103 protein-coding genes, 4 tRNA genes, 1 other RNA gene and 2 pseudogenes (2 of these 110 cut by a window edge) are annotated in these 115,343 nt (G+C 28.4%); 69 read left to right on the forward strand and 41 right to left on the reverse strand.

Features of this window, described 5'->3' with window-relative positions:
- The 11 genes from QIA46_RS03585 to QIA46_RS03635 form a co-directional block, all read left to right on the forward strand.
- Nucleotides 1-436: the 3' portion of a zinc ribbon domain-containing protein gene (locus QIA46_RS03585; RefSeq protein WP_317268457.1), read on the forward strand. 323 nt of this gene lie to the left of the window's left edge; 436 of the gene's 759 nt are visible here — the last part of the coding sequence; its start codon lies off the left edge, out of view; its stop codon occupies nucleotides 434-436.
- 26 nt (nucleotides 437-462) lie between these two features.
- Nucleotides 463-814, forward strand: an RNA gene (gene rnpB / locus QIA46_RS03590) — RNase P RNA component class A.
- A 24-nt stretch (nucleotides 815-838) separates the two neighbouring features.
- Complete coding sequence (locus tag QIA46_RS03595) at nucleotides 839-1,807, forward strand: tetratricopeptide repeat protein (protein ID WP_317268458.1); 969 nt, start codon at nucleotides 839-841, stop codon at nucleotides 1,805-1,807.
- Between the two features lie 10 nt (nucleotides 1,808-1,817).
- Nucleotides 1,818-2,867 carry a rod shape-determining protein gene (locus QIA46_RS03600; RefSeq protein ID WP_044054999.1) on the forward strand — a complete coding sequence of 350 codons (1,050 nt, stop codon included), beginning with the start codon at nucleotides 1,818-1,820 and terminating at the stop codon, nucleotides 2,865-2,867.
- 3 nt (nucleotides 2,868-2,870) lie between these two features.
- Nucleotides 2,871-3,716, forward strand: coding sequence for a rod shape-determining protein MreC (gene mreC / locus QIA46_RS03605; RefSeq protein ID WP_317268459.1), 846 nt, complete (start codon nucleotides 2,871-2,873; stop codon nucleotides 3,714-3,716).
- On the forward strand, nucleotides 3,716-4,198 hold the full coding sequence (gene mreD / locus QIA46_RS03610; protein ID WP_316256381.1) for a rod shape-determining protein MreD: 483 nt from the start codon (nucleotides 3,716-3,718) through the stop codon (nucleotides 4,196-4,198). Before mreC ends, mreD begins: the two co-directional genes overlap by 1 nt.
- Nucleotides 4,198-5,997 (forward strand): penicillin-binding protein 2, encoded by a 1,800-nt coding sequence (gene mrdA, locus QIA46_RS03615; protein ID WP_317268460.1) that lies wholly within the window; start codon nucleotides 4,198-4,200, stop codon nucleotides 5,995-5,997. The genes mreD and mrdA overlap by 1 nt, the downstream gene beginning before the upstream one ends.
- 4 nt (nucleotides 5,998-6,001) lie before the next feature.
- Nucleotides 6,002-7,318 carry a rod shape-determining protein RodA gene (rodA, locus tag QIA46_RS03620; protein ID WP_301341842.1) on the forward strand — a complete coding sequence of 439 codons (1,317 nt, stop codon included), beginning with the start codon at nucleotides 6,002-6,004 and terminating at the stop codon, nucleotides 7,316-7,318.
- A gap of 165 nt (nucleotides 7,319-7,483) precedes the next feature.
- Complete coding sequence (gene thrS / locus QIA46_RS03625) at nucleotides 7,484-9,229, forward strand: threonine--tRNA ligase (protein WP_317268461.1); 1,746 nt, start codon at nucleotides 7,484-7,486, stop codon at nucleotides 9,227-9,229.
- A 4-nt stretch (nucleotides 9,230-9,233) separates the two neighbouring features.
- Nucleotides 9,234-9,863 carry a CDP-diacylglycerol--glycerol-3-phosphate 3-phosphatidyltransferase gene (gene pgsA / locus QIA46_RS03630; protein ID WP_317268462.1) on the forward strand — a complete coding sequence of 210 codons (630 nt, stop codon included), beginning with the start codon at nucleotides 9,234-9,236 and terminating at the stop codon, nucleotides 9,861-9,863.
- Nucleotides 9,850-11,295 (forward strand): hypothetical protein, encoded by a 1,446-nt coding sequence (locus QIA46_RS03635; RefSeq protein WP_317268463.1) that lies wholly within the window; start codon nucleotides 9,850-9,852, stop codon nucleotides 11,293-11,295. The genes pgsA and QIA46_RS03635 overlap by 14 nt, the downstream gene beginning before the upstream one ends.
- Here QIA46_RS03635 and cyaB read toward each other — a convergent pair.
- Nucleotides 11,269-11,802: a class IV adenylate cyclase gene (gene cyaB, locus QIA46_RS03640; RefSeq protein ID WP_317268464.1), complete on the reverse strand. Its 534-nt coding sequence runs from the start codon at nucleotides 11,800-11,802 to the stop codon at nucleotides 11,269-11,271. The two genes, QIA46_RS03635 and cyaB, sit on opposite strands and share 27 nt — an antisense overlap.
- Before the next feature lie 92 nt (nucleotides 11,803-11,894).
- Between cyaB and QIA46_RS03645 the strand changes: the two genes are divergently transcribed.
- Genes QIA46_RS03645 through QIA46_RS03660 form a run of 4 tightly spaced genes read left to right on the forward strand, consistent with a single transcriptional unit; the run spans nucleotide 11,895 to nucleotide 16,360 of the window.
- On the forward strand, nucleotides 11,895-13,217 hold the full coding sequence (locus QIA46_RS03645) for a TrkH family potassium uptake protein (RefSeq protein WP_317268465.1): 1,323 nt from the start codon (nucleotides 11,895-11,897) through the stop codon (nucleotides 13,215-13,217).
- Nucleotides 13,218-13,222: 5 nt separating this feature from the next.
- The gene (locus QIA46_RS03650; RefSeq protein ID WP_014023933.1) at nucleotides 13,223-14,005 is read left to right on the forward strand and encodes a potassium channel family protein; all 783 of its coding nucleotides are present in this window, start codon (nucleotides 13,223-13,225) and stop codon (nucleotides 14,003-14,005) included.
- Nucleotides 14,006-14,014: 9 nt separating this feature from the next.
- Entirely contained in the window at nucleotides 14,015-14,986 is a 972-nt protein-coding gene (locus QIA46_RS03655) for a MinD/ParA family protein (protein WP_014023934.1), read from the forward strand.
- A gap of 30 nt (nucleotides 14,987-15,016) precedes the next feature.
- On the forward strand, nucleotides 15,017-16,360 hold the full coding sequence (locus QIA46_RS03660) for an ATP-dependent 6-phosphofructokinase (RefSeq protein ID WP_317268466.1): 1,344 nt from the start codon (nucleotides 15,017-15,019) through the stop codon (nucleotides 16,358-16,360).
- A gap of 25 nt (nucleotides 16,361-16,385) precedes the next feature.
- Here the strand turns inward: QIA46_RS03660 and QIA46_RS03665 are convergent, their stop codons facing one another.
- The 5 genes from QIA46_RS03665 to QIA46_RS03685 all read right to left on the reverse strand — a co-directional run bounded on the left by QIA46_RS03665 (nucleotide 16,386) and on the right by QIA46_RS03685 (nucleotide 24,039).
- Complete coding sequence (locus QIA46_RS03665) at nucleotides 16,386-17,717, reverse strand: CoA-disulfide reductase (RefSeq protein ID WP_317268467.1); 1,332 nt, start codon at nucleotides 17,715-17,717, stop codon at nucleotides 16,386-16,388.
- Nucleotides 17,718-17,731: 14 nt separating this feature from the next.
- Nucleotides 17,732-19,123 carry an L-cystine transporter gene (locus QIA46_RS03670; protein ID WP_317268468.1) on the reverse strand — a complete coding sequence of 464 codons (1,392 nt, stop codon included), beginning with the start codon at nucleotides 19,121-19,123 and terminating at the stop codon, nucleotides 17,732-17,734.
- Nucleotides 19,124-19,190: 67 nt separating this feature from the next.
- The gene (locus QIA46_RS03675; RefSeq protein WP_317268469.1) at nucleotides 19,191-20,783 is read right to left on the reverse strand and encodes a glucose-6-phosphate isomerase; all 1,593 of its coding nucleotides are present in this window, start codon (nucleotides 20,781-20,783) and stop codon (nucleotides 19,191-19,193) included.
- 22 nt (nucleotides 20,784-20,805) lie between these two features.
- Nucleotides 20,806-21,207, reverse strand: a complete 402-nt coding sequence (locus QIA46_RS03680; protein ID WP_317268470.1) for a ParB N-terminal domain-containing protein — start codon at nucleotides 21,205-21,207, stop codon at nucleotides 20,806-20,808.
- Between the two features lie 6 nt (nucleotides 21,208-21,213).
- Nucleotides 21,214-24,039, reverse strand: a complete 2,826-nt coding sequence (locus tag QIA46_RS03685) for a penicillin-binding protein 1A (protein ID WP_317268471.1) — start codon at nucleotides 24,037-24,039, stop codon at nucleotides 21,214-21,216.
- 301 nt (nucleotides 24,040-24,340) lie between these two features.
- Here QIA46_RS03685 and plzA point away from each other — a divergent pair, with 301 nt between their 5' ends.
- Nucleotides 24,341-25,126 (forward strand): c-di-GMP-binding receptor PlzA, encoded by a 786-nt coding sequence (gene plzA, locus QIA46_RS03690; RefSeq protein WP_317268472.1) that lies wholly within the window; start codon nucleotides 24,341-24,343, stop codon nucleotides 25,124-25,126.
- 138 nt (nucleotides 25,127-25,264) lie between these two features.
- On the opposite strand, the pseudogene QIA46_RS03695 reads toward plzA, so the two are convergent.
- Nucleotides 25,265-26,275: pseudogene (locus tag QIA46_RS03695) on the reverse strand (L-threonylcarbamoyladenylate synthase); the annotation flags it as partial.
- Between the two features lie 112 nt (nucleotides 26,276-26,387).
- On the opposite strand from QIA46_RS03695, the gene QIA46_RS03700 reads away from it, so the two are divergent.
- The 3 genes from QIA46_RS03700 (at nucleotide 26,388) to valS (ending at nucleotide 30,992) form a co-directional block, all read left to right on the forward strand.
- Nucleotides 26,388-27,179, forward strand: coding sequence for a septal ring lytic transglycosylase RlpA family protein (locus tag QIA46_RS03700; protein WP_317268473.1), 792 nt, complete (start codon nucleotides 26,388-26,390; stop codon nucleotides 27,177-27,179).
- A 188-nt stretch (nucleotides 27,180-27,367) separates the two neighbouring features.
- Nucleotides 27,368-28,360: a tRNA dihydrouridine synthase gene (locus QIA46_RS03705; protein WP_317268474.1), complete on the forward strand. Its 993-nt coding sequence runs from the start codon at nucleotides 27,368-27,370 to the stop codon at nucleotides 28,358-28,360.
- 4 nt (nucleotides 28,361-28,364) lie between these two features.
- A complete protein-coding gene (gene valS, locus QIA46_RS03710; protein WP_317268475.1) occupies nucleotides 28,365-30,992 on the forward strand; it encodes a valine--tRNA ligase in 2,628 nt (875 codons plus the stop codon).
- An 83-nt stretch (nucleotides 30,993-31,075) separates the two neighbouring features.
- Here the strand turns inward: valS and QIA46_RS03715 are convergent, their stop codons facing one another.
- The 3 genes from QIA46_RS03715 to groES form a co-directional block, all read right to left on the reverse strand.
- A complete protein-coding gene (locus QIA46_RS03715) occupies nucleotides 31,076-31,672 on the reverse strand; it encodes a hypothetical protein (RefSeq protein WP_317260446.1) in 597 nt (198 codons plus the stop codon).
- Nucleotides 31,673-31,752: 80 nt separating this feature from the next.
- Nucleotides 31,753-32,430 (reverse strand): tRNA (5-methylaminomethyl-2-thiouridine)(34)-methyltransferase MnmC2, encoded by a 678-nt coding sequence (gene mnmC2, locus QIA46_RS03720; protein WP_317268476.1) that lies wholly within the window; start codon nucleotides 32,428-32,430, stop codon nucleotides 31,753-31,755.
- Nucleotides 32,431-32,745: 315 nt separating this feature from the next.
- The gene (groES, locus tag QIA46_RS03725) at nucleotides 32,746-33,018 is read right to left on the reverse strand and encodes a co-chaperone GroES (protein WP_317260447.1); all 273 of its coding nucleotides are present in this window, start codon (nucleotides 33,016-33,018) and stop codon (nucleotides 32,746-32,748) included.
- A gap of 143 nt (nucleotides 33,019-33,161) precedes the next feature.
- Between groES and QIA46_RS03730 the strand changes: the two genes are divergently transcribed.
- From QIA46_RS03730 to QIA46_RS03740, 3 genes are all read left to right on the forward strand, one after another.
- Nucleotides 33,162-34,793, forward strand: a complete 1,632-nt coding sequence (locus QIA46_RS03730) for an ABC-F family ATP-binding cassette domain-containing protein (RefSeq protein WP_317268477.1) — start codon at nucleotides 33,162-33,164, stop codon at nucleotides 34,791-34,793.
- Between the two features lie 35 nt (nucleotides 34,794-34,828).
- Nucleotides 34,829-36,529, forward strand: coding sequence for a PQQ-binding-like beta-propeller repeat protein (locus QIA46_RS03735; RefSeq protein WP_317268478.1), 1,701 nt, complete (start codon nucleotides 34,829-34,831; stop codon nucleotides 36,527-36,529).
- A 103-nt stretch (nucleotides 36,530-36,632) separates the two neighbouring features.
- Nucleotides 36,633-38,765, forward strand: coding sequence for a P83/100 family protein (locus tag QIA46_RS03740; protein WP_317268479.1), 2,133 nt, complete (start codon nucleotides 36,633-36,635; stop codon nucleotides 38,763-38,765).
- Between the two features lie 85 nt (nucleotides 38,766-38,850).
- On the opposite strand, the gene QIA46_RS03745 is transcribed toward QIA46_RS03740, so the two are convergent.
- Both QIA46_RS03745 and QIA46_RS03750 read right to left on the reverse strand, forming a co-directional pair.
- Nucleotides 38,851-38,923: transfer RNA gene (locus QIA46_RS03745), tRNA-Pro, on the reverse strand.
- Nucleotides 38,924-38,930: 7 nt separating this feature from the next.
- A tRNA-Arg gene (locus QIA46_RS03750) sits at nucleotides 38,931-39,004 on the reverse strand.
- A gap of 98 nt (nucleotides 39,005-39,102) precedes the next feature.
- Here QIA46_RS03750 and QIA46_RS03755 point away from each other — a divergent pair.
- Complete coding sequence (locus QIA46_RS03755; protein ID WP_317260451.1) at nucleotides 39,103-39,738, forward strand: endonuclease III domain-containing protein; 636 nt, start codon at nucleotides 39,103-39,105, stop codon at nucleotides 39,736-39,738.
- 8 nt (nucleotides 39,739-39,746) lie between these two features.
- Here QIA46_RS03755 and QIA46_RS03760 read toward each other — a convergent pair whose 3' ends face one another.
- The 3 genes from QIA46_RS03760 to QIA46_RS03770 are packed head-to-tail and all read right to left on the reverse strand — an operon-like array spanning nucleotide 39,747 to nucleotide 42,052.
- The gene (locus tag QIA46_RS03760) at nucleotides 39,747-40,607 is read right to left on the reverse strand and encodes an ABC transporter permease subunit (RefSeq protein WP_317268480.1); all 861 of its coding nucleotides are present in this window, start codon (nucleotides 40,605-40,607) and stop codon (nucleotides 39,747-39,749) included.
- A complete protein-coding gene (locus QIA46_RS03765; protein WP_317268481.1) occupies nucleotides 40,607-41,587 on the reverse strand; it encodes an ABC transporter permease subunit in 981 nt (326 codons plus the stop codon). Before QIA46_RS03765 ends, QIA46_RS03760 begins: the two co-directional genes overlap by 1 nt.
- 6 nt (nucleotides 41,588-41,593) lie before the next feature.
- Complete coding sequence (locus QIA46_RS03770; RefSeq protein WP_317268482.1) at nucleotides 41,594-42,052, reverse strand: septum formation initiator family protein; 459 nt, start codon at nucleotides 42,050-42,052, stop codon at nucleotides 41,594-41,596.
- Between the two features lie 97 nt (nucleotides 42,053-42,149).
- On the opposite strand from QIA46_RS03770, the gene QIA46_RS03775 reads away from it, so the two are divergent.
- Nucleotides 42,150-43,286: a hypothetical protein gene (locus QIA46_RS03775; protein WP_317268483.1), complete on the forward strand. Its 1,137-nt coding sequence runs from the start codon at nucleotides 42,150-42,152 to the stop codon at nucleotides 43,284-43,286.
- A gap of 214 nt (nucleotides 43,287-43,500) precedes the next feature.
- Here the strand turns inward: QIA46_RS03775 and QIA46_RS03780 are convergent, their stop codons facing one another.
- The 6 genes from QIA46_RS03780 to QIA46_RS03805 form a co-directional block, all read right to left on the reverse strand.
- A complete protein-coding gene (locus QIA46_RS03780; RefSeq protein WP_317268484.1) occupies nucleotides 43,501-44,514 on the reverse strand; it encodes a DUF4340 domain-containing protein in 1,014 nt (337 codons plus the stop codon).
- 19 nt (nucleotides 44,515-44,533) lie between these two features.
- The gene (locus QIA46_RS03785) at nucleotides 44,534-46,042 is read right to left on the reverse strand and encodes a GldG family protein (RefSeq protein ID WP_317268485.1); all 1,509 of its coding nucleotides are present in this window, start codon (nucleotides 46,040-46,042) and stop codon (nucleotides 44,534-44,536) included.
- 4 nt (nucleotides 46,043-46,046) lie between these two features.
- Nucleotides 46,047-46,781 carry an ABC transporter permease gene (locus QIA46_RS03790; RefSeq protein WP_301341875.1) on the reverse strand — a complete coding sequence of 245 codons (735 nt, stop codon included), beginning with the start codon at nucleotides 46,779-46,781 and terminating at the stop codon, nucleotides 46,047-46,049.
- The gene (locus tag QIA46_RS03795) at nucleotides 46,778-47,707 is read right to left on the reverse strand and encodes an ABC transporter ATP-binding protein (protein ID WP_317268486.1); all 930 of its coding nucleotides are present in this window, start codon (nucleotides 47,705-47,707) and stop codon (nucleotides 46,778-46,780) included. The genes QIA46_RS03790 and QIA46_RS03795 overlap by 4 nt, the downstream gene beginning before the upstream one ends.
- Nucleotides 47,708-47,715: 8 nt before the next feature.
- Nucleotides 47,716-48,675, reverse strand: a complete 960-nt coding sequence (locus tag QIA46_RS03800) for a ribonuclease Z (RefSeq protein ID WP_317268487.1) — start codon at nucleotides 48,673-48,675, stop codon at nucleotides 47,716-47,718.
- Nucleotides 48,676-48,866: 191 nt separating this feature from the next.
- A complete protein-coding gene (locus QIA46_RS03805) occupies nucleotides 48,867-49,934 on the reverse strand; it encodes an NAD(P)/FAD-dependent oxidoreductase (RefSeq protein WP_317268488.1) in 1,068 nt (355 codons plus the stop codon).
- 200 nt (nucleotides 49,935-50,134) lie between these two features.
- Here QIA46_RS03805 and QIA46_RS03810 point away from each other — a divergent pair, with 200 nt between their 5' ends.
- From QIA46_RS03810 to QIA46_RS03820, 3 genes are all read left to right on the forward strand, one after another.
- Nucleotides 50,135-50,731, forward strand: a complete 597-nt coding sequence (locus tag QIA46_RS03810) for an ATP-dependent Clp protease proteolytic subunit (RefSeq protein ID WP_317268489.1) — start codon at nucleotides 50,135-50,137, stop codon at nucleotides 50,729-50,731.
- 46 nt (nucleotides 50,732-50,777) lie between these two features.
- Nucleotides 50,778-51,437, forward strand: a complete 660-nt coding sequence (locus tag QIA46_RS03815; protein WP_317268571.1) for a hypothetical protein — start codon at nucleotides 50,778-50,780, stop codon at nucleotides 51,435-51,437.
- A gap of 67 nt (nucleotides 51,438-51,504) precedes the next feature.
- A tRNA-Leu gene (locus QIA46_RS03820) sits at nucleotides 51,505-51,588 on the forward strand.
- A gap of 12 nt (nucleotides 51,589-51,600) precedes the next feature.
- Here the strand turns inward: QIA46_RS03820 and QIA46_RS03825 are convergent.
- Nucleotides 51,601-52,455, reverse strand: a complete 855-nt coding sequence (locus QIA46_RS03825; RefSeq protein WP_317268490.1) for a DUF368 domain-containing protein — start codon at nucleotides 52,453-52,455, stop codon at nucleotides 51,601-51,603.
- A gap of 30 nt (nucleotides 52,456-52,485) precedes the next feature.
- Nucleotides 52,486-52,824, reverse strand: a complete 339-nt coding sequence (locus QIA46_RS03830) for a nucleoside triphosphate pyrophosphohydrolase family protein (RefSeq protein WP_014023967.1) — start codon at nucleotides 52,822-52,824, stop codon at nucleotides 52,486-52,488.
- Nucleotides 52,825-52,938: 114 nt separating this feature from the next.
- Here QIA46_RS03830 and QIA46_RS03835 point away from each other — a divergent pair, with 114 nt between their 5' ends.
- Nucleotides 52,939-53,826, forward strand: a complete 888-nt coding sequence (locus QIA46_RS03835; RefSeq protein ID WP_317260463.1) for a LysM peptidoglycan-binding domain-containing M23 family metallopeptidase — start codon at nucleotides 52,939-52,941, stop codon at nucleotides 53,824-53,826.
- A gap of 257 nt (nucleotides 53,827-54,083) precedes the next feature.
- Here QIA46_RS03835 and QIA46_RS03840 read toward each other — a convergent pair whose 3' ends face one another.
- From QIA46_RS03840 to flgF, 14 genes are all read right to left on the reverse strand, one after another.
- The gene (locus QIA46_RS03840) at nucleotides 54,084-55,442 is read right to left on the reverse strand and encodes a sigma-54-dependent transcriptional regulator (protein WP_317268491.1); all 1,359 of its coding nucleotides are present in this window, start codon (nucleotides 55,440-55,442) and stop codon (nucleotides 54,084-54,086) included.
- A gap of 2 nt (nucleotides 55,443-55,444) precedes the next feature.
- The gene (locus QIA46_RS03845; RefSeq protein WP_317268492.1) at nucleotides 55,445-56,593 is read right to left on the reverse strand and encodes a two-component system sensor histidine kinase NtrB; all 1,149 of its coding nucleotides are present in this window, start codon (nucleotides 56,591-56,593) and stop codon (nucleotides 55,445-55,447) included.
- Nucleotides 56,590-57,636: a hypothetical protein gene (locus tag QIA46_RS03850; protein WP_317268493.1), complete on the reverse strand. Its 1,047-nt coding sequence runs from the start codon at nucleotides 57,634-57,636 to the stop codon at nucleotides 56,590-56,592. The genes QIA46_RS03845 and QIA46_RS03850 overlap by 4 nt, the downstream gene beginning before the upstream one ends.
- A 10-nt stretch (nucleotides 57,637-57,646) precedes the next feature.
- Nucleotides 57,647-58,135 carry a CvpA family protein gene (locus QIA46_RS03855; RefSeq protein ID WP_301341887.1) on the reverse strand — a complete coding sequence of 163 codons (489 nt, stop codon included), beginning with the start codon at nucleotides 58,133-58,135 and terminating at the stop codon, nucleotides 57,647-57,649.
- On the reverse strand, nucleotides 58,132-59,223 hold the full coding sequence (gene murG, locus QIA46_RS03860) for an undecaprenyldiphospho-muramoylpentapeptide beta-N-acetylglucosaminyltransferase (protein WP_317268494.1): 1,092 nt from the start codon (nucleotides 59,221-59,223) through the stop codon (nucleotides 58,132-58,134). Before murG ends, QIA46_RS03855 begins: the two co-directional genes overlap by 4 nt.
- A gap of 151 nt (nucleotides 59,224-59,374) precedes the next feature.
- A complete protein-coding gene (locus QIA46_RS03865; RefSeq protein ID WP_317268495.1) occupies nucleotides 59,375-60,169 on the reverse strand; it encodes a PfkB family carbohydrate kinase in 795 nt (264 codons plus the stop codon).
- Nucleotides 60,144-61,184, reverse strand: a complete 1,041-nt coding sequence (tsaD, locus tag QIA46_RS03870; RefSeq protein WP_317268496.1) for a tRNA (adenosine(37)-N6)-threonylcarbamoyltransferase complex transferase subunit TsaD — start codon at nucleotides 61,182-61,184, stop codon at nucleotides 60,144-60,146. The genes QIA46_RS03865 and tsaD overlap by 26 nt, the downstream gene beginning before the upstream one ends.
- Nucleotides 61,181-62,062 carry a divergent polysaccharide deacetylase family protein gene (locus QIA46_RS03875; RefSeq protein ID WP_317268497.1) on the reverse strand — a complete coding sequence of 294 codons (882 nt, stop codon included), beginning with the start codon at nucleotides 62,060-62,062 and terminating at the stop codon, nucleotides 61,181-61,183. The genes tsaD and QIA46_RS03875 overlap by 4 nt, the downstream gene beginning before the upstream one ends.
- 50 nt (nucleotides 62,063-62,112) lie before the next feature.
- A complete protein-coding gene (gene rpoS, locus QIA46_RS03880; protein ID WP_317268498.1) occupies nucleotides 62,113-62,913 on the reverse strand; it encodes an RNA polymerase sigma factor RpoS in 801 nt (266 codons plus the stop codon).
- A gap of 153 nt (nucleotides 62,914-63,066) precedes the next feature.
- A complete protein-coding gene (locus tag QIA46_RS03885; RefSeq protein WP_317268499.1) occupies nucleotides 63,067-63,420 on the reverse strand; it encodes a rod-binding protein in 354 nt (117 codons plus the stop codon).
- Nucleotides 63,410-64,408 carry a flagellar basal body P-ring protein FlgI gene (locus QIA46_RS03890; RefSeq protein WP_317268500.1) on the reverse strand — a complete coding sequence of 333 codons (999 nt, stop codon included), beginning with the start codon at nucleotides 64,406-64,408 and terminating at the stop codon, nucleotides 63,410-63,412. The genes QIA46_RS03885 and QIA46_RS03890 overlap by 11 nt, the downstream gene beginning before the upstream one ends.
- A 180-nt stretch (nucleotides 64,409-64,588) precedes the next feature.
- On the reverse strand, nucleotides 64,589-65,023 hold the full coding sequence (locus QIA46_RS03895) for a hypothetical protein (protein WP_301341894.1): 435 nt from the start codon (nucleotides 65,021-65,023) through the stop codon (nucleotides 64,589-64,591).
- A gap of 199 nt (nucleotides 65,024-65,222) precedes the next feature.
- On the reverse strand, nucleotides 65,223-66,020 hold the full coding sequence (flgG, locus tag QIA46_RS03900; RefSeq protein WP_317260473.1) for a flagellar basal-body rod protein FlgG: 798 nt from the start codon (nucleotides 66,018-66,020) through the stop codon (nucleotides 65,223-65,225).
- A 12-nt stretch (nucleotides 66,021-66,032) separates the two neighbouring features.
- Nucleotides 66,033-66,881, reverse strand: coding sequence for a flagellar basal-body rod protein FlgF (flgF, locus tag QIA46_RS03905; protein ID WP_317268501.1), 849 nt, complete (start codon nucleotides 66,879-66,881; stop codon nucleotides 66,033-66,035).
- A gap of 246 nt (nucleotides 66,882-67,127) precedes the next feature.
- Between flgF and QIA46_RS03910 the strand changes: the two genes are divergently transcribed.
- From QIA46_RS03910 to QIA46_RS03990, 17 genes are all read left to right on the forward strand, one after another.
- Complete coding sequence (locus tag QIA46_RS03910) at nucleotides 67,128-67,688, forward strand: DUF2147 domain-containing protein (protein WP_317268502.1); 561 nt, start codon at nucleotides 67,128-67,130, stop codon at nucleotides 67,686-67,688.
- A 63-nt stretch (nucleotides 67,689-67,751) separates the two neighbouring features.
- Nucleotides 67,752-68,282, forward strand: coding sequence for an adenine phosphoribosyltransferase (locus QIA46_RS03915; protein ID WP_071983670.1), 531 nt, complete (start codon nucleotides 67,752-67,754; stop codon nucleotides 68,280-68,282).
- A 56-nt stretch (nucleotides 68,283-68,338) separates the two neighbouring features.
- Entirely contained in the window at nucleotides 68,339-68,650 is a 312-nt protein-coding gene (gene rplU, locus QIA46_RS03920) for a 50S ribosomal protein L21 (RefSeq protein ID WP_014023986.1), read from the forward strand.
- Between the two features lie 5 nt (nucleotides 68,651-68,655).
- The gene (locus QIA46_RS03925; RefSeq protein WP_317268503.1) at nucleotides 68,656-68,976 is read left to right on the forward strand and encodes a ribosomal-processing cysteine protease Prp; all 321 of its coding nucleotides are present in this window, start codon (nucleotides 68,656-68,658) and stop codon (nucleotides 68,974-68,976) included.
- The gene (rpmA, locus tag QIA46_RS03930) at nucleotides 68,976-69,221 is read left to right on the forward strand and encodes a 50S ribosomal protein L27 (protein WP_316256424.1); all 246 of its coding nucleotides are present in this window, start codon (nucleotides 68,976-68,978) and stop codon (nucleotides 69,219-69,221) included. Before QIA46_RS03925 ends, rpmA begins: the two co-directional genes overlap by 1 nt.
- A gap of 54 nt (nucleotides 69,222-69,275) precedes the next feature.
- Nucleotides 69,276-70,262 (forward strand): GTPase ObgE, encoded by a 987-nt coding sequence (gene obgE, locus QIA46_RS03935; protein ID WP_317268504.1) that lies wholly within the window; start codon nucleotides 69,276-69,278, stop codon nucleotides 70,260-70,262.
- Between the two features lie 78 nt (nucleotides 70,263-70,340).
- A complete protein-coding gene (gene nadD / locus QIA46_RS03940) occupies nucleotides 70,341-70,922 on the forward strand; it encodes a nicotinate (nicotinamide) nucleotide adenylyltransferase (protein WP_317268505.1) in 582 nt (193 codons plus the stop codon).
- Nucleotides 70,919-72,103, forward strand: coding sequence for an LCP family protein (locus tag QIA46_RS03945; RefSeq protein ID WP_317268506.1), 1,185 nt, complete (start codon nucleotides 70,919-70,921; stop codon nucleotides 72,101-72,103). Before nadD ends, QIA46_RS03945 begins: the two co-directional genes overlap by 4 nt.
- Nucleotides 72,078-72,428 (forward strand): ribosome silencing factor, encoded by a 351-nt coding sequence (gene rsfS / locus QIA46_RS03950; protein ID WP_317268507.1) that lies wholly within the window; start codon nucleotides 72,078-72,080, stop codon nucleotides 72,426-72,428. Before QIA46_RS03945 ends, rsfS begins: the two co-directional genes overlap by 26 nt.
- Before the next feature lie 113 nt (nucleotides 72,429-72,541).
- Entirely contained in the window at nucleotides 72,542-72,835 is a 294-nt protein-coding gene (gene spoVG / locus QIA46_RS03955; protein WP_002557374.1) for a DNA-binding protein SpoVG, read from the forward strand.
- Between the two features lie 64 nt (nucleotides 72,836-72,899).
- Nucleotides 72,900-72,971: transfer RNA gene (locus QIA46_RS03960), tRNA-Gln, on the forward strand.
- A 23-nt stretch (nucleotides 72,972-72,994) separates the two neighbouring features.
- Complete coding sequence (locus QIA46_RS03965; protein WP_317268508.1) at nucleotides 72,995-73,543, forward strand: 50S ribosomal protein L25/general stress protein Ctc; 549 nt, start codon at nucleotides 72,995-72,997, stop codon at nucleotides 73,541-73,543.
- A 4-nt stretch (nucleotides 73,544-73,547) separates the two neighbouring features.
- On the forward strand, nucleotides 73,548-74,114 hold the full coding sequence (gene pth / locus QIA46_RS03970; RefSeq protein WP_317268509.1) for an aminoacyl-tRNA hydrolase: 567 nt from the start codon (nucleotides 73,548-73,550) through the stop codon (nucleotides 74,112-74,114).
- Complete coding sequence (gene tilS, locus QIA46_RS03975) at nucleotides 74,114-75,436, forward strand: tRNA lysidine(34) synthetase TilS (RefSeq protein ID WP_317268510.1); 1,323 nt, start codon at nucleotides 74,114-74,116, stop codon at nucleotides 75,434-75,436. The genes pth and tilS overlap by 1 nt, the downstream gene beginning before the upstream one ends.
- Entirely contained in the window at nucleotides 75,433-77,349 is a 1,917-nt protein-coding gene (gene ftsH / locus QIA46_RS03980; protein ID WP_316256432.1) for an ATP-dependent zinc metalloprotease FtsH, read from the forward strand. Before tilS ends, ftsH begins: the two co-directional genes overlap by 4 nt.
- Before the next feature lie 10 nt (nucleotides 77,350-77,359).
- Nucleotides 77,360-78,841, forward strand: coding sequence for a hypothetical protein (locus tag QIA46_RS03985; RefSeq protein ID WP_317268511.1), 1,482 nt, complete (start codon nucleotides 77,360-77,362; stop codon nucleotides 78,839-78,841).
- Between the two features lie 106 nt (nucleotides 78,842-78,947).
- A complete protein-coding gene (locus tag QIA46_RS03990; protein WP_317268512.1) occupies nucleotides 78,948-80,051 on the forward strand; it encodes a thymidine kinase in 1,104 nt (367 codons plus the stop codon).
- On the opposite strand, the gene QIA46_RS03995 is transcribed toward QIA46_RS03990, so the two are convergent.
- Both QIA46_RS03995 and tmk read right to left on the reverse strand, forming a co-directional pair.
- Nucleotides 80,048-80,677, reverse strand: a complete 630-nt coding sequence (locus QIA46_RS03995) for a hypothetical protein (protein WP_317268513.1) — start codon at nucleotides 80,675-80,677, stop codon at nucleotides 80,048-80,050. The genes QIA46_RS03990 and QIA46_RS03995 overlap by 4 nt on opposite strands.
- Before the next feature lie 13 nt (nucleotides 80,678-80,690).
- Nucleotides 80,691-81,299, reverse strand: a complete 609-nt coding sequence (tmk, locus tag QIA46_RS04000; protein ID WP_317268514.1) for a dTMP kinase — start codon at nucleotides 81,297-81,299, stop codon at nucleotides 80,691-80,693.
- An 86-nt stretch (nucleotides 81,300-81,385) separates the two neighbouring features.
- Between tmk and QIA46_RS04005 the strand changes: the two genes are divergently transcribed.
- From QIA46_RS04005 to QIA46_RS04090, 18 genes are all read left to right on the forward strand, one after another.
- Complete coding sequence (locus QIA46_RS04005) at nucleotides 81,386-85,792, forward strand: translocation/assembly module TamB domain-containing protein (protein WP_317268515.1); 4,407 nt, start codon at nucleotides 81,386-81,388, stop codon at nucleotides 85,790-85,792.
- A gap of 17 nt (nucleotides 85,793-85,809) precedes the next feature.
- Complete coding sequence (gene bamA / locus QIA46_RS04010) at nucleotides 85,810-88,275, forward strand: outer membrane protein assembly factor BamA (protein ID WP_317268516.1); 2,466 nt, start codon at nucleotides 85,810-85,812, stop codon at nucleotides 88,273-88,275.
- A gap of 19 nt (nucleotides 88,276-88,294) precedes the next feature.
- A complete protein-coding gene (locus tag QIA46_RS04015) occupies nucleotides 88,295-88,828 on the forward strand; it encodes an OmpH family outer membrane protein (RefSeq protein WP_317268572.1) in 534 nt (177 codons plus the stop codon).
- 163 nt (nucleotides 88,829-88,991) lie between these two features.
- Entirely contained in the window at nucleotides 88,992-91,583 is a 2,592-nt protein-coding gene (gene mutS / locus QIA46_RS04020; protein WP_317268517.1) for a DNA mismatch repair protein MutS, read from the forward strand.
- Nucleotide 91,584: 1 nt separating this feature from the next.
- Entirely contained in the window at nucleotides 91,585-92,202 is a 618-nt protein-coding gene (locus QIA46_RS04025; protein ID WP_317268518.1) for a ComF family protein, read from the forward strand.
- A gap of 101 nt (nucleotides 92,203-92,303) precedes the next feature.
- Complete coding sequence (gene rimP, locus QIA46_RS04030) at nucleotides 92,304-92,741, forward strand: ribosome maturation factor RimP (protein ID WP_317268519.1); 438 nt, start codon at nucleotides 92,304-92,306, stop codon at nucleotides 92,739-92,741.
- A gap of 13 nt (nucleotides 92,742-92,754) precedes the next feature.
- Nucleotides 92,755-94,203, forward strand: coding sequence for a transcription termination factor NusA (gene nusA / locus QIA46_RS04035; protein ID WP_317268520.1), 1,449 nt, complete (start codon nucleotides 92,755-92,757; stop codon nucleotides 94,201-94,203).
- A 2-nt stretch (nucleotides 94,204-94,205) separates the two neighbouring features.
- Nucleotides 94,206-96,854 carry a translation initiation factor IF-2 gene (gene infB, locus QIA46_RS04040; RefSeq protein ID WP_317268521.1) on the forward strand — a complete coding sequence of 883 codons (2,649 nt, stop codon included), beginning with the start codon at nucleotides 94,206-94,208 and terminating at the stop codon, nucleotides 96,852-96,854.
- A gap of 23 nt (nucleotides 96,855-96,877) precedes the next feature.
- The gene (gene rbfA, locus QIA46_RS04045; protein WP_317260497.1) at nucleotides 96,878-97,240 is read left to right on the forward strand and encodes a 30S ribosome-binding factor RbfA; all 363 of its coding nucleotides are present in this window, start codon (nucleotides 96,878-96,880) and stop codon (nucleotides 97,238-97,240) included.
- 2 nt (nucleotides 97,241-97,242) lie between these two features.
- Nucleotides 97,243-98,091, forward strand: a complete 849-nt coding sequence (gene truB / locus QIA46_RS04050) for a tRNA pseudouridine(55) synthase TruB (RefSeq protein WP_317268522.1) — start codon at nucleotides 97,243-97,245, stop codon at nucleotides 98,089-98,091.
- Between the two features lie 170 nt (nucleotides 98,092-98,261).
- Entirely contained in the window at nucleotides 98,262-98,528 is a 267-nt protein-coding gene (gene rpsO / locus QIA46_RS04055) for a 30S ribosomal protein S15 (RefSeq protein ID WP_014024011.1), read from the forward strand.
- 14 nt (nucleotides 98,529-98,542) lie between these two features.
- Nucleotides 98,543-100,714 carry a polyribonucleotide nucleotidyltransferase gene (gene pnp, locus QIA46_RS04060; RefSeq protein WP_317268523.1) on the forward strand — a complete coding sequence of 724 codons (2,172 nt, stop codon included), beginning with the start codon at nucleotides 98,543-98,545 and terminating at the stop codon, nucleotides 100,712-100,714.
- 6 nt (nucleotides 100,715-100,720) lie between these two features.
- On the forward strand, nucleotides 100,721-102,232 hold the full coding sequence (locus QIA46_RS04065) for a ligand-binding sensor domain-containing protein (protein WP_317268524.1): 1,512 nt from the start codon (nucleotides 100,721-100,723) through the stop codon (nucleotides 102,230-102,232).
- Nucleotides 102,207-103,496: an LptF/LptG family permease gene (locus tag QIA46_RS04070; RefSeq protein WP_317268525.1), complete on the forward strand. Its 1,290-nt coding sequence runs from the start codon at nucleotides 102,207-102,209 to the stop codon at nucleotides 103,494-103,496. The genes QIA46_RS04065 and QIA46_RS04070 overlap by 26 nt, the downstream gene beginning before the upstream one ends.
- Nucleotides 103,493-104,560 carry an LptF/LptG family permease gene (locus QIA46_RS04075; RefSeq protein ID WP_317268526.1) on the forward strand — a complete coding sequence of 356 codons (1,068 nt, stop codon included), beginning with the start codon at nucleotides 103,493-103,495 and terminating at the stop codon, nucleotides 104,558-104,560. Before QIA46_RS04070 ends, QIA46_RS04075 begins: the two co-directional genes overlap by 4 nt.
- 29 nt (nucleotides 104,561-104,589) lie before the next feature.
- A complete protein-coding gene (tgt, locus tag QIA46_RS04080; RefSeq protein WP_317268527.1) occupies nucleotides 104,590-105,717 on the forward strand; it encodes a tRNA guanosine(34) transglycosylase Tgt in 1,128 nt (375 codons plus the stop codon).
- Nucleotides 105,710-107,230, forward strand: coding sequence for a murein biosynthesis integral membrane protein MurJ (gene murJ, locus QIA46_RS04085; RefSeq protein ID WP_317268528.1), 1,521 nt, complete (start codon nucleotides 105,710-105,712; stop codon nucleotides 107,228-107,230). Before tgt ends, murJ begins: the two co-directional genes overlap by 8 nt.
- A complete protein-coding gene (locus QIA46_RS04090; RefSeq protein ID WP_317268529.1) occupies nucleotides 107,227-108,636 on the forward strand; it encodes a HEAT repeat domain-containing protein in 1,410 nt (469 codons plus the stop codon). Before murJ ends, QIA46_RS04090 begins: the two co-directional genes overlap by 4 nt.
- A 28-nt stretch (nucleotides 108,637-108,664) precedes the next feature.
- Here the strand turns inward: QIA46_RS04090 and coaBC are convergent, their stop codons facing one another.
- Nucleotides 108,665-109,837, reverse strand: a complete 1,173-nt coding sequence (gene coaBC / locus QIA46_RS04095; protein WP_317268530.1) for a bifunctional phosphopantothenoylcysteine decarboxylase/phosphopantothenate--cysteine ligase CoaBC — start codon at nucleotides 109,835-109,837, stop codon at nucleotides 108,665-108,667.
- A gap of 43 nt (nucleotides 109,838-109,880) precedes the next feature.
- Here coaBC and QIA46_RS04100 point away from each other — a divergent pair.
- Nucleotides 109,881-109,994: pseudogene (locus tag QIA46_RS04100) on the forward strand (hypothetical protein); the annotation flags it as partial.
- On the opposite strand, the gene QIA46_RS04105 reads toward QIA46_RS04100, so the two are convergent.
- Nucleotides 109,949-110,080, reverse strand: coding sequence for a hypothetical protein (locus QIA46_RS04105; RefSeq protein WP_014024020.1), 132 nt, complete (start codon nucleotides 110,078-110,080; stop codon nucleotides 109,949-109,951). The pseudogene QIA46_RS04100 and the gene QIA46_RS04105 sit on opposite strands and share 46 nt — an antisense overlap.
- 56 nt (nucleotides 110,081-110,136) lie before the next feature.
- Here QIA46_RS04105 and panF point away from each other — a divergent pair, with 56 nt between their 5' ends.
- The 5 genes in view from panF to QIA46_RS04130 are tightly spaced (at most 10 nt apart) and all read left to right on the forward strand, a layout consistent with a single transcriptional unit that may run on beyond the window.
- On the forward strand, nucleotides 110,137-111,471 hold the full coding sequence (gene panF / locus QIA46_RS04110; protein WP_317268531.1) for a sodium/pantothenate symporter: 1,335 nt from the start codon (nucleotides 110,137-110,139) through the stop codon (nucleotides 111,469-111,471).
- Nucleotides 111,472-111,479: 8 nt separating this feature from the next.
- Entirely contained in the window at nucleotides 111,480-112,427 is a 948-nt protein-coding gene (locus tag QIA46_RS04115; RefSeq protein WP_317268532.1) for a pseudouridine synthase family protein, read from the forward strand.
- Nucleotides 112,396-113,343 carry a hypothetical protein gene (locus QIA46_RS04120; RefSeq protein ID WP_317268533.1) on the forward strand — a complete coding sequence of 316 codons (948 nt, stop codon included), beginning with the start codon at nucleotides 112,396-112,398 and terminating at the stop codon, nucleotides 113,341-113,343. The genes QIA46_RS04115 and QIA46_RS04120 overlap by 32 nt, the downstream gene beginning before the upstream one ends.
- Nucleotides 113,333-114,739 carry a UDP-N-acetylmuramate--L-alanine ligase gene (gene murC / locus QIA46_RS04125; RefSeq protein WP_317268534.1) on the forward strand — a complete coding sequence of 469 codons (1,407 nt, stop codon included), beginning with the start codon at nucleotides 113,333-113,335 and terminating at the stop codon, nucleotides 114,737-114,739. The genes QIA46_RS04120 and murC overlap by 11 nt, the downstream gene beginning before the upstream one ends.
- Before the next feature lie 10 nt (nucleotides 114,740-114,749).
- Nucleotides 114,750-115,343: the 5' portion of a YicC/YloC family endoribonuclease gene (locus QIA46_RS04130; protein WP_317268535.1), read on the forward strand. It continues 273 nt past the right edge of the window; 594 of the gene's 867 nt are visible here — the first part of the coding sequence; the start codon lies at nucleotides 114,750-114,752; its stop codon lies beyond the right edge, outside the window.

The following is a 115,343-nucleotide window of genomic DNA, read 5'->3' on the forward strand; positions in this document are numbered from 1 at the left end:
AAAAAAGATGACACATGTTAATGGACTTAAAACTAAAATAGAAAAGGAAATATTAGATGTTAACGAGAAGCACAGCAAAGAAGAAGAATGTTTTAGGGCTGAAAGCAGTAGTTTTGAGCAAGAGCTTTTAGAAATTGAAAAGAAGCTTTTAGAAATAGAGAGTGAACAGCTAAATTGTACTTCTAAAATGAATGAAGATTTTTTATTTAAATTTCAAAGAATAATAAGAAATAAATCAAATGGAGTTGTTCCCTTGGTGAACAATGTTTGCAAAGGTTGTCATATGATACTTCCTGTTGAATTTGCAAACAAAGTAAGACGTGAGCCCAACGATATTAAATTTTGTCCGTATTGTAGTAGAATACTTTATTATCAGGATAAAATTCAAATAAGTGATGAAATAATTCCTGGTAGTTTAGCAGATCTTGTTGAATAAAATTTATTAATTTGATATTTTTTATTTAAGCTGGCAGTCAGCCATCGCTTAGCTTTTTAATTAAAGCTTAAGAGGAAAGTCCGAGCTCCAATAAGAACATAATGCTAGGTAATGCCTAGGGGTTTTAAACCTAAGAAAGTGTCGCAGAAAATTACCGCCTTAAAAAGGTAAGGGTGAAAAGGTGAGGTAAGAGCTCACCGCTTATTTAGCAATAAATACAGGCAAGATAAACCTCATTAGGAGCAAGATCAAGTATGTAAGCAACCTTTGTTCTTGAGGACATACTTACGGGTAGATCGCACGATTTTTTTAGCGATAAAAAAACAAGAGAGATGATGGCATAGTACAGAACTCGGCTTATGGGTGTCAGCTTAATTTCATTAACCTAAAAGAGAGTTTTAAATGGAAATAAGATATTTAAGATATATTTTTTACTCATTTATGATTTTCATGTTCATTTTTTTAATTTACTATATTTTATCATATTTTAAATCTTTTTCTAGTTCTTATTTAAAAGCAGGGCCAACAGAAGTTGATTTGCTTTTACTGTGGGATAAAAAAGAATATAAAGAAATAATAGATTATGTTGAGAATGATATTAAAAATCATAGATTTGATTTTAATTTAAATTTACTTTTGGGATTTTCATATTTTTATTATTCTTTAATAGTAAATGAAGGATATTTAAAGGGAGAATTTTTAGATAAATCCATAGAAAGATTGAGATTTTTAATTTCTATAAATGAGGGAGTCTCTATAAGTCCTTTGTATTATATATTAGGAAAGGCATATTCTCATAAAGGAGAGTTTTATAGTGAGCTTGCTGTAAAATTTTTAAAGAAGGCTTTAAGTGCTGATAATTTTGATTTCATGAACATTAAAGAAGATATTTTTGAATATTTGGGATATTCTTATCAGCTTTTAAGAGATTACAGGTCCAGTTTAAAGTTTTTTGAAAAAGCTTTTAATGAAAATAAATCAGATTTGGTGCTTTGGAGTTTGGCGTATGTTAATTATAAGCTGAATGATATAAATAAAAGCCTTGAGTATATAAAAAGAATAATAGAAGAAGAAAAAAGAAAATTGTCAAAGGGTGAGAAAACGGATGAAAATTTAATTCAAAAGGTATATTTGCTTTATGGAGACATTCTATTAGATAAAGGTGATTATGACAATGCTTTTGATTACTATAATAAAGTTCTAGAAATTAATAGTTCAAATTCTAGCGTTTATGTTAAAATAGGAGATATATATAGGAAGAAAGATAAAGATTATCCTAAGGCTAGAAAATACTGGAGAGAAGCTCTCAATCTTAATCCTTATTTAGAAGCAGCAAGAGAGAGACTTGGAATTACTTTGGAAGACTTTTAGGGAGGTTGATTTGAATTTGTTTAAGTCTTTTTTGATAGATATTGGCATTGATCTTGGAACATGTAATACATTGGTTTATATTAAAGATTATGGTGTGGTTATGAGTGAGCCTTCTGTTGTTGCAATAGATGTTACCAAAGGTAATAAGGTCGTTGCGGTTGGCAGAAATGCTAAAAAGATGCTTTGGAAAACTCCAGAAAATATCAAAGCTGTGCGCCCACTTAGAGATGGGGTTATTGCTGACATTGAGAATACAGAGAAGATGATCAAATATTTTATTAATCAAATTTTTTCTCGTAAAAAATTGTTTTTTAAGCCAAGAATGGTAATAGGCGTTCCTACTTGTATTACAGAGGTTGAAAGAAGAGCTGTAAAAGAGAGCGCAATGAATGCTGGTGCAAGAGAAGTTAAAGTAATAGAAGAATCCCTTGCAGCTGCTATTGGATCTGATATTCCTATTTTTGAACCTACAGGTCACATGGTGTGTGATATTGGAGGTGGAACTACAGAAATATCTGTCATTTCTCTTGGCGGCATGGTTGTAAGTAGAGCAATTAGAACCGGTGGTGATGAATTTGATGAGAGCATAATAAAGTATATGAGAAATTCTCATAATATTATAATTGGTCAGCAGACAGCAGAAAAATTGAAAATTAAGATAGGAAATGTATATCCTGATATTCAAAATTTAAGGGTAGAAAAAATAGATATTAAGGGTACAGATGCTGTAACTGGTCTTCCTAGAAAGCAGCTTGTTGATTCTATGGAAGTAAGGGAGTCTTTACAAGAACCTATAAATGTTGTTGTGGATGAAGTTAAGCGTACTCTTGGTGCAACGCCTCCAGAGCTTGCTACAGACATTGTTGAGCGTGGCATCATTTTGACAGGCGGAGGTGCCCTTCTTAAGGGTTTAAATAGGCTTCTTTCAAAAGAAACCGGAGTTCCTGTTTATGTTGCAGATAATCCGCTTCTCTCTGTAGCTGTTGGTGCCGGTTTATTTTATGATTATGCCAATAGAATAGATATTAGTAAGAATATTTACAGTTTTATCAATGAATAAGTTATGAATTTTCTTGTCAAATTCAAGAATTTTATCAAAGTACTTTTAGTATTGATAGTTTCTCTTGTTTTTATGATTTATGATTCAAGCAGTATTCAAAAGAGAAGAAATGATAATTTTTTGTTTTTTACTCTTAATTCTTATATTCAAAGCAGAATGCATGGGATTTTTAGTTTTATTTCCAATGTTTTTAAAACTGTAAATGAATACAAAAATTACAAGGACAAGATAGAATTTTATAAAAAAAGAATACAACAGCTTGAAATAGTAACTCAGAATATACAGTCACTAAGGCAAGAGAATGTTCGTCTTAAAGAGCAATTAAATTTTTATTCGTCAAGCTCTAGTGATTTTATTTCAGCAGAGATTATATATCTAAACTATTCAAACATATCGACTTTAATGGCTATTAATAAAGGATTCAATGATGGGATAGAAAAGGATATGATAGCAGTTGCATATCAAGATGGATTTAGTGGTCTTGTAGGTAAAGTTGTAAAGGTCTATTCTAATACTGCTAAAATTTTGCCTTTAACTAATTATGAAAATTTTGTGTCCGCAAGGATTCAAAGTAGTAGGTTTATAGGTCTTATAGAAGGCAATGGTTATGGTAAAAAACTTGAAATGAATTACGTTAATAGACTTGCTGAAAAAGATTTAAAGATAGGAGATTCTATTGTTACTGCTGGATTTAGTGAATATCCAGTTGGTATTTATATTGGAAAGATTACAAATTTTCATATTCTTGATTACAATTCTCTTTTAAAAATAGAAGTAGAGCCAGCTATAGTTTTAGATAAGCTTGAGTATGTTTTTCTTGTTAAGAATAACAAAGAGATTGGTGAATAATGGCAGCATTTTTTACATATTTTATTTCTAGCGCATTTTTAGGTAAAATTTTTCAACATTATTTTGCAACTTATTTTTATTTTTCAATAGATATTTTTTTAATTTTTCTAGTTTTTAATTCTTTAAATTTTATTTTTAATGTGGGATTATTATCTAGTATTTTATATGGGCTTCTTATGGATTATTTTACAGGGTTGCCACTTGGGTTTTTTGTTTTTGGGTATACAATAATATTTTATTTTAACAATAAAATAAAATTATTCATGCCTAAAAATATGCTTAGCATGACAATATTTTTTATTTTTTCGAAAGTTATATTATGGTTTTTAGCTATTGTGTTTTATGATTTTATAGATTTAAAATCTTTTAATTATTCAATTTTTAACCTTGACCTTGTTGTAAATATAATGTCTATTAACTTTTTATATCCAATTCAAAATTATTTTACTAGAAATTTTTATTCTTTTAAAGAGGATTATTAGTGGGCGTTATAACAAATTTTAGATACAAGTTCGGCATATTTTTTTTAATAGCAATTATGTTGCTTTATTTGGCAATTTTATTTCAAATGCAAATTGGCAAGCATTTATTTTACGACAGAGAAGCCAATGTTTTTTTATCGAGATTGGAAAAAATCAATGCTTCAAGGGGTGAGATTTTAGATTCTAATTCCAATATTTTGGCAAATAATTTAACTATGTTTATTTTGAAGATAAGTTTACAACAGTATTATAATATGCCTGTTGCTACTAGAATTGAGATGATAGATTTTTTATCAAGCACCCTAGATATTGATAAATCAATTATTTTATCTAAGCTTCAAGAACCTGGTGGGTATCTTAAAGATGTTGAAATAATCGAACTTACTCCAAAGATGTTATTTAAAATTTCTGAAAAAAAATTTTATTATCCAGCTCTTTTATGGACCTATTCTTTTAAGCGCAACTATTTAGTTGACGATTCATATTCACATTCAATCGGTTATGTTGGTCAAATAAATCAAAGAGAACTTAGAACGTTTTATAATGTTAGTGGGTATGATAATACTTCTACGATAGGAAAGTTAGGCATTGAGCAAGTTTATGATAATTACATTAGAGGGCAAGAGGGATTAATAAAATACAAAGTAGACTCTAAAGAGAGAAGAATAGACGATGGTTCTATTATAAGAAATATGGTGCCAGGTAATGATGTTGTGCTTAATATTAATAAAAATATTCAAGATCTTGCTAAGAATGCTTTAGGCAAAAGGTATGGTTCTATTGTAGTATTAAAACCATCAACAGGGTCTGTTCTTGCTCTTCATAATTATCCTTATTATTCTATGAGAGATGTTTACAATAAAGATAATAAGGAAGATTACTCTTTTTTAAATAAAGCAATTCAATCTGTTTATCCGCCTGCGTCTATTTTTAAATTAGTAGTTGCTGCTGCCATTCTTGAGGAGAGAGTTATAGATAAAGATCGTAAAATTTATTGTCCTGGACATTTTAAAGTTGGAAATAGAATTTTTCATTGTTGGAAACCTGGTGGGCATGGATATGTTAATTTAGAAGAGGCGATTGCACATTCTTCTAATGTGTATTTTTATACGCTTGGGCTTAAGTATCTTGGGGTTGATAGGATTAGAAAATATGCAAAAGAATTTGGGTTTGGAGAGAAAACAGGGATTGATTTGCCAAATGAAGTAGCCGGCCTTCTTCCTAGTCCTGAGTGGAAAGAAAAAACTTTTAATCAGCCTTGGGTAGGAGGAGATACTGTAAATTTTTCAATAGGCCAAGGATTTTTAAATGCTACTCCTATGCAGATTGTTAATATGGTTGCTATGATTGCAAATGAAGGTGTTGTATATAAACCTAGAATTGTAAATAAAATTTTAAAGGGTGGTACTAATAAAGTTATTCTTGAGAATAAACCAGAAATATTAAGAAAGACAAATCTTATTAGTAAAAGCACATTTAAACTTCTGAAAAAATACATGAGAAGTGTTGTAACTTATGGTACAGCAAGATATGCAGTTATTACAAAAGCTGTTAAGGTTGGAGGGAAAACAGGTACTGGTCAAACTGGTATAGATGGTTTTGAAAATAGTTCTTTTATTGGACTTGCCCCTTATAACGGTTCAGCTGATAATCAAATTATTGTTTTTAGTTTGGTTGAGGCAAAAAGTAATGTGGATTGGTGGCCTGCAAAATCTACAGATTTAATAATGCAAGGTATTTTTGCAAATCAAAGTTATGAAGATATTCTTAAGGGTTATAGGCCATGGTATATTAGGTAGGTTAATGGTTTTTAGAAAAAATTATGATTATTTGGCTTTAATAAGCTTACTTATAGTTTCTTTTGTTGGTATATTGTTGATTTATTCTAGCGATTATAATATTAGTGGATCTTTAACTAAGAATGAATATATAAAACAAACCTTTTGGATAATTATTGGATTTTTTTTAATCTTTATAGTGGGTAAATATGATTTAAAATTTGTATATAGCATAGTATATCCTTTGTATTTTTTATTAATACTGGCTTTAATTTTTACTGCATTTTTTGGAATGACTGTAAATGGAGCAAAATCTTGGATTGGTATATGGAAACTTGGAGGACAGCCTTCTGAATTTGGTAAAGTTATTATTATTTTGACCCTTTCAAAATTTTATACTGAAAAAAAGGGTTATAATGAACTTTTTACCTTTATTGCTGCATTTTTATTAATTTTTCCATCGGTGATTCTTATATTGTTGCAACCCGATTTTGGGACAGCAATAGTATATTTAACCATTTTTATATTTATTTCTTTTTTTGCAGGAATAGATTTGCATTATGTTTTGGCATTTGCGTTGATAGGGTTTTTTTCTTTTGTTTTTGCAATTTTGCCAGTTTGGTATGAATATAAGGTGAATATGGGCAATGTATTTTATCTTATTTTTTCAAATCCTTTTTATTTTAGAGTAATAATGGGAGTGCTGCTTTTAATACTTTTGATTTCTGTTTTAGGATTTTTTATTTCTAAATATGGTTTGAGTATTAAAATAATTTATTTTTATGTATTTTTTGCAAGTTCTATTTTATTGGTTTCAATAGTGCTTTCAAAGGTCCTTTCAAAGTTGATGAAGACTTATCAGATTAAACGATTTTTGGTATTCTTAGATCCGGCTATTGATGCTAAGGGTGCTGGTTGGAATTTGAATCAGGTTAAAATAGCAATTGGTTCTGGAGGTCTTTTTGGAAAAGGATTTTTAAAGGGGCCTTATACCCACGCCAATTATGTGCCATCTCAAAGCACAGATTTTATTTTTTCTATTCTTGCTGAAGAGTTTGGGTTTTTGGGTGTTAGCACTATTTTAATATTATTTTTTTTTCTTTTTTTAAAATTTTTGATAATAATGAATAAAAGTCAAGATAGGTATATGGCTTTAGTAATATCTGGAATTTTTGGACTTTTATTTTTTCATACTTCTTTTAATGTTGGAATGTCTTTAGGGGTTCTTCCTATTACTGGGATTCCATTCCCTTTTCTCTCTTATGGAGGTTCTTCTACTATTACATTTTTTTTAGCGATGTCTTTTTATTTTAATATTGAATCAATAGTTGCTATGGATTGAGAATTTATTTTAAGTTTTTTGTTTTCTTGTCTCTATTTTTTTAGAAAATTTTTTTGTATATTTTAATTTAGTAATTATAAATATTTAAGGTGCGTATTTTTACGTAAGAGTGATGAATGTGAATTTTAATTTTTTAATAAAAATCGAAAGTTCAAGGGTATTGTTGTGAGCAAAGATTTAGACAAAGAAGATATTCTTTACAAAAAAAGACACTCAATAGCTCATGTTATGGCAGAAGCTGTTCGCGATTTATTTCCAAATACTAAGATTGCAATAGGGCCTCCTATTAAGGATGGTTTTTATTATGATTTTGAATTTGAAAAGCAAATTACAGAAGATTCTCTTTTAGATATAGAAAATAGAATGAGAGAAATTTTAAAGACCGGGAGTTCTTTTGAAAAAGAGATAATAAGTGTAGAACAGGCTTTTGAAATTTTTAAAGATGAACCCTATAAGATTGATTTGATTAAAAATTTTGATTTACAAAATGAAGTTTCTATTTACAAGAGTCACAATTTTATTGATCTTTGTAGGGGTCCTCATGTTGAGAACATGAATAAAATTGATCCAAAGGCATTTAAACTTACTAGTATTGCTGGAGCTTATTGGCGAGGCAATGAAAAAAATCCAATGCTTACCAGAATTTATGGAACCTTGTGGAATAATGAAAAAGAGCTAAGATCTTATCTTAATTTGAGAGAGGAAATAAAAAAAAGAGATCATAGAAAACTTGGAAAAGAGCTTGATTTATTTTCTATTCATGAAGAGATTGGTCCAGGGCTTGTTTTTTTTCATCCCAATGGTGCTAAAATAAGAGCTTTAATAGAAGATTTTTGGAGAGAAGAGCACTCTAAAAATGGTTATGATATTCTTTTTACTCCTCATGTTGGTAAATCTTGGCTTTGGCAAACTTCTGGTCATTTAGACTTTTATAAGGATAGCATGTTTGAAAAAATAGAAATGGATAAAAGTGATTATTATCTTAAGCCCATGAATTGTCCTTTTCATATTGCAATTTACAATACAGGTAAGCATTCTTATAGAGATTTACCATTTAGATGGGCCGAACTTGGCACTGTGTATCGTTATGAAAAGATAGGTGCTTTGCATGGCATGATGAGAGCCAGAGGTTTTACTCAAGACGATGCTCATATTATATGCACCCATTCTCAAGTTTTAGATGAGATTAAAGAGGTTCTTAGGTTTGCTATTTATATGTGGAGTAAATTTGGCTTTAGCAACCTAAAGGCGTATCTTTCTACAAAGCCTGAAAAATCTGTTGGAAATGATGCTGATTGGGAAATGTCTTTAAAAGTTCTTGAAGAGACTTTAAGCGATTTTAAAGTTCCTTATGAAATTGATAAGGGGGGAGGTGCTTTTTATGGGCCCAAAATTGATCTTAAGATAGTCGATTCGCTTGAGAGAGAGTGGCAGATGAGTACAATTCAATTTGATTTTAATCTCCCCGAGAGGTTTAATATGACTTATACTGCCGAGGATGGTAAAGAAAAAAGACCATTCATGATTCATCGAGCTTTACTGGGGTCTATTGAAAGATTTTTTGGAATTCTTGTAGAGCATTATGGTGGGGCGTTTCCTTTATGGCTATCTCCTGTTCAAGTAGTAATCATTCCTGTTAACAATATTGTAGAAGATTATGCTATTAGGGTTTTTAATAAATTTAAAAATGAGGGGATTAGAATAAAATTTGATAATAGCTCCTCAAGAATGAATGCTAAAATTAGAGAATATCAGGCTAAAAAAATACCTTATATGTTTATAATTGGTGAGAGAGAGGTAGCAGAAGAGAGAATATCTATTAGAACAAGAACAAATGATCAAATAAATGGAATTAAACTTGATGAAGCTCTTAACTTTATCTTATTTAAAATAAGAGATAAGGAGATTTGATAAATTGAATAATTTAATCAAGGTCATTACCCCTAATAAAATAACATTAGCGAGGATTATACTTTCCTTTATCATATTAATTTTATTTTTTTTGGAAAATATATTTTTTTCGTATTTGTTTTTTGGAATTATTTGGTTTTTAATTATTTTTAATGAATTTACTGATTTTATTGATGGGTATATTGCAAGAAAATATGATCTTGTTAGCAATGTAGGTAAAATTTTAGATCCTTATGCGGATGTTTTGCAGCATTTAACATATTTTGTTTTTTTCTTTTACAAAGGTATTACCCCTTATTATTTTTTTGTAATATTTATTTATCGTGAAATTTCTATTGGGTTTGTTAGAAATTTGATTATTCAGTTTAATGTAGTTCAACAAGCAAAATTTTTGGGAAAATTAAAGTCACTTCTTTATGCTGTTTGCACTTTTGCAAGCCTTTTATTTTATACTTTAAATCAACTCAACTTTACAGAACCCGTTCAAAATTTTATTAGCTACATTCTAGCTTTTGAATTTAAATTTTTATTTGTTGTTCAAATGACATATGTTTGTGCTGCTTTTTTTGCAATTTTATCATTTTTAGAATATGTATTAATATTTTTGAATGTAAAAAAATATGAAAATAAATAAGACATTAATTTTGCTATTTTTATTTACAAAACTTTCTTTTATTCAGGCTCAAGTAAATCAAATATTAACAGAAATTAGTCCCTTAAGTGTTTTAAGTAAAAATGGAAAAGGAAGTGTTTATTTAAAAGTCAGCAAATCTTCTGATTATATTTTAACCCTAGATAAGAGTTCAAATTCTGATTTTGTTTTTAAAATTTATGATATTTCTAATAAAAAATATATAACTGATAAAATAAAAAGAAGAGATTTTAAAATAAGATTAGATAAAAATTCTCTTTATGCAATAATATATGTTGGCACTAAAAATGAAAGTATAAAGTTTTCGCTTACAGATTTAGATTTTTCAATTTTAAGTGGCAATTTCCTGAAAGCTAAAACATCTAAGATTGAAAAAGAAGATTTATTTTTTACTTTAAAAGATTTACCCGTTTTAAATTTAACCGCTAAGCTTAAAAAGTATGTATTAAGGATTTATAAAAGCAATATTTATATTGCCTATCAGCTAGAAAATAGCGATGACATTAAAGTTGCTGAATTTATTGAGGATGTTGGTTGGTTTAATCTTGATTCATCTGTTAATGGGAATATTACCAATATAGTTAATTTTGATTTTTCAATTAATTCGAAAGGGAATTTATATATTGCTTTTGTTACGAAATCAGGGCCTGATTTTGCCAGTGAGCTTATAGTTAAAAAATTTAATAGTAGAAAATGGATTGATATTAGTCCTGGCCACATAGAAAATTTTGGATCTTTATTAAATATTAGCATTGATTTAAAAGATAGGCTGTATTTAGCATATTTAAGAGAAATTGGAGGGGGATATAAAATAAATTTAATTTCAAATATGGGCTACGGAAGTATTTGGACTGATGTAATACATGCTTATTTAAGCAAAGGTGATTCTAATGTTAATTCATCAAACATTGGGCTAATATCTGAACCTTTTTTGGGCATTTTTTATAATTATAGGTCAAATAATGAGATTAAATCTGAGTTTGTTATAAACAACGAGAATACTTGGGTAAATGCGAATATTCCTTCTGTTTATATGGCTAATTTTATTAAAGGCTTTTTTGACTCTAATTTTAATCAAATAATTATGAGTTTTGTTTCTGAAAATAGACCTATTGTAAACATTTGTCCTTTGAAAAGTAGTAAATGGATTAATATAAGTCCTAATGTTGAAATGGAAGGTTCAAGTACTGACATTGGGCTTTATAAAAATAATTTGTTTTTAGCTTTTGAAAACAATAATAATGTAAGATTAATTTATTTTAAGAATAAAAATTGGTACTTTTTAAATAAGTTGGAGAATTTTAAAAGTGATGCTAATAGTCCCCAGATTGGAATTTATGGCAATCAAGGGATTGTGGTCTCTACTTTAAGTTCTAATTCCAATGAATTATTTTTTACTTTGGTTTGCCAATGAGAGTAATTCGGAGTAAGGTCTAATTTCAAGGTTTTCTTTTAATCCAAATTGATCGATTATGTTATCAATTTCTTTTTTTGCCAAATCTATATCATTTTGATTGTTAATTATTTTTTCTATTTCTAAAAAAAATCCGAGATTTTTTATTTCGTTTATCTCTACATTTAAATTATTAGTTTGATAAATTAGACTTTTTTTTATCTTTTTGTATAGCTTTTTAAATTTAAGCTCTTTTATAAGGGTTAAAAAATTGTTCATACTATCTATTTTGAATTCTATTTCTTTATTAATTTCTATAGCATTGTTGTTATCTAATATTTTTTTTTTAAATGTAACAATTTTTTCTAAAGTATTTAATTTTCTTATTCTTATAATTTTTTTTTGGTTTGAGTAATAGATGTCAGTTTTTATTTCTTCTTTAATAAATTTAAATTTTTTATTTGCTAACTTAATAATTCTTTTTAACTCTTTTGGAGGAATAAATGCTTTTGATTCTATTTCAAACATATATTAAAAATAATGTAATTATGATAATATTTCAATGTTAAAATATTATGCTATGATGGATTTTTAATAATTTAAACAATTTTTTGTATTATATGTTGAAATTTGAATTTAGCGACAAGTTTTTACTTTTTAGTTATTTTGTTTTAATTATGTTTATAGGCTCTCTTTTATTGATGTTGCCTATTTCCTGGCAAGGGGATGGCAAATTAGCATACATTGATGCTCTTTTTACTGCTGTTTCTGCTGTAAGCATTACAGGTCTTATAACGGTTGAAATGGAAGGTTTTTCTACTTTTGGATTTATTTTGATAATGTTGCTAATCCAGCTTGGGGGACTTGGATTTATAAGTATTACTACTTTTTATTTGCTTATACCTAAAAAGAAAATGAATTTAACAGATGCAAGAATAATAAAACAGTATTCCCTTTCAAATATAGAATATAATCCTATTAGAATTTTAAAAAGCATATTATTTATAACTTTTTCAATTGAAATGATTGGTTTAATATTAATACTTATTTTTTTTAAACTTAGGGGAGTTAATATTTCATTCTTAGAGGCTTTGTTTACGACAATTTCTGCGTTTTGCAATGCAGGTTTTTCCATGCACTCTGAGAGTATTTATGCATGGCGAGATGTTCCTGAAGCTATAGTTGTGGTTTCTATTTTAATAATTTGTGGTGGTCTTGGGTTTATGGTCTATAGAGATGTAAAGAATACTATTAAGAACAAAAAAAAGCTATCGCTTCACGCCAAAATAGTTTTTTCTTTAAGTTTTTTTTTAATTGTAATTGGCGCAATTTTATTTTTTTTTACAGAGATGCATAAATTAAAAGCTGGTTATTCAATGAGTACTCTAATATTTAATTCAATTTTTTATTCGATTAGCACCAGAACAGCTGGTTTTAATTATCTTGATAATTCTTTAATAAGTGGAAGAACTCAAATAATTTCTCTACCATTCATGTTTATTGGTGGTGCGCCCGGATCAACTGCAGGAGGAATTAAGATTACAACATTTTTTTTAATTGTATTAGCTGTTGTTAAAAATCAAAATGGCAATGGATATATTATTGGGTCTTACAAGGTTTCAATAGATAGCATAAGATTTGCACTTTTATTTTTTGCAAGAGCTATTTTTATTTTGAGTTTTTCCTTTTTTATGTTGCTTTTTTTTGAGGGAGGATCTGGCAAATGGAAAGTTATTGATTTGGGTTATGAAGTATTTTCTGCTTTTGGAACGGTTGGTCTTTCAGTTGGAGTAACTCAGGATTTGTCATTTTTGGGGAAAGTCATTATAATTTTTACTATGTTTGCAGGACGAATAGGGCTTTTTTCAATGGCTGTTTTTGTTTCAAGAAAGTCGCGTTTTGAAGAATTTACAAGGCCAAGGCAAGATATTTTGGTTGGTTGAAGCATATGAAAACATTTGTTATTATTGGACTTAGTAATTTAGGAATTCATTTGCTTGAAGATTTAAGCAGGCTTGATTGTCAAATTATTATTATAGATACATCTAAAGAGCTTATTGAAGAATATGATGTGATATCTACAGAAAGCTTTGTTGTTGAGCAATTTACTAAAAATGCTTTGAAAAAAATAATTCCAGTAGATACAGACGCTGTTGTTATTGACTTTGATGATGATCTTGGCAAAAGTGCCCTTGTTACTCACTATTGCAATCTTTTAGGTTTGAAAGAAATATGTGTTAAAACGGAAAATAGGGATGATGCTGAAATATTAAAAACTCTTGGTGCAACAAAAATTATATTTCCAAGTAAAGATGCTGCAAGAAGATTAACTCCATTATTAGTATCTCCGAATCTTTCAACTTATAATATTATTGGGTATGATATTATTGTTGCTGAAACTGTTATCCCCAAAGAATATGTTGGCAAAACTCTTTTTGAAGCTGATCTGAGAAGAGAATGTGGGATTACAGTTATTGCTGTTAGAAATTTAAGTAATTCTAGGTATGAATTTGTTGATGGCGATTATTTTTTTTTAAAAGATGATAAAATTGTAATTTGCGGAAAACCAGATAGTATTGAAAATTTTACAAACAATAAAGATTTAATTAAAGATTTAATCTCGGGCTCTAAAGAGGATGAAAATTTAAATAAAGATGCTGAGAAAAAATCGAGATTTTTAGGGATTTTTAATTTTATGAAAATTTTTAAAAAAGATCATAAGGATAATTAGGGTTTAAGAATGACTAAAATTATTCCTGTAGCAAGTGGCAAAGGTGGTGTTGGAAAAACATCTTTTGTTGCAAATGTTGGTTATAAGCTTTCTAGTTTGGGTAAAACCGTAATACTTGTTGACCTTGATCTTGGTGGCTCTAATCTACATACGTGTTTGGGAGTCAAAAATAAGGGTGTGGGCATTGGTTCTTTTATTAATAAAAAGAATAAAAGTTTTTCAGATTTAGTATGCAAAACATCTTATGATAAACTTTACCTTATTCCAGGCGATGCCCTTTATACAGGAACAGCCAATCTTCCTTTTTCTATTAAGAAAAAGATTATAGAATCCATTCAAAAAGATCTTATTGCCGATTTTATTTTTTTAGATTTGGGATCTGGAACTTCTTATAATACAATAGATTTTTATTTGGCATCTTATAGCGGTGTAATTGTTACAATCCCGGAAACCCCTTCTATACTTAATGCTTATTCTTTTTTAAAAAATGCTCTTTATCGTCTTTTATATTTGGGATTTCCGCAAAAAAGTCCTGAAAGAGATTATATTGGTAATTTTTTTAAAGATAAGATTGAAGGGACAAACCTTGGATTTAAAGATTTGGTTGTTGGGATTGAGCTTATTTCTTTGAGTTCTTCTTTGAAAGTTAAGAGGATGATGAACAATTTTTATCCTAGAGTGGTGTTAAATAGAATAGAAACTAGCGAAGAGATTGCTATGTGTGAAAATTTGATTAATGTTGTTAAGAACAATATTAATATACCAATAGAGTTTATAGGTTTTGTGCCTTTTGCAAAAAGTTTTAGAGAGGCTATTAATAATAGAGTGCCATTTATTGATTTTGAGAAAAGTTCAAAATTGAATAAATATTTTGAATTCATAGCTGGCAATTTAATTAAATCTCCCATTGAAGGGTCTCCTTATATTTATGATGATATATACGATATGATTAAAGATCAAAGTCGATTTATTAGAAAATAATTAAGTTATAATTCTATAAAGGAGTATTTGGTGTATAGGATTAAAAATGAAAATTTGGATTTTAAAATAGATAGTTTAGGAGAGTGCAAGCAAAACAATCCTTTGATTGATTTTTATGCTAGTGAGGGTTCTTCACATTTTGTTAATGAAAAAAATAAAATCAAGTTTAGTGTATATAGGAATGAGGATGAGGGAGATAAGTATGAAGATGTTCTTTTAGAAAAAGCCGGACCTAGAGAAAAAATTTATTTCGTGCCTAGGCATGTTAAAGCCGCTATTACTACTTGTGGTGGGCTTTGTCCCGGTTTTAATGATGTTATTCGTTCTATTGTGCGGACTTTATGGAAAATTTATGGAGTTCGAAATATTTATGGAGTAAAATTTGGATATCAAGGGCTTCTTCCTGAATCAAATTCACCTTTTATTAATCTTAATCCAGATGTTGTTGATGATATTAATAAATTTGGGGGCACTATTCTTGGTTCTTCAAGGGGTGGTATTAAACCTGTGGAAATAGTTGATACTTTAGAGAGAATGAACATTAATATGATTTTTAACATTGGTGGGGATGGTACTCAAAAGGGATCTCTTCTTATTGCCGAGGAGATAGAAAAAAGAAATTTAAAAATAGCAGTTGTGGGCATTCCTAAAACAGTAGACAATGATTTTATGTTTGTTCAAAAATCTTTTGGATTTGAAACTGCTGTAGAACAAGCCGTTGCAGCTGTTGCTGGTGCTCATTTTGAAGCTAATAGTGCTTATAATGGCATTGGGCTTGTTAAGGTTATGGGACGAGATTCTGGTTTTATTGCTGCTCATACTGCGCTTTCTTCTAATGATGTTAATTTTTGTTTAATTCCGGAGCTTGATTTTGATATAGAAGGGCCTAATGGATTTCTTGTTCATCTTGAAAGACGACTTTTAGAAAAGGAAAGCTTAGAAGAGATTCCTCATGCAGTAATATTGATAGCAGAAGGAGCAGGTCAGAAATATTTTGACCATTTCCCCAAAAAAAAAGACGATTCTGGGAATTTTCTTTATGAAGATATTGGGCTTTATATTAAAGATAAAATTACAGAATATTTTAAATCAAAAAACATACAATTTACTCTTAAATACATTGATCCTAGCTATATTATTAGAAGTTCGCCTGCTAATGCTAGTGATTCGCTTTATTGTGCTAGGCTTGGGTCGAATGCTGTGCATGCTGCAATGACTGGTAAAACAAAAATGTTGATTAGTTTGTGGAGTACGAAATTTGTGCACATACCGATTAAGATGGCAGTAATTGACAGAAATAAGGTTAATCCAAATGGTTCTTTTTGGAGAGATGTTCTTTCAAGCACAGGGCAACCAATTAGCATGAAGAATTAAATTAATTTAATTGATTAAATTCTTTCTATTTGGCAGCATTTCCAGCAATGTTTAATATATCCCAAGTTCTTGAGAAGGGTGGAGAATATGAAAAATCCATCATTCCTAACTCATTTGTTGTAAGTTTTGAATAGATTGCAATTGCTAAGGCATGGATTCTTATTACGGCTCCATCTTTTCCTATTGCTTGTGCTCCAAGTATTATTTTGGTATTTTCTTCGTAAATTAATTTAATATAAAGATATTCTTGGCCGGGATAATAATTTGTATGATTTTTATCCTTTACAAAAATCGTTTTATATTTTATTTGAAGCTTTTTTGCATCTTTTTCTGTAAGTCCTGTTCTTGCGGCTTCTAAAGATAGTATTTTAATTGAAGCTGAGCCCAATGTGCCTTTAAATGCTATGCGATTGCCAGCTAAATTTTCACCAATTATTCTTCCAAGTTTGTTGGCTGTTGTTGCCAGAGGTATGTATTCATTTTTTTTACTTACTATATTATAAATGGTTGCACAATCTCCTGCAGAAAAAATATTTTTTATGCTAGTTTCGCCATACTCATTTACAATTATTGCTCCATTTTCAGTAGTTTTAAGCTGATTTTCTAAAAATTCAGTAACAGGTTTTATTCCGGTAGCAAGTATAACAGCATCAGCTTGATAAGTATTTTTGTTTGTTACTACTCCTTCTACCTTTTTTTCTCCTATTAAACTTTTTACAAACTCATTTGTGTGAAGATCAACCCCCTTTTTTATTAGCTCTTCTTCCATTATTGTAACTATTTCTTCGTCAAAGGAATCTATGAGTATGTGTTTGTCTAGTTGAATTAATCTTACATTTTTTCTTTTATTTTTTGCTGCTTCTACCATTTCAATTCCAATGTATCCAGCACCAATTATTACTATATTTTTAATCTCTTCTTTATCCATTAAATTTTTTATTTTTTGACCGTCTTCTAGATTTCTCAGTGTATGAAAATTTTTAAGATTGATATTATTGATTGGTGGGATAATAGGTTTTGCACCGGTTGCTATCATAAGTTGGTCGTAAGTATTGTTAAAAATGCTTCCTGTTTTTTGATTTTTTACTGCAATTATATTGTTTTTTGCATCTACTTTGATAACTTCATGGTTGGTTTTAACAGAGATTCCAGTTTTTTCGAATTCTTCCTTTGTTCTTGAGATCATTGTATTTGGATTGTCAAAAAATCCTCCTACAAAGTAGGGCAGGCCACAGGTTCCAAAAGATACAATATTTGTTTTTTCGTAGATAGTAATGTCTAGCTTTTTGTTTAATCGGTTTGCTTTAGCCGCGGCACTAGTTCCTGCTGATGTGCCTCCAATAATTATTATTTTCATTATTGTTTTCCTATTTATTTGTTTACAAGCCCTTTTTGGTTGTATATATTATGGTTGAATTGTTTAAGTTGTTTGGCAGATATGACGCCCGCAAGCATTGAGCCGCCCACATTAACAGCTGTTCTTCCCATGTCAATTAAAGGTTCAACAGATATTACAAGTCCTACCAACCCCACTGGGAAGTTCATTGCTGAGAGTACCATTAATGAAGCTGTTGTTGCGCCTCCGCCAGCACCAGCAGATCCAAATGAAGTTATTATTATTAATCCAAGAAGTGTGAGTATAAATGAAATATCTGTAGGGTTTATTCCTTGAGTTGGTGCTATCATTATTGCAAGCATAGCAGGGTGAATTGCTGCACAACCATTTTGCCCAATTGATGTTCCAAAGGAGCTTGATAAATTTGCTATTCCTTCGCTTACTCCCAGGGTTTTAGTTTGAATTTCTACATTAATAGGTATAGTTGCGGCACTAGACCTAGATATGAATGCAAATGTTAGTGCTGGAGATATTTTTTTTATAAAAGTAATTGGGTTTAGTTTGTTTATTGCAATTAATGTCATATGCATAAGAAATGTGAGACCTATGGCAATGTAAGAGGCAATTACAAATTCCCCAAGCTTGATTATGCTTTTGATTTCGCTTGTTGCTGTAATTTTTGTCATTAAAGCTAATATGGCATAGGGTGTTAGTTTTAAAATTAGAGTTACTATTCCTAATATTATGTCTTGAAGAGTTAATATTATTTTTTTAAAAAATTCTATTGATTCTGGTTTTTTAATAGATGTTTTAAGGGCGGCTATTCCTATGATGGCTGAGAATATCACAACTCCGATTGTTGAGTTTTTTCTAAGTCCTGCTAAATCTTCAAATATATTTTGTGGAATAAGCTCTGTGATTTTTTTTGTGATTGGTGTTTGATTTAATATTTCAAGGCCTTTTTGCAATTTTTCGCTTTGTAAAATTTCTCTGGTTCCCACTTGTAGTCCTTCAGCTGTTAACCCAAATATTAAAGCAGTGAAAATGCCAATTATGGCAGCAATACCCGCTGTAAACACCAGTGTTAATATTACAAGCAAGCTCATTCTTCCAACATCTTTACTGTTGGTTAATTTTATTATTGCAGATATTATTGATGTAATTATTAAGGGGATTATAACCATTTTAAGAAGCCTTACGTACCCATCACCCACAATATTTATCCAATTGATAGTTTCGTTTGTTATAGATGAATTTGTACCGTAAAAATATTGGATAGTCATTCCAAATGTTATTCCTATTGCTAATGATATAAACACTCTTTTTGTAAAAGAGACATTTTTCTTTTTGCAAAGATAAACAATGCTTATTAGAATAAGCATTGTTATAATATTAATTAATGTATATAATATACTTACCTTGTCCATTCTTACCTCTTGTATAAGCTTAGTGCATTCTTTTTAAACTTAAGGATATATATTTAAAATTAATTAATTAATCTTGTTTTAAAATTTTTTTAGAATAAGATTCTATTATTTCATCTTCAAAAGTATCGTTTTTCAAAATTTGATTTGCAATAATTTTTCCCAGCTGAACTCCTTCTTGGTCGAATGAGTTTATATTTAATAAAAATCCCTCAAACATTACTTTATTCTCGTAATGGGAGAGTATTGCTCCTATTGCATAAGGCGTTAATTCTTTTGAATATATTAGTGCAGAAGGTCTCTCGCCTTTAAAATTTTTATTTTTGTTATCATTTTCTTTGCCCTTTGAAAATGCTATTATTTGGGCTATTAAATTTGCTTTTAATTTTTCATTGCTTGAGCTATTATCAGATATTATATCTTCTTTAAGTTGTGTCTCATTAAAACCTATGAAATCCATTGGAACTATATCTGTTCCTTGATGAAGCATTTGAAAGAATGAGTGTTGAACGTCTGTCCCAATGCCTCCCCAAATTATTCTTACGGTTTTGTAGTTTATTGTTTCGTTAAATCTGTTTACACTTTTCCCATTACTTTCCATTTCAAGTTGTTGTAAGTGAAGATAAAAATTTTCCATTGCTTTAGAATAAGCAATAATGCAGTTGCTGCCGTAGTTTAGAACATTTCTTTCATATATACTAATTAGTGCTGCCAAGAGAGTTGCGTTGTCTTTTACGTTTTTGTTTAATGATTTTTTGTCGGCCCTATTGGCTCCTTTTAGAATTTCTTTTACAATTTTTTCTGTGAAGCAAAGAGTAAGTAGCGTAAGTCCAACTGCTGATGTTGGAGAAAATCTTCCACCTATTGAATCATGCATGAAGAAATATTCAAGATATTCTTTTTCTTCTAGTGCTAACATACTATCTTTTAATGTTATAATGACCATTTGTTTTTTATATTCTTTTATGCCATTTGATTTTAATTTGTTTATTAAGAATTGCATATTAGCTTTGGTTTCTAATGTATTTCCACTTTTTGAGACAATAATAAAAAGTGTTTCATCAACATTAATGCTGCTTAATACTTCTTCTGATTCATCTGGATCAATGTTTGAAATAAAATATCCATTCATTAATGCTAGATTGTGTTTTTTTGCATAATTTTTTAATGCGCTATAAAGAGCTTTTGGCCCCAGGCTGGATCCACCAATTCCTATTTGAACTACATTTTTAAATTTTTTACCATTTGCACTTTTAATATTCCCAGAATGGATTTGATTTGCAAAATTATATATTTTTTCAAGTTCTGATTGAAAAAACTCCCCCATGTTTTCTTTATTATCTTCTATTACGTCTTTGCCAATTTGCCCTCTTGTAAGGTGATGAAGAACTTTTCTATTTTCACTAATATTGATCTTTTCCCCATCAAGCACTTCTTTGTATTTTTCTATTAAATTTGCTTCATCGCTTAAATTTTGAAAAATTTTAAGGTGGTTATCATTAATTTGCTTTGAAGCATAGTTGTAATGTACACTATCTCCTTCTATTGTAATGTCGTATTCTTTTATTCTTTTTCCAGTTAATGCCGTTTTGAGCACTTCTGGAGCAATCCCTTCAAGGATTTTAAAATTTTCAAGTTCATTAAGATTTTTGTAATTTAACATAAACACACCCCTTTGTTATGGTTTAAATTTTTCTGTTTTTTCTTTTACACATATTTTTAATTTTTAGGATAATAAATTTAAAGAATCTTATTATTATATTGCTTTCAGAATAAATTTTTAAGTAAGCTTCTCCCTCGTTTGCCTCACTTCTTGTAAATGATTTTCTAACATTATTCTCATCAAGTTCAATTTCAAGTAAAGTTTTTTTGTTTTCAATTGAGATTACCTTTACTTCAACTTCTTTATAACCTATTTCTTTTAAAGCTTGATATCTTCTAAGCCCCGCTATCAAGTTTTTATTTTTATCTATTATTATTGGATAAATTAATCCGTGTTTTATAATGCTGTTTTTAAGAGTTTCAATGTCTCCTAAATTTTTTCTAATTCTTTTTTTTATTTTTATTTGATCGATATCTATTAACATATTGTTTTAATCCAATTGGATATCTTCTCCGTTGACGTCTTTATTGTTAATTTTTTCATTTTCATTGTTGTTTGAATTTAATTCTTTTGTGCTTTGTGCTTCTGTGTGTGTTTCATTAACAATGCTTTCATCTTTAAATTCTTTGGTGTTTTCTCTAAGCATTTCCCGGTTATTATTATTATTATTTAGATCTTGGTGTGAGTTTTCATTTTCTATTTCATTTAAAGGTTCTTTAATGTTCATTTCTGTTGCATTTTCATTTTTATTTTTATTTTCTTCATTATTATTAATGCTTTCAAGATTATTATCATTATTGTTAAGGTTTTCAAGATTATTAATATCATCATCACCACCATCATTATCATTATTGTTGTTTTTAATGCTTTCAAGATTATTATCAAGATATTCAAATTCAGGGGTGTCAAAATTTATTTCATCGTTATTATTAATTTCATCAATTCCATATATGTTAAATTCTATTGTATTTTTAAATTCTAGTTTATTTTCGTAATATTTTGATTTTTCGACTGGCTGAGTGCCGGAAATAAATAGTTCATTTATTATTTTCTCATCAGCAATTTCTTCTGGTAGTAGACCCGTTTCTGCTTGTACGGGGATACTAATTATTCCTGAAGGCTTTACAAAAACTTTCTTGGGTAAGTTTTTATGATATTCTGCCATAAATTCTCCCCAACTAGGTCCTGCTAATCCTGTTCCTGTTCCAGATATTCCTAGTGAATATCCTTTTTTATCAAATCCAACCCAAAATGCTGTTGTTATATAAGGAGAGTATCCTATTGCCCATCCGTCTGCCCAATTTTGTGTTGTTCCCGATTTTCCAGCAATGTCAGATTTAAAATTTTTGAGATTTGTATATCTTTGATTTGCCAAGGTTCCATATTGAATTGTTGATTTCAGCATATCTGTGATGATATAAGCAGTTTGAGGAGACACTATTTGAGTTTGATGTTCTTTGCTTTTTATTTTAGCCAATATGCTTGCTTCTTCATTTGTTATTATTCTTCCAGCTCTGTCTTCAATGTATCTTATTCCATAAGGTTCGATTTCGTTACCACTGTTTCCTAAAATTGCAAAGGCTCTTGCCATTTGGATTGGAGAAACTGATATTACACCCAGTGCTAGTGGATAAACTTTTGGAAACGTTTTTTCTATTTCTTTTGGATCTGTTATTCCTAATAGTTTTGAGGAGTAGCTAATTGCAGAGTCAAAACCTAATTTGTCTAATATTCTTAATGCCGGAATATTTAAGGACAAAGCTAATGCTTGGCGTGTTAAAACGTTCCCCCTCCATTTGCCACCATAATTTCCCGGAGCATAAACTTCTCCGTTTTTATTTAGAAATGCTACTGGAGAGTCTGAAAACATTGTAGCAGCTGTTATTTTTTTTAGATCAATTGCGGCCGCAAAATATAATGCTTTGAATGCACTTCCAGGTTGAACTTTTGCTTGTGTGGCTCGATTAAATTCATTGTCTTTAGTATGTCCGCTTCCCCCAACCATGGCCCTTATTGCTCCGCTTGTTGTATCTATTGCTATCATTGCTCCTTCAGGCTGTGCAATGAGTTTTGGTGTTAATTTATTTTTGATAATATACTCTTTTGTTGCCTTATCTATTTTATCAATTCCAAGTATAGCTCCAAAACTTGCAATTAGATCGATATTGTCTTCGTAAAATTTTCTTTTTCTTAGTTTTTTGTATTGCCTTCCATTTATTCTTAAATTTTTAATTCCCAATAAATCTGATATTGCATCTACTACAGGGACAATTTCTGAATTAATAATTATTGTTTCAGATGATCTGTTTAAATTGTGCATTGTTCTTGCTTTATTAATCATATCGTTTGTAACTTTATCTGCATATTTTTGTGCCTCAAGGTCAAGAGTTGAATATATTGAGTATCCATCTTTATATATGTTTGCACCATCTGGTAAATATTTTAGTATTTTTTGCCTTATATATTCAGAGAAATAAGGCGCTTGGTCTTTTTTGTTTGAAATTGCAGATGTGTCAGCCATCCTGGTCCAATCGTAGTTTTGCCAGTATTCATTAAATTCTTTTTCAGCAATTTCAGCTTTGACTATTCCATTTGATACAACTTGGTTTAAAACTGCGCGTTGTATTTTTTTTGAAAATTCTGGATTGTAAAGAGGTGAATAAAGTTTTGCATTTGGAAGCTGGATTATCATCATCACAGATTCTGCTGTATTTATTTTATTTACACTTTTGCCAAAAAAGAATTTTGATGCTGCAACTATTCCATAGTTCCCATTTCCAAAATAAACTTTATTAAGGTACTTTTCTAGTATTTCGTATTTTGAGAGTTTTTTTTCAAGTTGGATTGCCCACCAGATTTCATGTAGTTTCCTTAAAATAGATCTTCTTGCTTGATTTGTGTAGAGAAGTTTTGCAAGTTGTTGGGTTAATGTACTGCCGCCTGAAAAATATCTGCCAAGAACAATATTAAATGCGGCTCTAAATATTCCCATCAAGGAAAAACCTCGATGAGAAAAGAAACCAATATCTTCTCGTATTAAAAGTGTATTAATTAGATTGTCAGGCATTTTCCTTAAGGGCATTAATTCTCTATTCTCATCAGATATAAATTGAGTTATTTGTTTTCCATTAATATCTAAAAGCCTTGAAGGAACTGCTGGATTTATATATCCAAAATTTTTATCTTTTTGTATGTTTATGGTCTTAGATATTGCTAATGAGAGCGTGATAATAGAAAAGCTAACTGCGAAATATGTTAAATAAATAAGCAGCTTATGTGTATTTATTTTTTTCAAATTGGGGCTATTTAATCTCATACTTTTTACTAAAGTATACTATAAGTACGTAAGAATTAATAATGTTATAGGTTGATTGTTATAGTGTAAAATTATTGTTATAATTTTACACTATGTAAAAAGCATTTTTAAGTTTTGTTAATTAAATAGATGCTGTGAGGGGGTGGGTGATGGTATGTTTTTGATTTTAAGAGTAAATTTATTGATTAAGTGTGCTTACAGCTTAATTGTTTTGAACTTTTTTATTGGTGTAAAATTGTTTAAAACAGTTTTAAGCTTTATTTAGTATTTTTATATTCAAAAAAGGAGAAAGGAGAGGTTTATGCTTTTATCTAGAAAAATAAGAGATTATGGGGCTAAGTATAGGGGTAAAGAGATTAAAATGAGCACAGAGATAAATAGTTTTTTAAATCTTCGCAATACTATTGAAATGAGAATAGGCTCTTATACTGTTTTTGGAGTAATCTATTCTATTTCTATGGATTCTCTTAAGCTTATTTTTCAAGAAGATACTGTATTGCCTGCTTTGGCTAAAAATAAAAATTTAGGCTCTATTCAACTTAAGAAAAATTCAGATTCTAAGAGTAGTGCGGCTTTTTTTCCCTTTTTGTCTGTAAAACTATTGAGTGCTTCTGCTTATTCTTCTCTGAATAAGGAATACAATTTATTAACATTAGAATTTTTATCTCCTGTGCCAGAAGAAATTGCTATTAAAGTTGGAAAGCTTCTTGATTTAAAACTTGGGCAAAATCAGAGAATTCATGAAAGGATTATTATCGATAAAGATTCTATTAGGAAACTAAAAATTGATTCTGATAAAGCTTATATCAAGTTTAATGGGTCAAAACATAAATGCTTAATAAAAGATTTATCTTATGGGGGTGCTTTAGTAATTTCTTCTTTTGATTATGGAGATGTCGAGGAAGATGCAATTGATTTGGTTTTTAGTTTTGAATTTATGGATGAAGAAATTTTTATTGAAGGTAAGTCAAAAAGCTTAAGCGTTATTCAGACGCCCAGTGGAAAGGTTTTTGCGCTTGGTATTGCTTTTGATGAAGACAAAATACCACTTGAATATACTATGCTAATCCATGATTATTTCAATTAATTAAAAGATTGAAAGATTTAAATTTTTTTTATGTGATTGTGCGAAAATTTATTTATAATACTTAGTTTAAGTCTTGTTTGTTTTGTTGAGCTTGTATTTATTGCTTTTTGAATTTTTAAAATAACAATTTGTAATCATTTTGTTGTTAATGAATCTATTTGAACTGGCTTTTTTGATTCTATTGTTTATAGAGTATCCAAGTTCTTCGTCTTTTAAGAATTCACTAAGTATTTGTTTATAGTTGTTTTCAGAATTTACCAACTCTTTGTAAAGATTTTGTGCGTATTCTTCAAGAGTATTAAATACTGTAATATTTTTTTTATCCCACAAAAAATTAAATAAATAGGATTTTAGAGTATCTTTTGTGATAAGTATTTTTGTATCTTTGTTTAAATATCTTCTTATGTTATCTTGACTTTTAAATAAATAGACTGGAATTTTTGGCTTGTAATGTTCTATTATGTTTCCGGGTGATTTTTTTAGTTCTATTTTTGTTTCTGCGTAATTTACCGTATATTTTCCTTGAAGTTCATTTTCTATCATTTTTTTTGTTATTGCACCTGGTCTTAATATCAGTACGTTATCTTTTAGGTCAAATCCAATTACAGTTGATTCGATTCCAATATTAGATTCTTTGTTCTCTTCTGTTTTTATTATTCCCCTTACAAGTCCATTTAATTCTTTCAAGGCCATTTCGAAATTTGTTGAGCTTGGTCTTTTTGATATATTTGCAGACGGTGCCACTATTGGAACTTTAGATGCTTTTATTAAGCGTAAAGCTGTTTTATTTGCAGGAATTCTTATTGCCACTGTGTCCAGGTTTCCACTTACAAATCTGGAGATTTTTATTGATTTTTTAAGAACATAAGTTAAAGGGCCTGGACTAAATTTTTTAATTAGCATGAGAGCACTTTTGGGAATATATTCTGATAATTCTTTTATTTTTTTTACCGTATCAACGTGTACTATTAAAGGATTGTTAATAGGCCGTTTTTTTACTAAAAAAATCATTTTTACAGCATCTTCATTGTAAGCATTTGCGCCAATTCCGTAAACTGTTTCTGTTGGGAATACAACAAGTTCTCCCATTTCGATAAGTTTTGCTGCTTTTTGTATTTGTCTGCTGCTGATTATTTCTGTTAATATCATTTTTTCATTTTTAGACTTTTTTCTTTTTATAATTAAATCAAAAAAAATGTAAATAAGCAATTTGCAAGCGTAATTGTTTGTTGAAATATGTTTTTATATTATAATAAACATTATGAGAAATTTAATTGATGCCATCTTAAGAGATAATAAAAACTTTGTTTTTCTCTTTGTATTTTTTTTTATTGCTTCTCATTTAAATTCTGCCACAGTAGGCCTTGCTTCATGGTATGGCGAAGCTTTTCACGGTAAAATTACTGCTAATGGCGAAAAATTTGATATGATGGCGCTTACTGCGGCCCACAAAGAATTGCCTTTTAATACTACCGTAAGGGTTACAAATCTTTTAAATAATAGGTCGGTTGTTGTAAGAATTAATGATAGAGGTCCTTTTAGGAAAGATAGAATAATCGATTTGTCAAAACATGCCGCTGAGAAGCTTGATTTTTTGGGAATAGGAGTTGCTCCTGTAAAAATTGAAGTAATTAGTGCAAATGAAAAAAAACCTTCTGTATCAAAATCTAGTGACTTTAAAAAAATATTTAATACTCCCAAGATTGAAGAAGAAAAAAAAATCAAACAATTAGAAGAAAATATTTCTGTTGAAAATAAAAATAAATCTTCAGATTTATTACCAGATCGCTCAGTTTCTGTTGACAAAGAAGCAGATTTTTATATACAAGTTGGATCTTATAGAAGAAAAGATTATGCTGATAGGGCTTATCGAATATTAAAAAAAGCGGGTCTTTTTGTTGTAGTAAATTCCCATGGTCCGTTTTATACTGTTTTTATCCCTACTAATGCTGATGATGTTCAAAAAAATGTAGAGCTTATTAAATCTGCTGGATATAAAGATACTTTAATAAGAAAAACCAAGGTTCCAGGTGAGAGCCTTGTTATGGATTGATTTTTTTGATTTTTTTTATTAAAATTATTTATTGACTTTTTAAAAATTTATGATTATGTCCTTTGTTGCCGTTTCTTTTTGGGTGTTTTTTTATTTTAAAAATTGCAATATTCTTTTTAGAAATTCAAATTTATTAAGCGACTGTTTTACTTTGCTTGAAATTGTATTTTATTATTATATAGTTTATTATGAAGTTTTTGTTTGATATTCCTCTTCCACTTATGATTTTGGCCCCAATGGAGGACGTTACCGATACTGTTTTTAGAAATTTAATTCATTTAATAGGATCTAAAGAAGGAGAACCCCACATTTATTTTACTGAATTTATTTCTACAAAAGGAATTTTAAATGGATCAAAACAATCTATTCAACATGTTTTTTTAAAACCCAATGAACTTAGTAGACCTTTAATTGCTCAAATTTGGGGTAATGTTCCTGAGCAATTTTATAGAGCAATAGAAATATTAAGAGGTATGGGGTTTTGGGGAATTGATATTAATATGGGTTGTCCTAAGAGTAAAATAATTAAAAAAGGAGTTTGTTCAGCTTTAATTAATAATAAATCTTTAGCCAAAGAGATAATTCTTGCAAGCAAAGAAGCTTGTGCTAGATTTAATTTGCCTCTTAGTGTTAAAACCAGGCATGGATTTTTATATCCAGAAGTTGATAATTGGTTAGGATTTTTGTTAGGCCTTAAAATTGATATGTTAACGGTTTATCCAAGGCTTGCTGTTAATCAGAGCAAAGGTCCTGTTAATTTTGATATTTTTTATGAACTTGTTAAATTGCGAAATAATCTTAGTCCTTCTACTCTTATTATTGGCAATGGGGATGTTTTGAGCCTCAAGGATGCTAGATATTATGTTGACAAATATTCAATTGATGGGATTATGTTTGGTCGTGGAATTTTTGAGAATTTAAATTTATTTAAGTCCTCTTCTAAACACTTTTTAGATAGTAATTTAAATTTTAGGTTAAATATATTAAAATTCCATATAAAGGATTTCCATGCTACTTGGGGACTTGAAAAAGATTTTAATAAACTTAAAAAATATTTTAAAATATATTTTACTGAGCAGGAAAGACAGAGTAAATATTTCTCAAATCTTATAAATTCAAAAACTTATGAAGAGCTTTTTGAAAATTTAAAAGTTATTGAGGAGATGGCAGGAGATTTTTAAAACGATGAATTGTATACCCCTTAAAAAATATGATCCTAAGGTATTTGAAGATGAAATTTACACCAAATGGTTTAAAAATAATGTTTTTTTACCAGATGATTCTTTATTTGAAAAATTTAGCATGGTTGCGCCTCCTCCTAATGTCACTGGCGTGCTACATATGGGGCATGCTCTTAATTTTGTTTTGCAAGATGTTCTTGTAAGGTATAAAAGAATGAAAAGACACAATACTTTGTGGCTTTTTGGCACAGATCACGCAGGAATAGCAACACAGGCTGTTTTTGAAAGACATCTTAAAAAGATTGGTAAAAGCAAGGATGATTTTGAAAGAGAAGAGCTTGTTAGAGAAATTTTTAAATTAAAAGATAGGCATAGAGGCATAATTGTTAATCAGATAAACAAACTTGGGGCGTCTTATGATCACTCAAGAGAAAGGTTTACTCTTGATGAGAGCCTTTGTAAGGCTGTTAACAAAGTTTTTAAGGATCTATATTCTAAAGGCTTGATTTATAGGGGTGAGTATCTTGTTAATCTTGATCCTGGATCTGGGAGTGTTGTTAGCGATGAAGAGATTGAATACAAAGAAGTTGATGGTAAACTTTATTTTATTAAGTATTTTATTGACGACTCTTCTTTTATTGAGATTGCAACAACTAGGCCTGAGACAATGTTTGGGGATACTGCTATTGCTGTTAATCCTGATGATGAGAGATATAGGTCTTTAGTTGGCAAAGAAGTTACAATTCCTTTGACAACTAAAAAGATAAAAATTATTGCAGATTTTTATGTTGACAGTGCTTTTGGTACTGGAGCTTTAAAAGTTACCCCTGCGCATGATCCTAATGATTTTGAAATTTCAAAAAGGCACAATATTGCTAAGGTTAATATTTTAACTCAAGATGGAAAACTTAATAAAAATGTTCCTTTGCAATATCAAGGATTAAGCGTTAAGGATGCAAGATTTAAAATTGAGACAGAATTAATGGAAAAAGGTTTTTTGCAAGATGTCAAAAAGCATAGACAACAGGTTGGTCATTGTTATAGGTCAGGCGAGGTTGTTGAGCCTTATTTGTCTACTCAGTGGTTTGTAAGAATGAAGCCTTTAGCAGAAAAAGCTTTAAGGGTTTTAGATAGTGGCGATTTAAGATTTTACCCTAAAAAGTGGGAAAATACATATAAATATTGGTTGTCAAATATTAGAGATTGGTGCATATCAAGACAGCTTGTTTGGGGGCATAGAATCCCAGTTTGGTACAATGTTGATACATCTGAAGTTATTGTTAGTGATACTGATCCTTCTTTGGATGAAAAGAATATGGGAAAGAGGTTTGTTCAAGATCCAGATGTTCTTGATACTTGGTTTTCTTCTTGGTTGTGGCCTTTTTCTTCGCTTGGATGGCCCAATGCTACTGTTGATTTTAAAAATTATTATCCAACAAATACCCTAATAACAGCTTACGATATAATATTTTTTTGGGTTGCAAGAATGGTGATGGCAGGATTAGAATTTACAGGGCAAGTTCCTTTCAGAGATGTTTATATCACACCTCTTTTACGTGACAAACAAGGCAAAAAAATGTCAAAGTCCTTGGGCAATGGAATAGATCCCCTTGATATTATTCATGAGTATGGAAGTGATTCTTTACGGTTTACTTTATCCTTTTTATCTGTTCAGGGTCAAGATTTAAATATTGACGCTAAAGATTTTATGTTTGGAGCTAAGTTTGCAAACAAAGTTTTTAATGCTTCTAAATTTATTCTTTTAAATTTAAAAAATAGAGAAATATTAAATGACTTGAAATTTAACGATATTGATAAATGGCTGCTTACAAGCTTAAATTCGACCATTCTTGGTGTAGAATCTTCTTTTGCAAATTATAAATACAATGAAGCTTCAAAATTTGTTTATGAGTTTTTTTGGAATGATTTTTGTGATTGGTATATTGAAATTAGCAAAATTGATTTAAATAGCGAAAATATTGATATTCAAAATATGGCTATATCTAAGTTGCTATTCTTTCTTAAGAAATTATTGTTAATTTTACATCCGTTTATTCCTTTTGTTACAGAAAAAATTTATTCTGAATTTTCAGAAAAGGGAGATATTTTAGCCTTAAATGAATATCCAAGTTTTGATATTGCTAATAATTTTCAAGAAGAATTTGAAAGTTTTAAAGTATTGAAAACTTTCATTATAGCTATTAGAACACTTAAGAGCGAATTTAATATCCCTGCTAGCATTGAAATTGATGTTGCTTTGAAGTTTGATGCTGATTTTAAATATGAGGAATATTTTAAGGCTAATCAAAACATTGTAAAAAGAATGATTAATTTTAAAAGTATATTTTACAATGAAAATTGTGATGGCATGCTTGGCGTAGCTGCTGTTGGTTTTGAAATTTATGCAGATGTTAAGTCATTGATAGATAAAGCTAAAGAGTTAATAAGGCTTGAAAAGCAGCTTGAAAAATATAAAATGCTCAATATTTCTGTTTCAAAGAAACTTGAAAATAAAAATTTTTTAATGAATGCTCCTAAGGAAATTATTGAATCTGAAAAATTAAAATTTATAGAATTTTCTTCTTTAATTAATAAAATAAATAGTTATATTATTAATTTAAAAAAATTGTAAAAAAAATTAAAAATTATTATGCAATGGAATTGTTTATGATTAACTTTTCAACAAAATGCTATTATAAATAGCATTTTGAATCTTTAATTATTATTTAATATTTGAGAAGATAGAAAGTTTGAATCTTGTAGTTTCATGAAGCTGTTTATTATTGTTGATACATCTTCTTCTTTAATGTAAATTGATGGAAAAGTTTTTCTTTGGTCAAAGATAAAATCGAAATCAAGAATTAAATAAATTTGATTATTTTTTCGAGTTACACTTAGCTTTAATTCAAAATCATCATCGTCTTTGTATCGTTTATAGGGATTTTCTTTGATCATTTTTGTTTCTAATAATATGATTTCATTTTCTTTAATGTTTTTTGGTTTGCTATCAAATAAGCTTAGACTTTTGATTATATTGCTAGTATTTAAGAGATTGAAAAAGCTGAAATTCCTTCTATATCCGCTTTCTTTTAGTATAAGTTTAACTTCTGAATCGTGATCTTTAATGTGTGGTCCGCTATGTTCAATTTCAATAATGCCTTCAAGGCTTGCATTATTTAGAACCTCGGAATATTTTTCTTTTTTTATTAGTATATCTTGTATAAAGAATAAATCTTTAATTGTTTCTTTTGCAAAAATATAATTATTAGATATTAAAAAGATTAAGGCTATAACAAACATTTTTCTTGTCATCAAAATTCTCCTTGTGTCATTTGATAGTATATCATATTTGTTTGAATTGTTTTTTTAAGGTTTTTATTGAAAGTGAATTTTCAATTTTTTTGAGCTTTTATCATATGTCTTTTATTTCCAAATCCTTTTTCTATGTAAATGTATTTGAAATTAGCAAGTTTTAAGCCATCTTTTACAATTCTTGCAGAAGAAAATGTTGAAAGTTTACATTCTGGACTGCTTTTTTCAGAAATTAAATTGAAAATTTGATTATTCCACATTTCAGGATTCTTTTTCGGATTAAATCCATCTAAAAACCAGTATTCTACATTTTTTGGAATTTCTTTGATTTTCATTTTAACGTCTCCAATTAAAATTTTTAAATTAACTTTTTCTGTTATTTTTAGTTTTAAATTTTTTTTTGGAATTTTAGGATAATTTTTTAACATTAACTTAAAATAATCGGTTTCTTTAACGAAGAACTTTGAAATTTGCATTATTGTTTTTTTTTCGAGTGGAAATTTTTCTATAGAATAATAATTAATTTTTGAGGTAATGTTGTTTTCTTTTATGAATTTTAAAAGACATATAAAGTTTAATCCTGTTCCAAATCCTAACTCTGCTATTAAAAGATTTTCTTTTGTTTTTAATTCTAAATCTAGATTGCAGCCTTTAATAAATGTATAAAAACTCTCTTCAATTCCATACTTTGGATTGTAATAGATGTCATCGAATTTGCTTGAATATATTGTTTTTTCTTTAAAAATTGGTTTTTTCATTTAATTTTATTTTTTCAAGCTTACAAAATTTTGTAAGCTTGAAATTTTTAATTTGATTGATCAGAATAATAAGTTTTTATGTATAAATTTGTAATTTTTATTAAATATTGAAAGTTTTAAAAAAATTTTTGATTTGTAAATATTTGTAAATTTTAGTAATTCTTCTTTTAAAAATACAAAACTTTCTATCACTTCCATTTTATCTTTAAGTTATTGTAACTTTTCTTATTCATACTAAAACTATAGCCTTATTTTTCAATAATTTTTATAAAATAATTTTATAAAAATTAAAGCTAAGTAGCTAAACTTAGCTTTTTACTCTTCTATTATTGCAACTATTTCTTTTGCTTTTAGTATTAAATGTTCTTTATTCTCGATTTTTACAGCAGCTCCTGCATACTTTTCATAAAGTACAGTATCACCAACTTTTACAGTGATCTCTTCTTTGCTGGAACCAACAGCTACAACTGTTCCAATGTTTGTTTTTTCTTTTGCATTTTCTGGTATGTAAAGTCCTGAGATTGTTTTACTCTCAGCTTCTTTGATTTTTATTAAAACTCTATCAGCTAACGGCTTAATATTTTTCATTTCAAACATCTCCTTATGTTAATAATATTAAATATACGAAAAAATTGAGAGTTGAGTCAATATATTTATATGGTGCTTGAAAATTAAATTAATTTTCAAGATAATTTTGTTATTAGAATATCAATTTTAGGCAGGGTGATGGTTTGATAACTGTAAGTAATTTAGAAGTTGCATTTGGGGAGAGAGTTTTATTCAAAGATGTGAATATTAAATTTTCTTCTGGAAATTGTTATGGAATAATTGGTGCTAATGGGGCAGGAAAAAGCACCTTTTTAAAAGTGTTGGGGGGAACGATTGAAGCTAGTAAGGGTGAAATATCTATCCCTAAAAATCAAAGAGTAGCAGCTCTTGAACAAGATCAATTTGCCTATGATGCATATAAGGTTATCGATACTGTTATTATGGGGCACAAAAGACTTTATTCTGTTCAAAAAGAAAAAGATGAAATTTACAGTAAACTTGATTTTACTGATGAGGATGGGATTAGAGCCGGAGAGCTTGAAGCAGAATTTTCAGAACTTGGAGGATACGAGGCCGAATCTGATGCAGCGGTTCTTCTTAAGGGGCTTGGAATAGATGAGGCAATTCATAATAATTTAATGAGTGATGTTGAAGGGGCTTTGAAAGTTAGAGTTCTTTTAGCTCAAGCACTTTTTGGCGATCCTGATATATTGCTTCTTGATGAGCCTACCAATAACCTTGATTTACAATCTGTTAAATGGCTAGAAGAGTTTTTAATTAATTTTGAAAATACGGTTATTGTTGTATCTCACGATAGACATTTTTTAAATCAAGTTTGTACTCATATTGTTGACATTGATTATGGAAAGATTCAAGTATATCTTGGAAATTATGACTTTTGGTATGAAACAAGCCAGATTTTAAACAAGCAACTAAAAGATGCTAAAAAGCGATCTGAAGATAAAATTGCTGAACTTAAGACATTTATTCAAAGATTTTCTAGTAATGCATCTAAGTCTAGGCAAGCGACATCAAGGAAAAAGTTAATTGAAAAAATAAGGGTTGAAGATTTAAAACCATCTTCAAGGAAGTTCCCTTATGTTAATTTTAAAAGCGAAAGAGAACTTGGCAAGAATGTTCTTACAATTAAAAATTTAATAAAAGAATTTGAAGGTAATTTAATTTTAAATAAATTTAGTACTATTATTGAACCTCAGCAAAAGATTGTGTTTTTGGGAAATCCCATGTTTGCAACTTTTTTGTTTGATATTATTACAAATGAAGATAGAAATTATAAAGGTCATTATGAATGGGGATCTACTGTTAATTTTTCATATTTTAATAAAGATAATGGAAAATACTTTGATTTAGATTTAAATTTGGTTGATTGGTTGCGCCAGTATTCAAAAGAACAAGATGAAACTTATATTAGAGGATTTTTAGGTAGAATGCTTTTCAGTCAAGATGAGGCTTTAAAGAAGGTAAATGTTCTCTCAGGAGGAGAAAAAGTAAGATGCATGCTTGCTAAGGCTATGCTTAGTGGAGCTAATGTTTTAATACTGGACCAGCCCACAAATCACTTAGATCTTGAAGCAATTACGTCTTTAAATGCCGGCCTTAAAGAGTTTAAAGGGGTTGTTCTTTTTACATCACATGATCATCAATTTATAGATACTGTTGCTAATAGAATTATCGAGTTTACTCCAAGCGGAATAATTGATCGATATATGACTTTTTCTGAGTATGTTGATGATGCTAAGATTAGGGATCTGAGAAACAATCTTTATGGTAATAATGCTGGTTTTAGGCTTTAGTAACAGGTTTTTAGAAACTCAAAAGGTTTTTTATTTTGAGAGGTCTACTTTTCATATTTGTGTTTTCAGCTTCTTTTTCAAGGCTATATTCTGGCATTAATTTATATTTTCAAAAAGCATTAACTGGTAAAGTTGCAGGCAATCCAATTATTGATGAAAAACGTGATACTATTACGGTTTTAACAAAAGATAGATGGCTAACTACTTATACAATGTCACTTGAGAAAAAATATTCTTATAGACTAAATAGAATGCCATATTCTTTTCTTTTGAAAGATTTTGATAATGGGTATTATGTTATTACAGTTAGAAATGAAGTTCAAAAGATCAGAAGAGGAAAGCTTGTTTGGAAGCATAAGCTTGATTTTTCACCTTTGATCTCTCCTGCTATAGGAAATAATAGCATTTTAGTTCCCCTTGTTAATGAAAAGGTTGTTTCTATTGATTTAAATAGTGGGAAAAAAATGTTTGAGGTTGATATAGGCGGCAGGCCCGCTACTTCTCCTGTAGTTTTTGATAATGGAGATTTTTGTATTGCAAGTGAAAATGATGGAATATTTTTGTTTGATTCTTTGGGTAATAAGAAATGGTTTTCCAGGCTGGTTGCTTTCCCTTTTTTGTTAATGATAAATACAAAAAAAGAGATAGTTGTTGGGCATAAGTCGGGCCATATTGTTGCTTATGGGAGAGATTTTGGGGAAATTGTTGACTCTATTAAGTTAGACTTTCCTATTAATTTTTTGTTTGAAAAGTTTAATGGTGAATATGTTGCAATTTCAAGTGTTGGGATGTTTTTTGATTTGAATAGAAACTTCAAGCTTAAATTCAAAAAAGAAATGAAATTTGAGATTGAGAAAGCTGTTCTTTATAATAATAGAAATCTTTTAATTTCAACCAAATCAAATGGAATTTTGTCTTTTGAAGAAGATTTTAATATATCTTTTTCAGATGCTAAACTTAAGGGCTTGTCAGGGCTTAGTGCTAATTCAGGTATTATTGTCTTAGGGGGAGATGATTGGGTTCTTAGTACTTATTATTACGAATACGAGAAAGAGCTTGATGTTAGTGTTTGGAACCATTTTGAAGGTAATAAATATAATCAAGGCAGAATAGATTTAAAAGAAAAACGTTTTGTAGATTATGATAAAAATTATTTACTTCTTGAGGAGATCCTTAATTCTAATTATAGTGATGTTGCTTATAATAAATTTTTAGAGATTTTGGATTTTCTTGCAGCTAAACATGGAAATTTTCCCACAAAATATTTAAATTTATATGAAAAAGCTTTTAATGTGTGGCTTTTGTCAGAAAAGAAATTTGATAGAATTGCTTCAAGAGGCAAACTTTATAGATATTTTGTATATGTTAATGATGAGGCTTCAATTAAGAGTTTTATTAATTTGGCAATGAGAGAGAGAGATATTAATAATATAATTACCATAGTACAAACTATTACTAAATTTGAAAGTTATTATGGGCAAGATTGTATTATATACAATTACATCCAAAATATAGTGTTAAATTATCAAGGCAATTTAGAAATAGCTTATTCTGTGATTTTAAATTTGAGAAATATAATTTTAAATTCAACAGCCGAACTTCTTAGCCTTTGTAAGCATAAGTATATAAAGTTATTAATGTTTATGAAGCGTCAAAATTTTTCTGAAAATATTAACAAGTACATTAATGAAATTATTTCAAGCATTCAAGATATTTCAAGCACGCCGCAAGATTGAATTAGCTGTTTTGCATATAAATCTGATTGTGTTAAAATTAGGTTTAAATTGGTGAGTTTAGTTGATAAGGTAGATTATAATTAAATATAGGAGAATTTCTTTTATGAAAAAAATGTTACTAATCTTTAGTTTTTTCCTTATTTTTTTGAATGGATTTCCTCTTAATGCAAGGAAAGTTGATAAGGAAAAATTAAAGGATTTTGTTAATATGGATCTTGAGTTTGTAAATTATAAAGGTCCTTATGATTCTACAAATACGTATGAACAAATAGTTGGTATTGGGGAGTTTTTAGCAAGACCGCTAACCAATTCCAATAGCAACTCAAGTTATTATGGTAAATATTTTATTAATAGATTTATTGATGATCAAGATAAAAAAGCAAGTGTTGATGTTTTTTCTATAAGCAGCAAATCAGAGCTTGACAGTATATTGAATTTAAGAAGAATTCTTACAGGGTATATAATAAAGTCTTTCGATTATGACAGGTCTAGTGCAGAATTAATTGCTAAGGTTATTACAATATATAATGCTGTTTATAGAGGAGATTTGGATTATTATAAAGGGTTTTATATTGAGCCTGCTTTGAAGTCTTTAACTAAAGAAAACGCAGGTCTTTCTAGGGTTTACAGTCAGTGGGCTGGAAAGACGCAAATATTTATTCCTCTTAAAAAAGATATTTTGTCTGGAAATATTGAATCTGACATTGATATTGACAGTTTGGTTACAGATAAGGTGATAGCAGCCCTTTTAAGTGAAAATGAAGCAGGCGTTAACTTTGCAAGAGATATTACAGATATTCAAGGTGAAACTCATAAGGCAGATCAAGATAAGATTGATACTGAATTAGACAATATCCATGAAAGCGATTCCAATATAACAGAAACTATTGAAAATTTAAGGGATCAGCTTGAAAAAGCTACAGATGAAGAGCATAAAAAAGAGATTGAAAGTCAGGTGGATGCTAAAAAGAAAGAAAAGGAAGAGCTAGATAAAAAGGCAATTAATCTTGATAAAGCTCAGCAAAAATTAGATTCTGCTGAAGATAATTTAGATGTTCAAAGAGATACTGTTAGAGAGAAAATTCAAGAGGATATTAACGAGATTAATAAGGAAAAGAATTTGCCAAAACCTGGTGATGTAAGTTCTCCTAAAGTTGATAAGCAATTGCAAATAAAAGAGAGTCTAGAAGATTTGCAGGAGCAGCTTAAAGAAGCTGGTGATGAAAATCGAAAAAAAGAAATTGAAAAGCAAATTGAAATCAAAAAAAGGGACGAAGAACTTTTAAAAAGTAAAGATGGCAAAGTAAGTAAAGATTATGAAGCATTGGATCTTGATCGAGAATTACCCAAAGCTTCTAGTAAAGAAAAAAGTAAGGTCAAGGAGGAAGAAATAACCAAAGGTAAATCACGGGCAAGATTAGGCGAGTTGAATAATGATAAAAACCTTATGTTGCCAGAAGATAAAAAATTATCTGAAGATAAAAAATTGGATAGCAAATTAGATAGTAAAAAAGAATTTAAACCTGTTTCTGAGGTTAAAAAATTAGATAAGATTTCCAAGTCTAATAACAATGAGGTTGACAAATTATCACCGTTAGATAAGCCTTCTTATGATGACATTGATTCAAAAGAGGGGGTAGATAATAAAGATATTAATTTGCAAAAGACTGAGCCTCAAGTTAAAGACCAAACTACTTCTACTTCTTTGAATGAAGATTTGGATAAAGATTTGACTGCTATGTCTATAGATTCCAGCAGACCTGTATTTCTAGAGGTTATTGATCCTATTACAAATTTAGGAACCTTGCAGCTTATTGATTTAAATACCGGTATTAGGCTTAAAGAAAGCACTCAGCAAGGCATTCAGAGGTATGGAATTTATGAACGTGAAAAAGATTTGGTCGTTATTAAAATGGATTCAGGAAAAGCCAAGCTTCAGATACTTAATAAGCTTGAAAATTTGAAAGTGGTATCAGAGTCTAATTTTGAGATCAATAAAAATTCATCTCTTTATGTTGACTCTAAAATGATTTTAGTAGCTGTTAAGGATAAGGATGATAGCAATGCTTGGAAATTGGCCAAATTTTCTCCTAAAAATTTAGATGAGTTTATTCTTTCAGAGAATAAAATTTTGCCTTTTACTAGCTTTTCTGTAAGAAAAAATTTTATTTATTTGCAAGATGAGCTTAAAAATCTAGTTATTTTAGATTTAAATACTTTAAAGAAAGTTAAATAACTTTACATGTTGATTTAAATTTTGTAATTTATTAAAAAACTAAAAGAAGCTAAAAACTTTCGTTTTTAGCTTCTTTAACATTTTTTCGGGATGGTGGGATTCGAACTCACGATCCCCTGCTCCCAAAGCAGGTGCCTTAGCCACTAGGCCACATCCCGAATAAAGCGCACCAATTAGGACTCGAACCTAAAACCTACAGATTAGAAGTCTGTTGCTCTATCCAATTGAGCTATTGGTGCTTTAAAACCTAATGATGAGTATATCATTTTGAAAAATCCTTGTCAATAAAGTCTAGATACCTTTACTTTGTATATTTTTTATTTTTGTTTTGTTTATAATGTTTTATAATTTTTTTATGATTAATCTTGATTTGATTGTTGATGAAACTTTGCTTAGATATCCTGATGTTAAACCTTTTTTAAATTATAAAAACAATTATGAACTTTTAATAATGGTTATTTTAAGTGCAAGAACAACAGATAATTTGGTAAATAAAATTTCTCCATATCTTTTTGAAAGATATGAGAATTTTGAAAGTTTATCAAGAGCAAATGTGAGAGATGTTGAAAAATTAATTTATAAGGCTGGTTTTTATTCAAGGAAAGCTAAAAATATTATAAATTGCTCTATTGATATTTTAGAAAAATTTAATGGTGTTATTCCAAATAATATTTTTGATCTTGTTAAGCTGCCTGGAGTAGGTCGAAAAACAGCAAATGTTATTCTTGGATCTGTTTACAATAAACCTGCAATTATTGTAGATACCCATTTTAGTAGAGTTGTTACCAGACATGCTCTTTCTTTGGAAAATTCTCCTATTAAGATTGAGTTGGATCTAAAGAGAAGAATAAATCCTTGTAAGCAGTATAGATTTTCTATGGCTATCAATAAGCATGCTAGAGAAATTTGTACTTCTAGGAGTGTAAGTTGTAATAATTGTTTTTTAGAAAAATTTGCCCCAAGAGTTTGTTAATTTTTTATTTAAGATGATATTAAATGTTTCATTTTTTTTCTCAGCTGAAAATTTATCATTGCTAGTATTATGTTAATGCCTATTAATATAAGTAAGGGATTGATCCATATCCATAGATATTCATTGCCCATTTGCATATAGTTTAGTAGTTCTCCAAGACTCGGATATAGATTTTTATCTTGTTTTTGCAAAAAGCTTACTACTTCAAAAGTAGTAAGACTTCTACTCATTTGCAGTGGGATTATAGATGATATTGATGAGAATACTTCTGGAAAAATATGATGCAATATTATTCTAATTTTGCTTGCCCCCATAGCTTCACTGGCTTTGACATAATCCAAATTTTTTATTATTAATGTATTGTTTCTTGCAATGAAAGCAAATCTAATCCATCCATGAATCAAGGCCAATAGTGTTGCTGTTTGAAGCATATTGTAAGTTTTTTGTTTTAAAAAGAAATAAAAAACCAGAGACACAATGTAAAAAAAGGGTAATGTTTGCAATGTTTCGATTGGTTTTGAAATTAGCATGCAAATTTCAAAACTAAACATGCCAATTATTGTTCCAATAAAGATTCCAATTATTGCAGAAATTGTTGCGTAGCTTAGTGAAAGTAAAATAGAGTTTCTGGTTGCAAGTATTAGTCTTGCCATAATATCTCTTCCCGTTTTGTCGATTCCCAGTGGGTTGTCTTTTGTGGGTGGCATAGGCATGTTTTTAATGGGTTTTAAATAAACTTTATTTGGATCTTTTTTATAGATTGCAATTTTTGAATTTTCATTAACCAGTGATGGAGTAATAATTAGCAATACAATAAATACTGTAAAGAGTGCGATATAAATTTTTTTTATTATTGTATCTCTTTTCATTAGCTTAGAGTGTCCTTATATGGGTTGATTTTGTAAATTAGAATATCTGTTATTATATTTGGAATGAGCATAATGAAAACACCAATAAAAATTAAATCTTTAGAAATAGCGTAATCATTAAATTTCAAAGCATTTAAATATAAGGCCCCAACTCCATCAATTTCAAACATTGATTCAATCATTGATGCCCCAAAAAAAGCGGTTGTAAGAATAGGTCTCATGTTAGTGAGCAGTGGTGTTATTGATGGAATTAACGCGTGTTTTAAGATTATTTGTAGTTTATTTATTCCCCTTGATTTTGCGGCTTTTATGTAAAATTCTGATAAAGTTTTGTCAAGAGATTGTTTAAAAATTACAGAATTAAATATAAAGAATGAAAAAAACCATGCAAATCCACCTATTATTAAATTTTTTGGATTTAAATTAAGGTAATATATTAAAGACAATATTAAAAATACTGTTAAGTTCCTTGGCATGGAGTGGAGTAATAACATTAAATATTCTAGAATATTATTTATTAGGGTGTTTTTTATGTAAATTTTCCAAATTATAATAAGGACTATTGCTGCAATGTAAGAGAGCAGAGCGCCTGGAATTGAAACTTTTAAAGTATTGAATATTTTTTGAAAAATTATTTTAGTAGTTGGCTTTCCTTTGCTCAGCAAAGAGTATCGATGATTACCCCACAGTATTCCTTGATTTTTTGTTTTGTATATTATATATGAATTGCCGGCTATATGCCTTAAAAAGCAATCTTTTGCTAATTTTGATTTAGGATTAAGGTTATGTATCAGGTAGTATCTTTCTATACTTTTATATATTCCAATATATTGTAAGTAATTTTTTAGGATATTTGTTTTAACAAAAGGATTATACTGATGTTCATTTGAAAAAAAATTTACTAAGGATATGCAAAAAAATGATGTAAAAATTAAATTAATTAATAAATATATTGTATTTTTTAAAATAAATATTTTCAATAAAGACTAATCCTTAGGGTTGTTGTAGGCAAATTTATTGCTTTTTGCATTTTTTTTGGTTTGGATAATGCAGCTTGATAAAAAATAATAAATTAAACCTATTGCTATTGATATAAGATAAAAATTTTGATTCTTGGAAAGGGGGTTTTGTAAGGTTAATATTTGTCCTTGGTTATATTGATCTTTATTGTTGTTAGTTTTTATTACTGTTGAGTTTTTTGGGTAGTAGCCCAATTTTTTAGCTTCTTTTAGAATTTCTGATTTAGATACCTGCAGGTTAATATATCTTGCTTTTAATTCTTTTTGAATTTCTTTTAGTTTTTCGATGTGAGTTTTTATTAATATTAAGTTGCTATCCAATTTTTGATAATTAACAAATCCTCTCTCTCCAAATATGGGAGCTATTATAAAATAGCTCAGTATTCCCGAGTAAAAAGACATTGCAATTTTTTTATAAATGGTCATATAGCTTGTAATTATATTCTTAATATACTATATTTACAAGTAGTTAAAGTTAGTTTAGATTGTAGTTCTATTAGTAGTTTTGGAGAGCAAATTTGGCATGAAGGAAAGTATTTTTTTTATCAAGGAAGGTCCCAAGGAAGTTGATTTTGATATTGAAAGGGTATTTTTAAGAGGTGAGTCTGTTGATATTATTCCTACAACCTCAGATAATCTTAAAACTTTTTTAGACGAAAAGCTGTTAAAACTCGATAACATATTAAAAGAAAGACATGGCGAGTTGATTAATTGCTTAAAGGACGTTGAGCTTCGTGTTGAAAGAGTTGAAAAAGAAATGCTTGATAATAGTCTTAAGCCTGTTCAAAGAGATTTTATTTCTTATGATTCGAAGGCTTTTGAAAAAAAGTCATCTGAGACAGATGACTCATTTTCCAAAAAAGAAGATAATTTGCCTAATATTTCTATTGGTCAAGAAGAATTAGATGCACTTCTTGAAGGTATCAATTATGCCCCAAAAGAAAATGAAGAAGTTCAGCAAGATGTTAAATTTAATAGAGATAAAGATTTAAGCTTGACTGGCAATTTTTATGTGGCTGATAATTTGTCTAATAATAATAATATTTTAAAAAAAGAAGATATTGATGCTGGTCGTGATAATGTGTCCACAGAAAATATTGAGTTAAATAGTAATAACGATAACAGTGAAAAATTGGAGAGCTTTGTAGATAATAAGCAACGTTTAGATTTGATTGGTGAGAATGGAAACATTGAGCATGAGAATGATACCAATTGTGCAATTCTTGAGAGCTCTGGTGAACGTTTTGAGCTAAAAGAATTTGATGACTTTGAAAATATTTTAAAAGAGGGCTTAGACTCTAAGGTTGCCGAGAGTTCTTTTCCTAATGATGGGGAGAAAAATTTGTATGATAATTTGAGTGATGAGATAGATCAAAACCAGAGCAATGATTTTGCTAATTATGATAAGCCCAGCTCTGAAGGCATAACCAAGGATTCTTCTAATTTTAATTTTAATGATGTTGAAAAGGTTGTGAGTAAATTTAATGCGCAAGAATCTTTAAATAATGTTGCTCTAAGTAGCGATGAAAAAGCCATATTAATAAATTTTATTGATAGAGTAGAAAGTGAGCTTGAATTAAATCCTAATAGAAATATTTTTAAAATTAAACAAGAGTATGAAGTTTTAAAAAAAGTTAAATTTTTACTTACCAAAGGTTAAAAATCCATTCGTTTAAATTCTATTTTTTACAAAAATTCTTAATTTTTAAATTAATTTTTGATATATCGGGGTGTTTTTGTTCTAACTTATTAAGTTTAATTTAAAAGATATTATCAGCAAAGCCAAACAACATTTTATCAAAAGATAAAATGTTGTTTTTGTCATGGTTACATTTTGATTATATTTATTTTTATACTTTTTATATATAGCAAGATCAATCTGCATTGTCGTGATGTTCATGATGATCTTCTTGATTATTATTGCTAGAAGTATTGTCTTTTTCTAATAATTTTTTTTCTAAGTCAAATACATCAAAAAAAGTCCATTTACTAGTAGTGTAGTAATATTCATCTTTATCTTTTTTGATTAATATGTCTTTGCCATTTTCTTCTTTTTTATTAAAATAAACCTCAATATTATTGACACTTTTATTGCTCCATTTGGCTTGAATCTTGTATTGAAGATTATAGTCATTTATTTTAGATTTATCAATTTCGAGTCCATCAGCTTTAAATTCAGCAATAATATTTAAAGGTCTTTCCTTTACCATTTTTTGGTTATTTAAAAAATAAAGACCATCTTTAGTGGTAATTTCATAGTTATTATTTATATTATTTTCATTTTCTTTGTTTAATTTTCTTATTATTTCAAATGATAAAGTTTCTAATTTTGTGTTTTTTTCTTGGAATAATGTAGTATCTGAAAATGTATTGTAAGAATTTCCTTTATATGATAAGAAAATGTTTTTTGTTAAGTAAACATTTTCATCACTGCCTTTAATGTATGCTAGTCTTGAATCGCCTTCTCCTGATTTTCCAACAAAAATTTCTGTTAACAGTTTGTTATTATTGTCAAATAATTTAAAACTTGGGTTTTCCTCAATGCCCAGTTCTTTGTGTTTTTTTTGATCTCTGCTTACAAGTTTGTTTTTTTGAAGCTCGTCTAATGCTTTGATTAGAGAGTTAACTTTTTTATTGTCAACAGGAATATTTTGTTTATTGTATATTAACCTCCAATCTTTGCCAAGTTTTGTTAATGTTCCTTCAAGCTCTGTTTCAATTTTAGAAATTGAATTAAAGTCAAAATCAAAAAATTTTTCTTCCAGGATCCTTGCTACTTTATTTTCATTTGAAAAAATTATTCCCAATAAGAATGTAGATGTTAACACCACTATTGTCAATATTTTTATTTTTTCTTTATTGATTGAGAATATTTTTGGTTTTGTCATAAATACTCCTTTGTTCTTATTAATTTGCTTTTCTTTTTCTAGTAAATCTAACAAGTCCAAATATTAATATTATTGTTGGAAGAATAATTAAGTTAACAATTATTAATGAAAACTTTGCATTGACCATTTCGTTTGAAGAGCTTGCAAATTTTAATTTAGCTCGCACTTCTCTAGACTTAATATTAAAAAATTCTTCCTTTTGCATTAGATAATCTGAAATTCTTCCAGACAGTTCAAAGTTTGACGGAGAACCATTGTACATATAGTCACTAAATATCATGCTTGATCCTGTTAGGATTATTTTAGAATTTTTGGAATATTGATCTTTATAAGGACTTTTAATTTTCCCTTCAATTGCATATCCTAGTATTTTAATTTTATTCTCTTCAAATTTATTTGGAATTTCAAATGCATTCAAAGATATGTTTGAAAGATTAGGTTCTTTAACTTGCCATGATTGTTTGGAGCTTGCAAATAGAGGTAAAAATTTTACTTCTGTTCCGTCCTTTTTTATAAGTTCTAATGAGCTGCTCCAAGGAATTGTAGCTGTATAAAAATTTTTAAGTAATGGCATATCTTTTTTTACAATATTGCTTTTGTCTATTAAAATCCATGGATAGTAAGTTTGGAAATTGCCACCCAAAAAGATTGTGGGTGCTCTTTTATCAAGAATAATATTTTCGTTGTATTTTATACCATAACTTTCAAATAGATCAAATAGGCTGGATTTAATAGGAGTTATGCCATAGGGATTTTGAGGATTGTAGTCAATTGCGCTTGTTGCAACAAATATTTTTCCATCATTGACAACAAAATCGTCAATTTTTTTTGCAATTTCTTTATCAATTTCTTTGGCGCCAATAATGAATAATCCATTTATATCTTTTCTAATGACTTCTAATTTTTCAGTTTTTAAATCTATTTCTTTTATTTCAATTCCAAATGCTTTTTTCATTATTTCTGAAAAGTTTTTGTGTGCTTCTTTTAAAGTGCTGTCTCCAAAAGCAAGCCCCAGAACTTTTTTTGTATTGTTTATTAGCTTGTCAAGTACATTTGCAAGGTCATATTCTAAATTACTAATTTCTGTTACAACCGGTATTACTTCTCTTTTGCCCTCGTAAATAATCTCAATTCCTGAGTATATTTTAAGTATTGAGAGCTGATTAATATCTCTTAAATCGATTTGCTGAGAAGGAATGCCAATATGCTCTAATGGCGTTGAAATTTTATCAGCGTCAAGTTCTTTATAAATTACCTTACCTTTTGAAGCATCAGAAAAACTTATTAAAAAGTTTTTTATTTGGCTTGGAAAAGCAAAATAGTTTTCAAGGCTTCCCGAATTGTAATATGTTATATATATTGTTTCATTTGCACTTGAGAACAAATTTTTTGTAACTTTAGATATTGTAAAAGCTTTGTGTTTTGTAAAGTCTATTTTAAAAATGAAAATAGATATATTACAAAAAATCAAAAAGATTATTGTAAGGTTCAGTGTTAGGTTTAAAACTTCATTTTCTTTATTTTTCATAAATTTATCTCCATTTTTTTAGCGTTATGCTGTGTGTGCTTAGTATTAGAAATGTGATTGTGAATGTAATAAAATAAATAAAGTCTGATAAGTTTAATATGCCCATATTAAAATAGCTAAAGTGATTAGTTATTGAAACAAAATTAAGCATTTCTCCTATTATATTTTCTTTTCCAAAGATCATAACCAATTTTCCAGAAAATAGTATTAATATCAGTGTAAATACGCTTAGAATGTAAGAGACTATTTGGCTTTTTGTAATAGAGGATATAAATGTTCCCATGCTTAGCACTGAGAGAGAATAAAGAATTATTCCTAGGTATTGAAGAAATATTATCCCAAGATCAAATTCGCCCATGAAAATTGTCATTATTGTAAGGGGTAGGGTAAGTGAGAATAATATTAAGGTAAATATTTTAAGAGTAATAAATTTACCTAAGACTATCTCTTGAGGGCTTAGCGGTAGAGCATAAAGAAGTTCAATGCTTCCTGTTTTGTGTTCTTCTGAGAATACTCCCATGCTAAGTGCTGGCAGCACCAACATTAAAATAATAGGCATTGAAGAGAAATAAGAGGTAAGAGATGCATTGTCTTTAATAAAAAATCCTGATAAAAAAATAAATGAAAAGTTTATGAATATTAAAAAAAATAGCATCACAACGTATGCAGTTGGAGTTCCAAATAATATTTTTAGTTCTTTTTTAGAAAGCGATAAAGATTTCTTTAAATCTATTTTCATTTTTCTCTCTCCTTGGTTAATTTGCTAAATATCTTTTCAAGGCTTTCATGTTTTGGGATCATTGCTTTTAAGATTATATTATTTTTTACTATGTAGCTAAAGAGATCTTCTTCTGTTTTTCCTTGAGATAGTTTTAATGAAATATTTAAGTCTTTTTCGTGTTCTTCAAGCTTTATTAATGTAAAAATATCGTTTTTGTTATTGAAAATTTTTTTTTCATTTTCAGATTTTTTTAAAACTATTAATTCTATTTCAATCTCTTTAAGTTTGTTTTTAATAATATTTTCTTTTGTGTCATCAGCAACAATTACTCCGTTGTTGACAATAATTATTCTTTTACAAATAGATTCTACTTCACTTAGTATGTGTGAAGAGAATAATATTGTACTTTCTTTTGCAAGTTCTCTTAAAAATTCTTTAAATTCAATTATTTGATTTGGATCAAGACCATTTGTTGGCTCATCAAGTATTACAAGTTTAGGATTGTTTATTAAAGCGCCAGCTATTCCCACTCTTTGTTTAAATCCTTTTGAGAGTTGAGAAATCAGCTTATCTTCAACTTCTTTTAATTTGAATATGCTTACTACTCTATCAATTTCTTTTTTTAATTTTTTAACACCTTTTATTTCTGATATAAACTTTAAATATTCCTTAACAGAAAGCTCTGGATAAAGAGCCAGTTTTTCAGGAACATATCCTATTTGTTGTAGTATTTCTTTTGAATGCTCTACAATGTCTTTACCAAAAATTTTTACATTACCTTTGCTTGGATAATGAAATGATGTTAAGATTTTGATTAATGTGGACTTTCCGGCTCCGTTTGGGCCAAGTATGCCAAGTACTTCGCCTTCTTCAACCCTAAAGCTAACATTAAATAGTGCTGTAAATGGTCCATACATTTTAGTAACTTTTTCTACATTTATCATATACCCTCCTATTTAATAATAAAGTTATTTTTGTTTGCTTCAAGTCTCATCCCATCTCTTGTTAAAAAAATTTCTCCGTCTGGATATTCCAATTTTGCCTCCTTTAGTAAGTTTTCAAGATCTTTTCTTAATGTATATCTTTCGCTAAAATGAATAAGGCCTGTTTGTAAAACTTTTGCTTGCTTGACAATATTTGCAGCTCCACCAGCTGTTAGGTGAAGTTTTTTATCTGCTTCCTTTTTTAGCTCATTTTTAAATGTGCTCTCAATTATTACAAGGTTAAAATTTTTGATTTGTTGTATTAGCTCTTTAAAATAACCAGTATCTGTAAGGTATGCAACCTTTAGTCCTTTTTTAGATTTTCCAAGTATTTCTGATGGCTTTATAATTTTTCCGTTTACTAATATTTCTTTTCCATCTTGCAGAGCTTTTCTAATAGGCCCTTTAGGAATATTTAACTCTTCTGCTTTTTCTGTGTTGAATTTTCCAGGTTTATCTTTTTCTATGAATAAATATCCAACACATTCTATTGAATGTTTTAGTTTGGTATATTCAATTTTTTTTGTTTTATCCTCATATATTATTTTGTCGGTTTTATCTATGATTATTTCTTTATAAATTATTTCATAGTTTTTATATATTTTAAGCATATTTATATTGGCTTTTGTATAGTTTTTTATTCCAACAGGCCCAGCAATTATTAATGGGTCTTTTCTTGTTTCTCCACTTTGTGACATCAGCATCACTATTCCTAGTAGTCCTGTGATGTGATCAGCATGTAAATGCGTAATACAAATCATTTTTATTTTTTGCCAAGATATTTTTTGCTTTCTTAAAGACATTTGAGTTCCTTCTCCACAATCAAATAAAAAATTATCTCCATTGTATTCGATTAGCACGGACGACAAATATCTGTTGTGGAGCGGCCTTGTTCCCCCAGTTCCTATAATATTAATATTGAATCCCAAAGATTATTCTCCTGGTTTGTTCTGAAAGTATTAATTAATTTTAATTGGTTTGTTAAATTTTGCCTCACTTTCTAGTTTCTCTTTGGATAAGAATTATTTTAGCTTAACTTAAACATTATATTATTTTTTTTTGAATTTAGAAATATTAAGAGATATAATCGCGTATTAGCATAGATTTGAAAATTTTGATTTTAAGAATGATCCAAAATATTATAGTATTTTTCATATCTTTTAATATTATAATGATTTGGAATTTTGTCAATTTTTTCAATATTATTAACTAATAAATTAGATAAGTATGGTGCCATTGACATGCCCCTTGTTCCAAACCCATTTAATATGAAGATATTTTTATACTTGGGGTGTTCTCCTAAGAAAGGCTCTCTGTCAAGGGTTGAAGGTCTTATGTGGGCTTTTTGACCAATAACTTTGCATTTTAAATTTGTTATTTTTTTAAATTTTCCCAATAATTCTAATTTTGCCCATTCATTTGTAAGCGTATTCCAAGTATTCCATTCGTAAGTGCCCCCAAGGTAAAATTTATTGCCCTTTAAGTGAATTAAAGATACGTGTCTATTGTAAACTTCTTTAAAATTTAATTTTTTGCATTCTAATATAATGATTTCTCCTTTTGCAGGCTCAAATGGGAGATAAGAAAAAAATCCTTTGAGTTTTTCTTTATATCCTTTTGCAAATATTAATTTTTCAAATTTGAAATCTTCTATTTTGAAAGAACTTTCTTCAAGTTTAATTTGATTTTCGTCTATATTTTTATTTATATATGAATTTTTTTTGATTAAATATTTTTTAATATTTTTTATATAGATTTTTGTATTAATCCTTGCGCCTTTTATTATCATTCCGCCGTTAGAGTCGTTTGAGAAATTGTAAATTTTTCCATCTTTTATTTTTAAAATAAAGTTTTTTATGTTTTTATCATTTTGAAGTTTATCAATCAGTTCATTTTTTTGATTTTCAGTAGTAAAGGGTCTAAAAATATTTTTTTCTATAAAAAAATTAGATTTAATGGTTTTTTCAATTTCTTGATAGTAGTTTTTTGCAAATTCAAAAATATGTGGTTCTCTCCAAGCAATGTTCATTTTCCTACCCATAATAGGATTAATAAGTCCGCCTGCTACTATTGTTGCTTTTGTATCTTCATTGTCAAAAAGAATTACTTTTTTATTTCTTTTAAGCAGTTCGTAAGTAACGGTGCTTCCTGCTATTCCTCCCCCAATAACTGCAAATTCATAATGCATTATAAACTCCTTTTTGAATTTTACTTATTTGTAAAATTTAGAGTATTTTTTGGCTTTGATGAAGTTTGATTAAAGATTTATTAGTCTTTTTCTTTTCAGAAAATAATTGCAATTGTTTAATTTTTGTGCTTTTTTATCATTTAAAAACCTTTTATTTTCAATTATAATATATCATTATGTTTTTGTATAAGGGATGTTTTATGACCGGGAAAGAAGATAATGATGCTTGTATTTTGCATGATAAATCATTGAAATTAGTTTTAAAGAGTAGATCAATAGTTATTGCTGGTGAGATTACTAAGGATGTTTCTAGGCTTTTCCAGGAAAAAATATTATTGTTAGAGACTTTAGATTTTAAAAAGCCCATATTTGTGTACATTGATTCAGAAGGAGGCGATATTGATGCTGGATTTGCTATTTTTAATATGATTCGTTTTGTTAAGCCTAAAGTTTTTACAGTTGGAGTAGGGCTTGTAGCTAGTGCTGCTGCTTTAATTTTTTTGGCTGCAAAATTAGAAAATAGATTTTCACTACCTTTTGCCAGGTATTTATTGCACCAGCCTTTGAGTGGATTTAAAGGAGTTGCTACAGATATTGAGATTTATACTAATGAGTTAAATAAAGTTAAAAAAGAACTTAATAATATTATTTCAAAAGAAACAGGTCAAAAAATTTCTAAAATAGAAAAGGATACTGATAGAGATTTTTGGTTAGACAGTGGCGCTGCAAAAAAGTATGGACTTGTATTTGAAGTTGTTGAGACAAAATGCCAACTTGAAGAGTTTATTTCTTCTTAATGTTTTATTTTTTTCCTGCAATTTTGTAGATATAGATTTTAGTGTTTTGGAGCTTAAGGTTGCAAATTTTAATTTAAATGATGACTCTTCTCAAGGTTTACTCGACTCTACTTATAATATTTTAAATCAAAGTTTTGATTTAATAATTATTAAGAATCTTGAGAATAAAAATGTGCTTGATTTAATTAATAATAGAGTTTTATTTGGAACTTTTAAGAATGCTTATTTTATTGATCAAGGCAGAGGGCTTTCTGTTAGCATTCTTTCTAAGCACCAAATAAATATTAAAGTTTTAAGTGTAATTCAAGATTCTTGTGATTTAAAATTAGGATTGCTTGTGGATTTTAAATTTAAGAGCAATCACTATGGTATTGTTATTTATAATTTAAGCAAGGATTTTATTAAAAATCCCACTAGTTTGCAAATTAATGAGCAAATTTTATATTTAAAAGCCCAAATAGATAAATTAATTTTTATTTTAGATGAGTCTGAATTTGTTATTTTTGATTTGTTGATCAAAAATGGATTTTTTAGCTTAATAAATGATTCAAACAATATTTCAATGTTAGCAAATAAAATTGATTTTAGAGTTTTTTCTAATTTTTTTGCTAGGGTTTCTTTATATTCATTTATGTTTGTAATTGAAGATTATTTGCACAGCAATTATGTTATTGAAAATTTTCCTCAAAAAATAGTTATTAATTGAGTTTTTATATTTATTTTATTATTTAGCTTGACATTGCAATATATTATTATTTATCATATTATTCTATGCCGAAGTGGTGGAATTGGTAGACACACAGGACTTAAAATCCTGAGGAGGAAGCTCCGTACCGGTTCAAGTCCGGTCTTCGGTATTTTTAAATTTTTTATTGGTATTTTTCAGCCAATTTTTTGTTTATAAAGATTCCCAGTATAAATAATGCTCCTAAAGATGTGGAAGATACAAAGCTGATTTTAAAGTTCAATTTAAATACAATTAATATCATTTGTAGAATTGATCCAAAAATTAAGCCCTTTGATAAATAAATAAAATTATTTAAGTTATTATCTATTATTTTCTTTATTATTAATATTGATGTAATTATTCCTATTGTTGCAGCTGTTGCAAATATTGTAATAAGTGTAATGTTAAATTCAGATATAATAAGTATTATTTCTTTATAAAAGCCAAGCAGCAAAAGCATTGCAGATCCCGAGATCCCTGGCAAGATCATTGATGCTCCGCTTATTGTTCCAGAAGATATCAATAATAAGTAATATTTTATTGAGTTTTTGTCTTTAGGTATTGTACTTTGTAATTGTATATTTGATTCTTTGATTATTAACAAGAGTACAATAATGCTCATGCCAATAAAAAACAATAAATTATTTAATATTTTTGTATTACTATTTATCTCTATAGATATTTCTGTTTTTAGTGTTATTATATTCCCAAATGCTAATCCTATGAAAAATGTTATTAGCAGCGCTTCTATTATTCCATTATCAAAAGCATAAGCTTTAAATATTTTTGCAGTTAATAATATTGAGGTTAGCATTCCTGTTGCCAAAATAGTTAAAAACATTAAATTTTTTTTAATTTCTGTGAGCTTTAAAATTTCTGAGATAGAGTTTATTATTTTGTAATAAATTTTTAATATTAAAGCTAGTGTTCCCCCAGAAACCCCCGGAATTATGTTTGCAATTCCAAGTAAGAATCCCTTGATATAAATATTAAGCATTTTTATTTTAGGTTTTTTAATATTTTTAATTTAAATGTCTTCTCTGTCGTCGCCTTCGCCATTTATTGTTCCATTTTCATGTCGCTTTTGTATTTTTCTTAGGTTAGTAAGAGCAACATCTTCAAGCGTAATGCCCAAATTATTGCTTAAGCTTGATAAGTACCATAATACGTCCCCAAGCTCTTTTTTAATTGATATTAAATACTCATCATCAATAATGTAATTTTTGTCTCTTCCTAATTTTTTTATTTTTTCAACAACTTCTCCAGTTTCACCAGCAAGACCAAGTGTTGTTAAAATTAATTCTTCTTTTTTATTTTTGTATTTAGCAGTTTTTTTTGCTTTTTCTTGGTATTCGTTTAGCTCCATGTTGAGAGAAAGTTTATTACAGTTTATTATTATTTGCAAGTCCAAACAGGATTTATTTTTTTTGTGTTTTTTATTATATTTGATTAATTAATCGTAAAAGAATTTGTAGTATGAATGAGTAAAACTTTTTTGATATTTAAAGTAGGTTTCATTTTTTTAAATATAATTTGTGTTTTTTCTTATCCAGAAATAAAAAATTTTTCAAGAAAAGATCCTGTTTTTTCTGATCTTAAAATTAAAGTTTTAAAATATAACAAAAAACAGCATATTCCCTTGTTTTTTTACTTGTATAAAGTTAAAAAAGGAGATACTTTTTTTAAAATTGCCAATAAAATAAATGGATGGCAGTCTGGCATTGCTACTGTTAATTTATTAGATTCCCCTGTTGTGAGTGTCGGACAAGAGATTCTTATTCCTAGCAAAAAGGGAATTTTTGTTTTTGATAGTAAGGATTACAGGTTTAATAATTTGCTTTTAGCAACAAGAGATCTTACTAAAGCTGAAAAGGTAAAAATTAAAAGAAATGACAGGGTTTATGAATTTTATTTTTTTGATTTTGTCAAGAATCCAGATTTTGGACTTTTTTCAGGCACAGAGTTGCTTTTTTTCTTAAATGCCAACTTTATTTTTCCTTTAAAAAAATTTATTGTTAGTTCTGATTTTGGATTTAGAAATGATCCTTTTACCGGCAATAAAAGTTTTCATACGGGAATAGATCTTGCAGCTCCGATGAATACGGAAGTGTATTCTTCTTCTTCTGGAGTAGTCATTGAAGCTGGATACAATGATCTTTATGGTAATTTTGTTGTAGTTGGTCATAAAAATAATATTAAATCTCTTTACGGGCATTTAAATTCATATTCTGTAAAGATAGGGGATTTTGTTAAATCGGGTGAATTTCTTGGAAGAGTAGGGCAAACAGGGCGTTCAACGGGTCCCCATTTACACTTTGAAATATTAAAAAAAAATATTCCCATTAATCCCTTGAAGTTTTTAAAGTAAAGCTAGTTGTAAGCCAGCTAAATATATTATATTATCAAATTGTATTGATTATTAATAAATAATGGTGTATAATTATTTGTTTGATAAAAATATTTTTACACTTTTACACCAAGATTTTAAAAGAAAGTGTTTCATTTTAATATAATTATTGGTATTAAAAAATTTTTTGGTTTCAAAACTATACATCTAATTTAAAGCAATGTTATTTTTTTGTATTTATTATAATTTAATAATATAATAATCGTTTAAAAGAAATCTTATTGATCAATGTGATATTCGATTATTTTATTGTGTAAAGTTTTTCTTCCTATTTTTAGTATTTCAGCGCATTTGCTCTTGTTGTTTTTAGAATGAAAAAGTGTTTGTTTTATTATTTCTTTTTCGGCCTCTTTTAGGCTAATTCCTATTGGTAGTGTTATTTTAAATATAAGATTTTCATTATTTTTGATTTTTACTGGTAAATCTTCTTTAGCGATTTGTTTACCTTTTGATAATATTAATGCGCTTTCAAGTACATTTTTTAATTCTCTAATATTTCCTGGCCAATCGTAATAATAGAGAGCTTTCATTGCATCATTAGAAAGAGTTTTTTCTTCTCTGTTGTTTTCTTTTGCAACGTCTTTTATTAGTATGTTTGTTAAATAAGATATATCATCTTTTCTCTCTCTTAAAGGTGGTATGTTTATATTAATAATATTTAATCTATAAAATAAATCTTCTCTAAATTTTCCCTTTTTAATTTCTTCTTCAATGTTTTTGTTTGTTGCAGCCAGAAGCCTGATATCAACTTTAATTGTAGTTTCCCCTCCCACACGTTCAAAGGTTTTGTTTTGCAGTACTCTTAAAAGTTTAACTTGAATTTCAGGTGAAATTTCTGCTATCTCATCAAGGAAAATTGTGCCTTTGTTTGCAAGCTCAAATCTGCCCTTTTTTTGAGAAATTGCTCCAGTGAATGCTCCTTTTTCATGACCAAAAAGCTCGCTTTCAAGAATGCTTTCAGAAAGTGCAGCGCAATTTACTTTTATAAATGGTTTGTCATTTCTATTTGAAAGATCGAAAATAGCATCCGCTATTATTTCTTTGCCAACACCGCTTTCGCCTGTTATAAGAACAGATGCATTTGATTTTGCTATTTTTAATACAAGTTCAAAAATTTTTTGCATTAATAGTGATTTTCCCATAATTTTTTCATAGTATTTTAGGTCTTTTCTTATTAGTATATTTTCTAAATTGGCATTTTCATTGTCGTTATTTTCTTTTTTATTTAGTGATCTTTTTATTATTAGTAAAAGTCTTTCAAGGTCTAAGGGTTTTGTTAAAAAATCGTAAGCACCTTCTCTCATGGCATCCACAGCAGAATCAACTGTTCCGTGGGCAGTTAGAATAATAAAAGGTATTCCCAGGTTTTTTTCTTTAACTATTTTGAGCAATTTTTCTCCAGATATCTGAGGCATTCTCAGGTCAGATATTATTACATCAAGATTTTCATTTTCAATTGTTTCAAGAGCTTCTTCTCCGTCACTAGCAGTGAAAACAAAATATCCTTCATCCTCAAGATAAGTAGCAATTCCTTCTCTAATATTCTTTTCATCATCAGCTACAAGTATTTTGCTCATTTTCAATACCCTTCAATTAAAATATTTTTTTTATTTAGTTTAGGAAGTGTAATTGTAAAAATAGTGCCTTTGCCTTCTTTGCTTTCCACAAAAATTTCACCCCCAAGCTCTTTTATTATTTTATAAGAAATAGTAAGACCTATTCCACTTCCTTTTTCTTTTGTGCTAAATTGAGGTTTAAATATTTCCTCTTTTACCTCATCTTTTATTCCATTGCCATTATCTTTTATGTTGATATGTATTTTATTGTCTTTTTCGAAAAGAAAAATTTCTATTTTTTTTATTTCTTTTTTTGTTTCAAGTAGTGCTTCTTCTGCATTTTTAACTATGTTTATAATAACTTGTTTTAATAGTTTCTCATCAATGAGAATATTGCTTGTTTTGTTTAAATTAAGCAATAGTTTTATGTTTTTGTTTTCTAATCCAGGATTTAACAATTCACACACACTGCCTATTACTTGTTTAATGTCTTTTTCTTGTAAGTTAATTTTTATTGGCCTTACGGTTAATAAAAATTCTGTTACTATTTTATCTACTCTGTTTATTTCTTCTTTTATTACTTTAAAATAATTTTCAGCTTTGCTATTTTTTATTTTTTCTTTTTCAATTTCCTTTTTTAGCAGTTGTAAATTTATATCGATTGCTCCAAGTGGATTTTTGATTTCATGGGCAATATTTCTTGCATGTCTTGTAAAAGAGGCTAAAGCCTCAACTCTTATAAACAGCTCTTCTTTCTTTTTTTTTTCTTTAATGTCTTCGATTAAAATAATATTGCCTTCAAGTTTTTTTTCTTTTACATAAGGCATAAATGAAATTTTAATATATATGCTGTTTGAGATTGGAACTTCTAATCCTATTATTTTATCTTCTGTTCTAACCAGCTCTTTTATTAAATTTATTAAGATTGGAATTTGAATATCATCAAGAATTTCTATTTTTGATTTAGACGTTAAAGCTAAAATTTGGTATAAAATCTTGTTTGAGTAGATTATATTGTTTTGTTTGTCAAGTACAATGATGCCTTCATTAATTGATGCAAATATTCCGTCATATATTTCTATTTTTTTGTAAATTTGTTCAATAAATTTAGTTTTTTCTTCATTAGATAATTTGTTTAGCTTTGTTAAAGCTTTTTTGAAAAAATTATTCATATCTCTTCATAATTTAGCATCAAGTTTTCTATTATTAATTTTTTATTTTGATTATAAGGGCGATATTTGTAAATATTTTTCAAATGCTGTGTATATTTGAGATATTGATTTATGTTTATTTTTTTTTCTAAAAAATCTTTTCTAATGTTAATTGCAAGTTCGTTTAAAAATATTTTAAAGCTTTGATCATCTTTTATAAATTCGCTTTCTTCAAGATTGAATATGGATTTTTTTTCTTTTATTATATTTATGATTTTTATCAATTCTTTTTTTATTTTTTTGCTTTCTTCTTTGTAAAATGAGGCAAAATACTCTTCAATTGTTATGTCTTTATTTATTAGAAAACTTTCCTTGAATTTTTGAATTTCTAAGTTTCTTTCTGATTTTGTGAAATTGTAAACTCTAAGTCTTGAAAGTATTGTTTTTGGTATTTTGTTTTTATTTCTTGCTGCTAAGATAAAGTAGATATTTGAAGGTGGCTCTTCTAGTATTTTTAAAAGTGAATTGTGTACATTGAATGATAAATTTTCGATTTCGTTTATGTATATTACCTTTGATTTTTCTTTTTCAGAAAAAATCCAAGTTTGAATTTTTTTTACATCATGAACAGTAATACTATGATTTATTTCTTTGTTTATATTTTCTATATTTTTTATAAGCTCATTTTTTATGTTTTCATTGTATTCTTTTTCATAATAAACAGAATTAATATAATTGATATTTTTCTCTATTTTTTTCAAATTTTTTTCACTACTGAAATTACATTTGGTAAAAATTACAGTTTTAATGTACTCTAAGTATTTATTTGCTATTTGATGTGAATTTGTAGAAAGATGCGCTTTTGCTTCTACTGTATCGAAATTTGAGAAAATGAGTAAATTGGGGTTTGTTAAGTTTTTCCCGTTTAATATTTTTTTTGCAATCTCAATAGCACTGATCTTTTTTGATGAAAATTTTTCTCCTAGTAAAAGAATTGCATTTGGCAATAGTTTTTGATCATATGTGTTTATTATGTCTTGAGCAATTTTTGGAAGCATTGTCATTTTTGGCTCCTTATTTTGTTTTTGAAATTTTAAAGAGATAGTTTATTCCAGGATTTAAATAATCAAGTAGCTTGCTTTCTTTTAGGAAATATTCGGGTTTAAATATTTGTTGCGAGTGTATTATGTAAACCACGATTGCAATTATTCCAAAAGCTTCAAGTAGGCCAAGTACTAGGCCCAGTATTCTATTAAAGAATAATAATTTAAGTTGACTTATTATTGACTCTATTAATGCCTGTAGGATTAAAAATCCTATGTGTATGAGCAGAAAAAATACAAGTAGTGCTTGAATGTAGGATAGTTCAACAATAGGCTCAATCAGCCTTCTAAACTCTTCGGTTTTTTTGTAAAGCAGTAGTATTAAAACAAAAACTTCAGCAAATCCACTAATTTCTTTAATAAATCCTCTTAAAAATCCTCTAAATCCTAAAGATGTAAAAATTATTATTATTAGTATGTCTACTATTCCGGTTATTTTTACAGGATCGTTTGTTATCATTTAGATTTTATCTCCTTAATATCTTTTATTAGTAATTTGGCTATTAAAGTTGAAGAATGCTTGTTGTTGAATTTTTTGATATTTTCTTTGAGAGAGTTGATTTTTTCTTTATCTTTTAAAATTTCTTTTATGATTTTTAAAATATTTGTATTTAAAATTTCATCTTCATCTATATAAATGCAAGCATTTTGATTTTCTAGTAGTTTTGCATTTTTGATTTGATCTCCTCTAGAACCTTTTTTAAATGGAATCAAAATTACACATGTGCCAGCATTTGCAAATTCTTTTATTGCTCCGGCTCCAGCTCTGCTTATTATTATATTGGAAAATTTAACTACGCTTGCCATTTCTTCTGCACTAAAAAATTGTCTTCTAAGGTAATTGTCTTCTCTTAAGTCATTTAAGTTTTTCCCTGATTGATGAATGAAATAGATTCCAAAATCCCTTTTAATACAGAGCGCAAGGTTGTTTAAAGCATTAGCCCCAAGAGATCCCCCAAGTATGCTAATAATTGGTTTGTCAGTGTTTTGTGTTAATTGTTTGATGATTTTGGGGTTTGGAGTTAAAAATTCTCTTCTTATGGGAGATCCTGTGTAGACAATGTTTTTGTGGCTTTTGAAGTATTTTTCGCTTTCTTTAAAGCTTATGTGTATTTTATTTGCGAATTTAGAATTAATTTTTGTTGCAAGTCCGGGGTCTAGATCCATTTCATGGGTTATTCTTTTTATTTTTAGCAAGCTAGATGCAATAATTGCAGGGGTTGAAACAAATCCCCCAGTTGCATAGATAATCTGAGGTTTATATTTTTGTAATATATAGAAGCTTTTTATTATTCCAAGTATTACTTTGAAAAAGTCAGTAAAGTTTTGAAAAGAAAAATAACGCCTAAGTTTTCCGCATGGAACCGAAATAAATTTAATATTATTTTGTTCTTTTATTAATTTTTCTTCTATAGATTTTTTTTTGCCTATCCAAAAAAATTCAATTTCATTGTCAAGTTCTTTTAATGTCTGTATTATGGATATTCCTGGAAATACGTGACCCCCAGTTCCCCCCCCTGTAAAAAATATTATTTTTTTATTTGACATATATTTTTTTACTCATAAAAATAATAAAGCACACGCTTTGTAATAGATTTTTTGTACATTTTATTCTAGCAATATATTTCACTTTAAAAAATATTTTCTTTGTACTAAAAATCGACTCATTCTTTAAAATTGAATTTAATGAAATTTAAATTCAAAATGTATTTTTTAAAAACTTTTCAATCCGAACCCCTTCTTTTTTTAAAGCATTTTCTTTAATTGAATCTTTTATTATTAAGTGAATAGCTTTTGTTGTTTTTTCTAGGGCTTGTTCTATTTCGAATTTTTCCAAGTATCCTATAAGCAAACTAGTAAACAAATCTCCTGTTCCGCTGAAATTTTGTTCTAATTTTTCTAAAAAAAATTCTGAGTATTCTTTGTTTTGGGGATTGTAACAAATGTTTCCCAAAAGATCTCCTTTTTTAACGCTTGTAACAACTACTATCCCTTTTGTATCAAGAGTTAATATTGCTTTTATGATATCATCTTTGTTTTTAAGTTGTGGGCTTTTGCTTAGCATTTCAAGTTCAGTGATATTAGGTGTTATTATGTTTGCATATTTTATTATTTTTCGAAATCCACCAATTATTTTATTATCAAATATAGGGTAAATTATTCCATCGTCAGCAAACACAGGATCAATTACAATTTTTTCAAATTTTATTAATTTAATTATTTTTTCTATTGTTAGTTGTTGTTTTTCGCTTCCTAGAAATCCCGTATAAAGTATGTCAAAGTGTTCCTTTTGCTCTTTCCACATATTGATAAATTTTTCCAAATGATCGGTTAAATCCACTATTTCAAATTTTTTATAAGCTGTGGAAGCAGAAAGGACGGCCGTTACAAAAGGACAAACTTGCAGATTAAACGAAGATATTATCGGTATGCATACTGTAAGAGATGTTCTTCCCATGCTTGAAATATCATGCATTGCTAAAATTCTTTTCATTATTTTTCCCCCTATACTGGTTTTTGTAATTTTCTATTCTTGAATTTGCATCAATTTCTATTGGACTTTCTCCATATTTTAAATACATATTAAATCCAAGTCCCGCAATCATTGCTCCATTATCTGTGCAAAGATCAATAGGAGGGTAGTAAGTTTGTATTTTAAGTTTATTTATTTTTTCTCTTAAATATAAATTGCTTGCAACTCCGCCCGCTATTACCAATTTGTCAATTTGAGTATCTTTTATCGCTCTTTTTAGCGGGGTTATTAGATTTTCAAATGCAGCTTTTTGGAAGCTTGCAGCTATATTATTTTTTGTTGTTGGATTATCTTTGATTTTGAATTTTTCGAGTTGGTGTATGCAAGCTGTTTTTAGTCCAGAGTATGAAAAATCATACCAGTTTTCTTTTTTTTTAAAGGTGGCAACTGGAAATTGAAATGTGTTTTCATCTCCATTTTTAGATATTTGTTCGATGTTTGGGCCTCCCGGAAACCCCATATCATAATGTTTTGCTACTTTGTCAAAAGCCTCTCCGCAAGAATCATCTAGAGTTCTTCCAAGTATTTCAACATCATCGAAATTTTTTTGTTTAGCAATCAATGTATGTCCACCACTTAATAATAATGATATAAATGGATAGTCTATTTTTGAGTGCATTAAAGGAGCATAAAGATGTCCTAAGATGTGATCAATGCAAATAATAGGTTTTTTTAATGAAATTGCCAGACCTTTGGCAAAGTTTAATCCAACTATTAAAGACCCAATAAGTCCAGGTCTAGATGTTACAGCTATTAAATCAATTTCAGATATTTTAGTATTTGCCCTTTTGAGTGCTTTTATACAAACAGACATAATAGCTTCAGTATGAAGCCTTGAAGCAATCTCGGGTACTATGCCATAATATTTTCTGTGTTCTGTCTGACTTAATTTTATATTGCTTAAAATATGAATTCCATTTTCTACTACAGCTACGCAACAGTCGTCACAAGAAGTTTCTATTCCAAGCACTTTCATCTGATTGTTTCCTCGTAAAGATTTAATAAGTTTTCAAATTCGAATTCCTGGTTTAAATCAGGCTCCTCTTTTTTAAGGACTTTTAGCGTATTTTTAGACCAAATGTGTCCGATTACTTTTACTATTCCGTTTTTTCTGGCAATATTTTTTGCTTTTTCAAGTTCCTTGATTACGGATTCTTCTGTATCTTTGCTATCAAGAAATACGTCTCTTTTTTCTACCTTAACCCCAATTTCTTTGCCTATTATTTCTGGTACGCTTCCTGCAATAGTTACGCTGTCGAAAAAATATCTGTCAATCTCTTTAAGCTTTTCTAAAATTATTCTCATCAAATCTTTGTTTGAAGTGATTAAACTTCCCATATGGTTGTTCATTATTTTTGCATCAGGATACTTTTTAAATGCTTTTTCGATTTTTTTGTGTATTTCTTCTTTTTTATCTTTTATGTTTATATGAAATTTTTCTATTGAATTTCTATGTTTTGATTGCATTGGAAAATGTATTATTACTGATTTGTTAGCATTTATAAGTTTTTTGTATAAACTCATTGATTTTGGTAAAAATGGAATAATAGCATAATTTATTTTAAGATTAAGTTTTATAAATTGTGCCAACATAAATTCATCATAACCCACATCGTCGATGATTAAGTAAAACTTAGGCTTGCTTTTTGCGTTTTCATCTGTTTTGTTGTTTTTTATTATTAAGTTGGTTTTTTGTATTTTTTCAAACCTATTTTTAAGTGGGACATTTGCAACTTTTGAATTGTTGTTAAAATAGAAAAAACTTGCAAATGTCTGAGTTGCTGCAATAATAATAGAGATTATAATAAAAACAACAATAATAAACTTGTTTTTTTTAATATAAAATATAAACATTCATGACCACTGACTTAAAAGTAGACCAAAACATGTCATGAATGTCAATGTTAATTTATCTCTTCTTTTAGTTTTTTAAGAACCCTTTTTTCAATCTGTCTTACAGTTTCTGATGATATTCCAAGTTCTGTTGAAATATCTTTTAAGGTGCTTTTTTTGGGGCTATTGTCTAGGTTGTATCTTTTTTTGATTATGTATCTTCCCTTTTCATTTAATTTTGTTTCAAGTATATAATTTAAATGTTTTAGAGTTGAATCTTGTTCAAGGGTAATTTCGGGGTTAAAAGAATTATCCTCGTATAGATTCAAGAGTGTTGAATTTTCTGAACCCTCTATTTCTTTGTCCAGAGAGTATTCTTTTTCAAGATAAGGAATAATTTTTATATACTGGGCAGGAGATAAATTGAATCTTTTCATTATTTCTTCTTTTTTGGGCGATTTTTCTTCTTCTGTTAAATATTTATTTATTTGTAGTATTAGATTTTCTTTTCTGTATGGGACTTTTACCAATCTAGTTTTAGTGTTTAATGCTCTTTGTAGTGATTGCTTGATCCAGAATGATGCATAAGTTGAAAATTTGGTATTTTTATTTGGGTCATATTTTTCAGCAGCTCTTATTAATCCCAAGTTGCCTTCTTGAATTAAGTCTTCAATTTTTAGTCCTTTGCCCGCATATCTTTTTATTATTTTTAAAACAAGTCGTAAATTTGCATTTATCATCTTATTTTTTGCTTTTGCATTGCCTCTTTGTATTTGTCCTGCAAGTTTAATCTCTTCTTCGTGAGTAATTAGTTTGTGTTCTCTTACTGATTTTAAATATATGTTTAAATCCTCGTTGCTAAATATATTCATAATATTATATTTTCTCCCCTTTCTTGAATATTGTGATTAAGTTTTACTACTTAGCTTTCATGCAAAAATTGTGCCAATTTAGTTTAAAACCATTTTTAAATTAAATTGGATATAATTTTGAGGTTGGGGAGGGGTGGATATTTTTCGAATTATTTACTTTTTTTGTAATTGATTGTAAATTAAATCGGCAAGTCCAAAGCTTTGAGCTTGTGCTATTTGTTTTGCTCTTTGTTCGCAAAGCATGTCTTCAAAAATTTCTTCTACTTGGCCTCCGTTTAACAAATTTTGATCTTTGTTAAGAGTTTTTTTCATGCTTTCAAGCATTTGTTTGATAAACATAGCTTCAAATTCTAAAGAAGCTTTTCGAAGTTCTTCGTTTTTTTGAAAGAATTTTTTTATTTCTATAGGATTTTTTAAATTATTTATTTTATTTATTTGATTTTTAAATTTTAGATTTTGTGAATTAATTATATTTTGTAAATTAATTTTAGTAATTTTAGTTTCCATCAACTTCCTCCAAAATAAGTTCCCCATTTAATTTATTGATTTTTTTTGCAGCTTGAATTATTTGAATTAATTCTTTATTGCTAAGATTGTCGGAATTTTTTAATATAAATTCATTTAATTTCATTGAGTTTACTTGAATTGCTGTTTTGTTATTTTTGCTTAAAATGTTTTGATCGTCTTTTTCAATAGAAAATATAAACGTTCCTATTTGTGCATTTTCACTTGCTAGAATAATGCCATTTTTTTTGTCTATTAATATTTTAGGGCTGGTTTCTATTATAATATTTTCAATCTCTTCTAATAGGCTTATATTTTTTGCTTCTATTTCTATTGTGTCATCTGATTTAATTTTATTGTTGATTTTTTTAGAGGTTAATATTTTATGAATTTTATTTATTAATGTATAATTTCCTTTTTTAAGAATTATATTATAACCATAGTTAATATTTTGATTCTCATTTATTATTACACTGTCTAGAGTATATCCAGATCCTTTTAATTTATTATTGGACTGTATAATTCCTGATGCAATTGCTATTATTTCTCCCTCTTTATTTTTAAGGTTTGTTTTTAAAAGTATTCCATTTGTTAAATCTTTTGAGTCTAATATTGATGCAACGCAAGCTTTATGTTTTGAGCCTTTGATTGCATTGCCTTTTACTTGGAGGCTGACATTTACTAGTGCAATATTTTTGCTTTCTATGTTATTAGGGTCTATTTCATTTATTGTATTGTTTTCTTCTAAAATTTTAATTATAAGGCCTTTTTGTTTTTCAGAGTCTCCTTTTCCAGCAAGACCGGCTACTATTCCAATACCTGTTAAAAAATTTGTATTTGTGGGATAAATATCCGCAATTTCTTTTAATTTGACGCTTTCAGACAGGCTATTCTTAAATGATTGCTCTGTTTTTAGTCCTGTTGAATCTGTGTTTGTTTGGGCTAGCAGACTTGTTGCAAATGCAGTTAACATCAACATTAGTTTGTTCATTCTTTACCCTATTTATTTTATTTCTTTAATATCTATTATTTTATATCAATTATTGTAATTAATGAAATTTTTTTATTCAAATTGCTAATTAATCCTTAATTTGTTAAATATTATCTGTTTATCTGTATTAAGACAGATAAAAATTAATAATTTTTATATTGAGAAAGATAAAATAAGGAATTATTCTTTTTGTACTTTATTTAATCTTATCTCTTCATTTTTGATTATGTTGCGTATAACTTTATATTTACTATTGTTTAATTCATTTAAACTTAAAACATCATTTATTCTTGTTGTGTTAATTTTGTATTTAAAGTATATATTGTGCTCATTAAGGATTTCATTTTTTTTTAGATTTTCTTTTGCAAATACAATTGGCTCGATTATATCAATATACATATTAATGTAATTGTGTCTTTTATAGCTTTCAAAGTTTTTTGCATAATAAACCAGAGTTTTTTGAATTGGAATATTTTTGTATGAATTGTTGTTTTTTATTTTAAATTTTATTTTTTTGAAAAATTTATCTTCTATGTTTATTTCAGATTCATCAAAGTTGAATTGAAGTATATAGATATTTTCATTTGATAAATTTTTTGTAATGTAATAAATCATTTCAAAAATTATTGATTTTTTTGTTAAATGTGGTGGGACATATATTTTTGATAAGCTTTGATTGTTGCATATTTTTGAGTACTTCTTTGAAAAGAAATATGCCTTACTAGGAGTAATGTTGAAGCACAAATCATGAGCGGCACTTATAATTGAGCTTGTTGTGAAAAATAAAATAAAAACAAATAATCTTTTTTTTATTTTATTGCCTTTTTAAGTTATTTGCAATTCCTAGCATATTGTCTGAAGTTTGAATGGCCTTTGAGTTTATTTCATAAGCCCTTTGAGCTACTATCATTGTTACCATTTCTTCGGCAATAGATACATTTGACATTTCAAGTATGCCTTGTCTTAGCCTTCCCATGCCCTCACTTCCCGGTATTCCTGCTATTTCTTGACCTGATCCGGCTGTTTCTTTAAACAAATTGCTTCCAATAGCGCTTAGTCCTGCAGGATTAACAAATCTTGATATTTCAATTTGTCCAAGCTCTATTGGGTCGTTGCTGTTATCAATTTTTACCGACACTATTCCTTGCTCAGATATTGTAATTGAGCTTTGGATATATTCTTCTGGAAAGAATATGTTGGGCAATACCTTGTATCCTTGGCTTGTTACAAGCTCCCCATTAGAATCGATTTTAAATGATCCATCTCTAGTATATGCATAAGTTCCATCGGGCAGAAGAATTTTGTAAAATCCATCTCCTTCAATAGCAACGTCAGTGAGTAAATTGGTGGCTTGCATTTTTCCTTGTTCAAATATTCTCTGAGTAGCAGCAATTTTTGTTCCGTGCCCAACTTGATTTCCGAGCGGTCTTAAAGTATTTTCAGTTGCGGGAGTTCCTGCTCTGTATTGGGTTTGATAAATCAAATCTTCAAATTCTGCTCTTATCTTTTTAAAACCCGTAGTATTCACATTTGAAAGGTTGTTGGCAATTGTGTCTACATTGTATTGTTGGGCAGTCATTCCGCTTGCTGCTGTCCATAATGCTCTCATCATAAAATATGCTCCTTAATATTTTCCAATTTCATTTATTAATTTCCCCAAGAGGCTGTCTTCAGTTTGTATTGTTTTTTGATTGGCTTCATAAGCTCTGTTGATTTCAATCATTAAAACCATTTCGTTAACAGCATTAACATTGGAAGCCTCAAGTGTTTCTGTTTCTATTTTGGGTCTTAATGATACATCAATCTCTTGTGCCTTGCCAGAGGTTTTTGTGTCGATCCATAAAGAATTTCCCTGTTTTTTGAGAAACCTGGGATTTTCAAAGTTTACAATTCTAATAGTATCAAGCAGCTCATAATTTTCCCAAGAATTTTCATACTCACTAACAAGTCTTTTGGGGTTTGATTCAAAGTTTGAATTGTGAAAGATTTGCCCCTGAGGTGTTATTTTAAAATTATTTTTTTTAAGATATATATATCCTTTTTCTCCTAGAACGGGGAATCCGCTTTTTGTAACAAGGATTCCTTCTTTCCCAATAGTAAAAGAACCGTTTCTTGTATATCTTTCTCCATCTGAAGTTTGTATTACGAAAAATCCTTGATCGGTGAGTGCTAAATCCAATGGATTGCCAGTAGTTTTTAATGGACCTTGTTCAAATACTGTGTATATTTCATTTTCTTCAACCCCTGTTCCTAGTTTACCTACAACCGGAGCCGTTTCAAGATGTCCTTTGGGAAATTTATAAAGGCCATCATCATTTAGTCTTCTTATTAACATTTCTGGAAATGCTTTTTGAATAGACAAATCTTTTTTGTATCCAATAAGATCTATGTTTGCCAAATTATTTGATACTGTGTCAAGTTTGCGCCTTTCTGCGATCATTCCGCTGGCAGCTGTATAAATTCCTCTTACCACGTTTAAATCCTTAAAGACAATTAACTTTATTAATATTAGCATTAATTGTCCCATATAACAATTAATTAACTTATTGCGTTTTTACTTAATTTTCTATTTTTTTGTTCAATTTTTTATCTTAATAATTAAAATTATAAAGATAAGTTGTATAATTTGTTTTGTGGCTAATTTTTAAATTAGCCACTTTAAATGAGTAATTTAAAAAAAGAGCTATAATGTAGGATTATTTAGTTTTAAGGAGGATTAATGAATAGATTTTTTTCAAAGTTTTTTCTTTTTTTTTGTTTTTCAATGATTTTGTTTGCAAATTCAGAAGATTTAAATGAAAAAAAAATTGTTAATAAGGATGAAAATCTTGATTTTGAAAATGCGGTTTTAGGATATTGGGTTGGTTATAATGATGTGAGCAACATAAAAAATTCTATTATTTATATTTATAAATATAATGGAGAAATTTATGGCCGAATTTTAACCGTAATAAAAGATGGCAAAGAGTATGATACTAAAAATCCCTCAGGAGACACTGTGGTTGGATTTGAAAATCTTGCAATAGAGGGTCTTGATTTTATGTGGGGCCTTAAGTATTCTTCTTCTTCTAAAAGGTGGGATGGGGGCAAAATAATAGATCCTAAAAATGGTAAAATTTATAATTCTGAGATGAGTGTTGATAGTAAGACCGGAAATCTTATTACCAAGGGAAAAGTTTGGATTTTTGGCAGAAGCAAAATTTGGACAAGAGCTAAAGATGATGAAATCCCAAAAGTAGTTTTACATAATCTTGTTCCGTCGCCTCCTGTAAAAAAATAAATTTGGCTTTTGGTTTTGCTATTTTGAAAAAATACATAAACATATAGATGGGATAAGTAGGTTATGAAAAATAAGACAGAGTATTATGATCAGTTTATTTCAAAAATACCCGATTTTCCTAAAAAGGGTGTTCTTTTTTATGATATTACTAGTGTTTTGCTAAAACCCGAAGTTTATAGTTCATTAATAAATGATGTATATTCTTTTTATAATTTAAAAAAGATCGATTGCATTGCTGTTGTTGAGTCTAGGGGGTATTTAATAGGTGCTCCTCTGTCTTTAAAAATGCAACTCCCTCTTGTTTTAATTCGAAAAGAGGGTAAATTACCCAGAGAAGTTTTTAGTGAAAAGTATGAGCTTGAATATGGTTTTGGGAGAATAGAGGTACACAAAGACGATGTTAGGACGTATTCCAATATTCTTTTAATAGATGATATATTAGCTACCGGCGGAACTTTAAAGTCGTCTGCAATTTTGCTAGAGAGAGCCGGAGGTAGGGTTAAAGATATTTTTTGTTTTATTGAGCTTTGTGGTATTAATGGTAGGCAAAGCCTTGAAAGCTATGAAGTCAATTCCCTTGTAAGGTATAATTAGGTTAATGCTTGACTTTTCTTTTTTATTAAATTTACAATATTTAGTTGAGGTAATGTATGTATGCACTGGTAGAAATAAATGGTAAGCAATATAAGGCTATTGAGGGTGAATTTTTAAAAATAGATAAAATTTCTCCCATTGAAAAAGATAAACTGGAATTTAATAGTGTTTTGCTTGTTAATAAAGACGGAGAGGTTAAAATAGGAAAGCCCTATGTTGTAAATTCTCTTATTAGATGTACCTATAAAGAAGATAAAAAAGATAAAAAAGTTGTTTCTTACAGATATAGAAGAAGAAAATCAAGTGAGAGAAAGGTTGGCCACAGACAAACTTATTCTTATATTTTGGTTGATGAAATAGTTTTTTAAGTTTATTGATTAATGTTTTAGTAAAAGTAAAAGACGATGTAATCATTTATCTTTTGGCCAATGGTCATGCTATAAGCAAAAATAATGTTAACGTTGTCTGTTCTTCTTTTTCTTTTATTTTGAGAACTTTTTTTAGTGTTCTTGATCTTGAAGGTGAGGCTTTTGTTGTGAAGAATTCAAAAAGAGGTTATTTAGAATTTAAGCCCTTTTTTAAGGATTTGAGCAAAGAAAGTCTTTTTTATTATAGCAGGTTTTTAATTAGGGGCATAAATGATTTGTCACATGAGTATCCTGATGATATTAAATTAGTTTTGGAGGAAAATTAATGGCAACAAGTAAAAGTGGTGGTAGTTCAAAAAATGGACGAGATTCTATATCCAAGCGACTTGGAGTTAAAAGAAGCGGTGGGCAGCTTGTTAAGGCTGGAGAAATAATTGTTAGACAAAGAGGTACAAAATTTCATAAAGGCAAAAATGTTGGTCTTGGAAGAGATTATACAATATTTGCCCTTTCGTCTGGTAAGGTAGAGTTTAAAACCTTGAAGGGACGAAAATATGTAAGTATTGTTTAGTTTTAATTGGAATGATTGGAGATTTTTAGTTTCTATTGAAAAATTGGAGAAAGTTTGTATAACTTTAAGGACTCTGTAAATATAACGGTAGTTTCGGGTAATGGGGGTTCTGGATGTGTTTCTTTTTTAAGAGAAAAGTTTAATGCAAAAGGCGGTCCAGATGGCGGAAACGGTGGAAGTGGTGGGAGTGTAGTTTTTAAGGTAAGAGAAAATCTTAGCACTTTATCTTTTTATAAAAATGATCATGTGCTTTGTGCCGAAAATGGTAAACCTGGAATGGGTTTTAAAAGAAGTGGTGCTAATGGTAAAGATTTAATTCTTTTTGTTCCCCCAAATACAGAAGTTTATAATGAAAATGATGGAACTCTTTTGTGTAGGCTTAAAAAATTAAATGACGAATTTGTTGTTTTAAAAGGTGGCAGGGGAGGTCTTGGCAATTGGAATTTTAAAACTTCAGTTAGAAGGGCACCAAGGTTCGCTCAACCTGGAGAATCAGGCAATAGTTTGAGTGTGCGCCTTGAGCTTTTTTTGGTGGCGGATATTGGGCTTGTTGGTCTACCTAATGCTGGCAAATCTTCTCTTCTTAATAGAATAACTTCGGCAAAATCTAAAGTTGCAAATTATCCCTTTACAACAAAGATTCCCCATCTTGGTGTGCTTAGGCGCTTTCATGATGATTTAATTATTGCAGATATTCCGGGAATAATTAAAGGCGCCAGCTTTGGAGTAGGCCTTGGAACTAAATTTTTAAAGCATATTGCTAAAACTAAAGTTTTAGCCTTGGTTATTGATGTTTCTGAAGCAGATTTTTTGGAATCATACAGCATTCTTTTAAATGAAATAAAATCTTATAACTATGAGCTTTTTAATAAAAAAAAAATTATTATTGCCAATAAACTTGATTTGGATGATTCTGAGAAAAATTTTGATTGCTTGATAAAAGCTTTAGGAAAAGAAAAGGTTATTGGCATCTCTATTTATGAGAATAGAGGAATTGATGAGCTTATTAAAGAATTTTTTATTTTGGCTAAAACTTTTTAATAAAGTTGATTTATATTGTGGGCTTTTTACTTTTAAGACTTAGCTTTTGGATATAAGATTTGATTTAGGGAAGAAATCATGAGAATTGCAATATTAGGGGGCACCTATAATCCGGTTCATATTGGACATATTTTTTTGGCTAAAGAAATAGAGTATTTATTAAATATTGATAGGGTAATATTTATTCCTACTTGCAATCCAGCTCATAAATTGATTAGAGAGGATGTTAGTGTTAATAATAGAATAGATATGCTCAAGCTTGCATTAGAAAATGAAGATAAAATGTTCATAGATGATTGTGACATAATAAATGGTGGCATAACTTATACTGTTGATACTATTTCTTGTGTTAAAAAAAAATACCAAAACGACAAAATTTTTTTAGTTATTGGTGATGATCTTTTTCAAAATTTTGATTCATGGAAAGACCCTCAAAGTATTGTAAGTTCTGTTAATCTTGTTGTTGCTCACAGAATTTACAAAGAGAAACTTAAAAGTTCTTTTAAGCATATTTATATAGATAATAAAATAATACCGATTTCCTCATCAGAGATTAGAAATAGAATTGCAAATGGATTTCCTGTCAGCTATTTATTGCCTTTTGGTGTGTTAAAATACATTAAAGATAATAATTTATATTTTAAAAAGGTAAATATTTGAGAAAGGATTTATTTTTTTTATTTTTAATTGTTCTGATAATAGCAAGTGTAGTAATTTTTTTTATTAGAAGCTCTAAAAAAGAGTTGGTTTACTTCGAGCTTAATACAAAGAACAATATTAGTTTTTTGTTTCTAATAGAAGATCTTAACAAGAGTCTTGTAAGCATGCAAGAAATTTTTATTAATATGAAAACGGGAAATATTGGGTTTTTAGATATTCCAATTCATACTGGATATGAAGATTTAAAAGGGAATATCTCTTGGTTTAAAGATCTTTATAAAAAAAATTCTTTTAATAAGTTTTTATCTAAGATTTATACACAACTATCTCATGAATCAGATTATTATATTCGTTTTCAAAAAGAAAATTTTGTTAAACTTATTGATTACTTAGGGGGAGTTCGGCTTCTTGTTAAAAATCCAGTAAAAGTTTATAACTTTGAGGATTCTATTTTAATACCCTCTGGCACTTCTAATTTTGATGGTGATAAGGCTTATGATTATTTAAGATATTTTAATGATGTTAATCAGTTTGAAGAGAGGGTTGAATTTTTTAAAGAGTTTTTTAAAAGACTTATTTTTCAAATTTCAAACTTTGGCATTGAAAATGACAATTTTTTTAAAATATATTCCATGTTAGATACTAACCTTTCAGAGGTTGTTTTTAAATATATTGTTAAAAATTATAAAATAAATAATGATAAAATTATTTATTTTAATATTAAAGGACAAGAAGAGATTTTCAAGGATAATGATAATAATTTGATAAAGGTGGTTTTTCCTTATTATGGAGGCGCTATTTTAAAAGAATCGGTGGATAAATTAAACAAAGAGCTTGTTAATGAGGGCACAGAAGAAATAGTAAAGATTGTTGTTTTAAATGGAACAAAAGTTGTTGGGCTTGCAAAAAAAACAGCAAATATTTTTAATTCTTTAAAATTTAAAGTTTTAAAATTTGGCAATGCAGATAAAAATTCTTATAAAAATACCTTGATTATAAATAATTCGGATAATTTAGAAATGGCTGTTAGGGTTGGAGAGGCAATTAAAACTTCAAATATTAAGCCAATTTCTGAGGTTCAGGCTAAAAGATTGTTAGAACTTGATAATCTTGATATTAATCCCGATGTAATAGTTATTTTAGGAGATGATTTTGATGGAAGATATGTTAAAAGCAAATGATATTAATGATTTATGTAAAATAATAAGTGATTTTAATGGAATTGATGTTATAGGTATTAATGTTAGCGATATTTGTAATTGGACTGATTTTTTTATAATAGCTACTTTTGTATCATTTAAGCAAATGGAAGCTTTATATATTGATAAGATAATTAAATTTTTTAAAGAAAAAAAAATTAATCTTAATGTTCAAGGAAAAGGGTTGGTTTATGACTGGACTATTGTTTCGGGTGCAAATTTGGTAATTCATTTAATGAGCGAAAAGTCCAGAGAATACTATGAGCTTGAAAAAATATGGTCCAAAGGAATTATTATTTATCCTTAATTACTGTTTAATTAAAATTAATTAAAAAAACTAAAAATATCATAAAAATATGTTTACAAAAAATAGAAAATATTTTAGATTTAAGTTATGTACTTTTTGCGGGAGGCTTATAAGTGGATATTACAGACATAAGGATTAAGAAAGTTGATAGTAAAAATTCTGGTTCTAAATTATTAGCATATGTTGCAGTTACTTTTGATAACTGTTTGGTTCTTCACAATATTAGAGTTATTAAAGGGCAAAAAGGAGTATTTATTGCTATGCCCAACAGAAGAACTAGAGTTGGTGAATATAAAGACATTGTACACCCTATTAGTCAGGATTTTAGAAAAGCTTTGCAAACTTCTATTTTTAAGGAATATATAAGAGAAAATCCAGCCGATCTTGAGCTTGAATTAGATTTTTAGATAATTGTTGACAAAGCTCGTTGTATCTTGTATGCTTGTCAATTGTAAGTATTAATAAGGTATTTGGGACGTCGACAAGTGGTAAGTCAACTGGTTTTGGTCCAGTCATTCGAGGGTTCGAATCCTTCCGTCCCAGTATTTTACATTAGGAGTTTTTTGGTGGAAAATAGCAGGATTTTAAGTTGCCAATATAGATCAAGCTTTGGGTCTTCTAATGCTCGCAGAATAAGAGCTAAGTGTGAAATACCGGCTGTTGTTTACGGGCAAGGCAATGATGTTTCACACTTGAGAATTAAGAGTAGTGAATTTAATAAGAAATTTGCAAAGTTTACGGATAATACTGTCTTAATATTAGATGATGGCAAGCTTGAAAGATGCGTTTTTGTTAAAGATGTTGCAGAAAACATTGCCAGCAAGCTTATTTATCATATTGATTTTTACGAAGTAGATAAGAATGTTGAGCTTGAAAAATACGTTCCTATTAAGCTTGTTGGAGCTTCTATTGGGGTTAAAGAAGGTGGAATTTTGACTGTTTTAAAAGAGCAGGTTAAGGTAAGGTCTTTGCCCTTGGATTTGCCAGAATTCATCGAGCTTGATTTAACTCCTGTTAATAAAGGGGATAACGTTCTTCTTAAAGATCTTGTGTTGCCTTCTAATGTTAGGCTTGCAGAAAATGACGAGAATTTGGAAGTTGTTATTATAAAGTGATTTTATGGGGTTATTGATACTTGGATTAGGAAACCCTGGATTAGAATTTTCTTTAACTAGGCATAATGTTGGTTTTTCTCTTTTGGATAAAATTATTTCTAAAAACGGCCTTTTTTTAAAGAGAAAAAAAAAATATGAATATTCAGAATTAAGAATGATTTCTAGAAGAGTAATTTTGGTTAAACCTTTAACTTATATGAATCTAAGTGGATCTTTATTCCCTTCGATATTTTCAGATTTTTATATGTGTATAAAAAATTTATTGGTTGTTCTTGATAATGTTGATCTTCCTTTGGGGAAATGCCGACTTAAAGAGCGGGGTGGTGTGTCTACTCATAATGGCCTTAAGTCAATTTCAAGTGTTCTTGGAAGCTCTAACTTCAGCAGACTTTATATTGGAGTTGGAAGCAATGTTATGCATGATATAAAGAGCTTTGTTCTTTCTAGATTCTGCAAGGATGAAATAGATAGGCTTGAAAAATTGTATGATTTTTTAAGTGATGAGCTGATTGATATTAGCGAGGCAAATTTTAAAAATAAAGTTCAAAAAATCAATTCTAGTAATTTTTAATGCATTTTTTAGACGATAATATACAAATTAAAATAGATACATTTTATAAAAAAAATTCTTTAAATAAAAATCGAGTTATTGTTGCTTTTTCTGGTGGGGCTGACTCTACAACTTTATTATTAAATTTGAAATATTACTTGAGCGATAATGTTATTGCATTTTATTTTGCTCATTTTATTAGATCTGATAATGAACAAAATCAAGAGATAGAGCATGTAAGGGAGTTTTGCGATCTTTACAATATTGCTTTGCAAATTAAAAAATGCGATATAGATATAAAAAGTGAATCGGCTAGGTTGCGAGTATCTATTGAAGAGCTTGCAAGGAAATACAGATACAATGCTTTAGAAAATGCTCTTAAAGAAAATGGTGCAAATTATATTGCACTTGCTCATAACGAGAACGATCAAATTGAAACAATAATTATGAGATTTTTTCAAGGATCTTTTTTGGATGGTCTTTCAGGCATTCCTTGTGTCAATAGAAACATTATAAGGCCCTTGCTTGAGGTTTCAAGGTTAGAAATTGAAAATTTTTTATCTTTGAATAATATTAAGGTTTTTGTTGATAGTACAAATGCTCAAAATTTATATCTAAGAAATAGGGTTAGAAATAATTTACTACCTGCTATAAAAAATGTTTTTAAAGGATATGAAAAATGTCTTAAAAGAATATCTGAATTTTCAAAGGAATTTGCAGATTATTTTGAAAAAGATGAATTTTTTCCTGTTGAGAAAGGCAAATATTATTATTCTTTTGATTTGAAAACTTTTTTGGATTTTCCTAAATATTTGGTGTTTAGATTGATTTTTAAAATTTTAAATTCAGAAGGAATTGTAGCCAAAGTTTCCTATAAGGCTCTTAATGAGGTGTTTAAAGTAGATATTGATAGAAAGAAAAATAATGTTTTGTTAAAAACCAATGATTTTTTTTTAGAAAAAAGGCATAATAAAATTAATTTAATTTTTAAAAGGGATGAAAAGTTTTACAAACCTTTTGATTTTATTTTGGAAGTTGGTAAATGGTATAGTTTATCTTTAGGTAAGATTTTGCTAAAATATTTAGAGTGTAATGCAGCTTCTGTATCAAGGTTAAAATGTTGTTCTTATGAGTTTAGGTATAAATTTTTTAAGGATAGATTTAAAGCAAAAAAATTTTTTTCTAAGTTTATAAGGTGTAATCCAGGTTATTTAATGTTGTTAGCATTGGATAACAGGTTAATTGGAATTATTGATTTAAATACTTTAAACTTAGTATGGAGTGAAAAAAGCATTCTTAAAAAAATTAGTATATCTTTGATTGGAGGACTTTTAAAGGAATGAATGGCAATAATAATATGAATAATAATGGAAAATCTAATAATAAAAAGAAGAATAAAAATTGGATTTTAGGACTTGTTGTTGTTTTTCTAATTTCAGCGATATTTATGTCATATTTTATAAGGGGAGGGGAAAGCTATAAAAATGTTCCTTATAGTACTTTTCAGAGTTATTTAGACAATGGCTTAGTTGAGTCTGTAGTGATAATTGATAAAAATTTGATTCAATTTATTGTCAAGGGCTCTAACTTTGCAAAGTCTTATTTTTCTACCAGTATTCCCTATCTTGATATAAATTTACTTTCAGAGCTAAAAAGTAAAAAAGTAGAGCTTAGCTCAGGGAAAAGTCAAGCTTCTCTGATCGGGGTTTTATTACAAACTTTGCCATGGATTTTATTTTTTATTTTCTTTTTCTTTATATTTCGTCAAACTCAAGGTGGCGGTGGAAAAGTTTTTACATTTGGGAAAAGTACCGCACAAAAGTATGAAGCTGGAAAGAATAAAATCACCTTTAAAGATGTGGCTGGTCAAGAAGAAGTTAAACAAGAGCTTCACGAAGTTGTTGAATTTCTTAAAAATCCAAAAAAATTTGAAAAAATAGGTGCAAAAATCCCCAAAGGAGTACTTTTAGTTGGTTCTCCGGGTACTGGCAAGACTTTGCTTGCCAAAGCCGTTGCTGGTGAGGCTGGGGTTAGTTTTTTCCACATGTCAGGCTCTGATTTTGTTGAGATGTTTGTTGGGGTTGGAGCAAGTCGTGTTAGAGATTTATTTGATAATGCTAGGAAAAATTCTCCATGTATTATTTTTATTGATGAGCTTGATGCTGTTGGTCGAAGTCGTGGTGCGGGACTTGGCGGTGGGCATGATGAGAGAGAGCAAACTCTTAATCAGCTGTTGGTTGAAATGGATGGATTTGGAACGCATACCAATGTAATTGTTATGGCTGCCACAAATCGTCCAGATGTTCTTGACTCTGCTTTGCTTAGGCCGGGACGATTTGACAGGCAAGTAACAGTTTCTTTGCCTGATGTTAAGGAAAGAGAGGCAATATTAAATATTCACTCTTCAAAAACAAAGCTTTCGAAAGATATTAATTTACAAGTAATAGCAAGGGCTACCCCTGGGGCCAGTGGTGCGGATCTTGCAAATTTAATTAATGAAGGGGCCTTAATAGCTGCAAGGAATAATCAAGATGAAATTTTAATGAAGGATATGGAAGAGGCCAGAGATAAAATATTGATGGGGGTTGCAAAAAAATCCATGACTATTACTGATAGGCAAAAGCTTGAGACGGCTTATCATGAGGCTGGTCATGCTTTGCTTCACTATTATCTTGAACATGCTGATCCACTTCATAAGGTTACCATTATTCCAAGGGGCAGAGCGCTTGGTGTTGCATTTTCTCTTCCAAGGGAAGATAAGCTTTCAATAAACAAGCACCAAATTCTTGATAAAATAAAGATATGTTATGGTGGTTATGCTAGTGAGCAAATAAATTTGGGCGTTACAACAGCGGGTGTTCAAAATGATTTAATGCAAGCTACTAGCTTGGCTAAAAAAATGGTTACTGAGTGGGGAATGGGTGAGGAAGTTGGCCCAATATTTTTAGTAGACGATGAAGCGCCCATTTTCCTTCCAAAAGAGTTTTCAAAGGCTAAGGCTTATTCTGAGAACACTGCCGATAAAGTTGACAGAGAGGTAAAAAGAATACTTGAAGGATGTTTGAAAGAGGCATCAGATATCCTTGTAGAACACAAGGATCAACTTGTTAAGCTTGCAAAAGAACTTGTTTTAAAAGAAACTTTGACAGACAAAGAAGTAAGAGAACTTTTGGGTTTTGAGCCTAATAAAGATGAATATTTATTTTCAGCAGAATCTACTATAAAAGAAGTAAAGGAGGAAGATACAAAAGGTTAGGCAAGTGTTTATGTTTTATTTAAAGGTGATGTTCATTCTTTTTATTTCTATAAACCCATATGCAATTTCAGCCAAAGAAGATGAAGATATTTCAAATATTCTTTTCAATGAGTCTAAAAATTTTTCCAATTTACAAAAAGGAAATGATTTGATTTATGGATCTCTTGATTTCAATTTACTATCTTCAGACTCTCTTTATGAGCTTTCATTAAAAAAAAATGTTTCTTTAGCGAATAAAATTTATTTATTAAAAGAAGCAATTAATGTTAATAACTTTAAAGTAGCAACTCTTAAAGAAGTATACACTTATTATTTTGCGTTGCTTTTAAGACAAAATGAAAATAAGAGTATGTATGAAGAAATTATTGCTTTGTATGGAAACTTAAATGAAGAATTACAAATAGATAAAGATTTGATTTGCATGAGACTTGAAGCTTCTGAAAGACTTGAAAGTTTTGGAGATGATTTTAAAAAAATTTTATTTAAAGCTTTTTCTTTATATGGCAATGATTTTTTATTTTTTAAATGGTTTTTAAAAGAAGATAGATTTTTTTTTAGTATTTTTAATACTATTAAATCAAAAGAAGATTTTTTCTTTACACCCGAAAACATTAATTATATATTTAGAAATTCAAATTTTAATTATGACAATTCTGTTTCTTTGTTTTCTTTTCTTAAGGACAAAATTAAAGAATATAATGGAATTCACTGCATTTATTTTTTAAAATACAAACTTTTAGATCCCGCTGAAGCTTATAGGGTTTTTAAAAAATTTCCTCCTGAGACAATAAATGAATATAAAATGTTTTATGATCTTTTAGAGGATCCCGACATGAAGAGTAAATTTTTAGAAGATTATAAAAGTTTATCAGGAATTTATTGTATTGATAATAAAAATAATGTTGCCATACTCAAAGATGGAGTTTTAGTGGGTATTTTTTCGGGAATAGTAGATTTTGACAACAAATTTAGTTTAAATAGCAAATATTTTAATAAAATTTATTTTAAAGACAAGTCTCCAGTTTATTATGAGAATAGTTTGCTTGGTTATAAAATAAATTATTCTGTTTACCCTTACGTTGATATGATTGAGGTTCAATATCCTGATAAAAGGGATGTTTATACCTTTGCTTTACATACTTTTAAGTGCAATCTTTTTAACAATTTGGGTTGCAATTTTAATAATCTTGGGATTAGGGAGTTGTTCTTGCTTGATATTAAAGATTTTTTTATGCCAAATGCTTTAAATGTATTTTTTGAAAAAACTTCTGCTTTAGATATTAGATCAAGCTTGATAAGTAAAAAAAAATATTTTGGATCTAATTTAGTAGAAATTAAAAATTATGTGGTTGGAAGTTTGGTTTCAATTTATAGAAAAGTTAATGGTTCTAAAAAATTTAATTATATTGAGATTTATGAGAAAAATAAACTAAAAATAAAGAAAGCTTTATTGGATGACGATAGTTTTGAAAGTTTTTATTCTTTTGAATAAAAACTTTCATAGAATTCTAAGTTATTAATTTTTCGAATTTTAATGTTAATGCTTTTTGTTGTTCTTTATTTGTATAATTGAATTTTAATTTACTTTGGGGGGATTTTTGGGCTTTTGTTTAGATTTTGCTAATAAAGAAGATACTAAATTAAATAACATCGTCTATATCAGTCATTTTGATTTTAAAATTAAAGTAAACTTAATTCTTGTAGTTGGACCTATGGGAAGTGGAAAAACAGAATATGCTGCAAAAATTTATAAAGATTCGCTTGTTGTAAGAAAAAAATCTCTCAAGGTATTGGGCAATATTATTAAAGGAAATAGAAGCAGGGTTAATGTATTTTTTATTAGAAATTTTCTCGATAAGAGAAGGTTTCAAGATTATCCAGAAAACGTAATACCATATAGAGGTGGCGGAAAAGATAAAATTGATGAAATTGGTTTTGCTAAAAACTCTTTTGATATTGAAAATTTAATAGCTTCTAATCCCAATTGTGGCACTTTTATTATTGATGAGGCATGTTTTTATGATGAACGTTTAATTTTTGTTTTAAATAAAATTTCATTAAATGAGAATATTTTATTTATATTGCCCACACTGCTTTATAATTTTAGAAAAGAATCTTTTAATGATACTGCTAAGCTTTTGGTAGAATATTCAGATAAGATTTATAAGCTTGGAGCTTATTGTGGGCACATTGATTGCATGGAAGAATCTTTTTTTTCGTATAGGTATTATTTTTACAATAATAAAGAAATTCCAGCTCCTTATTTTGATCCTTTGCTTATTGTTGGTGGCGATGAAGAGATTGAATCTGCTATTTATCCAAATTACTCTACAAGATGTTCAATGCATCATTATCTTGTAGGCAAAGAATATTTTTTTTCTTTTTTAAAGCCATTTGCCTTGCTGTATTCACAAGGGGATAAAAAATTTCTTGAAAATGAGGTTGTGGCGTTAAGCACTGATGTTGAAAATTCAAATTTTGTAAATTCTTTAGCTAGTGAAAAAGCATGTGTATTTAGATCTGAAATTTTAAGAAATATTTTAGAACTGCCCTTTTTAGCAGAAAGAGCGTTAATAACTCTTTTCTCAGAATATAGCATCTTGAGTAAAGATAATTTTAAAGATCTTGTTTTTAAGTTTTCTTTAAATAAGGATTATATAAATAAAATTTTTTATTCCAAAGACGGCAAAGAATTTTTTTAATAATAATTTGGCCTTTGTTCGAAAAATGCTTTAGTTTCGTCAATTCTTAGTAGTTCTTTTTTAATAATGTCATAGTAATTAAGCTTTTTAAGAGAAATTTTATGGTATTCGTCTTCCCAGCTTGTTATTCCATCGTTTTCCAGTTTAACAGACTGGTAATTTTCAAGTTTTTTGTGGTATTTTAGTGCTTCATTGTAGTAATTAATAGCCATTTTATATAATTTTTTTGATTTTTCTAGATTGAGAATAATTCCATTTTTTTCTGGAGTTTTGAAAAAATATAAATTTCTTGTGTCAAATAGATCTCCCAAATATAAATTTTGCTTAACTAAAAGCAAATTGACATGCATTTTGAAAAGAAGTTTATATTTTTCCCACTGTTTTTTAGTTTCTATTTTAGTTAATGAGTATTTTGGATTTCCAAATGGGTATTTTAAGGCTTTTTGAAGAAAAAATATATTTTTTTTGTAGTTTTCAGGTTTCTTTTTCATTTGAGAGTTAAAGATTATATACCATTGTTCTGCATAATAAAATTTGGACGATGCATTTACCTTTGCAACTGCTACTAAAAGAAGTAAAATTAAGTTTATTTGGAATGTGACTTTTTTAAAGATATAATTAATCATATGATTAATTATATTAGAATTTTATTAGATTAAAAATTTTTTTTGCGTTTTTATCTAAATTATCTTTTATTGAATTATCAATGTAAATCACATTAATTTTTTTTTCTAATTTTTTAAATATTTTCAAATATTTTAGAACAATTTGTTCAAAAGTTTTGTATTTTTCAAGCTCAAAAAGATCACTTTGTGTTCTATTTTTTTGTATTCTTTCATAAGCTATGTTTGGGTCTGCTTCAATAAAGAATACTTTTTCAGGCAATGGAAAATTTTTATTTAATTCATATCCTAATTTTCCTTGATAGGCAATTGATGAGAATAAATAGCGATCAGTTATTATTTTTACTGGTTTTGTGTTTAAAATTTCTATTATTCCGCCTTTTTTATATAAATGATCGTGTCGATCTGCAGCATAAAGATATGCAAATGTTGATTCTTTTAAAGGATTTTCAAAATTCATTAATTGTGCTCTTATCATTTTTCCAATTATTCCGCTTGATGGTTCTTTTGTAAAATAATACCTTGATTCATCGTTGCAAAGAGCTTTTAGTTTATTGGCGATACTTGTTTTTCCGCTTCCATCAATTCCTTCTATGCAATAAAAGTTTTTCAATATTTTAATCACAAATATTTTTTTCTTCCTTTCTTTTGTTGTCGATAATTAGGTTATCGATAATTATTATATAATAATAATTATCGATATATGAGTTTATGAATTTGTTGTTTTTGAGAAGTAAGACATTTTTATTGTTGATTTTACCATTTTTTATTTTTGTTTTAATAATTTTTTCCATTAATCTATTTGTTCAAGTTCAAATTCATTCTGCGAAGTTTTTTGCCATAAAATATCTTGAATCAAAATTTGGCTTTAGTATTAAATATGATAAAATTTCACCATATTTCTTGTCTTCAATCAAGATAGACGGTTTAGAGTTAAGCCTGGATGGAAAAGATAAAATATTAATAGATATTGTTAGGGTAGATTTAAATCTGTTTAAATTAATTTTAGGTGATGAAAATATTATTTTAAATGTTTATGTTAAAGGGAGTAATTTAAATTTTGATATAAACGACTTTAGTGTATCTGGTGATTTAAATCCTAGTAATGTTTATCCCGACAATGGCAATGTAATTTTAAATAAAATTTTAAACTATCTTTATAGATTAAATATTAATTTAGAAAATATCAATATTAATATTAAGCTTAATAATAGTAGTTGGTTGAATTTTAAAGTTAAAAATTTTTCCTTAAGTACCGTAGATGAAGATTTTTTATTTAGCTCTGTAGTTGATTTTAGTGCTGTTAAAAATTTAGAAATTAATTTGCCATCCGAAAAAGTTGATGATGGTATTTTAGATTCAACTTTCTATTTTGAGGGTAAATTCAAAAAAGGTTTTAAGGATGGTTATGTTAATTTTAGTTTTTTTGAGCTTAAAACAAATTATTTTTCTTTACTTGAGCAAGGGTTCCAGATAAATTATTCAAAAGGAAATTTAAAAATTTTTAATTTACGAAGGGAGAATTTTGATTTTAATTTAAGTTATGATAAGGCTAATGATTTTGTTAGATTAGATGCTTTATTTTTCAATATTAATCTTTTAGATTGGATTAAGCTAAACAAAGGCTTTGAAGTTTATAAAGATTATTTTGACATAAGTTTAAATGGTCAATTGGCATTTTCTTATGATTTTAAGGATAAAGATTTAAGATATGCAGGAATAATAGATTCGTCTTTAAATGTAGACACTATAGGCAAAGAAATTCAAGGCTTACAGCTTGAAATCAAGGGGGATGATAGAATTGTAAGTGTTAAGAATGCTTTTTTAAAGCTTAAAAGGGGAGTTATAAACTATAAAGGTTATTATTCTCTTAAAGATTTGCTTCCAATAGGGCGTCTTAACTTTAAGTCTGCAAAAATTTTAAACTTTAACGATCTAAATGGGTATTTGGATTTTAAGAAAGATAAAGATATTTTTTTGGTTAAGTCTGATAATTTTAGTCTTGGAAATCTTAGTTTTCAAAATTTAAGTTTAAAAACTTCTTTTTTAAAGGATAAAATTTTTGTTGACTATTTGATTTATTTGGAAAATAAAGAATCTCAAATTTCTTTAAAAGGAGATCTTAATGATGAAGAATTTTCTCTTAATTTGGGCATTAAAGAATTTCCTTTGCTTTTTTTAAAAGAAGTTATTCCCAGTTCTCACTTAATAAATCTTTTCCCCAAGACTTTATTTTCAGGTAAGTATTTAAATTTAATTTCTGATTTTAATTTAAATAAATTTGATTATCATAAAAATAAATTAAAAAAATTCAATTTAATGGTATTTTCAAAGTTAGACAATTTCAAATTTGTGCTTGATGCTAGTGGAGAAAAAAATTTTTACAAATCAAACAATTTCGATTTGCAGTATAATGATCACAATTTGCATTCCAGTCTGTTTGTTGAGCTACTTGAAAGTGGATTTAATATTAGTACTAATTTTTCTTATTTGAAAAAAGTTTATCCTTTGCATTTTAATTTTAATCTTAAAGATAAGTTTATTGTTGCCGAATCTCCTCTTGGTATCAAATTAGATTTTAATTATTTTGATTCTAAAATAGTTTATGTCCTTAATGTTAATAATTTTAGGGTTTACAATAAAACTTCTGATCTTTTGATAAATATAAATTTTAATGGAAACTATTTAGCCCTTAATGAAGATTTGAAATTTAAAATAGATAAGTTTAATATAATAAAAGCTTCTAAAATACCTGCCTATAATTTCAATTTTGGTTTTAAGGGTTTATATGAATATAATAGATTGTACATTTCTGATGTTAAACTTATAAACAAGCTTTCAAATTTGCAAGGATATGGACAATTTAATTTAAAAGATAATTTTAATGGAAGTTTGAATCTATTTTCTAGCTTAAATTCAGAGAGATATTTTTTAGGGATTAATTCCGATGAATATGGAAGTTATTTTTTGCTTAAATTTCAAGGCTTAGATTTTTACAATTTTAATTCTTTATCTCTTTTAGAGGGAAAGGTTAATGGTAATTTTTTGCTAAATTTTAAAAAGAATGATTTTAAAAATTATTCCTTAAGTGGATATCTTGAGACAGATAAATTGACTTTATTGGGCGTTCCAGTTCAGTTTTCTATGAATTTAGGATTATTGGATAACAAGCTTAACATATACGATATAAAAGCCAAGCGCAATAAAAAAGAGTTTCTTACTGGAAGTCTAAGATACGATCTAAGCAGTTCTATAGGCGTATCTAATATGGTTTTTAATAGCGACTTGTTTTCTTACAAGTTTAATGCAAATTTTAGAAACTTCCAAAGTGGAGATGAAGAGCAATTTGGAGTTTTGAAAACCAAAACTGAGGGCGAATTTTTCTTTAGAGATATTAAATATAAAAATGAATTTTTATCCAATCTTACGATTGAATTTAGTAATGATTTTGAAAAATTTAATATGATCTCAATTGATTATGATCTTATTAATGTTTTATACCATTATGGCAGCGGAGAATATAGCTTTATTTTAAAAGATTATTTGCCTCTTAGTTTTAATTCGTCAGGTAAAATAATTAAAAATAAAATTCTTGGAAGTGTAAGAGATATTAAATTTGATTCAAAAATAATCACCAAAGATTTTTTAGATTCACATTTTTTATTTAATGTTGACAATCATTTTATTCTTTATGATCTTATTTTAAATGGCGAATTTGATATTGATGGAGATTTGTATAATCCCAATATTAATGGAAGTTTAAATGTTCAAAAAGGATCAATTAGCACCGAGTATTTAAGAGCTTCTAGAAAGTTTGGTGGAGATAGAGCTTTAGAAATATTTGATATGCCGGTTGAAATTCAGGATAATAAAATTATTTTTAGTAATGAGTTTAACCTAGATCGATATTCTAAGATTTTTGTTTCTACTAGTTTAAATTTAAATTTTTTAAGTGATACTATTATTGATTATTACAAAATAGATATTAATGTGACTGGTAGAACCGGAGTTCCTATTAAATTTGACAAAATTGCCTTAAGTTTTACAGGCTATGCTTTAGGCGATTTTTTAATCGAAGGAAATGCTGATGAAATTATGTTTAAAGGCGTTTTAAATATTTCAAATGCTTGGGTTTATTCTCTTGAAAGTTCTATTGTTGATTTATTAATAAATCCTTTCAAGCGAGCAAAAAGGCCCCAAACAGTTGATATTAATCTTATAGATTTTGATATTTTAACTGATCTTGAGATAAATTTTGATAGTGGTGTTACTTTTCATTGGCCAGATAGTAATATTTCTTTTTTACAAGCTACTATTTCAAGGGGGGATAAACTTATAATAAAATCTGATACAAAAACCGATGATTTTATTATTAAGGGTGATTTGAATATTGCAAGTGGTTTTGTTAATTATAATAATAAAAAATTTATCTTTAAAAGTGGCTCTTATATATCCTTTAATGAGAGTAGAGCTAAATTTGATCCATGGATAAAGGCAGAGGCTACAAATACTATTAAGGATAGAAATGACAAACTGCTTGTTACAATAAGTATTGATAGTCCTTTAAGTTTATGGAAAATTGAGTTTATGTCTTATCCTTCTAGAAATGAGCAAGAGATTAAATATTTGCTTTCAGGTTCAACAATAGGGGCGACTGAGGGAGAGGGAGGATTGCGATCGGCAGGGACTAATGCTGCTGAAATGGCAATTGGAATAGTAAGTGATATTGCTCTTGATTTTTTAATTCAACCCATTGAAGATTATATGCGTTCTGTATTAAACTTAGACTTATTGAGTATAAAGACAGATATATTGAAGAATTCTATTAATAGTAATTTTTTCAAAATTGGGAATCCTACTTTTGTTGATGTTCTTGACAATACGAGTGTTAAAGTAGGTAAATATCTGGTTGAAGGTGTTTTTATTAGTGGGGGTTTTGGTTTTTTGAAAGAACAAATGACTCCTTTTTCAAAAGATTTAAATTTTGTTATCAATTTGGGTATTGAGTTTGATTCTCCATTTTTTTTGGTTAATTATGAGTTTGATTACAATTTTATGAAAAAAGGTTTAGATGGAATAGGAAATAATATAGGCATTTCTTGGAAATTTAAATATTAAATTGTTAAGAGGTTAAGATGGGTTCAATTAGAGGTTTGTTTTTTGTAAGTTTTTTAATATTTTTTGTTGTTTTTAGTTTTGGTCAAGTTGAAAATTATAAAGGGAAAATAATAAAGGGTATTAATTTTGAAGGACTTAAGAATAAGGGGGAGAGAGATTTTATTGATATTTTAAAACCTTACATTGGCATGGCATATTCTAATGAAATTTTTGATAAATTGCAAGTTGATCTTTATTCCCTTGATTATTTTTCTGGGCTTATTAAGCCTCTGTTTAAAATAGACGGCGAGGACCTTTTTATCACGTTTATTGTAAAAGAAAAATCTTTAGTTAATTCTGTTGTTTTTTTTGATAGCAGTAGAGTTTTTTGGAATAGTGAACTTATTGAGAAGGTAAATATTAAGACCAATGAGCCTTTAAATCTTGCAAGTGTTAATAAAGGCATTGACAAACTTGAAGAGATGTATAAAAACATGGGTTATCTTGATGTTTCTGCAAATTTTGAAATCAAAGAAGAAGGAAATTTAGTTGATATTATTTTTAATATATTAGCTGGACCTAAATATGTTGTTAAAGGGATTGACTTTGAAGGAAATTTAAGCTTTAAAAGCAGTATTTTGAGAAAATCTTTAGCATCAAGAGTAGTATCTCTTTTTTCAGATGGTAAATATTTAAAAAGTAATGTTGATAAGGACAAGCGTCAATTAGAGTCTTTTTATAAAAATAATGGATATATTGATGTTAAGATTATCAATAATACTGTTGATGTTAAAGATTCTCTTAAAGATTCTAAAAGATTGGAAAAGGAAGTTTTTTTGAAATATTTTCTTTCAGAAGGCAATGTTTTTAAATTTGGAAAACTTGAAATTTCTGGTAATTCAGTTTTTAGTCTAGAAGAATTAAAAAGTTTTATCACCTTTAGCGAAGGTGATATTTTTAATGATTCTAAATTTGAGCAAGATTTTACCAAAATTAAAGAGAGTTATTTTAAGGAAGGGTATATTTTTACAGAAATTATTCCTTCACAAAAGATAAGAGGGGAATTTGTTGATTTATTAATTAAAATTTCAGAAAAGGATAAGGCTCATATTGAGTCTATTACTGTTTCTAAAAATAAAAATACAGCTTCGCATGTAATATTTAGAGAGATTCCTCTTCAAGAGGGAGATGTTTTTAGTTTGGACAAGTTTAAGATGGGTATGGCAAATTTACAGCAGCTTGGTTATTTTTCAAATGTAATTCCAGATATTGTTCCGAGCAATACAGAAGGGCTTATGAAAATAAATTTAAACATTGAGGAGCGAGCAACAAGTAATTTTGGATTTGGTATGAATTTTGGAGGCAATGCAAATTCTTCGTTTCCGTTTTCAGTATTTGGGCAATGGGAGCTTTCTAATTTTTTAGGCGAAGGCTATTATTTTGCCGCAAGACTAAATTTGTCTTTTTTAGAGCAAAGCCTTAGTTTGACATTTAGAGATAATTGGTTTTTACAGAAAAGATGGACTGTGGGTGGATTTATAGATTTTTCACATTCTGTTAATACTGCTTATCAGGATATTAATGGGCCTATTTTTTCTGGCAAAAGGGAAGTTCCCGACCCATTTACAAGCTGGGAAGAATATCGAGATGCTAAAAGCTTTTCTGATTTTAATGCCATGAATTATTCTTTACTTAAGCTTAGTTTTGGAACGTTTACAGGGTATACTTTTTCTAATTATCTTGGCAAGCAAACCCTTCTTGGCACTTTGCAAACCGCTTTAAAATATGTTTTTTATGACAATGAGGTTAATAGGCCTTCAAATTATTATTTAAGAGATAATTATAAAACTTTTAAATTTGAAAATTCTCTCAGTTTAAGCGCAGCTTGGGATACAAGAAATTCTACCTCTTTATCTAATAATGGATTTTTACTTAAGCAGCAGTTTGATTTTTTTGGTGGATTTTTATTTGGTCAGAGCCATTTTGTTAAATCTTCTACAACCTTTGAGAGATATTTTTCTCTTTTAGGATATGAGGATGTATTTACCCCTTATTTTGATATTATTTTGACCTTAAGGAGTGTCTATTCAAATATATTGCCTCCTCTTGGCAATGGTTTTGAAATTGAAATTCAGCCCCATCACCACATAATTCTTAGTGAAAATTTTATGCAGGCTAGAGGTTGGGGGATTTTGAAAAATATTTATAGTTCTTTTGTGAATACCGTGCAAATATCTATTCCTTTGTTAAAAAATATTTTAGTTTGGGATGCTTTTTTTATAGATTTTGCTTCCTATTCATTAGAAGGGCAAGAAAATTCTTTGTTTAGACCTTTTAGTAGTTTTGCTTTTAGCTGGGGAACTGGGATTAGAAGTCTTTTGCCTCAATTGCCGCTGTCTTTTGTAATAGCTTATCCTTTTTATTTTGACAATGATAAAGCTAACAGTTATTACAAATATTATTCTGGATTTAAATTTTTCTTAGGAATTGAAATGAGATATTAATTATACTATGAAGAAATTTGTGTTTTTTTTGATTTTATCATTGTTTTTTTTATTATCTTTTAATGTTTTTTCGATAGATGTTATTAAAATAGGAATTGTTGATTTTGATAGAATCGTGATTGAGGTTTTAAATCCCCAATTAAAAGCTAATCTTGATCAAATAAAAAATCGGTATCAAGAACAAATCAATACGTTAAATTTAGAGCTTAAGAATTTAAAACAAATGTATGATAAATCGATTGCTGATAATGATTTAGATAATGCAAGATCTTTTGGGAACCAATATAATTTGAAAGTTGATGAGCTAAAGAGACTGTCTAGTTTAGCAAAGAATAACTTAGAGCAGCAGAGATTGGCCAATATTAATAGTTTAAACAATAATAGTGAATCTTTAAGCAAAATACTTCGTGGTATTCAATATGTTGCAGAGATTAATGGGTTTTCTTTGATTATGAAAAAAAATAATCCATATATCCTTTACCACAATAGCACTGTTGATATAACAAATGATGTTGTTAAGCATCTTTTGGAAAAGGACAATAAAAATCCTTAAAGACTTTTCTTTTCAGGGCATTACTTTCTTTTTTAATCTATATAACGTTTAGTTGCATAAAACATTGCTTTTAGAGTTTTTTTATCATTTTATATTCTTTCTTTTTAATTGAATTATATTTATTTTATAATATCAATTGTAACTCAATTTATTTAGGAAGCATATGGAAAAAAATGTTACCCCAATGATGAGGCAGTATTTAGATATCAAAAAAAAATATAAGGATGCCATTCTTTTTTTCAGAGTAGGAAGTTTTTATGAAATGTTTTTTGATGATGCAATTGAGGCAAGTAAGCTTCTTAATTTAACATTGACAAAAAGAGAAAATGTTCCAATGTGTGGTGTGCCTTATCATACTAGTAAGGAATATATAAGAAAATTAATTTTATTTGATAAAAAGGTTGCAATTTGTGAGCAAGCGTCTAATTCTACTTCTGGAGGGCCTTTAGAAAGAGAAGTTGTTGAGGTAATAACCCCGGGTGTTATTATTGATGAAGATTTTTTAAATGATGATGTTAATAATTATTTAGTTGCTATTAGTGATTATAAAAATTATTATTCGTTTTCTTATATAGATTTATCTACTTCTAGTCTTGGAATAATGTTTTACGAGAATAGTTTTTTTGAAAAACTTAAAAGGGATCTTGAGAAATACTCTCCTAAAGAGATAATAGTTTCTGAAAATTTTTATTATGAATACTCAGATAAGCTTAATCTTAATCGGTTTTTAATTAATAAGGTTCCTGCTTGGCATCTTGATAAAGATATTGCAATAAAAACAATAAAGGAGCATTTTAACATACTTGGATTGAGCTCTCTTGGATTTGATGAAGAAAAGCCCTATTACATTTCAATTTTTCTCATTATAAATCATATAAAAAATAATTTAAAAAATTTATTAAGCAATATTGATAAAATAGATATTAATAATGATTCTTCGTACATGTTTCTTGATGATGTAACTCAGGTTAATCTTGAACTTGTGAAAAATAATAATGATTTTTCTTCTCAATATTCATTATATTCTGTGTTAAATGATTGCAAAACTGCAATGGGAAAGAGACTTTTGCGAGAATTTATTTTAAATCCAATTTTAAATATTTCTGAGATTAATACCAGACTAGATCATGTTGAATTTTTTTGCAAAAATATTGGCTTAACTATGACTTTAAGAGAAACTTTTATTGATATATGGGATATTGAGAGAATAATATCTAGGATTCAAATGAAAAGATATCTTAAAAAAGATTTTTTATTTATTGAAAAAGCCCTTTCTGTATTTTTTAGGGTAAAAAAGTTATTCAATAAGTATAATTTTGATTATTGGAATTTTAATAAGTTTGAAGAAGATAGTATTTCTAAAGTTTGTTTTTTAATACATAGTGCAATTTCAAACTTGCCCGATGAGCTTATTAAAAGAGGTTATGATTTAAAACTTGATAGTTTAAAAGATTTAAAAATTAATGCAAATAAATATATTGATAAATATCTTGAATCAGAGAGATTGCTTAGCAAGATCAATAACCTAAAGATTAGAAAAACTAATAATAGGGGATTATTTTTTGAAGTTACAAAGAGTAATTATGCTCAAGTGCCACCGCATTTTATGGAAAGTCAAACTTTAAATTCCTCAAAAAGATATAAAACAGAAAAACTTATTTCTCTTGAAGTGGATATTAATAACGCTGAAGACAATGTAGTTGCTTTTGAGCAGGAAATTTTTGATGAAATAGCATCAAATGTTGTTAAGCATAATAAAGTTCTTAAAAAGGTTGCAGAATTTTTTGCATATATTGATTTAGTTGTTAACTTTGGTTATTTGGCAAAAAAAAATGAGTATAAAAGGCCTGTATTGACGCCTGATAAGGAAATTTTTCTTGACAAGTCTAGACATCCTGTTGTTGAGCATTATGTTAAAAACACCGAAATTTTTACTGAAAATTTTGTAAGGATTGATAAAGAAAGGTATTTTTGTTTAATTACTGGACCCAATATGGCGGGTAAATCAACTTATTTGCGCCAGGTGGCTTTAATTACTTTAATGGCTCATATAGGTTCTTTTGTTCCAGCTGCTAAAGCTGTAATAGGCATTACAGATAAAATTTTTTGCAGAATTGGAGCAAGTGACAACATTGCCAAAGGAGAATCCACTTTTTTGGTTGAAATGAATGAAACAGCTAATATTTTAAGAAATGCAACAGAAAAGAGCTTGATAATTATGGATGAGGTTGGAAGAGGTACTAGTACGAATGATGGGCTTGCTATTGCTTATTCTATTATAGAGCATATTTTAGAGTATATTAAAGCTAGAAGTTTGTTTGCTACACATTTTCATGAATTGTCGTCTATTAAGCATAAAGCTTTTATTAATCTTTCAATGAAAATTGAAAAGCAAGGCAGCGATCTTGTTTTCTTAAGAGAAGTTGAAGAAAAACCGTCTCTTAATTCTTATGGGATTTATGTTGCTCGCATAGCAGGGCTTCCTTTAAGGGTAATCGATAGGGCTAATGTTATTTTAGAAAGTTTACTTGACAGAAAGGGCAATTCTTTTTTGGAGCTTCTTCCCATTGTTTCTTCTGATAGTAATGATGGAGGAAAAGATTTGAAAAATGACACTAATGTTCATATTAAATTAAATGAGTATTTGGAGTTAAAAAATTTTATTTCTAACATAGATATTAATAATATTACCCCTTTTCAATCAATTGAGCTGTTAAATCAAATTATTTTAAAGGTTGTTTCTCAATCCATCTAGTATGAGCTATTTAAATGTTCTAAAGAGTATATTTTTGCCTTTTTGTGTTTTTTGTGGGAAAAGGTATGTATCTTCTAATGCTCTTTGTGACCAATGTAAGTCACTTTTTAATTTTGAAATTAAATTTAGTGAAAATCTGATGTATTTTTTTGAATATAAAGAGCATTACAGACTTTTAATTTTGTCTTACAAGAGAGATGCTCAAAAGTCAATTGGTGGATTTTTAGCAAGTGGAATTGCTGAATGTTTAAATAATATTGATTTTGATCAAATAGTAACTGTTCCTTGTAGTTTTAAAAGAAAATTATTTTATGGTTTTGATCATATGGAATACATTGGTATTTTGTTAAACCGTTTTGGATTTAATTATATAAATGTTTTTTCAAGAAAGTATGGAAAAAGTCAGAAGTTAATGAAAGGGAATCTTAGATTTAGAAATCTTGAAAATAAAATTAAATTAAGATCAAAATATAAAAATTTTCAATTTAAAAAGATTGTTTTGCTTGATGACGTTGTTACCACGGGATCATCTATGTGTATTTGTGAAGACCTTATTATGCAGTTGGGAGCTTATAAAGTTATAAGGCTTTCGTTGGCCAAATCTTATAATTTGGTTTAATGTTGACATTATTCTTGCTAAGTGCTAATCTTGACTTAAGGTTTAGTTTATGTATTTAATAAGGTTCTTTTATAAGAACCTTATTATTTTTAGGGATACAGTTGATTAAATGTTTTGACAAAAATAATGAAGTTTTTAATTTGATAAAAGATTTAACAAAGCGGTTAAATGTTGAGATATTAGAAATTAATATCTTTAGAAATAAAAATAATGGAAAAATTCAAATAGTTCTTTATAGTAAAAATTTTTCCTTAGATATTGATTTGCTGACTGATTTGCATAAGATAATTTTATTAATTTTAGAAGCAAATCTTAAATATAGTTTTACTTTAGAGCTTTCTACTCCAGGAATAGATAGAAAAATAAAAAGTGACAGAGAGTTTAAAATTTTTGAAGGCAAAAAGATTAAGTTAATGCTAGATAATGAATTTGAAGAGGGCTTTATATTAGAGTCAAAGCCAAAAAGTTTTATTTTTAAAACAGATAGCAAAGAAATAAATGTTTTTTATAGTGATGTTAAGAAGGCCAGATTAGTTTAAGGAGGAAGTTTGGATGATAAAGGGCACGGGGCACATGATTGTAAATATTGCAAACGATCGCAGCATGAGTATAGATTCTATTAGAAAAACAATTAAAGAATCAGTATTAATAGCTTATAAGAAGTATTTTGGGAGCAATGAGAATGCTTTTATTAAGTTTGATGATGATACGGGAGATTTGGCTGTTTATGCAAAAAAGAAAATTGTAAAAGAGGTAAAAGATTCTTTACTTGAAATATTGGAAAAAGATGTCTCAAAGGAAAATATTGTAGAAGGTGGTTATGCTTACATTGAAATTAATCCTAAAGTTTTTGATAGACTTTCTATTCAGGTTGCAAAACAAAGAACCAAAAATGACTTGCAAGGAATTGAGGATAATGAAATTTTATCAGAATTTAAAAGCAAGTTAAATAAAGTTGTTATTGGATACGTTCAACAAAATAGAAATGGTGATCTTTATGTTAATCTTGGCAATACTGACGGTATAATTCCTAAGAAGTATCAGTCGCCAAGAGAAGTTTACAATATTAATGATAAGATTAGAGTTTTAGTTTATAATGTCAAAAAGGGTAAAAATGGCATTGAAGTTATTCTTTCTAGAACCCATCCAAAGTTTATTGAAGAGCTTTTAGCGCTTGAAATTCCAGAAATTGAAGAAGGTATTATTAAAATTCATAAAATAGTTCGCGATCCGGGTTACAGAATCAAAGTTGCTGTTTATTCTGAAAAAGAAGAGATTGATCCTGTTGGTCCTTGTATAGGACAAAAAGGAGTCAGAATTCAATCTATAATTAAGGAGCTTGAAGGAGAAAAAATCGATATTATACCTTATAGTAAAGATATTAAAGAATTTATAAAAGATTCTTTGACTCCTTCAAAAATTGAGCATGTTTATATTCTTGACGAAGATTTACATAAAGCCTTAGTGGTTGTTAGCGATGATCAGCTTTCTCTTGCTATAGGCAAAATGGGTCAAAATGTTAGGCTTGCTAATAGGCTTCTTGACTGGGCTATTGATGTTAAAACTAGCAGTCAATTTGCAGAAATGAAAGCTAATTCAGAATTTAAGCAAGAAACGCTCGAAATGTTTGATAAAGTTATGCAGGATGTTGTTGAAGAGGAACAATTTGAAGAGATCAGCAAAATAAGTGATCTTAAATTACTAGATTCTTCTGTGATTTCTAATTTATCAAAAGAGGGGCTTGATGATATTAACAATTTTTTACAAGCAGATGAGGGAGTGCTTTTTAATCTTGGCGTAAGTTATGAAAAACAAGAAGAAATTAACAAAATATTAAAAGAAGGAATGATAATAATTGCTAATGACAATGATGAGTCTATAGAAAAGATAGAAGAAGATGAAGAGCTTCTTTGCCCTGAATGCGGTGTTGTTATTAATGAAAATATGACCTCCTGTCCGGGTTGTAAAATAGGGCTTAGTTTTGAGTTTGAGGAGGAGTAAATTTGTCGAAAAGTATTGATGATATTAAAAATGAAGATGGCAAAAAAATCAAGATTGTTAAGTTAAAAAAGAAGGTAGTAAAAATTGTAACGCATAATGATTTAAGTGGTAAAAGTAATTCAAATAACTCTGTTGATTTTCATAAGCACAACAGCAAAGCTGAATATTCGCAAAATAGAGACAATAGAACTGGAGGATATTCGCAAAACAGAGACAACAGAACTGGAGGATATTCGCAAAACAGAGACAACAGAACTGGAGGATATTCGCAAAACAGAGACAACAGAACTGGAGGATATTCGCAAAACAGAGACAACAGAACTGGAGGATATTCGCAAAACAGAGACAACAGAACTGGAGGATATTTGCAAAACAGAGACAACAGAACTGGAGGATATTCTCAAAATAGAGACAACAGAACTGGAGGATATTTGCAAAACAGAGACAACAGAACTGGAGGATATTCGCAAAACAGAGACAACAGAACTGGAGGATATTCGCAAAACAGAGACAACAGGACTGGAGGATATTCGCAAAACAGAGACAACAGGACTGGTGGATATTCTCAAAACAGAGATAGTTTAGCATCTCAATCTCAAGGTTCGGCAAAGAAAACATCTGTTGCCAAAAATAATTTTCAAAATAAATATACTACTTCTGTGTCTTTTAGAAGAGTTATAAAAACCAAAGTTCCTATTATTGTTAGCAGCACACCTTCATCAGATTCTGAAAATAGTAAAGAATTAAATCGTAAGCTTGGCGAGAAAAAAAAACAGCAACAAGAAAGTCAAAAAAGCTATAAGAGAAAAAAAGCAGAGACTGAGAGCAAGACAATTGAACAAAAAGTTTTTGAACAACTTCAAAAAAAGAAAAGAGAAAATTTAGCCAATCCTATTCCAAAATCAATTGACATTATGGGCAGTATTACTGTTTCTGATCTTGCAAGAAAGATGAATTTAAAATCTTCTGATTTGATTGCTAAATTAATGGCTTTGGGCGTAATGGCAACTATTAATGAAAAAATAGATTCTGATACAGCAACTATTTTAGTTGAAGAATATGGCTCAAAAGTTAATGTTGTTTCTATTTATGATGAAACGGTTATAGAAGAAGAGGTAGAAGATCAAAGCAAAAGAATTGAAAAGCCCCCTGTTATTACAATAATGGGTCATGTTGATCATGGCAAGACCAAACTGCTTTCTGTGCTTCAAAATATAGATATAAATCAAACGGAGTCCGGTGGTATTACTCAACATATTGGAGCTTATACTATTGTTTATAATGATCGGGAAATAACATTTTTAGATACTCCCGGTCATGAAGCTTTTACTATGATGCGAAGTCGTGGGGCTCAAGTTACAGATATTGTTGTTCTTGTTGTGTCAGCAATTGATGGTGTTATGCCTCAAACCATTGAGGCTATTAATCATGCAAAAGAGGCAAATGTTCCAATTATTGTTGCTATAAATAAGATTGATTTGCCAGATTCAAATCCCGACAAGATTAAACACCAGCTTTCAGAATACGGCTTAGTATCTGAGGATTGGGGGGGAGATACTATTTTTGTGTTGATTTCTGCTCTTAAAAAAATAGGAATTCCTGAACTTCTTGATATGATTCTTTTACAATCAGATATGATGTTATTAAAGGCAAACCCATCCAAAAGAGCTATTGGAAAAGTACTTGATGCCAAGATTGATTTGGGTCGCGGAATAGTTTGTTCTGTTATTATTGAGGATGGAACTCTTTATGTGGGAGATTCTTTTGTGGGTGGAGCGTGCTACGGTAAAGTTAAAGCATTAATTAACGACAAGGGTGTTTCTGTTAAGAGTGTTGGACCTGCTAAAGCTATTAGTGTTTTAGGATTTTCTTCAATGCCTCAAGCTGGGGATCCTTTTCAAGTAACTAAAACTGAAAAAGAAGCAAAATTGATCAGCTCCAAAAGACAAGATCTTAAAAAATATGAATCTTCCAAAAATGTAAAGAAAGTTACCATGTCAAATCTTTATGATTCAATCAAAGAAGGAACGCTTAAAGAGCTTAAAATAATTTTAAAAGCAGATGTTCAAGGTTCAGTCGAAGCCTTAAAAAATTCTCTTGAAAAATTGACAAACGATGAGGTTCGAGTAAGAGTTGTACATTCATCAGCAGGGGTAATAACCGAAACAGACATTAGTTTTGCTTCAGCAAGTGATGCTATTGTTATTGGATTTCATGTAAGGCCTACTGCAAAAGCTCAAGTACTAGCAGATCAGGAAAAAGTTGAAATTAGAAAGTACAATGTTATTTATGATGCTATAAATGATGTTAAGTCAGTTCTTGAGGGAATGCTTGACCCAGATGTTGAGCAACAGTTTATTGGTTTTGCTGAAGTGAGAGCTGTAATAAATGTTCCTAAAATTGGGGTAATAGCTGGTTGTTATGTTTCTAGAGGACTAATAAAGCGAGATGCGATTACTAATGTGATGAGAGATGGTTTACAGATTCATTCTGGAAAGATATCATCTTTAAAGCGATTTAAAGATGATGTTAAAGAAGTTGCTGAGCAATATGAGTGTGGTGTTATGATTGATAATTATGCTAATATTAAAGAAGGAGATATAATTGAAGCATTTGAGATAAAAAAGGTGAAAAAATCTTTTAAAGCTTAGTATTGTTTTATTTATATGTGTTTATGTATAAGAATATAAAAAAGTTTAAACTTGAAAGTTTTATTGCTCAAGAAATTGGCAATTTAATAGTAGGTGGGGGGATTAAAGATCCCAGAATTCATTCATTTTTAACCGTGATTAAAGTAGAATTTTCAAAAGATTTAATAAATGCTAAAGTGTTTGTGGGCTCTATTAAGGAAGGCGCTTCTTTAGACAATGCAGTTAAAGCTTTAAATAATGCTAAGGGATTTATTCAAGGACAAATTGTTAAGCGAATTAAAGTCAGAAGTACCCCTAAATTATTATTTGTTAAGGATGATTCTCTTTCTAAATCATTTTATGTTAATAAGTTAATTGAAGGATTAAATACCACAAGAGAGAATTAAATTTGGAAAATGGATTCCTTTTAATTAATAAAGAACAAGGTAAAACTTCTTTTGAAACTCTTTTTCCTGTAAAAAAATATTTTAATACAAATCGTGTTGGGCATGCTGGTACACTTGATAAATTTGCAAGTGGAATTTTGATTGGTCTTGTAGGAAAATATACAAAGCTTTCAAGTTATTTTACTTCTTTGGATAAAGAGTATTTAGCAGAATTTAGATTTGGATTAGAAACAGATACTCTTGATCCAAATGGAAGAATAGTTAGCAAAACAGATTATATTCCTAATTTAGAGGATATAGATTTGAAGCTTAAAGATTTTGTAGGAGAGATTTATCAAAGTCCCCCCAGATTTTCTTCTATTCATATTAATGGTAACAGGGCCTATAAACTTGCTTTGAATGGAAAGTTTTTTGAAATTAAAAAACGAAGAGTTACTGTTTATAATATTCAAAGATTAAATTATGATTTTAGTTCTTCTGTGCTTAGTTTAAAAATTAGCTGTTCAAAAGGTACTTATATTAGGAGTATTGCAAGAGATTTGGCTTATTCTCTAAATTCTTGCGCTTATGTTAGCAATTTAAAAAGAATCAAAGTAGGTATGTTTAGGTTAAAAGATTCCACATTGTGTGAAAATTTGAGCAAAGCCTCCTTAATTAGTCTAGAATCTTTAAAAAGTTTTGAAAAAGTTTACATTGATTCTGATAAGATAAATCTTGTTAAAAATGGTGTTTATGTTGAAATTAAAATCAATATTAATGAATTTAAGATTTTAAAATCCAGAGAAGAAAAAATATTAGCAGTAATTCAAGGAGTTGGTTTGAATAAATATAAATATGTTATTATGTTTTAATTTTATATTTGTTTTTTTAAACAATTTAATAATTTGTTATTAAAAATGACTCGAAAAGGATAAATTGCTTTTGTTATTTTTAGGAAAAAATATTATAATCTATCATAGTAAGTTTAAATTATAGCAATAGGTTTGTTAGAGCTTCGCTATAATGGTATAGGAGTTGCTTTATGATAGATAAAAAGCAAAAGCAAAAAATAGTTTCTGAATTTGGAAAAAATGAAAGCGATACTGGTTCTGTTGGGGTTCAGATCGCACTTATTACAGGTAGAATAAAGTATTTAACTGAACATTTAAAGACAAATAAAAAAGATCACAGTTCAAAAAGAGGCTTGTTAAAGTTGGTAGGGCAAAGGCGAAGTTTATTGCGGTATTACCAGAAAAAAGATTTGGAAGCCTATAGGATGTTGATATCTAAACTTGGTCTTAGAAAATAAAAAGAGGTTGAATTTTGAGGAAAATATTAAAGTTGAAAATAGGCAGAGACGAGTTAGTGTTTGAGACTGGATTTATGGCTAAGCAGGCTAATGGGTCGGTTCTTGCAACTTATGGGGGATCTTCGGTTCTTGCAACTGTTTGTTGTTCAAGCGGTGTAAGAGAGGATTTGGATTTTGTCCCACTTTCTGTTGAATATAATGAGAAATATTATGCAGCTGGTAAAATTCCAGGAGGATTTATTAAAAGAGAGGGAAAGCCAAAGGATAAAGAAATACTTGTTTCCAGGCTAATAGATAGGCCAATGAGACCTCTTTTTGATAAAAGATTTGGTCGAGAAATTCAAGTAATTCCTACGACTTTAGCTACAGATCAGCTCAATCCTCCGGATATTGTTGGAATGAATGCTGCTTTTACCGCAGTTTTTTTGTCAGATATTCCTTTTAACGGTCCAATTGCAGCTGTTAGAATGGTTTATTTGAATGGTAAGTTTATAGTAAATCCTTCGTTTGAAGAGATTCATGATTCTGATCTTGATATTGTTGTTGCTGGAAGTTTAAATGGAATTACTATGGTAGAAGGTGGTGCTAATGAGGTTAGTGAGGATATTTTGCTTTCAGCAATAGACAATGCGCATGAATATATTAAGCAAATTTGCAATGCTCAAAAAGAATTTTTAGATATTGTAGGGGAAAAGGAAAAACTTCCTTTAGCTTTTGAAGAAAAAATATTTGAATTTAAAGAGGAGCTTAGGGATTTTGTTTATGCAGAGCTTAAAGAAGCTTGTTTTGTCAAGGGAAAGCTTAATAGAGATAAAGCTATAACTTTACTGCGAAATAAATCTTATGAACATTTTTCTTCTCTTGAAAAATTGACCGATAGTAATGAGTCTCTTTTTAATAAAGCTTTTGATGATTTTGAGAAGGAGATTGTTAGAAATTCTATTCTTAATGATAATATTAGAACAGACGGCAGAACGCCTAATGAGATAAGAGATATTATTTCAGAAGTTGATATTTTAAGCAGAACTCATGGATCTGCACTTTTTACAAGAGGAGAGACGCAAGCTTTAGCAGTAACTACTCTTGGTACAAGCATTGATGAACAAATAATGGATGACATTGATGGCGATAAGCGCCTTAATTTTATGCTCCATTATAATTTTCCACCATTTTCAGTTGGTGAGACTGGTAGACTTATGACTGGCAGGCGCGAGATTGGCCATGGTCATTTGGCTCAAAGAGCTTTAGAATCAATGGTTCCTGGGAAAAATGATTTTCCTTATACTATTAGGGTAGTTTCTGAGATTTTAGAGTCTAACGGGTCTTCTTCAATGGCTACTGTTTGTGCTGGGAGCATGTCTTTGATGTCAGCGGGGGTTCCTGTTAAAGGGCAAGTTGCAGGAATAGCTATGGGGCTTATTAGCGAAGGTGATAAATATGTGGTTTTAAGTGATATTCTTGGAGAAGAAGATCATTTAGGCGATATGGACTTTAAAGTAGCTGGTACTAAAAATGGAATTACTGGATTTCAAATGGATATTAAGATTGAAAATGTTACTAAAGATTTGATGAGAGATGCTCTTGAGCAGGCAAGAGTAGGTAGAATACATATATTATCTATTATGAATAATGTAATTTCTAATTCAAGAGTTGGTATATCTAAGTATGCTCCCAAAATTGTTCAACTTCAAATTGACATTGACAAGATATCTCTTGTTATAGGATCTACTGGAAAAACCGTTAAGGCTATAACAGATGAATTTGAAGTTAAGGTTCAAATTGAGCAGAATGGAAAAATCATTCTTTTCGGAGATGATGATTTTAAGATGCAAAAGGCTAAAGAAAGAATAGAGAGTATTGTAAGAGAGCCAAAGGTAGGCGAAATTTATGAAGGAACTGTTAAAAAGATTAATAGTTTTGGGGCTTTTGTTGAACTTACCCCTTCAAAGGAAGGATTTTTAAGTACTCGTTTGAAACCTAGAGACAGTAAGTATGGTTCTGGAAGATTTGGAAATAGTAATAATAGATATTCTAGATTTGGTGGCGGCCCAGATAATATAAGGGGTAATGTAGGGTTAGTTCGACCTCCAAAATTAGAAGAAGGTCAGCGAATTAAAGTTAGAATAATTGATATAGACAAATTTGGAAAAATTGATCTTGAAATTGTTAGAGATAAAGATTATTAAAATAATATGAAATTTGTTTTGAATAATTTATTTAAAGGTTATTTTTTTTGTTTTGTCTTGTTTTTTTCTTGCCTTACTACTACAAATAGATCTATTCAAGACTCCCATGTTGTTGATATTTTAGAGAAAAAAAAAGAAGCAGTCATTATTGATAATAATGTTGTTCTTGAGAGTGAATTTAAAAGAGACTATTTGATAGGATTAAAAGATAATGAATCTTTTTTCCTTAGCGATGCTTTTTTAAAAGAAAACAATTTTTATTTTAAAAAAGCCAGAGAAAGTTATGCTAAAAAAAATATTGGCTTGACAAACTATTATTTAAATAAAATAGTAACTAATGAGAATCAACACGACAGAGAATTGCTAGCCAAGGCAAATTTGTTTTTTGGATATGTGAATTATGAGAATGGTTTTTATGATCTTTCTGAATATAATTTTGACATATTTTTAAAAGACTATAAATATTCTCATGCTAGTTTAAGATCAGCTGAATTAAAATATCTTGCTAAAGAAAAATCAGATGCAATTTCTGCATTTAAAGAAATTAATCAATTTTCTATATCGGGTTATGATAAAGAAATTTATACTTTTTTAAGTAATAAACTTGGAGTAAGTCATTTAAACTTAGAGTCTTTGGGATTTCTTGACAATAGCGTTTTTGATACATTTGTCTTTAATGATAATATATTTGTAACTAATATATTGGGGGGGCTTTTAAGATATAATATTAAAAAAAATGATTGTAGGGTCTATCTTAAGGATAAAAAAAGCATTTTTTTAAATGGCATTAGGGGTTTTGCAGATTATAATGGAACAATTTATATTGGTGGTAAAAATGTTGTTTATTATATAGATGATGTTGATGGAGATTTAAAGCAAATAAATGTTCCCACCAATGCTGATTTTAGCAATGTACAAGTTTTACTTGGTGTTAAAAATGGAATATTTGTTGGAACTTTAAATTCTGGATTATGGTTTTATGATTTAAAAAATTGGAAAAATATACCGCTTGGATCTAATAAAATTTCTTCACTTTGCTTTGATAGTTTGAAAAATTTACTATTGGTTGGAACAGTTGATAAGGCTATTTATAGTATTAATGTTGATAATTTGAAAAATATCAAACATTTGGATTTTTTTACTAAGAATGATAATGAAAAAAATATTAATTTTATAAAAGAGTATAAAGATAGTTATTTTGTTGGAACATATGGCGGGGGTCTTTTTGAATTAAATTTAAATAAAAATAGCTATAAAAAGCACGTTATTGCTAATAATATCGATGTTAATTATTTTATGGATATGGAGATTAAAGGCAAAAAGTTATTGTTTGCAACCTTTGATCATGGGTTATTGATTTATGATTCTGAAAATGACAATTGGGATTATTTTGGACCCAATAATGGACTTCTTAATTTGAATTTAATAAAAGTTTCTAGATTTGAAAATTATGTCATATTGGGTACTCTTAATAACGGTTTGGTTTTTGTAGATGAAAATATTAAAAAACAGTTATGAGTCTTACATAATTACTGAATTTTTTAAATATTTTTTAATTACGTTTTTATTTTTCTTTTTTGTATTTTTTATAAATCAAATTTTATTCTTTATGAGAATACTTCTTCAAAATTATGTTCCCTTTTTTAAGGCTTTTATTTTTATTATATATTCTCTTCCTATGGTGATTGCACTTTCTCCCCCTTTTGCTTCTTTGATTTCAGTAATTCTTACTATTCATAAATTCAAGCTTCACAATGAAATTTTAGCTTTTCGTTCAATTGGCATATCAATTTTTGATTTACTTGTCCCATTTTTTAAATTGGGAATAGTTATTGCTTTTATATCTTTTATATCTAATGATATTTTGCTTCCACTTGGATCTATTGGTAGGTTAAAAATTTTTAATGAAATAAAAGAAGAAGTTCCCCATTTGGTATTAAAGCCCTATTCAAGCAAACAGTATGGAGATTTGATTTTTGTTTCTGGTGAGAAATCGGAAAATGGTTATAAAAATGTAACTTTTTTTGATAACACCGGACTTAAGGGTTTTGATAGAATATTTATGGCAAAAAATCTTGATATTAAAAAAGAAAATTTTCAAGTGTATTTTATTTTAAATGATGTTTTATCTATTGCTTTAACAGACAGCGAGAGTGGATTTTATGATTATTTTTATGCAGATAAGATGAAATATTCAATCGATCAGGTTACATTTAGTGATAGTTTTTTATTAAATTATGTAACTCCTTCTCAAATGAGCATGAGGGATGTTATAAAATTAATTAAAAAACAAAATAATTTAATTACAGATTCAAATATAAAAAATAATCTAGAAGGAGATTTTTTGAGTTTAAATTTTTCAAATCTTTATTTAAATTATTTATACAATCAAAATTATTATGTTGATGAATCTTATGTTTTTGAAAATTTAAACTATATGTATAACTTAAATTTAAATTTTAAACCTTATCAAGATAAAAGCATGAAGCAAAATTTGGCTCTTTTTAATCTTGAATTTTTTCAAAAAATTAGTTTACCGCTTTCGGTTTTATTTTTCATTTTTTTGGCTTTTTCAATGGGAATGTATTCTAATAGAAAGTATTCTATTATTCTTGATCTTGTAATTTCAATTCTTGTTTGTGTTTTTTATTGGGTAATGTTTATTGGTGGAAAAGTTTATACTGTGCAATATGCGCCAAATCCCCTTGTTGTTACTATTTTGCCCAATTTAATTTTAGTTGTTGCAGGAGCAATTCTCTTTTTGAGATTGTTAAAAAAATGAAAATAGATAAGCTTTTTGTAAAAAGCATCATTCTTACTTTTTTATCCATGAACTTACTTTTCATGATTTTGATTATTCTTGGTGATTTATTTGTCAATCTTCTTAATTATCTTGAAAAGAATATTGGCTTTAAGGATATTCTTTATATTTATTATTTATATTTGCCAAAGGCGTTCTCAGATGGAGTGGCTTTATCTTTTCTTTTTGCTATTTCTAATCTTATTGGCAATCTTTCTATGAGAAATGAAATAATAGGTCTTTTTAGTTGTGGAGTTTCACTTGCTAGGATATTAAGACCAATCATTTTAATTAGTATATTTATTTCAGTTGTTCTTTTCTTTTTTGATAATTATTTGGTAATAGATACTGTAGCAAGAAGAGATATTCTTATTAAGAATAGCATTGGTAATAGTGGATCTGGCGATAAAACTATAATAATAAGAGATCTTGCTAGAGAAATTTATAATATTAAATCTTATGATATTGACGAGAATACTTTTGCTAACTTGATGATTATAATTAAAGACAGTCAAGATGAGTTTCAAACAAGGTACGATATAAATAAAGCTGAATGGAAAGATAATAAATGGAGGCTTTATGGTATTAGAGAGTTTGTTAAGGTTGGTAGAAAAATCAAGGAGAATGCCTACGATGTTCTTGATGGGACAGGGATTATTAAACTGGCGCCCGATTACATAAGAACCGTGATGCTTTCATCAAAGGCATTAAATTTTACTAAACTTATTAATTGGATAAGTTTTCTCAAAGTCGAACGTTTAAATTATTCTGATGCATTGTTTGATTTGTTAAATAGGGTATTCTTTTCATTTAGATTAATTCTTCTTAGCTTTACTGTTGGGTTTATTGCCCTTGCTCTTAAAAAAAATATTTTTATACTCAGTTTATTAAATAGCATTGCTTTTGCTGTTGTTTATGTTATTTCTATTGTAATTTTTAATTTTTTAGCGGATCTTGGTTATTTACATATATATATAGCAAGTTCTTTTACAACTATATTTTTTTTGATTATCAATTTTTTTGTTTATAGGATTGTTAGAAAATAATATATATAATAATTATTTGGGATATTTATATGTTTAGTGTAATCAAGAACGACAAACATTCTAATGCAAGGGTTGGATTTCTCAATCTTCCTCATGGCAGAGTAGATACTCCTTGTTTTATGCCGGTTGGTACTTTGGGGGCAATGAAAGGATTAAAACATACTATTCTTGAGAAGTTAGAATGCAATTTGATGCTTGCAAATACTTATCATTTATATTTAAGGCCAGGGATTAAAACCATTGAAAAATATGGCGGTCTTCATAATTTTACAACTTGGAATAAAAATTTTTTAACTGATTCGGGTGGATTTCAGGTATTTTCTCTTTCTGGTTTGAGAAAAATTGATCTAAAGGGTGTACATTTCAAATCTCATCTAGATGGATCTTATCATTATTTTACTCCTGAGGGAGTATTTGCTATGCAAGAGATTTTTGGCAGTGATATTATTATGCCGCTTGACATTTGCAGTTCTTACGGGATTGATTATAATGAAGCCAATTTATATGCAAATATTACAACCAATTGGGCCCGCAGCACATTCAAGTCTTATAAAAATAGAAAAGAGGGATATAACGGGCTTTTATTTTTAATAACTCAGGGAAATTTTTTTAAAGATTTAAGGAAAAGAAGCATTAATGATATATTAGAATTAGACAGTCCAGGTATTGCCATCGGAGGCATTTCTGTTGGAGAGCCAAGAGAGAAATATTTAGAAATTCTTGAATATAGTTCTTTGTTGATACCAAAAGAAAAACCAAGGTATGTAATGGGTATTGGCACTCCCCACTATATATTTGATGCAATATATTACGGCATTGATATTTTTGATTGTGTTAATCCTGCAAGAATTGCTAGGCATGGGTCTCTTTTAACAGATAATGGGGTGATGCGCATTGGTAGAAAGGAGTATAAGGATGATACTTCCCGGGTAGAGAAGGATTGTGGTTGTACTTTATGTACAAGATATTCAAGAGGATATTTAAGACATTTGATAAAATCTAAAGAACTTTTTGGAATAGTTTTGGCAAGTGAGCATAATATTCACTATATGTTTCGGTTGATTGCAAAGATCAGAACCGCAATTCTAAATGATAATTTTTTAAACTTTAGAACTGAATATTTAAAAAAATATGAAGAGAGAAATTTTGATGAATAAATATGTGGTTTCTACAATTTTGATCATGATTTCCACTTTTTTTTCAAGAATAATGGGTTTTGTAAAGATAAAAATTTTCTCTTATTATTTTGGTGCAAATCTTGATGCTGATATTTTTAACTATGTTTTCAATATCCCTAATAATTTGCGCAAAATTCTTTCAGAGGGAGCAATGACTTCAGCTTTTTTGCCTGAATTTACACATGAAAAAAACAAATCGCACGAAAAAGCCGCTATTTTTTTTAGAACAGTTATAACCTTTAACGTTATTTCCATTGGGCTTATTGTTTTAGTTATGATTATTTTTGCAAAGCATATTATGTATTTTATATCTTATTATAGGGGTGAGAACTTAATTTTTGCAAGTTCTGTATTTAGGTATTTGGTATTATATATCTTGCTAATAAGTCTATCATCAATTTTCGTATCTGTTCTAAATTCATATAAAATTTTTTTCATTCCTTCATTTTCGCCTATTATGCTTTCTTTGGGAATAATATTGAGTATATTCTTATTTTATAGTCGGTTTGGGATATATAGTGCTGTTATTGGCGTAATTTTTGGGGGGTTTTTACAATTTTTGATCCCGTTTGTAAATTGCCTTATGATTGGTTTTGCCTGGAAGCCATCATTTTATTTTAGAGAAAAAGTATTTTTAAATTTTTTAACCAGATGGTTTCGTATGATTTTTGGATTTTCCATTTCAATTGTTACTCAGCAGATCTCATTTGCATTGGCGTCTACTCTTGATATAGGAAGTGTTTCTATTCTTAGCAATGCTGTAGTTTACTATCAGCTTCCTGTGGGAATTTTTTATATTTCTATTGCAACAGTAATTTTTCCCAAAATGGCAGAGTATGCTGTTTCGGGGAATAATATAAAATTAAATGCTCTTTTGGTGGATGGAATTAAAATTTTATTATTAATTTTTATTCCAGTCTCTTTTTTAATGTTTATTTGGTCTGACCATATTTTAAATTTATTTCTTATGGGGGGCAAGTTTTCTATTTATGATACTCAAAAAACGGCGAGTGTTTTGAAATGTTTTCTTTTAGGCTTACTTTTTTATTCAATATTTAGTTTTTTTCAAAAATATTATTTTTCTGTTCGTGATGCAAAGACCCCATTCTATTTGAGTGTTTTATTTTCTATTCTTGATATTGCACTTTCTGTTTTTGGTATTAATTATTATGGTTTGAATGCTTTAGCATTAGCTCAATCTATTTCTTTTATGATTTGTGTAATTGTTTTTTATTTTATAATCTTAAAAAGAGGAGTCAAAATTGATTTAATTGAGATTTTATTTGTTCTTTTAAAGTCAATTATTACGCTTTTCCCTTTATATTTAGTTTATTTCTTTTTTGAAAAGTTTCAGTGGGATGTGGGATTTAGTTTTAGAAATTTTTATTTTTTAATTACAGCCGGAATTGTTAGTATTTTTATTTTGTTTATTTGTTATTCTGTTTTAGGAATAAATAAGCTTTTTAGGTTTATCAGGAGAGATACTTTATGAAATACTTTTATTTTTTATTTTTTTTACTTATTTTGAATGTGTATGCTCAAAATGTTAACCCCCCAGCTCTTCCTAGTCCCCCTTTGTTGCCCGAAATTACAGAAAATAAGCTTGTTGAGAGAGAAAATTCTTCTAAGGGCGAGAATTTCTCTAATATTGGTTTAGATGGTAAGTATATTAATGATACAATTCTTTATGGGCTTGATAGTCAAGTTACAAACATTATAAAAGCTCTTAAAAAATCAAGTGATAGTCAATATAATTTATCTCTTAAGAAAAGACTCGAGAAAACTTTTAATGCTGATATTAAAAAGGAAATACTTGAATTGTTTATTTCTCTTAAGTATTCAGGGGGCATTGATACAGCAAATTATATTCTTGAAAATTATGAGAGTAAGAGATATTCAAATGCTTTATTTGGCTTGGCAATTTCGTATCTTAAGGAGTTTGATGATAAAGAGAAATTAAAAAAAACTCTTATTGACATTCTTGAAAATAAAGAGGGTAATGTGGTATCTATTGCAGCTTATTATTTGGGAGAGCTTAATTCTCTTGAGTATTCTAAAAATATGATGGAAGTTTTTGAAAAATATTCTGGAAATGATGGCGCTAGAAGAGAAATACTTATTGCTCTTGGAAAAATGGTCGCTGTTGAGTATCAGGATAGAATTTATGAAATTTCGTTAGATAATTACGAGACTCCATCAATTAAGGCTGCTGCAATCGAGGCGTTGTCATATCTTGCTGTGGATAAAGTAACTACAAATGCTGATTTGTATCTTCAGAGTAATAACAATAATTTAAACGTTAAATTGGCTATTATTGTTTCTTTGTCTAAAGATCCTTCTTTAAAGTCCAAAGAGATTTTACAAGGATTTTTAAGAGATTCTGATGATAATATTAGATTTAAAGCTATTAATGCAATCAAAGGACATAAAGACTCTTCAGCAAAGAATATTTTGATTTATAAGCTTAAAAGCGACCCATCTCTTAAAGTTAGGGAGGCTTCTGCTAAGGCTTTAATTGATATGGATCTTGGGGATATTGATATGAAAAACATTATGTTTGATTTTAAGATTGACAATAATTTTAAAATTTCAATGTTTAGTTACCTTTTAGATAAGGATTCTCTAAAAGCATTGTCAATTGCTTTAGAAATTGTTAACAAAGAAAATGTTAACAAGCCTTCAAATGTTTTAAAAGGCATTGCTTCAATGCTGGCCGGTAAAAAGGGAAATTTTGATAATTTTTATTCTAAAATCATTGACAGTAAAAATGTTGATTTAAAGCATTTTGCATTAAAAGGGGCTGTTTATAACAAATCTTCATCGCTTTCTGATAAACTTAAGAAAATTAAAAGTGAAACAAACTCTCAATATATTAAAGTGCTTTTAAAAGATTATTAATTATTAATAATCCGCTAGCATATTAGTATTAGTACAAAATTTTTAAAATTTCTTTAGCCACTTCTGATTTTTTCATTTCTGGCAGTTCTTTTGTGCTTTGTTTATTTATTATATAAACTTTGTTTAAGTTTGAACCAAAATATTTAAGTTCATTTGCAATGATAAAGTCTAAATTTTTATTTTTTAATTTTTCGTTAGCTTTTTGAATTAAATTTTTAGAATCCTCAGCACAAAATCCAATAACAATTTGGTTTTTAAGCTTATTGTGTCCCACGTGTTTAATTATGTCAGGATTTTTTACTAATTTTATATATAACCTATTGGTTTTATTTTTTTTAATTTTACTGCTTAAAATGTGTTTGGGTTTAAAATCGGCAACAGCTGCAGCTCCAATTATTATTTCAAATTTATTATATATCTTGAGAACTTCTTTGTACATTTCCATTGCAGATTTTATTTTTATAATATTGACCCCTTCTGGCTCAGTTTCATTGGTTGGTCCTGTAATAATTGTAACTTGAGCCCCTAGTTTAACAGCTTCTTGTGCTAAGCAAAACCCCATTTTTCCCGTTGATGTATTTGAAAAATAGCGAATTGGGTCTATTAATTCTTCGGTTCTGGATGCTGTTATAAGTATTTTTTTATTTTTTAGGTAATCTTTTTGATTAAATTCATTCAATATTGTTTTTATAATTTTGTCTTCATTTTTAAGCCGCCCTAAAGCATTTGATGAACAAGCTAGAAATCCTTTATCAGGCTCAATGAATTTATAATGATAGGCTTTAAGCTTTTTTATATTTTCTTTTAAAATAGGGTTTGAATACATTGCACCATTCATTGCTATTGCGAAATAAGTAGGAGCTGTGCTTGCAGATATTATTGTAGTTAATGCATCATCAGCAATTCCTGATGCAATTTTAGATATTGTGTTGTAAGTCGCAGGAATAATAAGAATTAGATGTGCCCATTTTGCAATTTTTATATGCTCAACCTCATTGTGATCTAAACCCCATAAATTAGTAATAATTTTATTCTTAGAAATGGTTTCTAAAGTTAGTGGAGTAATAAATTTAGTTGCATTTTGTGTCATTATAACTTTAACTTTGTATCCTAATTTAACTAAACTAGAAACTATGTATACTGACTTGTAAGAGGCTATGCCCCCACATATACCAATTAATATATGTTTATTTTTATTCATATAATATATATTATATAATATACGTTTTTTAAGGTTGTTTTAAATGAAAAATAGGATTTTGTACGCTGTATTATTGTATGTTTGTATGTTTTTATTGTGGTTTTGTTTTGCCTATTTTATTGACACATCAGCTACTATATTTAATATTCCTTTGTGGTTTTTTGGGTCAGGAATTTTATTTCCCATAATAAATTTTTTTTTGGTTTGTTTTTTTATTTTAGCAATTAGTAAAACTTGATACATTGTCGATAATTTTTTTTATTTTTAGATTTTAAAAAAAAAGAAATAGAGGTAGGTTTTTGTTATTAAATAAATATTTTCTTGCAAATCGAAATATTAATTTTATTGTTATGGCTTTGTTATTTGCTTCTAGCTATATTAGTGCTAGTAGTTTTATTTCTGGTCCTTCTGCTGTTTATCAGTATGGGCTATCTTTTATATTATTAGCTACCATACAAATTCCCACAATTTTAATTGTTTTTGTTATTGTTGGTCAGAGATTAAATCGTGAATCAAAAAAAATTAATGCAATTAATATTATTGATTATATTAGGCATAGATATGAAAGTGATTTTTTAGCGTTAATTAGTGGATGTGTATTGATTTTTTTTTCAATGTTTTTGATTTCTGCCCAATTAATAGGTGGTGCTAAGCTTATAGAAGTTTTTTGGGGGATTGATTATGTGGTTGGTCTTTTGTTTTTTTCCTTATTAGTTTTTATTTATGTATTTTTTGGTGGCTTTAAGGCAGTAGCTTATACGGATTTGATTCAAGGATTTTTAATGCTAGTTTCATCTGTTATTTTGTTTTCTAGGATGTTAGATTTGGGAGGGGGTATTAATAATTTATTTAAAACAGCAACATTCAGCTTAGATAAAAGCCTTTTGCTTCCTTCAAATGTTGACCTAAAACCACAATATATAATTTCTTTTTGGATCTTAATAGGAATAGGAATATTAGGGCAGCCTCAAATTATTAATAATTTTATAGCATTTAAAGATGAGAATGCTATAAAATTTTCTCTTCCTATTTCTACTTTTATTATTAGCTTTTTAATTGTTTTGATGCATTTAATAGGGTTTTTTGCTGTTATTCTTTTTCCGGATTTAAATCCAAATGATAAAGTTGTTTTAAATGTAGCTTTAAAGGTTTTAAGTCCTTTTTATTGTTTTATGTTTTTTATGGGTCTTTTATCTGCAATAATGTCTACGGTAGATTCAAATTTGCTCTTAATGACATCTGTTTTAATAAAGTCAATATTTATTTATAAAAAAGATTTAAAAGAAGATGCAAAGGTTAGCAGGGTAATAATGATTTCTAATATTTTTTTTATTGTAACAATACTTATATTTTCTCTCTTTCCACCCAATTTTTTATTCTTTGTTAATATTTTTGCTTTTGGGGCTTTGGAAGTTTCATTTTTTCCCATTATTGTTTTTGGACTTTATTTAAATTTTGTAAGTAAAATGGCGGCTTTTGCTTCTATGTTTTTAGGTTTAATATTTTATTTGTGCATTTTACTCTTTGGTTTAAATATTTGGTTTTTTCACCCCGTTTTTCCATCATTTTTTGTTTCTATATTTACATTTTTAATAGTTAATTTTTTTTATAAAAAAAATAGTAAGGTTTGTTAGGGATATTTTTGCATTTGGATAAGTATATTTTGTTAGAAGTACTTGCTAATGATAATGGCAAGCGACTAGATTCAATTTTGATTAAAATTTTGAATTTTTCTAAAGCACGGATAATAAAACATATTAGAAAGGGTGATATTAGGTTGAATGGCCTAAAATCACATTTTTCATGCAGAGTTTGCAAGGGTGATAAAATTTATTTATATAAATCTTTAGCCCAAAGTTTGAATTTAATTGTGGATGAATCCTTTAAAAGCAATATTGATTTTGAATGTATTCGAAAAAGAATAATTTATGAAGACAGCGATTTACTTGTTTTGGATAAGCAAAGAGGCATTTTAGTTCATGGAGATAAAAATTCTCTTGATTTTTTAGTGAATGCTTATCTTTTAAGTCAAAATTTAAGATCTCTAAGCTTTAAGCCTTCTGCAGTTCATAGGCTTGACAGGAATACTTCTGGTATTGTTATTTTCGCAAAAAATATAAATACAGCAAGAAAGCTAAGTGAGGCATTTAGTAGCGGATCTATAATTAAAAAATATTTTGCAATACTTTTAGGTGAGGTTAAGTCAACTGTTGTTTATAAAAATCATTTGTTTAGAAATAAAAGGTTGAAAAAAACTTTTGTTTTAAAGGGTAAAGGGGATATTAATGCAATTACAAAGGTTAGTCCAATATTATCTTCCAAAAGAGCTACTCTTGCCGAGATTGTTATTGAAACAGGCTTTACTCATCAAATAAGGTCTCAGTGTTCCTTTAACAAGCATCCTTTAATTAATGACAAGAAATACTATGATAAATTCAAAAAAAGCGATTACTTTTTACATGCTTTTTTGGTAAAATTTAATGGAACATTCTTTAAAAAGAATGAATTTTACTCTAAGCCTAGTTTAGAATTTTTAAAACAAGTAAAAGATATTTTTGATGTCTATGAATTTTCAGAATTTTTCAAGTGATTTTTTTTTAAAAAAAATATTAAGTAAGGTTAAAAACTTAGCAACTAGCATTAAGCATAAATTTGTTAGAATTAAGGTGTATGCATTAGTAGGATCTGCTGGAACTGGCAAGAGCTTTAGATCGCATTTGGTAGCAGATAAATATTCAATACCTTTAATCATTGATGATGGGGTGTTAATTAAAAATATGAAAATTATTGCTGGAAGTTCTGCTAAGTTTGAAAATAATGTTTTTAGAGCAGTAAGGCGATCTGTATTTGAAGATGATGATCATTGCAGAGAAATGCTTGAAGTACTTGCAAGAGAAGAATTTAATAAAATATTAATATTAGGAACAAGTCTTAAAATGATAGATAAAATAATTTCAAGACTTTTGTTACCAAATGTTTTTAAGATTATTTACATAACAGATGTTTCAACCAGACAGGAAATAGAAAAAGCAAGAATTTCAAGGCAAATGGGGGAGCATGTTGTACCAGCAGCGGCTTTTGAAATAACGTCTATTAGACCCAATTTGCTATTAAATTCAATTAAAGTTTTTTTTAAAAGTGGGTGGTTCTTTGCTAGGAAGAAAAATTATATTCGATCTGTTGTAAAGCCCCATTTTTATGAAGAAGGGGTTTTGTCTATTTCTAAGAGAGCTGTAAGGCAAATTATTGAACATTGTGTTTCTGAGTATGATAGAAATTATATTGTTTATGATCTTAAAATCAAAAAAGATGGCAACAATTATCTTTTTAAGCTTTTTTTAAATATTCCTCTTGGAAATAACTTACTTAATAATACAGAAATGCTTAGAACTTATATTATTACGAACGTACTTAAGTATACAATAATTAATATATTATCTATTGATATAGTTATACATAAATTTTATGACAAAAAAGATTATTTAGAAGAGAGTTATGAAGGTTGATTTTGATAATTTGAATAATATTTTTTTTGTAGGGATTAAGGGTGCTGGGGTTTGTTCTCTGGCTTGTTTTTTAAATTCGAAAGGGTATTATGTAGAAGGGGTAGATGTCTCTGATACGTTTTATACTGATGAAATTTTAAAGAATAATAAAATATTTTATTATGAGAATATTTATGAGTTTTCATTAAAAGGGCTTGATAGGTCTTTTGATTTAATAGTATATTCTTCAGCCTACGATAAGGATAGTTTGCAAGTTTTACTTGAGGCAAAAGAATTAAATATACCTATTTTATCTTATTCTGAGGCTCTTGGCGAGCTTTCTAGAAAGTACTATAGCATTGGAATTGCAGGTTCTCATGGTAAAACGACCACTACGGCGTTTTTAGGTGTTCTTTTTAATAAATTAGGACTAAATCCTAATGTTATTGTGGGGTCAAGTGTTAAAGATTTTAAAGATAATTCTTCAATATCAGGTATTAGTAATATTTTTATTGTTGAGACTTGTGAGTATAAAAAACATTTTTTGAATTTTAGCCCCAATATGCTTATTTTAACCAATATTGACTATGAGCATGTTGATTTTTTTAAAAATTATGAGGCTCTTGAAGACGCTTTTTTACAGTATATTAATAATTTGAAGAAAAATGGGATATTAATAATTAATTCAGATGATAATAATTTGCTTAAAATTAAAAGACAAATTAACAGAAAAGATATAAATATTTTTAGCTTTGGATCTAAAGATTTGTCTGATTTTCAAATAAGTAATATTGCAGTTAAGAGTGAATATTTTTGTTTTTCTTTTTTGGGTTTGTTGAACGTTGAGCTTAAGACTGTTTTATTTCATAATGTATTAAATTTTTCAGCAGCTCTTTTGGCTTTAAATCTTTTTTTAGAAAATAATGGAAAGTCAATTTTTGATTTTGAAGAAGCAGTAAAAAGAGTTGCAAGAAATTATTGTGGTATAAAAAGAAGGGTTGAAGTTGTTAAAGAGAAAAATGGAGTGATTTACATGGACGATTATGCTCACCATCCCAGGGAAATTAAAAATACACTTTTTGGTATTAAAAATTTTTATAAGAACAAACGTATAATTTTGGATTTTATGCCCCATACATTTACAAGAACAAAAGAATTTTTTGCCGATTTTGTTGAAGTTCTAAGTGCCGCTGATATATTAATTTTGCATAATATATATCTTTCAAATAGGGAGAATTTTAATCCAGATGAACTTTCTGTTAAATTGTTTTTAAATATTAAAAAAATAAATAAAAATACTTATTTTTTTAAAGATGTTAAAGACTCTGTTGACTTTATAAAAAATTTATTAATATCGGGAGACTTGTTTATTACAATGGGTGCTGGAAATAATTTTATTTTACACGACTTTTTGTAAGGGTATTATAGTGAAAAGTATGACGGGCTTTTTTTATTTGGAAAAGATAATTGGTAACTATATGTTTAGTGTTAATTTGAAATCTTATAATGGAAAGTTTTTAGAATTTAAATTTAGGTTACCAGAAATTTTTTCCGGCTATGATCTTGATATAAGAAATTTGATTTCAAAATATATTAGTAGAGGTAATGTTTTTTTAAATGTAGGATATAAAGAATTGGTTCCACGTGTGAATTTTACAGTTAATCCTAATTATATTGAGGCTATTTCTAGACTTAGAGATTCTTTGGCGCATACCAATCTTAATATTAAAAACGAACTAAGTTTAGGTGATTTTTTATCATTAAAGGGGGCTTTGATAATTGATGAGGATAGTGAACACCAAGAAGAGATTTATGGGTTGTTTAAAGGTGTTCTAGAGGAAACCTTATTCCATTATAATAATGGAAGAAGTTTTGAAGGAGAAAATACTAAATCGGATATTGTGTCAACTCTTGCGCTAATAGAGCGAGACCTTAAAATTGTTAAAGATGCTTGCAGCGATATAAATGTCAGATTATTTGCAAGCATTAAAGAAAATATCTCTAAATTAATGGATGAATTT

Source organism: Borreliella carolinensis (assembly GCF_032595855.2).
Taxonomy (GTDB): Bacteria; Spirochaetota; Spirochaetia; order Borreliales; family Borreliaceae; genus Borreliella; species Borreliella carolinensis.

What these genes read in the sequence shown, in the direction of transcription:
- QIA46_RS03845 (WP_317268492.1), bottom strand. Translation starts at nt 56,593, where the DNA reads ATGAATAATTTTTTCAAAAAAGCTTTAACAAAGCTAAACAAATTATCT.
- flgG (WP_317260473.1), bottom strand. Translation starts at nt 66,020, where the DNA reads ATGATGAGAGCATTATGGACAGCAGCAAGCGGAATGACTGCCCAACAA.
- QIA46_RS03715 (WP_317260446.1), bottom strand. Translation starts at nt 31,672, where the DNA reads ATGACAAGAAAAATGTTTGTTATAGCCTTAATCTTTTTAATATCTAAT.
- QIA46_RS03665 (WP_317268467.1), bottom strand. Translation starts at nt 17,717, where the DNA reads ATGAAAATAATAATTATTGGAGGCACATCAGCAGGAACTAGTGCCGCG.
- cyaB (WP_317268464.1), bottom strand. Translation starts at nt 11,802, where the DNA reads ATGTTTGAAATAGAATCAAAAGCATTTATTCCTCCAAAAGAGTTAAAA.
- QIA46_RS03760 (WP_317268480.1), bottom strand. Translation starts at nt 40,607, where the DNA reads ATGAAAAGAGATACAATAATAAAAAAAATTTATATCGCACTCTTTACA.
- QIA46_RS03645 (WP_317268465.1), top strand. Translation starts at nt 11,895, where the DNA reads ATGTTGAAATTTGAATTTAGCGACAAGTTTTTACTTTTTAGTTATTTT.
- QIA46_RS04065 (WP_317268524.1), top strand. Translation starts at nt 100,721, where the DNA reads ATGAAATTTGTTTTGAATAATTTATTTAAAGGTTATTTTTTTTGTTTT.
- QIA46_RS03855 (WP_301341887.1), bottom strand. Translation starts at nt 58,135, where the DNA reads ATGATAACAAACGATCCTGTAAAAATAACCGGAATAGTAGACATACTA.
- QIA46_RS03595 (WP_317268458.1), top strand. Translation starts at nt 839, where the DNA reads ATGGAAATAAGATATTTAAGATATATTTTTTACTCATTTATGATTTTC.
- QIA46_RS03675 (WP_317268469.1), bottom strand. Translation starts at nt 20,783, where the DNA reads ATGTTAAATTACAAAAATCTTAATGAACTTGAAAATTTTAAAATCCTT.
- murC (WP_317268534.1), top strand. Translation starts at nt 113,333, where the DNA reads ATGAAGGTTGATTTTGATAATTTGAATAATATTTTTTTTGTAGGGATT.
- QIA46_RS03685 (WP_317268471.1), bottom strand. Translation starts at nt 24,039, where the DNA reads ATGAGATTAAATAGCCCCAATTTGAAAAAAATAAATACACATAAGCTG.
- murG (WP_317268494.1), bottom strand. Translation starts at nt 59,223, where the DNA reads ATGTCAAATAAAAAAATAATATTTTTTACAGGGGGGGGAACTGGGGGT.
- QIA46_RS03655 (WP_014023934.1), top strand. Translation starts at nt 14,015, where the DNA reads ATGACTAAAATTATTCCTGTAGCAAGTGGCAAAGGTGGTGTTGGAAAA.
- QIA46_RS04005 (WP_317268515.1), top strand. Translation starts at nt 81,386, where the DNA reads ATGAATTTGTTGTTTTTGAGAAGTAAGACATTTTTATTGTTGATTTTA.
- QIA46_RS03895 (WP_301341894.1), bottom strand. Translation starts at nt 65,023, where the DNA reads ATGATTTATTACATTACAAAAAATTTATCAAATGAAAATATCTATATA.
- nadD (WP_317268505.1), top strand. Translation starts at nt 70,341, where the DNA reads ATGAGAATTGCAATATTAGGGGGCACCTATAATCCGGTTCATATTGGA.
- QIA46_RS04120 (WP_317268533.1), top strand. Translation starts at nt 112,396, where the DNA reads ATGTCTATGAATTTTCAGAATTTTTCAAGTGATTTTTTTTTAAAAAAA.
- QIA46_RS03840 (WP_317268491.1), bottom strand. Translation starts at nt 55,442, where the DNA reads ATGAGCAAAATACTTGTAGCTGATGATGAAAAGAATATTAGAGAAGGA.
- rpoS (WP_317268498.1), bottom strand. Translation starts at nt 62,913, where the DNA reads ATGAATATATTTAGCAACGAGGATTTAAACATATATTTAAAATCAGTA.
- QIA46_RS03890 (WP_317268500.1), bottom strand. Translation starts at nt 64,408, where the DNA reads ATGAACAAACTAATGTTGATGTTAACTGCATTTGCAACAAGTCTGCTA.
- QIA46_RS03650 (WP_014023933.1), top strand. Translation starts at nt 13,223, where the DNA reads ATGAAAACATTTGTTATTATTGGACTTAGTAATTTAGGAATTCATTTG.
- QIA46_RS03825 (WP_317268490.1), bottom strand. Translation starts at nt 52,455, where the DNA reads ATGCTTAATATTTATATCAAGGGATTCTTACTTGGAATTGCAAACATA.
- QIA46_RS03795 (WP_317268486.1), bottom strand. Translation starts at nt 47,707, where the DNA reads ATGATAAATGTAGAAAAAGTTACTAAAATGTATGGACCATTTACAGCA.
- bamA (WP_317268516.1), top strand. Translation starts at nt 85,810, where the DNA reads ATGGGTTCAATTAGAGGTTTGTTTTTTGTAAGTTTTTTAATATTTTTT.
- QIA46_RS03875 (WP_317268497.1), bottom strand. Translation starts at nt 62,062, where the DNA reads ATGTTTATATTTTATATTAAAAAAAACAAGTTTATTATTGTTGTTTTT.
- rodA (WP_301341842.1), top strand. Translation starts at nt 6,002, where the DNA reads ATGGTTTTTAGAAAAAATTATGATTATTTGGCTTTAATAAGCTTACTT.
- QIA46_RS03775 (WP_317268483.1), top strand. Translation starts at nt 42,150, where the DNA reads ATGAAGGAAAGTATTTTTTTTATCAAGGAAGGTCCCAAGGAAGTTGAT.
- QIA46_RS03680 (WP_317268470.1), bottom strand. Translation starts at nt 21,207, where the DNA reads ATGTTAATAGATATCGATCAAATAAAAATAAAAAAAAGAATTAGAAAA.
- QIA46_RS03865 (WP_317268495.1), bottom strand. Translation starts at nt 60,169, where the DNA reads ATGAAAAGAATTTTAGCAATGCATGATATTTCAAGCATGGGAAGAACA.
- QIA46_RS03830 (WP_014023967.1), bottom strand. Translation starts at nt 52,824, where the DNA reads ATGGAGCTAAACGAATACCAAGAAAAAGCAAAAAAAACTGCTAAATAC.
- mreD (WP_316256381.1), top strand. Translation starts at nt 3,716, where the DNA reads ATGGCAGCATTTTTTACATATTTTATTTCTAGCGCATTTTTAGGTAAA.
- QIA46_RS04090 (WP_317268529.1), top strand. Translation starts at nt 107,227, where the DNA reads ATGAAATACTTTTATTTTTTATTTTTTTTACTTATTTTGAATGTGTAT.
- rsfS (WP_317268507.1), top strand. Translation starts at nt 72,078, where the DNA reads ATGGAAGATATGTTAAAAGCAAATGATATTAATGATTTATGTAAAATA.
- QIA46_RS03700 (WP_317268473.1), top strand. Translation starts at nt 26,388, where the DNA reads ATGAGAAATTTAATTGATGCCATCTTAAGAGATAATAAAAACTTTGTT.
- nusA (WP_317268520.1), top strand. Translation starts at nt 92,755, where the DNA reads ATGATAAAGGGCACGGGGCACATGATTGTAAATATTGCAAACGATCGC.
- plzA (WP_317268472.1), top strand. Translation starts at nt 24,341, where the DNA reads ATGCTTTTATCTAGAAAAATAAGAGATTATGGGGCTAAGTATAGGGGT.
- mnmC2 (WP_317268476.1), bottom strand. Translation starts at nt 32,430, where the DNA reads ATGAAAAAACCAATTTTTAAAGAAAAAACAATATATTCAAGCAAATTC.
- ftsH (WP_316256432.1), top strand. Translation starts at nt 75,433, where the DNA reads ATGAATGGCAATAATAATATGAATAATAATGGAAAATCTAATAATAAA.
- coaBC (WP_317268530.1), bottom strand. Translation starts at nt 109,837, where the DNA reads ATGAATAAAAATAAACATATATTAATTGGTATATGTGGGGGCATAGCC.
- QIA46_RS03770 (WP_317268482.1), bottom strand. Translation starts at nt 42,052, where the DNA reads ATGACCATTTATAAAAAAATTGCAATGTCTTTTTACTCGGGAATACTG.
- murJ (WP_317268528.1), top strand. Translation starts at nt 105,710, where the DNA reads ATGAATAAATATGTGGTTTCTACAATTTTGATCATGATTTCCACTTTT.
- QIA46_RS03995 (WP_317268513.1), bottom strand. Translation starts at nt 80,677, where the DNA reads ATGATTAATTATATCTTTAAAAAAGTCACATTCCAAATAAACTTAATT.
- QIA46_RS03915 (WP_071983670.1), top strand. Translation starts at nt 67,752, where the DNA reads ATGAAAAATAAGACAGAGTATTATGATCAGTTTATTTCAAAAATACCC.
- rpsO (WP_014024011.1), top strand. Translation starts at nt 98,262, where the DNA reads ATGATAGATAAAAAGCAAAAGCAAAAAATAGTTTCTGAATTTGGAAAA.
- rbfA (WP_317260497.1), top strand. Translation starts at nt 96,878, where the DNA reads ATGTATAAGAATATAAAAAAGTTTAAACTTGAAAGTTTTATTGCTCAA.
- QIA46_RS03810 (WP_317268489.1), top strand. Translation starts at nt 50,135, where the DNA reads ATGACCGGGAAAGAAGATAATGATGCTTGTATTTTGCATGATAAATCA.
- tilS (WP_317268510.1), top strand. Translation starts at nt 74,114, where the DNA reads ATGCATTTTTTAGACGATAATATACAAATTAAAATAGATACATTTTAT.
- rplU (WP_014023986.1), top strand. Translation starts at nt 68,339, where the DNA reads ATGTATGCACTGGTAGAAATAAATGGTAAGCAATATAAGGCTATTGAG.
- QIA46_RS03705 (WP_317268474.1), top strand. Translation starts at nt 27,368, where the DNA reads ATGAAGTTTTTGTTTGATATTCCTCTTCCACTTATGATTTTGGCCCCA.
- QIA46_RS04025 (WP_317268518.1), top strand. Translation starts at nt 91,585, where the DNA reads ATGAGCTATTTAAATGTTCTAAAGAGTATATTTTTGCCTTTTTGTGTT.
- QIA46_RS04105 (WP_014024020.1), bottom strand. Translation starts at nt 110,080, where the DNA reads ATGTATCAAGTTTTACTAATTGCTAAAATAAAAAAACAAACCAAAAAA.
- groES (WP_317260447.1), bottom strand. Translation starts at nt 33,018, where the DNA reads ATGAAAAATATTAAGCCGTTAGCTGATAGAGTTTTAATAAAAATCAAA.
- QIA46_RS04070 (WP_317268525.1), top strand. Translation starts at nt 102,207, where the DNA reads ATGAAAATATTAAAAAACAGTTATGAGTCTTACATAATTACTGAATTT.
- QIA46_RS03740 (WP_317268479.1), top strand. Translation starts at nt 36,633, where the DNA reads ATGAAAAAAATGTTACTAATCTTTAGTTTTTTCCTTATTTTTTTGAAT.
- QIA46_RS03850 (WP_317268493.1), bottom strand. Translation starts at nt 57,636, where the DNA reads ATGACAATGCTTCCAAAAATTGCTCAAGACATAATAAACACATATGAT.
- tgt (WP_317268527.1), top strand. Translation starts at nt 104,590, where the DNA reads ATGTTTAGTGTAATCAAGAACGACAAACATTCTAATGCAAGGGTTGGA.
- rpmA (WP_316256424.1), top strand. Translation starts at nt 68,976, where the DNA reads ATGGCAACAAGTAAAAGTGGTGGTAGTTCAAAAAATGGACGAGATTCT.
- QIA46_RS03805 (WP_317268488.1), bottom strand. Translation starts at nt 49,934, where the DNA reads ATGCATTATGAATTTGCAGTTATTGGGGGAGGAATAGCAGGAAGCACC.
- valS (WP_317268475.1), top strand. Translation starts at nt 28,365, where the DNA reads ATGAATTGTATACCCCTTAAAAAATATGATCCTAAGGTATTTGAAGAT.
- QIA46_RS03780 (WP_317268484.1), bottom strand. Translation starts at nt 44,514, where the DNA reads ATGACAAAACCAAAAATATTCTCAATCAATAAAGAAAAAATAAAAATA.
- QIA46_RS04075 (WP_317268526.1), top strand. Translation starts at nt 103,493, where the DNA reads ATGAAAATAGATAAGCTTTTTGTAAAAAGCATCATTCTTACTTTTTTA.
- QIA46_RS03910 (WP_317268502.1), top strand. Translation starts at nt 67,128, where the DNA reads ATGAATAGATTTTTTTCAAAGTTTTTTCTTTTTTTTTGTTTTTCAATG.
- QIA46_RS03885 (WP_317268499.1), bottom strand. Translation starts at nt 63,420, where the DNA reads ATGGAAACTAAAATTACTAAAATTAATTTACAAAATATAATTAATTCA.
- QIA46_RS03790 (WP_301341875.1), bottom strand. Translation starts at nt 46,781, where the DNA reads ATGAAAATAGATTTAAAGAAATCTTTATCGCTTTCTAAAAAAGAACTA.
- QIA46_RS03755 (WP_317260451.1), top strand. Translation starts at nt 39,103, where the DNA reads ATGTTTTATAATTTTTTTATGATTAATCTTGATTTGATTGTTGATGAA.
- QIA46_RS03670 (WP_317268468.1), bottom strand. Translation starts at nt 19,123, where the DNA reads ATGGACAAGGTAAGTATATTATATACATTAATTAATATTATAACAATG.
- mutS (WP_317268517.1), top strand. Translation starts at nt 88,992, where the DNA reads ATGGAAAAAAATGTTACCCCAATGATGAGGCAGTATTTAGATATCAAA.
- QIA46_RS03835 (WP_317260463.1), top strand. Translation starts at nt 52,939, where the DNA reads ATGAGTAAAACTTTTTTGATATTTAAAGTAGGTTTCATTTTTTTAAAT.
- QIA46_RS03785 (WP_317268485.1), bottom strand. Translation starts at nt 46,042, where the DNA reads ATGAAAAATAAAGAAAATGAAGTTTTAAACCTAACACTGAACCTTACA.
- pth (WP_317268509.1), top strand. Translation starts at nt 73,548, where the DNA reads ATGGGGTTATTGATACTTGGATTAGGAAACCCTGGATTAGAATTTTCT.
- tsaD (WP_317268496.1), bottom strand. Translation starts at nt 61,184, where the DNA reads ATGAAAGTGCTTGGAATAGAAACTTCTTGTGACGACTGTTGCGTAGCT.
- mreC (WP_317268459.1), top strand. Translation starts at nt 2,871, where the DNA reads ATGAATTTTCTTGTCAAATTCAAGAATTTTATCAAAGTACTTTTAGTA.
- QIA46_RS03635 (WP_317268463.1), top strand. Translation starts at nt 9,850, where the DNA reads ATGAAAATAAATAAGACATTAATTTTGCTATTTTTATTTACAAAACTT.
- QIA46_RS03985 (WP_317268511.1), top strand. Translation starts at nt 77,360, where the DNA reads ATGTTTTATTTAAAGGTGATGTTCATTCTTTTTATTTCTATAAACCCA.